Below are 111653 nucleotides of genomic sequence, written 5' to 3'. Positions count from 1 at the left end.
AGCAGGTCGAGCTTGTGGGTCGAGGCCGCCTCCAGGCTGGCTTCCGGATGCGGGAAGACGGCGCTCGAATACATCCAATGACGCTGATCGAGGAACAGGGCGAAAAGCTCGTTGCCGATGTCGTAGTGAGCGGCAATGTTGCGCCGGGCGCGGCTTCGCGTGTTGCCCAGCAGTCGTTGGCCCAGGCTGGCCAGCCAGATGCCTGCCCGCGCCACTCGCGAGCCCACATCGCCGTCGAGCTGCTCCATGTTGATGGCACATAGCCGAATCAGGCTGACCAGGTCGTCGACGTCCCAGTCGCCGTCGACGTAGGCTTCGGCTGCGCCGAGGCTGCCCCCCAGCGCCAGCCGCCGCCATGCCCTCGCCCGACGCACCACCAGCGTGACCTGCAGCGGGCCACCCTGTCCCAATCGGTGACACTGGCTGCCCTCGATCAATGTGATGGTGCCGCCCTCCAGGCTGCCGAGCTGAGCCAGCATGCGCGGCCGGAGCCAGCGTATCAGGGCCGATTCGGATTCGGGCAGCGGCCGCTCGGGGTGAGTGCGGAGCATGTTCACGGCGTGGTCTCCTTGCGCTGTGGGTGGTCGTGGACGGGTACCCCCTTGGCCCAGAGCCTGAGTGCCTCGTAGTGGATGGCAGCGAGGGTCTTGAGATTCATCCAGGGCTGGCGTGCCAGGGCGGCGAGCAGCGCCGAGCGCGTCGCGGGGCGCATCGTCAGGGTCAGACTGGCATCGAAGTGACGCTCTCCCTGACGCCAGGTCTCCATGTGCAGGGCCAGCGTCTCGCCCGGGGTGACGAAGCGCCAGCGGTAGGTCATGTCCAGCGGCATGAAGGGCGAGACATGCAGGCTCTTGGTGAACTCGGCGGCGTGGGCATGCCGCCCCGGCTCCACGGCACAGGCATAGCGAGTTCGCTCCCGCCATGGCGTGTTGGTCACCTCGCCCAGCACGGCGCCCAGGGCGCCGCCCTCCTCCTCGCGGTGATAGAGGTAGTAGAGCGAGATGGGGTTGAAGCCCGAGCCCAGCGTGCGCAGTTGGGTGAGCAGGCAGACCCGCCCTTGGGGCGCCTGGCCGAGCTGGCGGTACACCTCGGCCCGTGCCACCTCGGCCAGGGGTGGGGCGAACGGCGTCAGATAGTCCTCGCGACGAAAGCGGGCCAGGGCCGGGCGGCGGGCGCTGAAGCCCGGCACGCCGTCGAACAGCTCGGGAAGCTCGTCGAGGTCGAGCCACATCATCCACACCGCATATTCGAAGCGATGACGGCGGGGCAGGTGGCGACGATGCCGCAGCCTGCCATGGCAGACACGCGAGCGCGGATGGGCCGTCATGGGCTGAGCGCTGCCATGCTGGGCGTGCCCAAGGCGCGCGTGCCGTTTTCGTCGCAGCCCAGCGCGTGGGCCACCCGCAGCGCGCTCCACACCCCGTCTTCGTGAAAGCCGTTGCGCCAGTAGGCGCCGCAGTAGTGGGTACGTAGTGGGCAGCTCGAGATCTCGCCATGCCGGGCCTGGGCGTGCTGACCGGCCAGGCTGAACTGAGGGTGGGCGTAGCGAAAGCGCCCCAGCACTTTGCCAGGGTCGATGGCGCCGGTGTCGTTGAGGGTGACGCAGAAGGTGTGCGGCGCCTCGAGCCGCTGCAGGATGTTCATGTTGTAGGTCACCGAAGCGCGAGCATCGTCGCCGCGACCGTCCAGGCGGTAGTTCCAGCTGGCCCACGCGCGTGGGCGCCGCGGCAGCAGACGGGTGTCGGTGTGCAGTACCACTTCGTTGTCGGCGTAGGGCAGTGCGCCCAGCACCTCTCGCTCGGCCAGGCTGGCATCCTCGAGCAACCGCAGCGCCTCGTCGGCGTGGCAGGCCAGCACCACCTGATCGAACCCTTCCTGGCCCCGCGAGGTGGTCAGCACGACGCCGTTGGGGCGGCGGCGAATGCCTCGTACCGGCGTGGCGAGCCGGATCCGCTCGGCGTAGGGCGCCGTCAGGCCGGGGATGTAGGTGCGTGAACCGCCGACCAGGGTGTACCACTGGGGGCGCTGGCGCAGCGACAGCAGGCCGTGATGATGGAAGAAGCGAACGAAGAACAGCGCCGGCATGCGGCGCATCTCCCCCAGGCTTGCCGACCAGATGGCCGCGCCCATGGGCAGCAGGTAGCGGCGCTGGAAGTCGCTGCCGAAGCTCCAGGTGTCGAGATACTCGGCCAGGGTCAGCGCCGCCGGCAGCCGCTCGTACCTGAGGTCGTCGCTGGCCTGGCGATTGAAGCGCAAAATGTCGGCCAGCAGGCGGTAAAAGCGCGGGCTGGTGAGGTGGCGACGCTGCGCGAACAGCGAGCCGAGGGTATGGCCGTTGTATTCGAAGTCCCGCTGCGTCTCGTGCACGGAAAAGCTCATCTCGGTGGGCTGCACGGCCACGTCGAGCTGTGTGAGCAGGCGCTGGAAGTGCGGGTAGGTACGGTCGTTGAAGACGATGAAACCGGTGTCGATGGCGTAGTGGCGCCGGTCGAGTTCGACGTCCACGGTGGCGGTATGTCCGCCCAGCCGCTCCGCCGCCTCGAACAGGGTGACCTGATGACGGGAGCTGAGGTACCAGGCAGCGGCCATGCCGCTGATGCCGCTGCCCACCACGGCGATGCGCTGGTTGGGAGCGGCCGGGCCGGGCTGAAACGAGGCGGTCATGGGTCAGGTCTCCATGGCGGGATGACACACCAGCCGTTTGCCCAGGCGATAACGCAGCGGCGGCGGCAGCAAGCCGAGCAGGCGGAGGCCGTAGGTGAAGCGGCGGGGAAAGTGAATGTCGAGGCGACGCTTCTCCAGGCCGGTGACGATGGCCTGGGCCGCCGCTTCGGCCGAAATTCGCATGGGCATGGCGAAGTCGTTGCGCGCGGTCAGCGGCGTGGCGACGAAGCCGGGATGTATCACGCTGACGTCGATGCCCTCATGGGCCAGGTCCAGGCGCAGCGACTCGAGATAGTGGCTCAGGGCGGCCTTCGAGGCGCCGTAGGCTTCGGCCCGCGGCAGCGCCAGGTAGGCCGCGGCGCTCGAGGTCGCCGCCAGCTGAGGGCGCCTGCCGGTCTGACGAGCCTGGCGCAGCAGCGGCAGCGCGGCGCTGATGCAATACACTGCACCGAAGAAGTTGACCGCAAAGACGCGCTCGACGAGAGCGCTGTCCAGGTGTGGCGCATCGAGGTATTCGCAGGTGCCGGCGTTTAGCACCGCCAGGTCGAGGCGACCGAAGAGATCGCCCAGGTGGCGACCGGCCGCTTCGACGGCGCCACGGTCGGTCACGTCGAGGGGCAGCGGCAAGGCATTGTTTCGACCCTCGCACAGCGCCTTGAGCGCCGGCTCGCTGCGGCCGCTCAGCGCGACCAGGTGGCCCCGGTCGAGCAGGCGCAGCGCCACGGCACGACCGATGCCCGAGGTGGCGCCGGTTAGCCAGATCCGCCGTGTTTCGTTGGGAGACGTCATGCCTGCTCCTCGCTGCGTGAGCCCGTGCGCTAGTTCGCCATCCGTCGCTTCAGCCAGCGCACCATGCCGCCGAGGACGGGCAACTGCTCGTAGAGCATCACGCCGGCGTCGAAGTAGTCGCGATGGCGACTGACGCGCCCGGGATGACGGGTCGAGAAGGTCAGCTGCGAGCAGCCTTCCACGGCGACGGAGTTGCCCCCGGCCAGGCGCGGATGTCTCAACTGCATGGTCCAGGTGACATAGGCCTGTTGCTCCACCCTCACGCTGTCGTGAAAGACGAAGCGGCACTCTGTCACGTTGTCGTACAGCTTGAGGAAGTGCGCCTCGAGCGCTTCTACCCCCTCGATCCGATGGAATGGATCGATGAAGGTCACATCGCGAGTATATAACTCGTACAATAATTCTGTACAGTTTTTGTCTAGTTTGTTGAAAGCGGCGCAGAAGGCCGCCAGGGGGTCGTCCCGGTGCATGGCGATATCTCCGTGGTCGAGGGTAATGCGTGTGGTCAGGTGCCGGGTGGCAGCGACTTGAAAGCCTCCAGCGCGCGAGCGCGTGCCGCCTTGTGATCGACGATGGGGCGGGGATATCCCACCTGCTTGCACTGTGCGACGCTGGGGGAGTGGCGATCCCGGGGCGGCAGTTCCGCCAGTTCGGGCACGTACTCGGCGATGAAGCGGGCGTCCGCATCGAAGCGGCGCGATTGGGTGGTGGGATTGAAGATGCGAAAGTAGGGCGCCGCATCGGTGCCGGTAGAGGCAGCCCACTGCCAGCCGCCGTTGTTGGCACAGAACTCGCCGTCCACCAGATGCTGCAGGAAGAACGCTTCGCCTCGTCGCCAGTCGATCAACAGATGCTTGCTCAGGAACATCGCCGCGATCATGCGCAGGCGATTGTGCATCCAGCCGGTGCGTACCAACTGGCGCATGGCAGCGTCGACGATGGGGTAGCCGGTACGCCCCTCGCACCAGGCATGGAAGCCGGCTTCGTCAACCTGCCAGGCCAACGCCTCGGTGTGGCGCTGGAACGCCCGGTGGCGGCAGACCCGGGGGAAGCCCGTCGCCACGTGGTGGTAGAACTCACGCCACACCAGTTCGTTGACCCAGCTGACGATGCCGGCATCGCCTTCCGCCAGACTGCCGTCGTTTTCGCTCAGCGCCGCCTGCAGGCACTGACGATGCGAGATCATGCCCAAGGCCAGGTAGGGGGATAGTTCGCTGGTCCCGGCCAGGCCCGGAAAGTCACGCTGGGTGGCGTAGTGGCGGGCCCGGAAGCGCAGGAAGCGCTCCAGGCGGTCGGCCGCCGCGGCCTCGCCCGCGGGCCAGCGCTCGGCATCGACGGGGGGCGCGGGCAGCGTGGGCGGTTCGACCCGCTCGGCGGCGATACCCGGGGATGGCTGCGGCGCCGGTGTCTCCCGCAGCGCCAGACGCTCGGGCGTCAGCTGGCGCTGCCAGGCCCGCGCGAAGGGGGTGAATACGCCATAGAAGTCGCCCTTGCCGGTCAGCAGTTCGCCTGGGGCGAAGGCCACGCTGTCGTGGTGGCCCCTGGCCGTGAGGCCGGCGTCGGCAAAGGCCCTTGCCACGGCCCGGTCGCGACGCTGCTCGTCCAGCGGGTACTCAAGGTTGAAGTGCAGCTCGTCGGCGCCGATCTCGCGCGCGATCTGCAGCAGCGCGGCAGGGGCGTCGTCGAAGCCGGCAATGTCCCGGTGCAGCAGCGGGATGCCGAGGCCGGCCAAGCCTTCCTTCAGGGCGACGACGCCGCGATGCCAGAAGTCGAGCTTGTTGGCGCCGTGCCCATGGCGCTGCCAGTGCGGCAGGCTGCGCAGAAAGACGGCGACCACCGGGCCGCGCCGCGTTGCGGCTGCCAGCGCCGTGTTGTCATGAATGCGCAGGTCGCTGCGAAACCATACCAATGCGCGGGTCATGGCGGTCGCCTCGCCGAGGGTCAGGCGTCCTGGATCAACGACCGCAGGCGCGCCATGGCCTGAGGCAGGTCGTCGCCCAGCAGTTCCACCAGGCTGTCGGCCAGGTCGCCGTCACGGATGCGCGCCACGGGGCCGCACAGGCCCAACGGGGCGTCGAGCTGCTCGGCCAGCCGTGGCAGCTGGCGGCGAATCAGGTCGGCCCGCTCGGCCCGGCCGCTGACCAGCAACACTGCCGCTGCCTGCAAGCGCTCGACGGCCAGGGGAAGTTCGCTGAAGGGCAAGGCGCTGTCGAGCAGTTGGATACGATAGCCGGCATCGCTGGCGGCCAGGGCGGCCAGCAGCAGCCACAGCGTCCCCGGGTCGTCGGGCAGCGGTACGATCAGCAGTAACGGCCCTCTGGCGAGCTGGTTGGCGTGGTAGAGGCGTATGCCGATGCGGGTGCGCAGGAAGGACTCCAGGCAGCGGCGCTGCAGGCTGGCGCCGAGCTGGTCGCGCCAGCGCTCCTCGAGCTCGCGTGTCACCGGCTGCCACAGCTCCGTCAGGCAAGTGGTCACGGGGTAGAGCGCCAGGCTCTGGGTGAACAGGGTCTCCATCTGGCCGCGATCGAGTGCCTCGACCGCGGCGACCAGCTGGCGCTGCTGGCTGGGCCAGTCGCCCGAGGCGGGTTCGGGGGTCGGCGCAGAGGCGGGCTGGTCGATGAGCTCCTTGACCTGGCTGACCGGTACGCCACGGCTCAGCCATTGCAGAATGCGCTCGACCCTTTCGATGTCCTCGCGAGCGTAGAGACGGTGCCCCTTGGGGGTGCGCTGGGGGCGGATCAGGCCGTAGCGTCGCTCCCAGGCGCGCAGGGTCACCGAGTTGACGCCGGTGATTCGGGACACCTCGCGAATCGGGTAGAGCGGTGTGTCGGCCGGGTGGCCCCCCTTTGCGGTCATGCGTGCCTCTGCTCGTTTGTTGTGTGGACCTTGCCATCCCTGGATTCGTCTGCCTGGCTGGCCGTCGTTACGGGTGGCAGCAGAGAATATTGTACACTACTCGAACGGTGTACAACTGATGACGGTCATGGTCAAGTCGGCAGTGCTTCCCCCGCCTGCTCGGCGATCACGGCGGCCAGGGCCTCGACGAAGGCCGGATGCTCGCCCACCGGGGGCAGCAACTGCAGATCGACGCTGGGGTGAGCGGAGCGCAGCGCCTCGACCTGGGCCGGCACATCCTTGCGCAGGTGACGCCCGGCGGCGAAGAATAGTGGCAGGATCTCGGCCCGCTGGATGCCCGAGGCGGCAAGTTCAGCCACGGTACTTTCCAGTGAGGGTTCGCTAAGCTCCATGTAGGCGAGCTTCAAATTCGCCTCCATGCGGGCGGCGAGCGCCTCATGAAGGCGTTCGAACGGGGCCCGCCACTTGGCGTCGCTAGAGCCGTGGGCGAGAAGGATCAGGCTGTAGGACATGGTTGTCTCCCGAAAGCAGGCAGGATGCTGGCAGGTCGGCGCCCCGGCGCTACCAGGGCTCTTGCAATTGTCGCCAGCATAGCAGAGGTGTACAACGGCTGTATAACGAAAGGCAGCGGTGCGGAGGGGTTGCGATGCGGGTACTGATCACGGGTGGCAGCGGTTTCGTCGGGCAGCGTCTGTGCCTGCGCTTGAAGCAGGCCGGGCATCGCCTGCAGGTGGTGTCGCGCGATCCGGACGCGGCCAGGAGCAAGCTGCCCCAAGGCGCCGACATAAGGCGCTCGGTGCTCGACTTCGTCGAGTCGCCCCCGGATGCCATCGTCAACCTGGCGGGCGAGCCGATCGCCGCCCGGCGCTGGAGCGACGAGCAGAAGAACCGGCTGATCGACTCACGGGTCAACGTCACCCGCGATCTGGTGATCCTCTGCGAGCAGCTCAAGCAGGCCAACGGCAAGGCGCCCGGCGTCATGGTCTCGGGCTCGGCCATGGGCTATTACGGCGATCAGGGTGAAGTGGAGGTCACCGAACAGACCCCACCCCACGATGAGTTCGCGCATCGCCTGTGCAAGCGCTGGGAGGATACCGCCAGAGAGGCGGCGGATTTCGGCACGCGGGTGGCGCTGCTGCGCACCGGGCTGGTGCTGGATACGGGCGGAGGCAGCCTGGAGAAGATGCTGACGCCCTTCAAGCTGGGCTTCGGGGGACGCTTCGGCAGCGGTCGCCAGTTCATGCCCTGGATCCATCGAGAAGATCTGGTGCGCAGCATCCTGTTCCTGCTCGAGCGCGACGATCTCGAGGGGCCGTTCAATGGCAGCGCACCGCATCCCGTCACCAACGCCGAGTTCACACGTACCCTGGCCAGGCAGCTGCATCGCCCGGCCGTCATGCCGGTGCCGGCCATCGTGCTGGAGACCGCCTTCGGCGAGATGGCGCGGCTGTTGCTGACCGGTGCCGACATGCGCCCGGCACGCCTGCTCGAGGCTGGGTTCGAGTTTCACTTCCCGACCCTCGAGCAGGCGCTGGCCGATATCCTCGGCAAGTCCTGACGCTTACCGCCGCGAGGCTCAGCGGCCCTCGTCGCCCACCGTGACGATGACCCGCACGGCGTCCAGCCGCAGCCGCGTGCCTTCGATGGCGCCGTCGAGTTCGCCACGTTCGCGGCGCAGCGCCTCGAGCTCCGCTTCGCGCACCGCCGGGTTGAGTCGTGCCAGTGCCTCCAGCCGGGCCAGCTCGCCGTCGAGCTCCCGGCGCATGCGGACCTGAGCCGCTTCGACGATGCTCGGCAGCTCGCGCTCGGCCTCCTGCTCGCCCTGTGTCAGCAGTTCGCGCAGCTGGTCGTGGCGGCTGCGAATCAGGTCCCGGGCCATGGCCTTCTTGACCTTCTGCAGGTTCTTGGAAAGCCCGGTGAAGGAAACCTTGTCGCTGAGCACGGCGCCGGACTCGTCGAGCAGCACGCGTACCGCGGTCGGCGGCAGGAAGCGATTGACGTGCAGACGCTTCGGCGCCGGGCAGTAGGTGCGGAACACCAGCTCCGCCATCAGCCTGCCGGCGGGAATCGCCGGGTGCTTGAGCAGGGCGAGCGCGGTGTTGCCCATGGTGCCGTCGAGGATGCGCGCCATCATTTCGCGCAACAGCGGGTGCTCCCAGGAGAGCCGCTGCACGTCGTCGCGGGCCAGGGCGCGAGCGCGCGACAGGGTGGCGGTGAACCCCTCCTCGCCCTTGGCCAGGCCGGGCAGGCCGTCGAGCATCTGCGGGCTGGGCTGCAGGTGCAGCAGGCCGCCGCCGAGCTCCTGGCTGTCGACGCCGAAGATGTCCAGCGCCTGGTCGAGGTAGCGCGACAGCGCCGGGTCATGGTCGAGTTCGCGGATCGCCGTGGCGACCGCCTCGGCCCGATCCGGACGGCAGGCATTGAGTTCCAGCAGACGGTTGCGCCCGGCGTCGCGCTGGGCCAGGCGGTTCTCGAACAGGGCGCGGGTCTCGGCGATGACGTCGTCGAGGGCCTCGTCGTCGAGCAGCGCCTCGGCGAGGGCGTCACCGAAGGCGTCGAACAGCTCGCTGCCGACCCCGTGGGGAGCGTCGAAAGCGTCCATCCCCTCGCGAAACCAGCGCAGCAGACGCGCCCCGGGGCTGGCCTCGAACAGCGGCACGTGGATCTCGATGGCGTGACGCTGGCCGATACGATCGAGCCGGCCGATGCGCTGCTCGAGTTGATCGGGATGTTGGGGCAGGTCGAACATCACCAGATGGCGGCAGAACTGGAAGTTGCGTCCCTCGGAGCCGATCTCGGAACAGACCAGCACCTGGCTGCCCTCCTCCTCGTCGGCGAAGGCGGCCGCCGCACGGTCGCGTTCCACCAGCGTCAGTCCCTCATGGAACACCGGCGCATGAATGCCGCCCAGCACCCGCAGCGCTTCGGCCAGGTCCTGGGCGGTCTCGCGGCTGTGCGCGATCACCAGCACCTTGTCGTTGGCGAAGCCCTGTTCGCCGTCGTCGGCGAGGCGCTCCAGCAGCCAGTTCACCCGTGGGTCGATCTGCCACCACGGCTCGGCGTTGAGCGGATCGTCGGAAAGCGCGCGGTAGGTGGCGTCGGGGTAGATCAGCACGTCGGGATGGTCGAGCCCGGTCTCGATCAGCAGTTCGTCGAGATGGTCCTCGTCGCGCTCGAGCTTGCGCAGTACCCGGCGGTAGGCCGAGGGCAGTGGCAGTTCGGCCAGGTGCAGGTGACGCTCGGGAAAGCCGCCCACATGGCGACGGCTGTTGCGGAACATCACCCGGCCGGTGCCGTGCCGGTCGAGCAACTGCTCGCGCAGCTGGTCTCGTGCGCTCTGCTGTTGCTGCGGGCCGCTCTCGGGGTTGGCCAGGGTGTCGAGCAGGGCCAGGCTGTCATGCTCCTCGATCACCGTGGCCACGACGGCACGGTCGCGTTCGCCGCCGGCCGGCAGGCGTTCCAGGGCGTCGATGGCCTGGGCCACTTCCACGTAGTGCTGCTCCTCTTCGCGAAACGCTTCCAGGCTGTGGTAGCGGTCCGGGTCGAGCAGGCGCAGGCGGGCGAAGTGGCTCTCCAGGCCCATCTGCTCCGGCGTGGCGGTGAGCAGCAGCACCCCCGGCACGCGCTTGGCCAGACGCTCGACGCAGGCGTAGCCGGCGCCGACCTGCTCGGCGCTCCAGTCGAGGTGGTGCGCCTCGTCGACGATCAGCAGGTCCCAGTCGCAGGCGGCCGCCTGTTCCTGGCGCTGGGGGTTGGCGAACAGCCACGCCTGGCTGGCCAGAATCAACTGGCCGGACTCGAAGGGGTTGGCTTCGGCCTGGGCCAGGCTCTGCTGCTCGTCGAGCAGGGTCACCTCGAGGGCGAAGCGGCGCAGCAGTTCCACCAGCCATTGGTGCATGAGGCTCGGCGGCACCAGGATCAGGGCGCGCTCGGCGCGGCCGGTGAGCAGCATGCGGTGCAGGATCAGACCGGCCTCGATGGTCTTGCCCAGGCCCACCTCGTCGGCCAGCAGTACCCGCGGCGCATGGCGCCGGGCCACTTCGTCGGCGATGTAGAGCTGATGGGGAATCAGGTCGATGCGCGGGCCGGCCAGGCCCAGCGCCGGATTCTGCTCGATGCGATGATGGTGGTGCAGGGTACGAAAGCGCAGGTCGAACCAGTCGTTGCGGTCGACCTGGCCGGTGAGCAGGCGATCGCGAGCCTGGTCGAACTGCATGCTGTCGGCCAGACGCGCCTCGGGCAGCTCGCGCAGCTGGCCCTGGTCGTCTTCGCCGATGTAGACGATCAGACCGTCGACTTCCTTGCTGTCGTCGACGGTCAGGCTCCAGCCCTCGGCGGACTGGATGCGGTCGCCGCTGCCGAAGGCCACACGGGTCAGCGGTGCCTGGCGGCTGCTGTAGGTACGGGTTTCCTGGCTGGCGCCGAACAGCACGGTAACGCTACGGTGGTCGCAACTCAGGATGGTGCCCAGGCCCAGGTCGGCCTCGCCGTCGCTGATCCAGCGTTGGCCGGGTGAAAAGTCGCTCATGATGCCTCGGTCGATGCTGAACACGGTGCGCACGCTGCCGCCGCAGCATGGCTTCGGCGGACAGGGCGGGCGATTCTATCGCAAAGCCCGCGCTGGCTTAAGGCTGGTGGAGACGAGCGGGAAATGGTAGGGAGCGGCTGTTACCGGTGGTAATCAGTGGCGTCCCAGCCAGGTATCGAGCTGCGCCCGCGACAGTTCGCCCACGTGGCGCTCCACCGCGCGACCTTCGCGGTCGAACAGCACCGTGGTGGGAAGCCCCGGCGATTCCATGCTGCGGATCATCTGCTGGTTTGGATCGAGCAGCGGATAGCGGAACGCGAGCTCCTGCTCGTCGAGGTAGCGCGCCACCTGGAGCAACTCCTCGCCTTGGTTGATCACCACCGCGGTAACGCCGTCGCGGGTGTCGGCCTCGGCCAGCAGCGGCATTTCGCGCAGGCAGGGCGGGCACCAGGTGGCCCACAGATTGACCACCACCAGCTCGCCCTGAAGCTGCTGCAGGTTGACCGGCTCGCCGTCGAGGTTCTCCAGGGTGATGTCGGGTAGCTCGCGCAGCGGCATGTCACCGCCGAAGGGGGCCAGGGTGACCAGCACCAGCCACAGCGCCGAGGCGCCGACGGTGAGTCCCATGGCGCCGATCATCGACAGCAGCCGGTCGCGCAGTGCCCAGCCGGTCCAGATCAGCGCGGCGAGCAGCCCCCACAGGCCGTGATAGCCGGGCTGCCAGAGCCTCAACACGTCCAGCGGAGCGGCGGCATAGGCGTCGAAGTTCAGCGCCACGTGCCCCAGGCGGGCGCCTACCAGCCAGGCCAGCAGCAGGCCGTTGAACCAGCGCGACCGCGCCGAGGGCGAGAGCCCCAGCAGCAGCCAGGCGGCGAGCAGCAGCAGCAGGGCACAGCCAATGGCATAGAGGCGCGGTACGGATATCAGCACGGGGCCCAGGGCAAAGGCGTCCATTGGCTCGGCTCCAGCATTTAGGGTCGGCGCAAGCGCCATGACCGGGTAAAATCACTCACTTGCATAAAGTAACGCGTCAGGCAGAGCAAGCCTACTGCCCCAGGACGGCGCTGTCACCGGCGGGAGCCTACATGGCACACAAGACCTTCGATACCCTGCGCGCCCTGGCCATCGGTAGCCAGGCGCTGGGCTTCATCCTGATCATCACGCTGGAAACGGTCATGGGGGGCGAGGCCGCCCGGCCCTGGCAGGGAGTGACCCTGGGCGCCATGGTGGCCTTTGCCCTGGCGCTGGCCGTGGCGCGGCTCTATCGGCGCAACAAGGCGCGCAAGGCCATGGCTCGCCGTCTGGCAGAGCACGATGACGAACCCTGATCCGGACGCCAGGCGCCGCACCCGCGGTTGGCTGCTGGTGCTGTGTGGCGTACTGCTCCTGCTGCTGCAAGGTTGTGCCGGCAACGCGGCGGTGCGCGAACATGGCGTACCGTTGACCCCGGCCGAACGCGAGGCCACCTGGCTGGGCCAGTGGGCGCGCCTGAGCGGCTCCGCGCATCCGGGCAAGAGCGGCTTCGCGCTGCTCTCCAGCGGCCAGGATGCCTTCAGCCTGCGCGTGCTGCTCAGCGAGCAGGCCGACCGCAGGCTCGATATCCAGACCTACCTGATGGGCGACGGACAGACCACCCGGGCCTTGCTGCACCGGCTGCTGGGGGCCGCCGAGCGCGGCGTCGAGGTGCGTCTGCTGATCGATGACATCGGTGCGGTGGGCCAGGGTCGGCAGCTGGCCGCGCTCGACAGCCACCCCAACGTCCAGGTGCGCGTCTACAACGCCTTGAGCGTCGGCCGGGGCACGCTGACAGGTCGTGTGCTGGCCTCGGCGCCCCAGGCGGCGCGTCAGCATCGGCGCATGCACAACAAGCTGTGGATCGCCGACGACGCGCTGGCCATCGTCGGCGGTCGCAACCTGGGCGACGAGTACTACAGCGCCAGTGAACCGCGCAATTTCACCGACCTCGACCTGTTGGCCCTGGGGCCGGTGGTGGACGCGTTGTCGCAAAGCTTCCATCTGTACTGGAACCACGGCCTGGCGCAGCCCATCGGCCGCTATCACCAGGTCGATGAGGGCGCCTGGCAAGCGTTGCTGGCGTCGCTCGCCGAGTGGTTCGAAACCAGTATCGACTCGCCCTATTTCGCCGACCTGCGCCAGCGCTATGCCGACATCGAGCAGGGGCCGCTGGTCGGCAAGCTGCACTGGGGCGAGGGAGTGGCGCTGTGGGACCCGCCGGGCAAGCCCGCCTGGCGGGGGCGACCGGCCTTCGGGCGCACCATGGCCGGCGCGCTGCTCGACCAGGTGGGGGAGCCGAGCGAGCGGCTGACCCTCGTGTCCGCCTACTTCGTGCCCGGCAGACAGGGAACCCGGCTGCTGACGGAACTGGCCGAGGCCGGCGTGGAGGTCGAGATATTCACCAATGCCCTGGAGGCTACCGATGTACCGGTGGTGCACGGTGCCTACCAGGCCAGGCGGGAGGCATTGCTCGATAGCGGGGTCGCACTCTATGAGATGCGTGCCGAGCACGAGCCGGATGCGGATATCGGCTTCAGTGTGGGGTCTTCGGCCTCTGCCCTGCACATCAAGGCGCTGGGCATCGACGCCGATCGTGTCTTCGTGGGGTCGCCCAACGCCGACCCGCGCTCGGTGTGGTGGAATACCGAGGTGGGCGTACTGGTGACCAGTCAGGGCCTGGCCAACGAGTTTCAGCGCCTGACCGAGATCGGCAAGTCGCCGGCGCTCAGCTACCGGGTCGGGCGTACGCCGTCGGGGCGGCTCTACTGGCAGGCCCTCGTGCAGGGAGAGTCGGTCGAACTGCTGCGCGAGCCCGGCAGCCTGTGGCGGCATGGTGGGGCCGGGGTGAGTCGGCTGCTGCGGCTCGAACCGCTGCTGTAACGCGCGGCGGCATCACTCCTGGGTGTCGGCGATGCCCACCCGGTTGCGCCCCGAGCGTTTGGCGCGATACAGCGCGCTGTCGGCGCGTGCCAGTATCGCCTCGGGGTCGTCGCCCCGGCGATATTCCGCGATTCCCAGGCTGATGGTCACGGCCAGGCCGTGCAAGCGGGTCTCTGCCACCTGCTGGCGCAGCCGCTCGGCGAAGATGGAGGCCCCCTGCGCCGTGGTGTCCTGCAGCAGGATGGCGAACTCCTCGCCGCCCCAGCGGGCGAGCAGATCGGTGCTGCGCAGGGTCTGGCCGACCAGGGTGGCCAGACGCTTGAGGATGATGTCGCCCGTGTCGTGACCGTGCTGGTCGTTGATCGACTTGAAGTGGTCGATGTCGAACAGCAGCAGCGAGAAGGTGTTGTCGCTGCGCTCGGCCTGACGCACCGCCTTGCGCATGGCGACATCGAAGGCGCGGCGGTTTTGGGTGCCGGTCAGGTGGTCGCGGGTGGCCTGCTGCTCCAGCTCCTCTTCCAGGCGCTTGCGTTCGGCGATGTTGTGGAAGACGGCAATGAAGTGGCGGATCCTGCCGCTGTCGTCGTAGACGGCAGTGATCGCCTGCCACAGCGGATAGATGTCGCCGTACTTGTTGCGATTCCAGATCTCGCCCTGCCAGTGGCCGGTTTCCAGCACCGCCTGCCACAGCTGAGCGTAGAAGTGCTTGTCGTGGCGACCCGACTTGAACAGTCGAGGGGTCTCGCCTATCACCTCTTCCGGCAGGTAGCCGGTAATGTCGGTGAAGGCCTGGTTGACCCGTTCGATGCGCATCTCCGGATCGGTGATCAGCGTGGCCTGGCCGGTCTGGAACACGCTGGCGAGCAGTCGCAGCTCCTCCTCCTGGCGCTTGCGCTCGGTGATGTCCTCCTTCACCGCCACGAAACGTACGATCCGGCCGCTGTCGTCGCGTACCGGGGTGATGGTCTCGGCTTCCCAGTAGAGCTCACCGCTTTTCTTGCGGTTCTGCAGCTCGCCGCGCCACACCCGGCCGCTGCGCAGGGTCTGCCACAGCTCGCGGTAGACGTGGTCGGGAGTCATGCCCGACTGGATCATAGCCGGCGTCTTGCCGATCAGCTCCTCGCGCGAGTAGCCGGTCACTTCGAGAAAGCGTCGGTTGACGTACTCGATGCGCCCCTCGGTGTCGGTGATCGCCGTCGCTGCCGGGCTCTGTTCCACGGCAATGTAAAGCTGATAGAACTTGACCCGCAGCGTGTCGAGATCGACGTCGGGCCAGTAAGGGTGGAACATGGCGCGCTCGCTTTCGCTGCCGCCATGCACTGCTTCATGCTCGCCGTTCTTCACGAGCACCTCCGTGCGAGTAGAACTTGTTCTAGCGCAAGTCTCTTATGGTTTTGCTTGTATTCCCTGGCTTGTAACGTTCGTCCAACGGGCGTCTGGCGACCCGGTCGCGCAGCATAGCGCCTTTTTACGGTGCATTCACGTCGATGTTGACCCGCTCGAAAGGCGTTGAGGCGGCGAGACGAAAAAAGGCCTCGCAATCGCTTGCAAGGCCTTCGTAATTCTTTGGTCGGAGTAGCAGGATTCGAACCTACGACCTCTGCCTCCCGAAGGCAGCGCTCTACCAAGCTGAGCTATACTCCGTTACTTCTATTGCTTCCTTTTCGAGCCGCTTTCGGGCGATGCTCGACGTCGGCTCCGGGGGCCGACGGATGGGCATTATACGCAAAAGCCATGGCCTTGCAAGCCCCGCTGCGGCGCCTTCAGTGCTGGCGCTCCACCGCGAGCCGGGCCAGGTCGGCCATACTGTCGCGGTAGCGGCTGGGGGGCAGGAAATCGAGCTGCTCCAGCGCCTTGGCCGACATCTCTTCTGCGCGTGCCCGTGTGTAGTCCAGCGCGCCGGTATCGCGCACGATGGCCAGCACCTCGTCGAGCCGTTCGAGACCGCCCTGGCGAATGGCCTGGCGGATCGTCCTGGCCTGGTCCGGGGTGCCGGCAGCCATGGCCTGGATCAGTGGCAGGGTCGGCTTGCCCTCGGCCAGGTCGTCGCCCACGTTCTTGCCCATCGCCTTGGCGTCGCCCTGGTAGTCGAGCAGGTCGTCGACGAGCTGGAACGCCAGCCCCAGGTAGCGGCCATAAAGCTGCAGCGCCGCTTCCTGCTGCGGGTCGGCTTCGGCCAGCACTGCGCCGCTGTGGGTGGCGGCCTCGAACAGCATGGCGGTCTTGCCCTGGATGGTCTCGAAGTAGACGGTTTCATCGACGTCCGGATTGCCCACGTTGGTCAGCTGCTGCACCTCACCCTCGGCAATGATGCAGGTGGCGCCGGAAAGTATGCCCATGATCTTGAGCGAGCCGATCTCGACCATCATCTGGAAGGAGCGGGAATAGAGGTAGTCGCCTACCAGCACGGAGGGGGCGTTGCCCCAGGCGTCGTTGGCGGTGGCGCGGCCACGGCGCATGTGCGATTCGTCGACCACGTCGTCGTGCAGCAGGGTCGAGGTGTGCATGAATTCGATCAGCGTGGCCAGCGAGATGTGCTTGTCGCCCTGATAGCCCAGGGCGCGGGCGGCAAGCAGCACCAGCAGCGGACGCAGCCGCTTGCCGCCGCTGGCGATGATGTACTGACCGATGGTCTCGACCAGCGGCACCCGCGATGCCAGCTGCTCCTTGATGGTGCGGTTGACCGCGGCAAAGTCGTCGGCGACTGCCGCATGCAGTGACGAAGAGGCGGTGTTGCTGTCAGACGAACGGGGTGAGGCGTTGGCTGGCATGAGGCAGTGTCATCGGGCTGTTGGGCCGGCATGCCGGACATGGCAGTGGCCTTGGGCTGCGGCTCATGCTATGGCCCACCCATGTGGGCGTCAAGCTACGCCGCGGTGCGTGCCTGCGGCGATGCCTCGGTCGGCGTGAGCAGTGCTTGAACGCCCTGCGGGGCGCGGTTATAATGCGCGGCCCACTCATCATGCTCCCTGTCAGATGGCTGCCGAAAGGGGCGCCACTCGAAGCAGGCCGACGAAGAGCCAACCCCGATGAGTTCTGGAGAGAGACACATGTACGCTGTTATCAAGAGCGGTGGCAAGCAGTACCGCGTTCAGGAAGGCCAAACCCTCAAGCTCGAGAAGCTGGAAATCCCCACCGGCGAAACCATCGAGTTCGATGAGGTGCTGCTGGTTGCCAACGGCGACGACGTGACCGTCGGCGCTCCGCTGGTCGCGGGCGCCAAGGTGGCTGCCGAGATCGTTTCCCACGGCCGTGGCGAGAAGATCCGCATCATCAAGTTCCGTCGTCGCAAGCATCACATGAAGCGTCAGGGCCACCGTCAGTGGTTCACTGAAGTCAAGATCACCGGGATTTCCGCCTAAGCGGCTTCCCCTTAACGAGCGAGGACTTTGCAATGGCTCATAAGAAGGCAGCCGGCTCTACCCGTAACGGCCGCGATTCAGAATCCAAACGCCTTGGTGTCAAGCTGTTCGGCGGTCAGGCCGTCACCGCTGGCAACATCATCGTGCGTCAGCGCGGCACCCGCTTCCACGCCGGTACCGGCGTCGGCGTCGGCCGCGACCACACCCTGTTCGCCCTGAGCGACGGTGTGATCAAGTTCGAGACCAAGGGTCCGAAGAACCGCAAGTTCGTCAGCGTCGTCTCTGCCTGAGAACGCACGAACCGGTAGATGGAAGGCCCCGCTCAGGCGGGGCCTTCTTGTATCATGACGGTAGATACCGTCGGGAGAGTCACAATGCAGTTCGTCGACGAAGCCTCGATCATCGTGGAAGCGGGCAGGGGAGGTAACGGCTGCCTGAGCTTTCGCCGCGAGAAATACGTGCCCAAGGGTGGTCCCGATGGCGGCGACGGCGGGCATGGCGGCAGCGTCTACCTGGTGGGCGACGATGCCCTCAATACGCTGATCGACTTCAAGTACCAGCGCTTCTATCAGGCCGAGAGCGGTCGCCCCGGCCAGGGGCGCCAGATGAGCGGTCGCGCCGGCAGCGACCTGGTGGTCAAGGTGCCGGTGGGCACCACCGTGATCGACGAGGACACCCTCGAGGTGATCGCCGACATCACCGAGATCGGCCAGCAGGTGCTGGTGGCCCAGGGCGGTCGCCGCGGGCTCGGCAACATTCATTTCAAGTCGTCGACCAACCGGGCGCCGCGCAAGACCACGCCGGGTACCGACGGCGAGCGGCGCAACCTGCGCCTGGAGATGAAGGTGATGGCCGACGTCGGCCTGCTGGGCATGCCCAATGCCGGCAAGTCGACCCTGATCCGCTCGGTTTCCGCAGCCAAGCCCAAGGTGGCCGACTACCCCTTCACGACGCTGGTGCCCAACCTCGGCGTGGTCAAGCTGGGCATGCACGAGCACTTCGTGATGGCCGACGTGCCGGGGCTGATCGAGGGTGCCTCGGACGGTGCCGGGCTGGGGCTGCGTTTCCTCAAGCACCTGACCCGTACCCGCCTGCTCTTCCACGTGGTCGACGTGGCGCCGTTCGACGAGTCCGACCCGGTCGAGGTGGCCCGGGCCATCGCACACGAACTCGAGCAGTTCTCGCCGACCCTGGCCGAGCGTCCGCGCTGGCTGGTACTCAACAAGCTCGACCTGGTGCCCGCCGAGGAGCGCGAGGTGCGGGTGGCTGCCATCGTCGAGGGGCTGGGCTGGACGGGCCCCGTGTTCCGCATCTCGGCGATCAGCGGCGAGGGCACCGATGCCCTGGTGCAGGCGGCGCATCGCTGGCTCACCGAGCAGCGCCGGCTGGAGAACGAAGACGAGGAGGCCGCCGAGCGCGAGCGCGAGATGCGCGAGCGCATGGAGGCCGAGGCGGTGGCGCGCACCGAGGCGCGTCTGGGTCGCCGGCGCAAGCGCCGCGATCAGGACGACGATGACGATGACTTCGACGATGATGATTACGATGTCGAGGTCGAATACGCCCCCTAGGTGGAACACTGGCTGCGCTCGGCCATACGTCGTTAAACCTTGGCTCAAGATGCTCATTTGCAACAGCAAACTCCGCTCTTTCGCCAAGGTTTGCCTAGTCTGGCCATCGCTCGCGCAGTGTCTCAAGGTTGGGGAATCGCAGCAGCCTTGTTGGAGAGTGAACAGGTGAGCAACGAGCGGGTTCCGGGTCGCGATGCGCTGCGTGGCGCTCGCCGGGTGGTGGTGAAGATCGGCAGTGCGCTGCTGACCAACGATGGGCGCGGCCTCGACGAGGCGGCGATCGGCGGCTGGGTCGACCAGATCGCTGCGCTGCATCGTCAGGGGCTCGAGGTGGTGCTGGTGTCGTCGGGCGCCGTGGCGGCCGGCATGGTGCGGCTGGGCTGGCAGGCCCGACCTTCGGCGGTGCATGAGCTGCAGGCCGCCGCCGCGGTGGGCCAGAACGGCCTGACTCAGTGCTACGAGCACCACTTTGCACGCCATGGGCTGCTCACTGCCCAGGTGCTGCTGACCCACGACGACCTCTCCAATCGCAAGCGCTACCTCAACGCGCGCTCGGCGCTGCGCACCCTGGTCGACCTGCGCGTGATCCCGGTGATCAACGAGAACGATACCGTGGTCACCGACGAGATCCGCTTCGGCGACAACGACACCCTGGGCGCGCTGGTGGCCAACCTGCTCGAGGCCGAGGCGCTGGTGATCCTCACCGACCAGGAGGGGTTGTTCGACGCCGATCCGCGCCACAATCCCGAGGCCTCTCTCATCAGCGAAGGGCGGGCCGACGACCCGGCGCTGGCCGCCATGGCCGGCGGCGGCGGTGCGCTGGGGCGCGGCGGGATGACCACCAAGATCCAGGCGGCTCGCCTGGCGGCGCGCTCCGGTACCGTCACGGTGATCGCCAGCGGGCGTCAGCCCGATGTGCTGACCCGGCTGGCCGAAGGGGAGCCGCTGGGCACGCTGCTGCGTCCGGAAGAGGCCCCCATGGCGGCGCGCAAGCGCTGGCTGGCCGGGCAACTGCAGGTGCGCGGCAGCCTCACGCTGGACGCCGGGGCGGTGAAGGTGCTGCGTGGCAGTGGCTCGAGCCTGCTGGCGGTGGGGGTCAAGGCGCTGTCGGGCGACTTCGTGCGTGGCGACATGGTGCTGTGCGTCGACGAACAGGGCCAGCGTATCGCCAAGGGGCTGGTCAACTACGGTGCCGACGAGGCGCGCCGCATTCTCGGTCAGCCGAGCCATCAGATCGAGGCGATTCTCGGCTACATGGAAGCGCCGGAGCTGATCCATCGCGACAACCTGGTGGTGCTGTGACGCAGTGTTTGCGCGGCCTGTAGCATGACGCCGCGCACCTGTGGTAGTATGCGCCATCCTCTCAGACACGGCCCGTCGACAACCTTCGCGTTGGCGAGATGGCCAGGCCGGCAGGAAAGCGAAATTTCCAAGCCGGACAAATCGTTATCGATGCCGCCCCAGACCGGGCGGCGTCAAAGTTTTCCAGGAGATAGTCAGTGGCAAACAGCAAGCAAGCCCGCAAGCGTGCCCGTCAGGCGGAAGGCCGTCGTGTTCTGAAGGCGAGCCAGCGCGCCATGGTGCGTACCTATGTGAAGCGCGTCATCAAGGCCATCAACGGCGGCGACCACGCCACCGCCATGGCCGAGTTCCAGAAGGCGCAGCCGGTCATCGACCGCATCGCCGACAAGGACGTGCTCTCCAAGAAGAAGGCTGCGCGCCTGAAGAGCCGCCTGAACAAGCGAATTAAGGCGCTGGCTGCGTAAAGCCGGTCGCCTGGAGACGTCGCGAACCCATGCCCTCGGGCCACGTTGGCGACGCTCGTGAAAAACCGGCTGCGGCCGGTTTTTTTGTGCCTGTGCATTTGCCAAGGCTGAATGGTCGAGGATGGGAGCGGTGACGGAACCCGAGAAGTTGCCCGATTCAGCAAAGTCGAGCGCGCCCCTGGTGGCCGAGGACGACCGCGCCGTGGCGCCCAAGGCCGGTGGGCTGATGCGCTCCGGCCTGGTGGTGGGTGCCATGACCATGCTGTCGCGGGTCATGGGACTGGCGCGCGACGTGGTGGTGGCGACCCTGTTCGGCGCCGGCAACGGCGCCGACGCCTTCTTCGTGGCGTTCAAGATTCCCAATTTCATGCGCCGCCTGTTTGCCGAGGGCGCCTTCAACCAGGCCTTCGTGCCGGTGCTCTCCGAGTATGCCACCCGCGGCAGCAAGCGCGAGGTGCGCGAGCTGCTCGACGCCGTGGCCGGCAGCCTCACGGCGGTGCTGGCGTTGATCACCGCCCTGGCCATGCTCGCCGCGCCCTGGCTGGTGTGGGTTTTCGCTCCCGGCTTCGGCCGCGACCCGGCCAAGCTGGCGCTCACCGCCGACATGCTGCGGCTGACTTTTCCCTATCTGCTGCTGGTCTCGCTCACTGCCTTCGCCGGCAGCGTGCTCAACACCTGGAACCGTTTTGCCGTGCCGGCCTTCACGCCGGTGCTGCTCAATCTTTCGCTGATCGGGGCCGCCGTGCTGCTCACGCCCTTGATGAGCGAGCCGGCCATGGCGCTGGCCTGGGGCGTGCTGATCGCCGGCGTTGCTCAGCTCGCCTTCCAGGTGCCGTTCCTTGCCCGCCTGGGGCTGATGCCGCGGCCCTGGCCCAACTTCGCCCACAGCGGGGTGAAACGCATCCTGATATTGATGGCGCCGGCGCTGTTCGGCGTCTCGGTGTCGCAGATCAACCTGCTGCTGGACACCGTGCTGGCCTCGCTGCTCACTCCCGGCAGCGTTTCCTGGCTCTACTACTCCGACCGTCTGGTGGAGCTGCCGCTGGGGGTGTTCGGCATCGCCATCGGCACGGTGATCCTGCCGGCGCTCTCCAAGCGTCATGCCGAGCAGTCGGGCGAGCATTTCGCCGCGATGCTCGACTGGGCGGTGCGCGCCGTGCTGCTGCTGGGCCTGCCGGCGGCGCTGGCCCTGGCGATCCTGGCCGAGCCGCTGCTGATCTCGCTGTTCCACTACGGCGCCATGACCGAGCACGACATCGTCATGGCGGCCATGAGTCTGCGCGCCTATGCCTTCGGCCTGGTCGCCTTCATGCTGATCAAGGTGCTGGCACCGGGCTTCTTCGCCCGCCAGAACACCAAGACCCCGGTCAAGGTCGGCATCATCGCCATGGTCGCCAACATGGTGTTCAACCTGATCCTGATCTGGCCGCTGGCCCACGCCGGCCTGGCCCTGGCCACGGCGCTGTCGGCCTTCCTCAACGCCGGTCTGCTGGGCTGGCTGCTGCACAAGCAGGGCGTGCTGGTGTTCCAGCCGGGCTGGGGGCGCTATGCCGTGCAACTGGTGGGCGGCTGCGTGGTGATGAGCGTGGGCCTGGCCTGGCTGGCGCCGGAGTGGCAGCAGTGGCTCGAGTGGGGTGTGTCGGCGCGGGTGCAGTGGCTGGCCTTGTTGGTAGTGGTCGGCGCGGCGATCTACTTCGCCTGGCTGGCCGCCCTGGGCGTCAGGCCGCGGCATTTTCGTATGCGCGGGTAGGGCACCCCTCGGTGGGGGAGCCGGAAGCCTCGTGAAGCGGATCGCCGGCTGTCAAGGGAACTGGGGTTCGCTATAATCTTCCCCTTTGTTCGTTTTTCAACCAGAAGGCTTAGCGAAGACTGAATGGAAGTCATTCGAGGACTGCACAATCTGCGCGAGGAGCATCGCGGCTGCGTGGCCACCATCGGCAATTTCGATGGCGTGCACCGCGGCCACCAGGCGATTCTCGACCAGTGCCGGGAGCAGGCCTCGAAGCTGCGCCTGCCGGTCACGGTGGTGGTGTTCGAGCCCCAGCCGCGGGAGTTCTTCGCCGGCGACCAGGCGCCGCCACGGTTGACCCGCCTGCGCGAGAAGGTGCGTCTGCTGGGCGAGAGCGGGGTCGATTACGTGCTTTGCCTGCCGTTCAACGAGCGCCTGCGCAGCCTCACTGCGGTGGAATTCATCGACCGCGTGCTGGTCGAAGGACTGGGAGTACGCCACCTGGTGGTGGGCGACGACTTCCGCTTCGGCTGCGATCGCAGCGGCGATTTCAGCCTGCTGGCCGAAGAGGGCGAGCGGCGCGGTCGCGTAGGTTTCAGCGTCGAGCACACGCGCACCTTCGCGCTGGACGACGAGCGGGTTTCCAGCACCCGGGTGCGCACCCTGCTGGCCAGCGGCAACTTCGCCCAGGCGGCACGCATGCTGGGCCGCCCCTATCGCCTCGGCGGTCGCGTGGTCGCCGATCAGCAACTGGGGCGTACCATCGGCGTACCCACCGCCAACCTGCCGCTGCCGCGGCTGCCCCTGGCGCTGCGCGGCGTCTATGCGGTGGTGGTCGAGCTGCCCGGCGGGCACCGTTGCCCCGGCGTGGCCAACATCGGCTGGCGTCCCACGGTGGGCAGCGACCGACCGGTGCTGGAGGTACACCTGTTCGACTTCGACGGCGACCTCTACGGACAGCGGCTCACGGTGTTTCCCTGCGCCAGGTTGCGCGGCGAGGTGAAATTCGACGATTTCGCTGCCCTCAAGCAGCAGATCGCGGCCGACCAGGCCCGCGCCCGGCGCTATTTTTCCGATGAGTGCCAGGGGGCCAGGGAGCTTGGCCTGACAGACGACTCACTTCCATTGGCTTCGGCGCCGCTGGCGCGCGAGACCGTGAATTTCGAATCCTCGGCGGGACGTTCCGCCGACCACGACGACGGCTGACTCCCAGGATATGAGCGACTACAAGCACACACTGAACCTGCCCGAAACCGACTTCCCCATGCGCGGCAACCTGCCTCAGCGCGAGCCCGGTCGGGTGTCGCAGTGGCAGGACATGAAGCTCTACCAGCGCCTGCGTGAAGAGCGCCGCGGTCGCGAGACCTTCGTGCTGCACGACGGCCCTCCCTACGCCAACGGCAGCATCCACATCGGTCACGCCGTCAACAAGATCCTCAAGGACATCATCGTCAAGTCGAAGAACCTGGCCGGCTTCGATGCCCCCTACGTGCCCGGCTGGGACTGCCACGGCCTGCCCATCGAGCACAAGGTGGAGACCACCCACGGCAAGCACCTCGAGCCCGAACAGGCGCGGGCCCTGTGTCGCGAGTACGCCGCTTCGCAGATCCAGACCCAGCTCGCCGACTTCGTGCGCCTGGGCGTGATCGGCGATTGGGACCACCCCTACCGCACGATGGACTACGCCAACGAGGCGGGCGAGATCCGCGCCCTGGCCGACATGGTCGCCGCCGGCTACGTGTTCAAGGGGCTCAAGCCGGTCAACTGGTGCTTCGACTGCGGCTCGGCGCTGGCCGAGGCCGAGGTGGAGTACCAGGACAAGAAGTCCGATGCCATCGACGTGGCCTTCCCGGCCGCCGACGAGGGCAAGCTGGCGGCCGCCTTCGGCCTGGCGTCGCTGCCCAAGCCCGCCGCCATCGTGATCTGGACCACCACGCCCTGGACCGTGCCGGCCAACCAGGCGCTCAACGTGCATCCCGAGTTCAGCTACGCCCTGGTCGATACCGGCGAACGCCTGCTGGTGCTGGCCGAAGAGCTGGTGGAGTCGTGCCTGGAGCGCTACGAACTCAAGGGCGAGGTGATCGCCACCGCCAAGGGCGCGGCGCTCGACCTGATCGAGTTCCGTCATCCGTTCTACGACCGCCTCTCGCCGGTCTATCTGGCCGACTACGTCGAGTCCGAGGTGGGCAGCACCGGTATCGTCCACTCGGCACCGGCCTACGGCGTCGACGACTTCGTCACCTGCCGCGCCCACGGCATGGCGTTCGAGGAGATCAAGAGCCCGGTACAGGGCAACGGTGTCTACGCCGACGACCTGCCGTTCTTCGGCGGCCAGCTGATCTGGAAGGCCAATCCGCAGATCGTCGACAAGCTGCGTGAGGTCGGCGCCCTGCTGGCGCACAAGGTCATCACCCACAGCTACATGCACTGCTGGCGCCACAAGACCCCGGTGATCTATCGCGCCACGGCGCAGTGGTTCGTGGGCATGGACCTCCAAGGGAAAGATGGGCGCACCCTGCGCGAGCGGGCGCTGGAGGGCATCGAGGCGACCCAGTTCACCCCGGCCTGGGGCCAGGCGCGGCTGCACGCCATGATCGCCAACCGTCCCGACTGGTGCATCTCGCGCCAGCGCAACTGGGGCGTGCCGATCCCGTTCTTCCTGCACAAGGCCACCGGCGAGCTGCACCCGCGCACCGTCGAGCTGATGGAAGAGGCCGCCAAGCGCGTCGAGCGCGAGGGCATCGACGCCTGGTTCCGTCTCGACCCGGTCGAGCTGCTGGGCGACGAGGCGGCACAGTACGAGAAAGTCACCGACACTCTCGACGTGTGGTTCGACTCCGGCACCACCCACCGCCACGTGCTGCGCGGCTCGCATCCCCACGGCCATGAGGCCGGCCCCCGCGCCGACCTCTACCTGGAGGGCTCCGACCAGCACCGCGGCTGGTTCCACTCCTCGCTGCTGACCGGCTGCGCCATCGACGGCCACCCGCCGTACCGCGGCCTGCTGACTCATGGCTTCACCGTGGACGCCCAGGGCCGCAAGATGTCCAAGTCGATGGGCAACGTGGTGGCGCCGCAGGAGGTGATGGACAAGCTGGGCGCCGATATCCTGCGCCTGTGGGTCGCCTCCACCGACTATTCGGGCGAGATGGCGGTCTCCGACGAGATCCTCAAGCGCACCGCCGACGTCTACCGGCGCATCCGCAACACCGCGCGCTTCCTGCTGGCCAACCTCAACGGCTTCGATCCGGCCCGCGACAGCGTGGCCTTCGGCGACATGCTGGCACTGGACCAGTGGGTGGTGGACCGTGCTGCCCAGCTCCAGGCGCGCATCGAGAAGGCCTATGAGGAGTATCGCTTCCTCGACGTCTACCAGCAGGTGCATACCTTCTGTTCGCGGGAGCTCGGTGGCTTCTACCTCGACGTGATCAAGGACCGCCAGTACACCACTCAGGCCGACTCACTGGCCCGGCGCAGCTGTCAGACCGCGCTTTACCATGTGGTCCAGGCGCTGTCGCGCTGGGTGGCGCCGATTCTCAGCTTCACCGCCGAGGAGATCTACGAGAACATCCCCGGCGCCAAGGGCGACAGCGTGCTGCTGGAGACCTACTACGACGGCCTCGCTACCCTGGCCCCGGACGCCGAGATGGGACGTGAGTTCTGGGAGCAGGTGCTCGAGGTCAAGCAGGCGGTCAACAAGTGCCTGGAGGATGCGCGTAACGCCAAGGTGATCAAGGGCAGTCTGGCCGCCGAGGTGACCCTGTTCGTCGACGAGACGCTCGGCTCGACCCTGGCCAAGCTGGGCGAGGAGCTTCGCTTCGTGATGCTCACCAGCGAAGTGCGGCTGGCGCCGCTGGCCGAGGGCCAGAATGTGGAAGATGCCGAGGCCACCGAACTGGCGGGCCTGAAGGTGGCGGTGGCCGCCAGCCCGCACCAGAAGTGCGAGCGCTGCTGGCACCATCGCGAGGACGTGGGCAGCCACGCCGAGCACGAAGACCTGTGCGGCCGCTGTATCAGCAATTTACCGGAGGGGCCGGGTGAGACTCGCCACTATGCGTAACAAGCAGGATGACAGCGGCACTTCGGTGCCGCCGATGAGCAAGCCGCTGCGCTGGCTGTGGCTGGCCGCCGCCGTGGTCGTGCTGGACCTCGGCACCAAGGCACTGATGTCCAGCGTGCTGAGCTACGGCCAGCCGGTGGAGGTGCTGCCGTTCTTCAACCTCACGCTGCTGCACAACACCGGGGCGGCGTTCAGCTTCCTGGCCGGCCATCCCGGCTGGCAGCGCTGGTTCTTCGCCATCATCGCGGTGGGCGCCACGGTGGGCCTGACGATCTGGATGAGCCGGCTCAAGGCCGACGAGAAGCTGCTCGGCGCCTCGCTGGCGCTGATCATCGGCGGTGCCCTGGGCAACCTCTACGATCGCCTGGTGCACGGCTACGTGGTCGATTTTCTCTCCTTCCACGTGGCCGGCTGGTACTACCCGGCCTTCAACGTGGCGGACATCGGCATCACCCTTGGGGCCATCGGCCTGATCTGGGAATCCGTCTTCGAGGGCCGCAAGCAGGCCCGGCGGCGCGGCTGAGCCCAACTGCTATGCTGCTTGGCAAGCCCCGACCAAACGTGCACGAGCGAACGCGTACGACCGACTGAGCGAGAGCAACGATGAGCGAATTTCGCATCGACGAGGGCATGGAAGTGACGCTGCACTTCACCCTCAAGCTGGAGGACGGCACCGTGGTCGACTCCACCCGTGACAAGCAGCCGGCCACCTTCCAGGTGGGCGACGGCAACCTGCCGCCGGGGTTCGAACGCCCACTGAAAGGATTGGTAGGGGGCGAGAGCGGCAGCTTCGAGATTGCTCCCGAGCATGGTTTCGGTCAGCGCAATCCGCAGAACGTGCAGATGCTCAGCCGCGACGACTTCGAGGAGATCGAGCCCGAGGTGGGCACGGTGATGTCGTTTGCCGACCCCGCCGGCGGTGAACTGCCCGGCGTGATCATCGCTGCCGACGAGCGCAACGTGGAAGTGGACTTCAACCATCCGCTGGCCGGGCGTACCCTGACCTTCGAGGTCGAAGTGTTGGATGTCAGGCCCGCGCAGACACACTGATCGTTAGCTCGAGGATCGACTGCCGGAAGGGCTCCGAGACAGCCCTGACTTGAATACATTTTCGGATGCCCCCGACGCATCAAGGCGACGTAACCATGCAAGCTAATCCCGTGCGAATCCGACTGGCCAATCCCCGCGGCTTCTGTGCCGGCGTCGATCGCGCCATCGAGATCGTCAATCGTGCGCTGGACGTCTTCGGCCCGCCCATCTACGTACGCCACGAGGTGGTGCACAACCGCTTCGTGGTCGACACCCTGCGCGAACGCGGCGCCGTCTTCGTCGAGGAGCTCGACGAGGTGCCCGACGACGTCATCGTGATCTTCTCCGCCCACGGCGTTTCCCGGGCGGTGCAGGAGGATGCCGAGCGGCGCGGTCTCAAGGTGTTCGACGCCACCTGCCCGCTGGTCACCAAGGTGCACATGGAGGTGCTGCGCTACGCCAAGCGGGGCCAGGAGTGCATTCTGATCGGTCATGCCGGGCATCCCGAAGTCGAAGGCACCATGGGGCGCTACGATACCGCCCACGGCGGGGCCATCTACCTGGTTGAGGACGAGGAAGACGTCGCGCGCCTCGAGGTGAAGGACCCCGCGCGGCTTGCCTTCGTCACCCAGACCACGCTCTCCATGGACGACACCGCGCGGGTGATCGACGCCCTGCGCGCCAAGTTTCCCGAGATTCAGGGGCCGCGCAAGGACGACATCTGCTACGCCACCCAGAACCGGCAGGATGCGGTGCGCGAGCTTGCCGCCGGCTGCGAGCTGCTGCTGGTGGTGGGCAGCCCCAACAGCTCCAACTCAAACCGCCTGCGCGAGCTGGCCGAGCGGGTCGGCACGCCGGCCTATCTGATCGACGACGCCAGCCAGATCGACCCGGCCTGGCTGCAGGGCGTCAACGCCATCGGTATCACCGCCGGGGCCAGCGCGCCGGAAGTGCTGGTCAAGGGCGTGATCGAGCGGCTGCAGGGAATGGGGGCTCAAGCGCCGGAAGAACTGGCCGGCCGTGAGGAAACCATCACCTTCTCGATGCCGCGCGAGCTGCGTGAGCGCGTGATCGCCAGCGATTCACTATCCTGAGCAGGCGCGATGCAAGGATCTCAACCCCGGCACATGAGCTGGCTCATGCTGCACGAGGCGACCTAGCCGGGCTTGGCCCGGCTTTTTTCATGACACGCCTAGCAGGTGGCGTTGTCATGATACATACTGAAACCAAGTGTAACCGAACGCGGAGGAGCGCCGAGTGACTTGCTACGCCAGCCACGCTCGACGGCATGTCCCGCTCAGGGCGCAGCGCGGCTTCACCCTGATCGAACTGATGATCGCGGTGGCCGTGATTGCCATTCTGGCCTCGATTGCGGTGCCCAGCTATCGGGGCTATGTCGAAAGGGCGAGAGTCAGCGACGGTCAAACGGGACTGATGCAAGCTGCCTCCGAAATGGAGCGGTGTTATACCGTGTCGAATACCTACCCTGCCAGCGGGTGCTTACAGACGACCGAGTCTCCTGATGGGGTTTACGGCACGATAGAGCTTACTGTTAATGGTTCGTCTTACCGACTTGAAGCCAAAAGCCCGACACGGAATGTTAGGGCCGGCTGTGAAACTTTATGGGTAGAAAGCAATGGGACTCGTGGGCCGGGTGCGTGTTGGGGACAGTGAGGCCAAGACTCAATTTGGTTTCACGCTGATTGAGCTGTTGGTAACAATCGCGGTGATAGCCATCGTCGCGACGATTGCCGTACCGGGCTTCCAGGGCATGATGGCCAGCAATCGCCTTGCCAGCGATTACAACGAGATTTTATCAGGGCTCAATCTTGCCAGAAGTGAGGCGATAAAGCGGCGTGAAAGCGTTGAGTTTGAAATTACGTCTCCGACACCGTGGGCTTACGAAATATCGGTTGGCTCAGATACGTTGAGAATAAGAAGTGGCACAGGCGGAACATTATCTGTATCTGGCTCTACAAGTATCGTTTTCAATAGCCTGGGGAGGGCGCCTAGTTGCAGCGGCGGATGCACCATAACTCTCACGCATGCTGCTGGAAGTCGCGACATCCTGGTCAATTCCTTTGGCCGCATCGGGCGAGGCTGAAGCCGTGAGGACTAGAACGCAGCAGACCGGTTTCACTCTTGTCGAGGCACTTATCGCCTTGCTGGTATTGTCTATCGGCCTGTTGGGGGTGGCGGCGATGCAGCTCAGAGCCTTGCAGAGTGCCCATATGGGCTATCAGCGGGCGGTGGTGAGCCTGGCCGCCATCGACGCTCAAGAACGGGCATGGGCGGGACTGGCAAGCAACGGTGCCTGTCCGGCAGCTGGCGACATTCAGGGGGACTGGTTGGGTCAATGGTTCGGCACGGGGCGAGTTCTGCTCAACGACGGAAGCAGCCTCACCAACGGCTCCTCGGCCTGTGAATACACCGTGTCGCTAGAGTGGCTGGAGGAACGCTACTCCATCGGCGAAAGCGGGGATGCCTTCGTTTACCAGTTCCGGTTGCCAGAACTATGACCAGAACCCTGAAACGGCCAATAGCCGCTGGTAAAAGGGAGGCGCGTCGTCAGACGGGCTTCACCCTGGTCGAGCTGATGGTGGCGCTGGTGATCGGGCTGATCATCATCCTGGGGGCCGGGCAGCTGTTTCTCATGGGCTTCCAGACCTTTCGCCAGATCGAGCTGCTGAGCAACAAGCAGGCAGCACTGACCTTTGCCACGGAAACGTTGATTCGCGATATTCGCAGGGCGGATGACACCCTTTATGATCCCAGCAGCAACGAACTGACGGTCCGGTTTCCTAACAATGGCGATATGGCAAGCTGTAGTGGAACGGTGGTTCGCGTCTACCGCCTCAGTCAGGCGGCAATCAGTGCCAACGAAGGCTGGTCCCTCAATATGGGGCAGGATTGCGAGAGCGCCCCGTCCAATGCTGCATTCGAGCCGTTGGTGACCTCCTTCAACGAAGACGGCTTCTTTGCCGAAGAGATCGATGATGGCGTCTGGGAGATCAGCTTCCAACTGATGGCGGGGCGGAATGGCGAGACGGATTCGTTCACGTTCAACGCCGTCAATCGAAACCAGGCCATAGAATAAAAAAATGCCTGCACGGGCGCGGGGGAAGTATGAAAAAGCAACGAGGTGCAGCACTGGTGGTGGTTCTCTCGCTGCTGGCGATGTCGCTCATGCTGGGAATTTCCGGCATGCAGTCGTCGCAGATCGATGAGCGCCTTGCTGGTAACTATCGGTCAAGCTCTCTGGCGATGATGGCTGCGGAGTATGGCGCATCAACGGCTTTGCAAAGTGAGAATCGTTTCAGCGCGCCAGTTTGCGGCGTTGAGTCAGTGGTAACTGCCACGCTAAGTGCTCATGTCCAATACCAATATACAATATGCCAAATGGGGTCTGGTAATCTTTTTCGCCTTATAAGTGATGGATATACGCTGGCTGGTCAAGATATCATTTCAGAAAGAAATGTTGAAGTTTTTTACCATAAGTTGGGCGGCTTGCTAAGCTTGTCACCGATTACTTTGCCAGGGCATATAAATTCTTTCGATTCACCTAATTCAAATTCCTTTGGAGTAGAAGGGGAAACGGTTTTAGGTGTCACCAGTCCTGCCATTTCCACAGCAGGTTACAAAGGTTTTATAGAAGATAATATTAGCAAGAATAGAATATCTAATTATAAAGGTGGTATATCTGATGAGATTGGAGTGGATCTTCTTAAAGACGCTAATGAATTTCATCGGTTTATGAGTGCTTTGTGGGGGGTGGCCGTTAAAGAGAGTCGAGTTTTTTCTCCTGGCGATACAATAGACTTTGGAGCTAAGACCGGAGAGGTTGAGGATGCCAGGTTAACTTTCGTTAATGGAGATTTTACATCTTCTGGAAACTTCTCTGGAAGCGGTGTTCTTGTTGTTAACGGTGATGTTGATTTTTCGGGCACTCCTTCCTTTGATGGGATTATTATTGTGTTGGGGGGCTATAAGGTTAGTGGTGGTGGGGGAGGTCAAGGGGAGTTTAATGGTTCGATATTGATCTCTCCTTATTCAAAAGTAAACTCCTCTAATGGAGAGGTGTTTTACGATAATATAAGCAATGTTAATGGGGCATTTGAAGTCGGTGAGGGGGAGTATTCTTTTTCTCAACCAGGTGCTAATATTTCTTTTTCTGGTGGCGGCAATGCGCTCTATAACTACGATTTTAGGTCAATTGATAATGCTTGTTTGGTGATGGGGGGCGCTTGCGATTTTTTCAATGAAGCTCAGGGAGTTGTTTCTGAGATTAAAGTTCTCTCGTGGGGCGGTGGTTTTTAACTATGCCAAAGGGGGATGTCGATTGATATTGTGAAGGTTTCGAGTGTGGTTTTATGCGGGACTGGTTAATTTGTCGATATGCTGAATTCCATCTACCCTGACAAGGGCTAGGAAAGTTGACAGTCCGGAAGCCAGGATAGGCACCCGGAGGCTATGTCCGATGTCCTTGCCAGGGAGGCATGCATGCACCAGCAGCACGGTGCCGCGCTCATCATCGTTCTGTCGCTACTCTCCATTACCTTGATGCTGGGCCTGTCGGGCTACCAGTCCGCTCTCGTGAACGAGCGCCTTGCCGGCAACCATCGTGCTGCCAGTCTGGCTCAGATGGGCGCCGAGGAGGCCGTTTCCTACGCCTGGGGCGAGGGCGGCGAACACCTCACTGCGGGCGATTTCGTCACCATCGCCGCTCTGGAAGCAGTGACGGCCCAGGGCTGGGCGTCGTTCTATCCCGGCAGCCGCGCCGGGCCTTGCCGCGGCAACCTGCGCTGCCCCTTTCGCTACGTGAGAGTCGGCGGTCAGTACTTCATCGTCGCCATGGGGGCAATTCGGGAGGGTGACCACACCGTGGCCAGTAGCATGCCCGTGGTCGCGCGAGTGGAGTTCAGAGAAATTCCCGACCCGGCCTTTACCCGGGGCCTGTTGAGTGCAGGGTATATCACCGTGACAGGCAATTCCTCGCTGACGCCGGCACGGCGGGCCGACGGCAGTATCGACCCCAACGTCGTGCATGCCAACAGCATCGTCAGCATCAGCGTGCCCGAGGCGCAGAGGGCTTACATCACTTCGGGGGCCGATAGGATGGTAGAGGTGCCGCTGCCGGGGGAGCGCCCGCCCCACGAAAGCCTGGCCGACTGCACCCGCGGCGATCCACCGACCCACTGTTACAAGCGCTACGAGCCCGCCATCTTCGACGAGTACCGCAACCGGCCCGGCGTGGTTCGCAGCTGCAACGTCAATCTCAATGCGCTGGCCAGCGGCACCACGGTGTTCTGCGAGGGCAACCTCTCCGTGGGGAGCGGCAGCGTGGAAGGCCGGCAGATCACCCTGGTGGCTACCGGCAGCGTTTCCATGAGCGGTTCCACGACGACGTCACCGCCCGAACGGGCAGAGATCGGCCTGTTCGTGGTCGCGGGAGGCAATATCGAGTTTTCGGGCAGGACCGACAACTACGGGGTGTTCTGGGCCGGTGGTCACGTGCGCCAGAGCGGGACTTCGAGGCTCTACGGCTCCATCGTGGCGGGGAGCTTCATTCAGAGCAGCGGCGGCATCGTCTTCACCAGCATCAACAACGTGACCAACCGCGATGCGTATATCGAGGCGGAGCCGCGTATCGTTGCCTGGCAGTGAGAGGGCCTCGTCGAGAGGCCCTGGAGATCATTGCCCGTTGGGCTTGCGGTAGTGACCCGGCACGGTCACCTTTTCGCCATCGGGAAGACGACGCACGTGAGTGGGAACGTAGATGCGTCTGATGACGCTCTTGCGTGACTTGTCGTCCATCCTGCTGCCTCCCGTTTAGTTGATGATGAAACTACTTTAGGGCAGGTCGGGCGTGTCGCGCAATAGCGGCCGTGGTCGGCTGCTCGGTTTACGTCTGGGGCACGGTTGCCTAGGTTATGAGTAGCCGGGCAAGGAGCCGAAGGAGTTGGCATGGAGCAGCTGAACGTCGCTCTCGCCGTCGTGGGAGGGCTGGTACTGGTCGTGGGCCTGCTGTCGAGCCCGCTGGATCGCTCCTGGCTTTCCGCCCCGCTGTTCGCCTTCCTCTTCGGTGTGGCGCTGGGCCCCCACGGATTGAACGTGCTCGATCCGATGGCGTGGGGCGATGGTAAGCAGATGCTCGAGCAGACGGCTCGCCTGACGCTGGGCATCAGCCTGATGGGCATCGCGCTGCGCCTGCCGCCCAGCTATCCCTTCGTACACTGGCGTTCGCTGCTGGTGCTTCTGGCCGCGGGCATGCCGGCCATGTTTTTGATCAGCTCGCTGCTCACCCATTGGGTCATGGGCTGGCCGCTGCTCATGGCGCTGCTGGTGGGCGGGGCCATCTGCGCCACGGATCCGGTGGTGGCCTCTTCGATCGTGACCGGCGGTGTGGCCAAGGAGAACCTGCCCGAGAGCTTCCGCCATCTGCTTTCCAGCGAATCCGGCGCCAACGATGGCTTGGCATATCCGCTGGTGCTGCTGCCGGTGCTGCTGCTGACCCTGCCCGCAGGCGATGCCTGGTTCGACTGGTTCGTCACGATCTGGCTGTGGGAGGTCGGCGGTGGGATATTGATCGGGGTGGCTCTCGGTTGGGCGACAGGACGGGCACTGCAGTGGTCGGAGGAGCGCGGCTATCTCGATCAGCCCTCCTTTCTTTCGATCACCCTGGCCTTGACGCTGCTGGTGCTGGGCTTGGGTGAGCTGCTGGGCACCAACAGCATTCTCGGGGTCTTTGCGGCGGGTCTGGCCTTCGATCAGGAAGTGGGGGGCAAGGAGCGCAGTGAAGAGGACAACGTGCAGGAAGCGGTCAACATTCTGCTGACCATGCCGATCTTCGTGCTGTTCGGCTTGATCGCTCCATGGGCCGAGTGGCGGGCGCTGGGCCCGCAGGGGGTGTTGTTGGCACTGCTGATACTGCTGCTGCGCCGTCTGCCGGCGATGCTATTGCTCAAACCCTGGCTGCCTGCGATGCGCGACCTGCCGATCACCCTGATCATGGGCTGGTTCGGCCCCATCGGGGTATCGGCGCTCTACTACGCCACCTTCATATCGAGTCGAACCGGCTACGACCTGGCCTGGACGGTGGGCACCCTGATCGTGGTGGCGTCCATGCTCGCCCACGGCATGACCGCGGCGCCGCTGGCCTATCGCTATGGGCGCTGGCGGCGTGGCAAGGGTTAACGCACTTCGCGGAAGTGTTCTCTCAGCCGCTCCAGCTCTGCTTCGCTCCACCCGTTCGGCTCGGTGAGTGCCACCCAGGCATCGAAGTAGTGCTCGGCGGCGATGGTGTGCCCGTAGCCGGGCGGTGCGCGACCCACGGCCAGGTCGCCGAGCAGCTGCAGCATGGTCACCACCGGGTACCAGCGCAGTTCGGGCAGCACGTCGGGGGCTCGTGGTTCGCGCAGCCACTCCGGCTCGCGATAGAGAATGCGCGGCTCGAAGAAGGTGATCGGGTCGCTGCCGTACTGCAGGTAGGCGATGCGGAAATCGCCCCAGTCGCCATTCGCGGCGTCCAGTCCCTGGTACTGATTCATGAAGCGCACCACGGCACCGTCGCGGAAGGTGGGCAGCCACGAGGGCGAGCCGCCATCGCGTTCCCGGGTAACCGTGCGCCAGGTGTCGCTGCGGAAGGGTGGCCCGCTCCACAAGGCACCGTGGAAGGGGTCGTCGATGATGTCGTAGAAGTCGAACGACAGATCCGAGTTGAGCGAGCCGAGGCTGAGGCCGTGCAGATAGAGCCGGGGGCGCTCGTCTTCGGGCAGTCCGCTCCAGTATTCATAGACGGTGGTGAACAGGGCGCGGGCGTTTTCGGCGCCGTAATCCCCTTCGACCAGCAGCGCCAGATGGCTGGGCAGGTAGGAGTACTGCATGGTGGCCGTGGCGATGTCGCCGCGGTGTAGATACTCCACCGTGTTCAGTGCCGCCGGATCGACCCAGCCTCTTCCGGTGGGGGTGGCCAGCACCATCACCGAGCGCTCGAAGGCGCCGACCCGCTGGAGTTCCTGCAGTGCCAGCTGGGCGCGCTCCGCGGGCGTATCCGCTGCACTCAGGCCCACATAGACCCGCACCGGATCCATGGCCACGGCCTCTGCGTCCAGGAAGGCACCTATGTCGTCGGCAGAAGGGCCCTGGGTCACGAAACGCCTGCCGCGTCCGCCGAGCGCTTCCCAACTGATCAAGGAGTGCTCGCTGCCGGTCTTCATCGGATCGGTGGGCGGTGGCAGGTCATCCAATATCAGCTCGTCGATCTGCTGAAAGGAGTTGTCGGCGGCGCGCAGGGCCAGGGTGAAGATGACCCCGTCGATGACCGACCAGAACAGCGCCGCGGCGGCGATCACGCCCAGCAGGTTCGAGATCCGATGCGGCACGAAGCGGCGCATCTTGTGGGCGAGAAAGCGAAAGGTCAGCCGGAACAGCTTGACCAGCAGCCACAGCAGCACGAAGAGCAGCAGGGCGATCACGGCGATGCTGATCGGGCGGATGCCGCTGACCTCCTCCAGTCCCATCAGGTCGCGGATGCGGTTCTGCCAGGCCGAGGCCTGCCACAGGAAGGCCACGGCGATGAGCGTACAGAGGCCGGCCGCCGTCAGCTTGATGACCCGCTCGATACGCGAGCGGGGGCGCGGCAGCTGCAGATAGTCCCACAGCCAGTGGGCGATGAAGCCCAGCGCATAGCCAGCCGAAAAGGAGAGCCCCGAGACGATGCCCTGGGCGTAGGTGGGCCGTGGCAGCAGGCTGGGAGTGAGCGAAAAGGCGAACAGCAGCGTGCCGAGCAGAAGGCCGGCCGTGGAAAAGTGCCTGAGAGCGCTGCGGATTCTCGGGTGCATGGGCATCATCTATTGAGAAAAATGGGCAAATCTTAACGCAACCCTGCCAGCCAGGTGCTGATGAGGGCGGCGAAGCGCTCGCGATAGCGCTGCGCACTGGAACGCTGGGACCACTCTGCCAGGCGTACCGGCTTGCTGTCGCCCATATGGCTTTCGAACAGTTCGGTCAGCTCGGCGGCGAAGCCGGGATGCTCCACTTCCACGTTGGCTTCGAGATTCCAATGCAGACTCCAGTGATCGAAATTGCACGAGCCCACGGTAACCCAGTCGTCGACGAGGCAGAACTTGGCGTGGGTGAAGCGAGGTTGATACTCGTAGATATGAATGCCGGCGTCCAGTAGCTCGCCGAAGTGGCGCTGGCCGGCATAGCGCACGCTGGGGTGGTCGTGCCCCTTGCCGGCCACCAGCAGGCGCACGTCCACGCCGCGTCGGGCGATGTCGCCGATCAGCTTGCGCAGCTGCCGTGACGGCAGGAAATAGGGGGTGTACATCCACAGCCGTTGCCTGGCCGTGCCCATGCGTTGATGCAGCGAATGGCGAATCGACATGTCGCTCGGCCCCTCGTTGTGCACCAGGCGGGCCGGCATCTCCCATTCCCGAGCGGAAGCGGAGGCGGCGGGGCGCTCCCGGTCGATGGCGCCCTTGTCGCCCCGGGTACGGGAGGATTCCCACAGATCGGCGAAGAGCCGGATCCAATCTTCCACCACCGGGCCCTCGGCACGCACCACCACGTCGAACCAGTCGCCCAGGTAGTCGTCGGTGAGGCAGTAACCGCCGGTATAGGCGACACGGCGATCGACCAGCAGCAGCTTGCGATGGTTGCGATTCAGATTGCGCCGCAGGCGCCGCATCATGAAGGGGTTGTAGTGGCGCAGGGCCACGCCTGCCGAGGAGAGCCGCTCACGGTCACGCTGCCCGAGGCTCACCGCGCCGAAACTGTCGAGCACCACATGCACCGCGACGCCACGCTGCGCGGCGCGCTCCATGGCATCGAAGAAACGGCGCGTCACTCGGCCGGACTCGATCAGGTACTGCTCGAACCAAACCGACTCCTCGGCCTTGTCGATGGCCCCCAGCAGCTCGGGGATGAAGCGCTCGCTGTCGGGTATCAGGGTGATACGGTTGCCCTGCTTCCAGGTGGGCTCCATTGCGGCTCTCCTTGCCGTTACCATGCTCCTTGTCCCGAGGGTAGGGGGATAAGCCGATCACGACAATGAGAGATGAGTCGGGCGATAGATGAGACGTCTGGCCAAAGGCAATACGTGGTCGCGTGTCAGCGCTGCAAGAGGCAGGCGGTATGCTTGCTCCAGAGTCACCCAACGCAACTCGGCAATCTCCGCGGCTGCCGCTACAGGAGACGGCAGCTTGGCAAGGAACAGATGAGCATGAACCAGATACCCCGGCTCGTTGGCAGCAGGCGCGGTGCACTCACCCAGGCAGTGCAATTCGGTTGGCTTCTGGCCGAGTTCCTCATGTAGCTCTCTGCGCAGTGCTGCCTCAGCAGGCTCGCCGGGCTCAAGCTTGCCACCTGCTTGCATGAAACGCTCGGTACCACGCTTGCGTACCAGCAGCAGACGCCCTTCGACATCGAGGATCAGTGCAGCGGCAATATGCAGAATGAACGGGTTAGCCTGGTTCATGCTCGTCATTCCTCAATGATAACGACTGGGCAGGCGCGTGAAGCGCACCGGTGGGCTGTACTTCTCTCCTGCGGGCGCCCGCTCGGGCGCCGGGCGCACCCGCCAGCCACGTGAATTCGCCCACTCCTTGAGCTCGTGGTAGTCGAGCAGCGGATACTCGCGGGTATAGGGGTTGGGCGATGACGAGGGAAAGGCGAAGGCCACGTGGGGGTAGAGGGCCAGGGCGTTGGGGCCGCCGTGGGCGGTCAGTGCCTGGTCGAGGGCCGATTGCCAGGCGCTGGCGTCGAGCGGGAGCTGAGCTGCGGTGGGCAGTGCATGGTCTTGCAGAGAGTGACTTGCCATGACATTTACCTCACTTGGAATCGATAGTGGGTCTTGGTTGGCTACATAAAGGCCGGTGGCTCCTGGGTCCTGCTTGGTTAAGCGCCCCACTCGTCAGCGAGTGGGGCGTGAGAACGAGTGGGGCTCAATCCCAGCTCAGCGCACCGCCCACCTGATACTCGGTGACGCGGGTCTCGAAGAAGTTCTTCTCCTTGCGCAGGTCGATGATCTCGCTCATCCACGGGAAGGGGTTCTGCGCCCCTGGGAATTGCTCCTTCAGGCCGATCTGGGCCAGGCGGCGGTTGCAGATGAAGTGCAGGTACTCCTCCATGATCGCCGCGTTCATGCCCAGCACGCCGCGGGGCATGGTGTCGCGGGCGTAGGCGATCTCGAGCTCGGTGCCCTCGAGGATCATCTGGGTCACTTCGTCCTGGAACTCGGGCGTCCACAGGTGCGGGTTCTCGATCTTGATCTGGTTGATCATGTCGACCCCGAAGTTCAGGTGCATCGACTCGTCGCGCAGGATGTACTGGAACTGCTCTGCAACGCCGGTCATCTTGTTGCGCCGACCCATGGAGAGGATCTGGCTGAAGCCGCAGTAGAAGAAGATGCCTTCGGTCACGCAGTAGAAGGCCACCAGGTTACGCAGCAGCTCCTGGTCGGTCTCCGGTGTGCCGGTATTGAAGTCCGGGCGCGCCAGCGACTGGGTGTGCTTGAGGCTCCAGGCCGACTTGGCGGCCACCGACGGCACCTCGCGGTACATGTTGAAGACCTCGCCTTCATCCATGCCCAGCGACTCCACGCAGTACTGGTAGGCGTGGGTGTGGATCGCCTCCTCGAAGGCCTGGCGCAGCAGGTACTGGCGGCACTCGGGGTTGGTGATCAGGCGATAGAGTGCCAGCACCAGGTTGTTGGCCACCAGCGAGTCGGCGGTGGAGAAGTAGCCCAGGCTGCGCTCGACGATGCGCCGCTCGTCCGGTGTCAGGCCGTCCTGGCTCTTCCACAGGGCGATATCGGCGTTCATGTTCACTTCCTGGGGCATCCAGTGGTTGGCGCTGCCGTCCAGGTATTTCTGCCACGCCCACTCGTACTTGAAGGGCACGAGCTGGTTGAGGTCGGCGCGAGCGTTGATCATCTGCTTGTCGTCGACCTGAATGCGTGCCGCGCCCATCTCCAGCTCCTCGAGACCGGCGGCCACGTCGAGCTCTTCCAATGACTTGCGTGCCCGTGCCAGGCGGTCGCTGTCGGCCACCCGGTAGTTGCCGCCGGACTCCTTGACCTCGTCGGCCGGTGCGGGCTGTGGCTTGGCGGCAGGCGCCGGCGCGGCCTTGGCCGGCTGCTCGGCGACGGTGGTTTCGTCCTCGTGGAACTCGTCCCAGTTCAGCATGGCTTCACCTTTATTTGGCTCGATCCGATATCGTTCGGATCAGGAATAATCTCGTTGCGGATGAAGCTGAGCGAGCGATGGCCAGACAAGGCGGAAATTGGTAAGGAAGCGGAGTTTACGTGTTTGTAAATGAGCATTCCGAACCAATTTCCAACGCCGTATGGCCGAGCGCAGCCAGCTTGTTAACCTACTGGCAGGCCTCGCAGCCCAGGTCGTCTATTTCCGCAGCACTGGGCGCTCGAGAGCCGCTGCCCGCCTTGCCGGTGAGGAAGTCCTCCACCCCGCGCGGCTCGCTGGCCGGTGTCGCGGAAGCTGCCGGGGCCACCGGGGGCGCCTGGTTGCTCACCGCGTTGAGATTGCCGCGGTCCACGGTGGACTTCTCCACCGAGGTGGCGCCCAGGGCGCGCAGGTAGTAGGTGGTCTTGAGGCCGCGGAACCACGCCATGCGGTAGGTCACGTCGAGCTTCTTGCCGGAAACGCCCTTGATGTAGAGGTTCAGCGACTGGGCCTGGTCGATCCACTTCTGGCGCCGTGAGGCGGCTTCCACCAGCCACTTCGGTTCCACCTCGAAGGCGGTGGCGTACTTGGCCTTGAGGTCCTCCGGGATGCGCTCGATGGGCTGGGCCGAGCCGTCGTAGTACTTGAGGTCGTTGATCATCACCTCGTCCCACAGGCCGCGCGCCTTGAGGTCGTGCACCAGGTAGGCGTTGACCACGGTGAACTCGCCGGAGAGGTTCGACTTCACGTAGAGGTTCTGATACGTGGGCTCGATCGACTGCGACACGCCGCAGATGTTGGAGATCGTCGCGGTAGGGGCGATGGCCATCACGTTGGAGTTGCGCATGCCCTGCTCGGCGATCTTCTTGCGGATGCGGTCCCAGTCCTGGGTGGCGCTGGTGTCCACCTCGATGTACTTCTCGCCGCGCTCCGTCACCAGCTTGTCGATGGAGTCGATGGGCAGAATGCCCTGGCTCCACAGCGAGCCCTCGAAGCTCTCGTAGCGGCCACGCTCGGCGGCCAGGTCGCTGGACGCCTCGATGGCGTGATAGCTGACCAGCTCCATGGAGCGGTCGGCGAACTCCACTGCCGCCTCGGAGGCGTAGGCGATGTCCTGGGCGTAGAGGGCATCCTGGAAGCCCATGATGCCGAGCCCCACCGGGCGATGCTTGAGGTTGGAGTTCCGCGCCTGGGGCACCGCGTAGTAGTTGATGTCGATGACGTTGTCGAGCATGCGCACGGCGGTACGCACGGTCTTTTTGAGCTTGGCGTCGTCGAGCTTGCCGTCGACCACGTGCTGCGCCAGGTTGATCGAGCCCAGGTTGCACACCGCGATCTCGTCGACGCTGGTGTTCAGGGTGATCTCGGTGCACAGGTTGGAGGAGTGCACCACGCCGGCGTGCTGCTGCGGGCTGCGCAGGTTGCACGGGTCCTTGAAGGTGATCCACGGGTGGCCGGTCTCGAACAGCATCGAGAGCATCTTGCGCCACAGGTCCTTGGCGCGCACGCGCTTGAACAGCTTGAGCTGGCCCGAGCGGGTCATCGCCTCGTACTCCTCGTAGCGCTGCTCGAAGGCGGCGCCGTAGAGGTCGTGCAGGTCGGGACAGGTGGCGGGCGAGAACAGCGTCCACTCCTTGTCGTCGAAGACCCGCTTCATGAACAGGTCGGGCACCCAGTTGGCGGTGTTCATGTCGTGGGTACGGCGGCGGTCGTCGCCGGTGTTCTTGCGCAGCTCGAGGAACTCCTCGACGTCCAGGTGCCAGGTCTCCAGGTAGGCGCACACCGCCCCCTTGCGCTTGCCGCCCTGGTTCACCGCCACGGCGGTGTCGTTGACCACCTTGAGGAACGGCACCACGCCCTGGCTCTTGCCGTTGGTGCCCTTGATGTAGGAGCCCAGGGCGCGCACCGGGGTCCAGTCGTTGCCCAGGCCTCCGGCCCACTTGGAGAGCAGGGCGTTGTCGCGGATGGCGCTGTAGATGGCATCGAGATCGTCGGGCACGGTGGTCAAGTAGCAGCTGGAGAGCTGGCTGCGCATGGTGCCGGAGTTGAACAGGGTCGGGGTCGAGGCCATGTAGTCGAAGCTGGAGAGCAGCTCGTAGAACTCGATGGCGCGCGCCTCGCGGTCGTCCTCGTTCAGCGCCAGGCCCATGGCCACGCGCATGAACATCACCTGGGGCAGCTCGTAGCGCACGTCATCCTTGTGGATGAAGTAGCGGTCGTAGAGGGTCTGCAGGCCCAGATAGGTGAAGGCGTTGTCGCGGGTGTGGTCCAGCGCCTCGCCGAGGCGCTCGAGATCGAACTCGGCGAGTTTGGGGTCGAGCTGTTCGAACTCGATGCCGCGAGCGACATAGGCCTGGAAGGTGGGCTTGTAGAGCTCGGCCATCTCGCCGAAGGTCGCCTCTTCGGCCACGCCGAGGAAGGAGAGCGCCTCGCGACGCAGGCTGTCCTGCAGCAGCCGCGCGGTGACGTAGGTATAGTTGGGCTCTTTCTCCACCAGGGTGCGCGCGGTCATCATCAGCGCCTGGGACACGCCGTCCACCGAAACGCCGTCGTAGAGGTTCTTCAGCGATGCCTCGACGATGCGGTTGGGGTCGACGTTCTCGAGCTCGGCGCAGGCATCGAATACCAGCGTCTCGATGCGGCCGAGGTCGAGCGGCCGCCGGCTGCCGTCGTCGAGGGTGACGTTGAGCGTGGGATGCGGCTTTTCGATGTCGCCGCCGGCGGCGGCGCGGGCGCGGGCGTGCTCCTCGCGATAGAGCACGTAGGCGCGGGCCACCTTTTGCTCACCGGCCCGCATCAGTGCCAGCTCGACCTGATCCTGAATGTCCTCGATGTGCACCGTGCCGCCGTCGGGCATGCGGCGCAGGAAGGCGCTGGCAATGCTCTGGCTGGCCTGGTCGACGAAGTCGCGAACCCGCGAGGAGGCGCTGACGTTGTCGCCCTCCACGGCGATGAAGGCCTTGCGCATGGCCACGGCGATCTTGCCGGCATCGAAGGGCACCACGTCGCCGTTGCGCTTGATCACGCGCAGGGTGTGCGGGGCCGTGAGCGACAGGTCGGTCGGGTCGGGGGTCTGAAGTTCCATGAGCCGATGATCCCTTTTTTGTGGGGATGAGACAGGGGCGACGAAGGCATTGACAGTCAGGGGCGGACTTGCTAAATGCACATCATCTTGTGTTGTTCCATCTTGAGAGCACAAGATAGTGTGCTTTTTCGTCGTCTTCAAGTGGATAACCTGTGGGTGAGCTGTGACTGTTCAGGGGGCATCCTTTGGGATATCGTCCAGTCCGGGCTATGCTTCGCTGGCAAGCTGCAAGGACGCGAAATGTCGCCAAAGGCAGGCGAAAGCGCCTATTTCGGGTATCCTTGATGAGTGATTGGCGGGACAGGGTGTCCCAATGACAACGAGGCCCAGCACGGGGATGACTAGGATGGATGACAACCTGGAAAGCAGCGACATGGAACACGTGCTGATTATCGAGGATGACGTGCGCCTGGCGGAGCTCACCCGGGACTATCTGGAGTCGAATGGCTTCAAGGTAACGGTGGAGGCCGAGGGCTCGCGAGGCGTTGAACAGATCCAGGCGTTGCAGCCGGATCTGGTGATTCTCGATCTGATGCTGCCCGGAGAGGATGGATTGTCGATCTGCCGCCGGGCCAGGCCGGACTATGCCGGGCCGATCCTGATGCTGACGGCGCGCACCGACGACATGGATCAGGTCCTGGGTCTGGAGATGGGGGCCGACGATTACGTGCCCAAGCCGGTTCAGCCACGGGTATTGCTGGCGCGTATGCGGGCGCTGCTGCGCCGCGCCGAGAATGCCGACCAGTCCGGCGATGCGCGGCTCACCTTCGGCAATCTCGAGGTCGACAGCGCCACTCGCGAAGCCTGGCTCGAGGGCGAGCGTATCGATCTCACCAGCGCCGAGTTCGACCTGCTGTGGCTGTTGGCCAGTAACGCCGGACGGGTACTCACGCGGGAAGAAATCTTCAGTGATCTGCGCGGCATCAAGTACGATGGCCAGGATCGTTCCATCGACGTGCGGGTTTCGCGGATAAGGCCCAAGATCGGCGACGACCCCAACCATCCGCACCGGATCAAGACAGTTCGCAGCAAGGGCTACCTGTTCGTCAAGGACGCCTGATCCATGCAGCGGTTCCTGGCCGATGGCTCCTTTCTGCGTGTCTATCTGGCCTTGGCGCTGGCGTTGCTGCTGACCTTCGGCCTAGCCCTGATGGGACTGGCCCTGGTCGACCGGGTGCGCGTCGAACAGTATCGCGAACAGCTGGCCGAAGCCCCGCTGCAGTTGCTCAGCTGGCGAGTCGCCGCGCTGCCCCCTCAAGAGCGCGGCAACTGGCTGACCCAGCAGTCCGATCTACTCAACATGCGGCTCTCGCTGCGCGAGCCCGACGATACCGATCTGAACTGGTTCGAGCGGCGCCGTCTGGACCGGGGCCGCGTGCTGGTCAAGGTCTACGACGAAGACAGCTGGCGACTCTATCGGCAGCTACCGCGTGAGGAGCGTATTCTCGAGGCCCGTCTCTCGGGGCTCAACGAGCGTCAGCTGCGCGGTCTGGCGCAGCTGCTCGGCGACTGGCTCGCCGAGGTCGACGGCGAGGCACGCCAACGGCGCCTTGAAGGCGTGACCAGCAATGCCCTGCCGGTGCAGCTTCGGGACCTGGCTCCCGAAGGGCTCGACAGCCATCAGCTTTCCCGGCTGCGCGACGGTGAGCTGGTGATTCGTCTGCTGCCTGGCCACTGGGCGTTGACGGTTCACCTGGCAGTGCCTGCCGCCGACGGCTCGCGGCAGTGGCTGTCGATCGGTCCCGTCTCGGCGCTGGAACCCACCCCCATTTCACTGCTGCTGCTGGTACTGGTGATCATGCTCGGCGTGCTGGCGGCGATCATCTATCTGATCGTGCGCGGCGTGGAGGCGCGTCTGGCGCGGCTCGAGCTGGCCGCCGGGCGCATCGCCAGCGGCCGCCTCGATACCCGGGTCAAGGTCGATGGCGGCGGCTTCATCGGCCGGGTCGGCATGGCCTTCAACGCCATGGCGGCCCAGGTGCAGTCGCTGTTGCGTTCGCAGCAGGAGATGATTCGGGCGGTCTCCCACGAGCTGCGCACGCCGGTGGCACGCATCCGCTTTGCCATGCAGATGGTCGAGGACATGACCGACGACCCGGCCGTGCACCGCCAGCTGCACGGCATCGACAGCGATATCGAGGAGCTCGACCAGCTCATCGACGAGATTCTCACCTATGCCCGCCTCGACAGCGGCCTGGTCAACGGCACTGCGCTGGAGCGTACTCGGGTCGACTGCCGTGCCGTCGCCGAGCGCGTCATCGCGACCCTGGCGCCGCTGCATGCCCATCTGCGTCTCGAGTTGGCCCCGGGGCCGGAGGTCGAGGTCCAGGCCGATCCGCGCTACCTGCAGCGGGCGCTGCAGAACCTGGTGGCCAACGCCTGTCGTCACGCCCAGTCTCGGGTGCTGGTGCGGCTCTCGCTGGAATCGCGCCTGGTGCGGTTGGATATCGAAGACGACGGTCCCGGCGTGCCGCCCGGTGAGCGACAGTCGATCTTCAAGCCCTTCGCCCGGCTCGACGACAGCCGCACCCGGCGCAGCGGTGGCTATGGGCTAGGACTCTCCATCGTGCAGAAGATCATGGCCTGGCACGGCGGCAGCGTGGTGGTGGACGACAGCCAGGAGCTGGGTGGCGCACGCTTCTCGCTGCTGCTGCCGCGGGTGCCGGCCGGCAAGGAGCGGTTGCCGCCGGTCAAGCCGGCTTGATGCCTTCGAGCACGGCGAAGGAAGTCTCGCGAGCCGTGCGCAGGAAGTCTTCCATCCACGGTTGATCGCGGCTCTCGTCGCGAATGGCGGCGTAAAGCGTGCTCCACATGCCTGCCTCACCGAGGCCCACGGCCTTCACGTAATCCCGCTCCAGGTACTCCGTCAGCGCCCAGTTGGGCAGCGCACAGACGCCGCGACCGCTGGCCACCAGTTGCATCATCATGACCGTGAGTTCGGCGGTGCGGATCTCGCGAGGACGCACGCCGGCAGGGTCGAGGAATTGGGTGAAGACGTCCAGCCGGGCATGCTCCACCGGGTAGGTGATCAGGGTTTCCTCGGCCAGATCTGCAGGGGTCACGTAGGGGCGCTCGGCCAGTCGATGCTGTCGCGCCACGGCCAGCAGCCCTTCGTAGCGGAACAGCGGCTCGTAGTAGACGCCGCCCAGCGGCTGTGGGTCGGCGGTGATCACCAGGTCGAGCTGCTCGCGGGCCAGGGCCGGCAGCGGGTCGAAATGGTGGCCGCCGGGAATGTCGATCTCCACCTCCGGCCAGTGGTCGCGGAAGCGGTCGATTGTCGGCATCAGCCACTGGAAACAGCTGTGGCATTCGATGGCCATGTGCAGGCGACCCGGCTCATGGCCGATCAATCGCGCCACGTCGCGCTCGGCCATGCGTACCAGTGGCAGCACCTGCTCGGCCAGTACCAGCAGCCGCTGCCCCGCCCGGGTGAATTCGACGGGGCGCGTCTTGCGCACGAACAGGGCGGTACCCAGGCGCTCTTCGAGATCCTTGATCTGGTGCGACAGGGCAGACTGGGTCAGGTGAACCCGCTCGGCGGCCTCGACCAGTGAGCCGGCATCGCGTAGCGCGATCAGCGTGCGCAGATGACGAAGTTCAATCATGAGCTTCTTTCATGTTCTTGGTTAATATATTTAGTTTGATTCACTTTTCGGTGCCAGCGAGACTCTACGGCAACATTCATGCGTAGAGGGTTTCATCATGACATTAGCTCATGTGCTTGGCTATCCGCGAATCGGCGCCGACCGCGAGCTCAAGCGAGCCGTCGAGGCCTACTGGCGCGGCGAACTGGATCGGGACGCTCTCGAGGCCAGCGCTCGGGAGCTGCGGGCGCGCCACTGGCAGGCGCAGCGCGATGCCGGCCTCGATCTGGTCACGGTGGGCGACTTCGCCTTCTACGACCAGGTGCTCAACGTCAGCGCCATGGTGGGGGCCGTACCGACGCGCTTCGCCGCCGAGGCGGAGGTCGCACGCGGCGAGGTCGATCTCGACACCCAGTTCCGCATGGCCCGTGGGCGGGCGCCCAGCGGCGCGCCGGCTGCCGCCTGTGAGATGACCAAATATTTCGATACCAACTACCACTACCTGGTCCCCGAGCTGCATGCGGGGCAGACGTTCAAGCTAGCCGCCACGCGGCTGTTCGACGAGGTGGCCGAGGCGCGTGGCGCGGGGCACCCGGTCAAGGTGGTGCTCACCGGGCCGCTGACCTGGCTGTGGCTGGGCAAGGGGCGTGAGGCCGGCTTCGACCGCCTGAGTCTGCTGCCGGCGCTGCTGCCGGTCTACGGCGAGATCCTCGCGCGCCTGGCCGAACAGGGCGTGGAATGGGTGCAGCTCGACGAGCCGGCGCTAGTGCAGGACCTGCCGCTCGAGTGGCGCAATGCCTATGAGTTCGCCTACAGCAGCCTGCGCGCCGCCCCGGTCAAGCTGCTGCTGGCCACCTACTTCGGCGGCCTCGGCGACAACCTGCGCCTGGCCGCGAGCCTGCCGGTAGACGGTCTGCACATCGATACGGTGCGTGCTCCCGAGCAGCTCACGGCGGTGCTCGACAACCTGTCGGGCTACAAGGTGCTGTCGGTGGGTGCCATCGACGGTCGCAACGTCTGGCGCGCCGACCTGGCGGTGCTGCACGAGCGTCTGGCCAATGCCCGCATGCGCCTCGGCGAACGGCTGTGGCTGGCGCCCTCCTGTTCGCTGCTGCACGTGCCGGTAGACCTGGCGGCAGAGACGACGCTCGACGAGGAGCTCAAGAGCTGGCTCGCCTTTGCCCGCCAGAAGCTCGACGAAACCGTGACCCTGGCGCGTCTGCTCGGCAATCGTGGCACTGACGAGGATCGTGCCCGGGTCGCCGCTGCCACGGCGGCACTGGACGCCCGGCGCGCCTCGCCGCGCCTGCACCGGCCCGAGGTCGCCGAGCGCCTGGCCGGCGTCGGCGATGCCGAGCGCTCCCGCGACAATCCTTATCCGGTCCGGGCCCGAGCCCAGCGTCGCGCGCTGGACCTGCCGCTGTTTCCCACCACCACCATCGGCTCGTTTCCGCAGACCGCGGGGATCCGTGCCGCCCGGCGCGCCTTCAAGAGCGGTGAGCTGGGGCATGACGCCTACGAGGCGGCGATGCGCGACGAGATCGCCGATGCCGTGCGCCGCCAGGAAGCCTACGGGATCGACATGCTGGTGCACGGCGAGGCCGAGCGCAACGACATGGTGGAATACTTCGGCGAGCAGCTCGACGGCTATGCTTTCACCCGCAACGGTTGGGTGCAGAGCTATGGCTCACGCTGCGTCAAACCGCCGGTCATCGTCGGCGACGTGGCCCGACCGGCACCGATGACGGTGGCCTGGAGCCGCTATGCCCAGTCGCTCACCGAGCGGCCGATGAAAGGCATGCTCACGGGGCCCGTGACCATGTTGCAGTGGTCCTTCGTGCGCGACGACCAGCCGCGGGAGGTGACCTGCCGGCAGATCGCCCTGGCCCTGCGCGACGAGGTGGCCGATCTCGAGGCTGCCGGCATCCCGGCGATCCAGATCGACGAGCCGGCGCTGCGTGAGGGGCTGCCGCTGCGCCAGAGCGAGTGGCAGAGCTACCTCGACTGGGCCGTGGAGTGCTTCCGCTTGACTGCCTCGGTGGCACGCGACGCCACCCAGATCCACACCCACATGTGCTATTCGGAGTTCAACGACATCATTGGTGCCATTGCCGCACTGGATGCCGACGTCATCACCATCGAGACCTCGCGCTCGAACATGGAACTGCTCGACGCCTTTCAGGACTTCGCCTACCCCAACGAGATCGGCCCGGGCGTCTACGACATCCACTCACCCAACGTTCCCGAGGTGGCCTGGATGGTGCAGCTGATGGAGAAGGCCGCCGAGCGGATTCCCGTCGAGCGGCTGTGGGTCAATCCCGACTGCGGCCTCAAGACCCGCAGCTGGGCCGAGGTGGAGCCGGCCCTGGCCAACATGGTCGAGGCGGCTCGCGAGCTGCGCCGACGCTACGGCTAAGTGTGCCGCTGCGCTGCGTTCGCTGTGCGTGAAACAGGCGCCGGGTCGTCACGTCCCGGCGCCTGTTATGCTGTGTCGGTTCGCTACGCCCAAGGAATCGCCCATGATGTCTCGTTTACCCTCTTCCGTCCGTCCGGCGCTGCTGGCCGCCGCCTCGCTGCTGCTGGTCGGTTGCGCCGCCGCTCCCGTCGACGGGCCACGTGCCGGCGCCGGTCAGGTAGCCAGCACAGCGCCGCTGTTGCCCTCGCTGCTGTTTCCCGGCGGTGCCGAGCACTTCGAGGCCTGGCGCTGCACGCCGCAGCAGGATCTGGTGACCGCCTTCGGCGAGCGCGAGCTGCGGCTGTGGTCGGCCCACGGCGGCTATCGTCTGGCGCCGGCCGTGGTAGCCAGCGGAGCGCGCTACCAACAGGGCGATCTCAGCTTCTGGAACAAGGGGGGAGAGGCCGTGGTGGAGAGCGCCAACGGCAGGCTCGACTGTACTGCCGCCATGGCGCGTTCGGCGCTGACCCGCGAGCAGCGCCCCGGCGTGATGTTCCACGGCCGTGGCAACGAGCCGGGCTGGCACGTCAATCTGGCCCACGACGCCCCTGAACTGACGCTTACGATGGACTATGGAACAAGGGAAATGACACTGCCCTATCGGGTCGTCGCCATGGACAACGGCGGCGGCAGGGTATTGCTCTCCAGCGGCCTGACCGATCAGCCCTTCGAGCTGCGCCTGGAAGCGCGGGCCTGCTTCGACAACATGAGCGGCGAGCCGTTTCCGGCCCGGGTCACGCTGACCTTCGAAGGGCAGACCTACCAAGGCTGCGGACAAGGAATAGCGCCTTAACTCTCCTGAATGCGATAGACGCAGCGTCGCGCACCGGCCAGCACGTGTTCGGTGCGCTCGACGCTGGCGTCTTCCCCCAGCGCGGCGCGGAACACCTCCAGCTCGGAGCGGCAGAAGTCCGGGCAGGTGCTGGCGGCCTGGCAGATCGGACAGTGGTTCTCGATCAACAGCAGGCTGCCGTCCGCCTCCCGCTGCCATTCCGCCATGTAGCCTTCCCGTGAGCGAATCTCGGCCAGCCGCTGCACCCGCGCTTCCAGGCTGTCGCTGTCGGCCAGGGCCTGACGGTACTGCGCCAGGGTTTCGGCCTGACGCGCTTCGATCAGCCGTGTCAGCGCGGCATCGCCCAGGGTGTCGCGCACGCTGACGATCAGTCGCGAGGCCAGCTCGGCATGGCCGTCGGCAAAGCGCGCATGCCCGGCCTCGCTGAGCCGCCATTCGATCGTCGGTCGACCGACGCCACCGGGCAGCGGGCGCTGGGCCACCAGGCCCTGACGGGCCAGCTTGCCGAGCTGCTGGCGGGCGTTCTCGCCGCTGGTGCCGAGCAGCTCGCCCAAGGCCGCCGCGGAGTGAGGGCCGCGGGTCTTGAGTAACAGCAGCAGACGCTCGGCGGTATCCGCCGCCGCGCCTGCGGCTTTTCCTGCGTGGTTGCTTGACATAAAGGCAGCTGGAATTAATCTAGTACTTTCTTGGAAAATAGCGGCGGGGCTCGCACAAGGCAAGTCGGGAGCCAAATGAACCTGCCTTGGAACCGCTCCGCCATTTCACCGTGAAAGCAAGGAGCCACAATAATGGCATTCGAACTGCCGGCACTGCCCTACGAGAAGAACGCCCTCGAGCCGCACATCTCCGCCGAGACCCTGGAGTATCACTACGGCAAGCACCACCAGGCCTACGTCACCAAGCTCAACGAGCTGACCGACGGCACCGACGACGCCAACAAGTCTCTCGAGGAGATCATCAAGTCCTCTTCCGGCGGTCTGTTCAACCAGGCAGCCCAGGTGTGGAACCACACCTTCTACTGGCACTGCCTCTCGCCCAACGGCGGCGGCGAGCCGAGCGGCGCGCTGGCCGAGGCGATCAACGCCAAGTTCGGCTCCTTCGCCAAGTTCAAGGAAACCTTCAACGCCAACGCCGTGGCCAACTTCGGCTCCGGCTGGACTTGGCTGATCAAGACCGCTGACGGCGGCGTCGACATCGTCAACACCAGCAATGCCGACACCCCCATCGCTCACGGTCAGACCCCGCTGATGACCATCGACGTGTGGGAACACGCCTACTACATCGATTACCGCAACGCGCGTCCGAAGTACCTGGAGAACGTGTGGAACGTGCTGAATTGGGATTTCGTCGCCCAGAACTTCAGTTCCTGAGCGTGCGATCGGCGTAAGCTCCCGCTCAGCGATTCATTTGGCTGAGTGTCGAGTTGAGCATGGCCCTGCCGATAGGCAGGGCCTTTTGCTGCGATAGATTTTCGTTTTTATCGAACGATAAGTGCAAAACTATGCGCTTTTAATGGCAAAAATTGCACGTAACATGACGATCAACACCACCCCAACCTGGGAGATCGTCATGGCTACCCGTATTCTTCTCGTTACTTCATCCATCCTCGGTGAGCACGGCCAGTCCAATGCTTTGGCCAACCACCTTCGTGAGCGCGCCGCCGGGCGCGACGAACTCGCCATCACCCACCGCGACCTGGCCGTCGACTCGCTGCCCCATCTGGGGCTGGAGGAGCTCTCCAGCTGGCAGGTGGCGGCCGACGAGCGTTCCGCCGAGCAGCAGGTGCTGGCCCAGCGTTCCGACGACCTGATCGATGAGCTGCAGGCCCACGACGTGCTGGTGCTGGCCGTGCCGATGTACAACTTCGGCATTCCGTCCCAGCTCAAGGCCTGGTTCGACCGGGTGATGCGCGCCGGCACCACCTTCCGCTATACCGAGCAGGGTCCGGTGGGCCTGGTGAAGGGCAAGCGCGCCGTGATCCTGGCCGCCCGCGGCGGGCAGTACGCCGGCACCGAGAACGATACCCAGACACCGCATCTCAAGGCGATGCTGGGCATGATCGGTATCACCGACGTCTCGACGATCTATGCCGAAGGACTTGCCATGGGCGACGGCCTGCGCAATGCCGCGCTCAAGGAGGCTCGCCAGGCCATCGACTCGCTGGTCGAGAGGCTGTAAGCCTCAACACGCCTCTGGCACGTCCGCCACCCAGCGGTCGGTGACGAAGTCGCTGGTGCACAGCCTGGCCTCGGGAGAGAAAACGCGGGCGGCCAGTTGGCCCAGCGCCTCCCTGTCGGCCCGAGAGTCAGGCGTCACCATCTCGGTGGGCTCCAGCGGCTGCCACGTCTCTCCTTCGCGCGTCGCCAGGGCGTAGCTGAAGGCATAGAACCCCGGGAAACCCAGGCGTACGTCGGTAGCGATCAGGGTTTCCCGGCCGTTGCGCTCGCGCACCTCATAGCGCAGGTAGGGGCCGGCGAACCAGTCCAGACGCTCTCCCTTCTCCAGAGCCAGGGCGTCCGCCTCCAGCTCGGCACCACGACGAAAGATCTCCAATAGCGGTGGCTCGGCGCCGTCGAACAGCCCCACCAGGGTTTCGTAGTGTCGGTCGCCGTCGATGATCGTTGCCCGCCACAGCAAGGTGTTGAACGGGGTGGGCTGCACCAGCCGCGGCGCATCTTCGATCCCGTGCTCCGCGAGTACCGGCTCGAGCCGGTGTTCCACGACCCCCTTGGCGAGCATGGCAAAGGCCAGATAGGCGCAGGAGAGCGCCAGCCCCCAGGCGGGGCCGCGAAAGCCGTTGCCCGTCGCCATGGCGAAACCGATGCCCACCAGCAGCGGCAGGGTGTAGAGGGGGTCGATGATGAAGACCACCGGCCAGGCGCTGGGGCGAACGTTCAGCGGCCACCAGAGCTGGGTGCCGTAGGTGGTCAGCACGTCGAGCAGCGGGTGGGTGACCAGGCACAGTACGAAGAAGGCCCACCAGCGCCCCAGCGTGATGTCGCGGGCTGGAGCGAAGCGCCGGGCAAGCAGTGCCAGCAGGGTGCCGAACCCGGTCAGCACGAACAGCGAGTGGGTGAAGCCACGGTGCTCGGTAACGTTGAGCACGGCATCGCCATAATCCAGGAACACATCGAAGTCGGGCAGGGTGCCCAGCGCCGCGCCGATCAGCACCGCCTTGCGCCCCAGCCGCCGTCCCAGTACGGTGCCGCCCACGGCCGCACCCAGTGCGGCCTGCGTCAGGGTATCCATCCGTTTGGACTCCTCGTCTTTCCTTGAATCTAGTCTGGCCCTTGGCGTGTGTACCATGCCGGGCCGCAGGCCAGGATATGCCGATGCACCGGGCACTCGACATGATGGGCTCCCGGCAGATAGCCGGTGCTCATCAGGAACTCACCGACGATCTCGGGGCCGGTGAAGCGAAAGGTGCGGCGAAACAGCTTGACCCACTCCGCTTTCGTCAGCGGATGGTGATAGTCGAGCCAGGCCGCAAAGCTGCCGTGGGCGTCGCGCAGTGCCAGGATGACGCCAGCGTTGTGGATCGCCGCCTCCACCTTGAGTCGATTGCGGATGATGCCGGCATCGCCGAGCAGGCGCTCGCGTTCACTCTCGCCGTAGGCTGCAACCTTGGCAATGTCGAAGTTGTCGAAGGCATGACGAAACGCTTCGCGCTTCTTGAGTACCGTCAGCCATGACAGGCCGGCCTGGTTGATCTCCAGTACCAGGCGTTCGAACAGCGCCGTGTCGTCCCTGACGGGAAAGCCGTACTCCTTCTCGTGGTAAGGGCCGTGCCATGGATGACCTGGTGCCAGATCACAATAGTGCGACATTTCCGCTCTCTTTCCCTTAGTGGGTATTGGCAAGCCATCGGCGGCTTGTCACGATTCCATTATCCGGCGTCAACGCTTCAGGAGCCACCCAGCATGAAAAGCCTACCCATGAACCGCAAGACGAAAAAGGTGACCGCGCTCTCCCTGCTGGGCGGTGGTGCCCTGGCCCTCTACCTTGCCTTCACCCCCGGCACCAGCACCCAGGCCGGCTCGGTGGTGGAGATGTACCAGGATCCCAATTGCGGCTGCTGCACCGACTGGGCCGATCACCTCCGAGAGGCGGGATTCGAGGTGAATCAGCACAAGACCCGCGACATGCGCTCGATCAAGATCGAGCATGGCGTCACGCCCGAGCTTGCCTCCTGCCACACGGCGCTGATCGACGGCTACGTGATCGAGGGCCACGTGCCGGCCGCCGACATCAAGCGTCTGCTCGAGGAGCGGCCCGACGTGGTAGGGCTGACGGTGCCGGGCATGCCGCACGGCTCGCCCGGCATGGAAACCGGCCGCTACGACGACTATGCCGTACTGACCTGGCAGCATGAGGATCGGACGCCGGCCATCTTCAGCGAGTATACTCACTGAATTGAGTTTTTGATTGGCTAGGAGGGCTCATGCAGTACCTGCACACCATGGTTCGAGTCAGCGACCTGGATGCGTCGCTGCGCTTCTACTGCGACCTGCTGGGGTTGAAGGAGGTGCGGCGCAAGGAGAACGAGAAGGGGCGCTTCACGCTGGTATTCCTGGCGGCTCCCGAGGACGAGTCGCGCTCCGCCGAACTCAAGGCGCCGGAGCTGGAGCTGACCTACAACTGGGACCCGGAAGAGTACGGCGGCGGGCGCAACTTCGGCCACCTGGCCTATCGGGTCGACGACATCTACGCCCTGTGCGAACGGCTGCAGAATGCCGGCGTGACCATCAACCGTCCGCCCCGCGACGGCCACATGGCCTTCGTGCGCAGCCCCGACGGCATCTCCATCGAGCTGCTGCAGAAGGGCGATGCGCTGCCGGCCAAGGAGCCCTGGGCCTCGATGCCGAATACCGGCTCCTGGTAAGAACCCGCGACGAGAATAAGGAACGACTCTCTCGATGATCAAGACTCTGCCTGGCCGAGCGCTGCTGCTGGCGCTCGTGGCCATGTCCCTGGCCGCGTGCGGCGGCAAGCCCACCGAGCCCGCTCGACAAGACCAGCCCCGTGTCTCCAGCGACCATCCAGTGGTGGGGCAGCGCTGGAACCTGCTGCTGATCGGCACCAACGAACGTCTCTCCATGCCCGAGACGCCCCATTTCATCGTTTCACCCGACGGTCGCGTCACCGGCAGCGATGGCTGCAACGAGATCAATGGGCGGGTGAATCTCGACGGGGGCAACCGCATCCAGTTCGGCGAGCTGGGCACCACGCGGCGCGGCTGCCCTCAGCTCGACGACGCCAAGCGCGTCACCGGGATGATGGAGAACGCCTACCGCTTCCTCATCGACCACGACCGGCTGGTGTTCTTCGGCCGCGATCAGCGGGTACTGGGCGGCTGGCGCAAGGCGAACTGAGGCAATGAAAAAGCGCGGCCAAGGCCGCGCTTTTTCGTGGGTCGAACACAGATTGGTTAACGGCTTGGGAGAGCGTTGCGGGCCTTGACCAGTCCCGCGGTAATGGCCCGGGAAAGCCCGGGGGCCACCGGTGTCAGCAGTATCCAGGGCGTGACGATTAGGTTGATCATCAGCGCCGCGAAGAAGACATCACTGAACCAGTGGGCGCCGCTGAGAATGCGCGGGGCGCTGAGCAGCACGGCGAAAACGGCGCTGACCAGCATCACCCGGAGGCCGGCGAAGCGCCACATGAAGGCGGTGAAGAGGAACAGATTCACGCCATGATCGCCGGGGAAGCTGCTGCCCGAGCTGTCCTTGGTCGAGAAGTCGACCATTTCCGTGATCAGGTTGACGTTGTCGTACACCAGCGTAGGGCTGGGGTGCGTGTAGGGCACCACCATGCGGAAGCCCTGGGCGATGAACACCGCGGTCAACAGCATGGTGACGCCGATGCCGCCCCAGCGCAGCATACGATGGGTGGGGTCGGGGTCGCGGCTGATGGCCCACAGGTAAATTGCCAGCAGGATCATCAGGCTGACCACGTCGAACAGGCGGTTGTTCACCGCCGCCACGAACAGCACCCAGGTCTCGTTGTCCTCGGTCAGCCAGGCGTTGGTGGCGAAGAATACTGCATCGTCTAGCTCGGTCCAGAACATCAGGCCGGGAGATAGCCAGGACCACACCAGCAGTGCACCCAGCAGGTTGAAGACGAGAATGCGGCCAGGCGCGAAGGTCGGTTCGGTATGAGGCATGAGGGCATCGGCACGGTTGATGGTCGATGCCCCCATTCTAGGGGAAAGCTGCGTTGCAGAACAGCGTTCCCTAATGCTCACGGTATTTGAGGAAATGCTGCACAAATTGACGAGCGAGATGAAGCGCAAGGCGCACGGAGCACAGGAACCGGAGCATATGGGGTATATGTGAGGATTCCGAGCACCGCGCAACGCAGCGATTCGCTCGCGCAGGTATTTGTGCTGTGTTTCCCTATTGCATGTACCAGCCGTGGCTGGCCACCACCGACTGCCCCGTCAGCGCCGCGCTGGGGAAGGCGGCCAGGTGCAGCGCCAACTCGGCGATGTCCTCCAGGGTGGTGAATTCGCCGTCGACGGTATCCTTGAGCATCACGTCGCGTATCACCGCCTCTTCTGAAATGCCCAGTACGGCGGCCTGCTCGGGAATCTGGCGCTCCACCAAGGGCGTGCGCACGAAGCCGGGGCAGATCATGTTGGCCCGCACCCGGTGCTTCGCGCCCTCCTTGGCCACGGTACGGCAAAGCCCCAGCAGACCGTGCTTGGCTGCCACGTAGGGCGCCTTCAGCGGCGAGGCCAGCTTGCTGTGCACCGAGCCCATGTAGATCAGACAGCCGCCGCTCTCCTGACGGTACATCTGACGCAGGGCCGCGCTGGTCACCAGGAAGGCGCCGTCCAGATGCACCGCCAGCACCTTGCGCCAGTCGGCGAAGCTCAGGCTGTGCAACGGGGCGATGTGCTGAATGCCGGCGTTGGCGATGGCGATGTCCAGGCGACCCCACTCGGCGACGATTCGCTCGACGCCGGCGTCGACCGCTGCCTCGTCGGTCACATCCATGGTCAGCGCCATGGCCTGCCCGCCGCTGGCACGGATCTGGGCGACCGTGGCTTCGGCAGCAGCCAGGTCGAGGTCGGCCACCGCCACCCTGGCCCCTTCGCTGGCATAGCGCTCGGCAATGGCGCGTCCGATGCCACCTGCCGCCCCGGTGATCAGGGCCGTCTTGTCGGTCAGTTGCATGTCTTTCTCCTTGTCGGAATGTCAGCGACCGCCATAGATCTCGTTGGGCAGCCAAGTCGCCAGCGGGGCGAAGAAGAACACCAGCAACAGCCCGGTCAACTGGATGGCCACGAAAGGCGCGACGCCCAGATAGATGTCACGAGTGGTGATGCCCGGCGGACAGACCCCCTTGATGTAGAACAGCGCGAAGCCCACCGGTGGCGTCAGGAACGAAGTCTGCAGACAGATGGCGAACAGCATGGCGAACCACAGCGGGTCGACCCCCAGGCTGAAGACCACCGGCGCCACCAGCGGCAGGATGATCAGCGTGATCTCCACCCAGTCGAGGAAGAAGCCGAGCAGGAACACCACCAGCAGGATGGTCAGCACGATGCCGGTCTCGCTGAAGGGCAACCCGGTGAGGGCCATGCGCACCACGTCGTCGCCGCCCAGCCCGCGCAGCACCGCGGCAAAGACGGTGGCGCCGATGAAGATGGCGAAGATGAAGGCGGTGGTGCGGCTGGTCTGGTAGAGCGCATGGCGCAGGGTTGCCAGGTTGAGCCGACGATTTAGCAGGGCCAGCAGCATGGCGCCCAGCGCGCCCACTGCCGACGCCTCGGTGGTGGTGGCGAAACCGGTGAAGATCGAGCCGAGCACGGCGAGTATCAGCCCCAGCGGCGGCAGCACGGCGATGAACACCTGCATGAATGCGCGGGCATTCAGCGGCTCGCGATCCTTGGGCGCGGGCGCCAGGTCCTTCTTCAGGTAGGCGGCGATCAGAATGAAGGCGATGTACATCACCCCCAGCATCACGCCGGGCACCAGTGCGGCCATGAACAGGCGCCCGACGGAGGCGTCGGAAGTGCCCATGCGGTCGGCCATCAGCACCAGCATGATGCTGGGCGGCACCAGAATGCCGAGGGTGCCCACCGAGCAGGCGGTGCCTACCGCCAGCGACTTGTTGTACTGGGCGCGCATCATCGGCCCCAGCGAAAGCATGCCGAGCAGCACCACCGAGGCGCCGACGATGCCAGTGGAGGCGGCCAGCAGCACGCCGACGATGACCACGGTCACGGCGTAGCCGCCGCGCAGTCCGCCCAGCACGCGTACCAGGGAGTTCATCAGCCGCTCGGCGATGCCGGAGCGGTCGAGCATGATGCCCATGAAGATGAACAGCGGCAGGGCCACCATCAGCTCGTTGGCGACGATACCGTAGATGCGCCGGTCGAGTACGCCGATGGTGCCGCCCCAGGAGAACCACAGGTCGGCGGCCATGTACTCCACCAGCACGTGGCCGACCACGGCGAAGGCGAAGCCCACGCCGGCCAGCGACCAGGCCACCGGGAAGCCCAGCAGCAGCAGGCTCATGAAGCTGGCGAACATCGCCAGCACGAGAAATTGTTCCAGTCCCATAGTCGATCTCTTCTGGTGAACGTGGCGTCTTTCAGCTCGGCGCGGCGGCTATTGCCGCGGAGTCGTCTTGTGAATGCGCCGGGGGAAGCCGAACAGCAGCGTGCTGCATCGCAGAACGCGCGAGAACAGCGCCACCGCCACCAGCGTCAGGCCGATGGGAATCAGGGTCTTGATGATGAAGCGATAGGGCAGGCCGCTGGGGGCCTGGGAGCGTTCGCCACGCAGGTAGGAGCGGTAACCGTACTGGTACAGCTGCTCCACCATCAGATAGAGGATCGGCAGGGCCAGCAGCACGATGGCCAGCAGTTCGATCCAGGCCTGGGTGCGCAGCGAAAACTTCTCGCGGATCACGTCGACGCGCACGTGATCGTCGCTGACCACGGCATAGGCCAGGGTCAGAATCATGGTGGCGCCGAACAGATGCCAGGAGAGCTCCTCCACGGCGATGGAGCCGCGGCCGAGAATGAATCGATTGACCACATTGGTCAGCACCACCGCCAGGGTGACCAGCCACAGCCAGGAGATGGCCCGGCCGAACAGCAGGATGGTCATGTCGAGACGATAGCTCAGGCGGTTGGTGGGCAGCTCAGGCGGCGCGGAGTGCCCCTCCGGCGCCGGGGTCGCCGAGTCATGCATGCTCATGGGTAACTCCGAGACAAGGAGATGGAAGCCAGCCGCCGCCAGTAGGCGACGGCCGGTACTGCGTGAGGACGGGAGACGTCACGCGGGCCGAATCGGTAGGCGACAGGCGCATTCCCATTCGGGCCGGGCGTTCTTAGTCCTCGAGATTTTCCGGCGCGTAGTAGGAGCGCGGCAGGTGACCTTTCACATGCCAGTTGCCGTGCACCTTCATGAACTCGCGCTGGCTCTCGAGCACGCGGCGGAACATGTCGTTCTCGGCGGCGATCTCGGCCTGCACCTCGTTGGTCACCCGGCGCAGCTCGCCGAGGATCTCGTCGGAGAGCACCTGGGCGTTGACGCCCTCTTCCTCGAAGTCACGCAGCGCCTTGGGATTCTCCATCTCGCTCTCGGAGTAGCCGAAGAGGGTGGCGGCCCGGCAGCCCATGTCGATCATGGCGCGGGTCTGGGGCTCCAGCGATTCCCAGCTGTCCTTGTTGATCAGCAGGTGGGCAGTGGTGAAGGTCTGGTGCCAGCCCGGCAGCACGTAGTTCTGCACGATCTCCTGCATGCCCAGGATGCGGTCCACCGCCGGGGCGGAGAACTCCATGGCATCGATGGTGCCGCGCTCCATGGCCTGGTAGAGCTCGCCGCCGGGGATCATGGTCACGGAGGCGCCCAGGCGCTCCATCACGCGTCCGCCGATACCGGCAAAACGAATGCGCAGGCCGTCGATCTGATCGAGGTCTTCCAGCGGCTCGGCGAACCAGCCCGCGGCTTCCGGGCCGATCATGCTGCACAGCAGTGGCTGGACGTTGTAGTCCTCGTAGATCTCCTCGAGCAGCTCGGCGCCGCCGCCAAAGTAGTGCCAGGCCAGGTAGGCGGGCGGCTCCATGCCGAACGGTGCGCCGGCGAACAGCGGCAGCGCGGGAATGCTGCCCTGATCGTAGCCGACCCAGGTGAAACCGGCGTCGTAGCGACCCTCGGAAACGGCATCGAGAATCTCGAACGGCGGAATCAGCTCACCCGGCTCGTAGTAGCGCAGGTTGATGTTGCCGCCGGATGCTTGATCCAGGGATTCGCTGAGGAAACGCACAGGCGTGCTCAGACCGACCAAGTGGGACGGAAAGGCGATGGGCACCTGCCAACGCACCCGCTCCTGAGCCTCGGCGGTCGTGGTGCCTGCGGCACCGACCATCAAGGTGGCGGCGGTTACTCCGAGGGTGAGCGGGCGAAGGCGAGTGGCGAGAGACGGAATGAACGACATGAAGGCTCCTTGTGCTTTGTTGTCGTCGCAGCGCCTATGGTTGGCGCTGTCGTTGCAGCCATGTGACTCGATGTGCCGCGGCTGGCCGCGACGTCGCGTCAACACATGACGCGTGACTAAGTCATTGCAGGCTTCATGCCACTTCGGAGAAGTCTTTTTATTTCAGCTGGTTATGTGTTCGTCGGGGTGAGGGAAATAGCGGGAGTGTCCGAAATTACGGACATTATTAGACCTTGGTGGAAAGCGATTTTGTCCGGAAATGCGGTCACATGTCTGGTTTTTCGGACAGTCGGGCGAGCTTGTCGTACAGCACCGAGCGTGGAATGCCCAGCATGCGGGCTGCCCGGGACTTGTTGCCGCCGCAGGCGGCCAGGGCGTTATGCAGGGCATCTCGCTCGGCGGCGAGCACCACTTCGGCAAGCGGGCGTACCGCGGAGGTGGGCGGCGGCAGCGGGTTTGTCATGCTGGCGTGGGGTGGGGCGGTACGCAGTTCCGGCACGTCGATCACGCTGCAGGCCTCGTTCAGCGCCAGGGTCTGCTCGAGCACGTTGCGTAGCTCGCGGATATTGCCGGGCCAGGAGTGACGTTGCAGCAGGGCCACCGCCTCCGAGGTGATCTCGGCGCGTGGCTCACCGCTTTCCGCCGCGATCCGTCCGAGCAGGGTCTCGCACAGGATACCCAGGTCGGCGAGGCGCTCGCGTAGCGGCGGTACCTGGATGCGCAGCACGTTGAGACGATAGTAGAGGTCGGAGCGGAAGCTGCCCTCCTCGACCATGGCTTCCAGGTCGCGGCTGGTGGCGGCCATCACGCGTACGTCGACACACTTGATCTCGTTGGAGCCCAGCGGTTCCACCTCGCCCTCCTGCAGCGCGCGCAGCAGCTTGGCTTGCAGCGGCAGCGGCATGTCGCCGACCTCGTCGAGGAACAGGGTGCCGCCGTCGGCGAGCTGGAACTTGCCCTGGCGGGTGCGCTTGTCGGCGCCGGTGTAGGCACCCGGCGCGACGCCGAAGAACTCGGCCTCGAGCAGGTTCTCCGGCACCGCGGCGACGTTGACGGCGACGAAGGGGCTGGCCCCCCGTGGCGAGTCGCCGTGGATGGCCTGGGCCAGCACCTCCTTGCCGGTGCCGGTCTCGCCCAGCAGCAGCACCGGCGTGGCCCGGGCGGCGGCCAGACGGGCGCGGCGCTTGACCTCCAGTACTGCCGGGCTGGCGCCGACGAAATCGGCCAGCGCGTAGCGCGAACCGCGTTGGGCCAGGGCGCGCCGGGCCACCGCCAGGTCGTGCTGCAGGCGGCGGTACTTGCCGATCAGCGGCGTCAGCGGCTCCAGGTCGTCGAACACGATGAAGGCCACCGCGCCGTTGACCCGGCCGCTGGCCGGGTCGTGCAGCGGCAACCGGGTGACCACCAGCTGTCGCGCCTGGTACTCCATGATGTCGAGCAGGATGGGGCGCCCGCTGCGCACCACTTCGGGCATGCGGGTGCGGGGAATCACCTCGGCGACCGGGCGGCCGATGACGCGGGCCGGGTCGTCGATGCCCAGCAGCCGGCAGTAGCAGGCGTTGATCCAGATGAGGCGGCTCGCCTCGTCGACCAGGATCGCCCCGGCGCTGTTGCGCTCGAGCAGCGGAAACAGCGGGCGAATCGCCTCGAGGGTCAAGCCGTGGCTCTGGCTGGCCATGCTGCTGTCGTCTCGAGGCATTGGCGTCATCTCCGGGCCGCTGAAAAGTCACCACGCGGCGGTTTCGGGCCGCTGGATCACAGCGCGGCGATCTTGTCGCGCTGTTCGAGCAGTACGGCGCGAGCCGCCTGGTACTCCTTGAGCTTGCCGCGCTCCTTCTCGACCACCGCTTCCGGCGCCTTGGCCACGAAGCTCTCGTTGCCGAGCTTGTTCTCGATGCCGCCGATCAGCTTGTCCTGCTTGTCGATCTCCTTGGCCAGGCGGGCGAGCTCGGCGTCCTTGTCGATCAGGTCGGCCATGGGCACCAGCACCTCCATGTCGCCGACCAGTTGCGTGGCCGACAGCGGCGCCTGGCTCGGGTCGTCGAGCCAGGTGGCGCTTTCCAGCTTGGCCAGCTTGGCGAGGAACAGGCGGTTGGCCTCGAGGCGTTCGCGATCCGCCTGCGAGCCCTTGGTCAGCAGCACGTCGAGCGGCTTGCCCGGAGCGATGTTCATCTCGGCGCGCACGTTGCGCACCGCCACGATCACGCCCTTGAGCCACTCGATGTCGCGGGTCGCCTGCTCGTCGATCTTCTCCTGCTCGGCCACGGGCCACGGCTGCGCCATGATCGATTCTCTGCCGTCGCCCGCAGCCTTGCCCGCCAGGGGAGCCACGCGCTGCCAGATCTCCTCGGAGATGAACGGCATCATCGGGTGGGCCAGGCGCAGGATCGCCTCCAGCACCCGCACCAGGGTGCGGCGGGTGCCGCGCTTGGCCTCGATGCTGGCGTTATCGTCCCACAGCACCGGCTTGGAGAGCTCCAGGTACCAGTCGCAGTACTCGTTCCAGACGAACTCGTAGAGTGCCTGGGAGGCGTGGTCGAAGCGGAACTCCTCCATCGCCTTGGTTACCTGGGCCTCGGTCTGCTGCAGACGCGAGACGATCCAGCGGTCGGCCAGCGACAGCTCGACGCTCTCGCCCTGACCTTCGAGAGAGACCCCGCAGTCCTGGCCCTCGGCGTTCATCAGCACGTAGCGCGAGGCGTTCCACAGCTTGTTGCAGAAGTTGCGGTAGCCGTCGAGGCGGCCCATGTCGAACTTGATGTCGCGCCCGGTGGTGGCCTGGGAGAGGAAGGTGAAGCGCAGCGCATCGGTGCCGTGGGGCTCGATGCCCTCGGGGAACTCGTCGCGGGTGGCCTTGGCGATGGCCTTGGCCTTCTGCGGCTGCATCATGTTGCCGGTGCGCTTCTCGAGCAGCTCGTCCAGGGTGATGCCGTCGATCAGGTCGATGGGGTCGAGCACGTTGCCCTTCGACTTGGACATCTTCTGGCCCTGGCCGTCGCGCACCAGGCCGTGCACGTAGACGGTCTTGAACGGCACCTCGCCGGTGAACTTGAGGGTCAGCATGATCATCCGCGCGACCCAGAAGAAGATGATGTCGAAGCCGGTGACCAGCACGCTGGAGGGGTGGAAGGTCGTGAGCTCCGGGGTCTGCTCCGGCCAGCCCAGGGTGCCGAAGGTCCACAGCCCCGAGCTGAACCAGGTGTCGAGCACGTCTTCGTCCTGGGTCAGGGCGACGTCGGCGCCAAGCCCATGCTTCTCGCGCGCCTCGGCCTCGGTGCGGGCGACATAGACGTTGCCCTCGGCGTCGTACCAGGCGGGAATACGGTGGCCCCACCATAGCTGACGCGAGATGCACCAGTCCTGCAGGTCGCGCATCCACGAGAAGTACATGTTCTCGTAGTTCTTGGGCACGAACTGGATGTCGCCGTTCTCCACCGCGGCGATGGCCGGCTTGGCCAGGCTCTCCACGGCGACGAACCACTGATCCGTGAGCAGTGGCTCGATGACGTCGCCGGAGCGGTCCCCAAAGGGCAGGGTGTTGTTGACGGTTTCGATCTGCTCGAGCAGCCCGGCGGACTCCATGTCGGCGACGATCCGCTTGCGCGCCTCGAAGCGGTCCAGTCCGGCGTAGGCCTGGGGCAGGCTCAAATCGATTTCGGGCAGCGGGCGGCCCTGGATGTCGAAGGCCTCGGCCTGGGGCAGGATTGCCGCGTCCTGGGTGAAGACGTTGATCAGCGGCAGGCCGTGGCGGCGACCCACCTCGTAGTCGTTGAAGTCGTGGGCCGGGGTGATCTTCACGCAGCCGGAGCCCTTCTCCATGTCGGCGTGCTCGTCGGCGACGATGGGGATGCGGCGGCCGACCAAGGGCAGCTCGACGAACTTGCCGATCAGCGAGGCGTAGCGCGGATCTTCGGGGTTGACCGCCACGCCGGTATCGCCAAGCAGGGTCTCGGGGCGGGTGGTGGCGACCACCAGATAGTCGAGGCCGGCATCGGTCGTCACGCCGTCGGCCAGCGGATAGCGGAAGTGCCAGAACTGGCCCTGCTGCTCGCGGTTCTCGACCTCGAGGTCGGAGATGGCGGTGTGCAGGGTGGGGTCCCAGTTGACCAGGCGCTTGCCGCGATAGATCAGGTCCTCTTCATAGAGCCGCACGAAGACTTCCTGCACCGCCTTGTAGAAGCCATCGTCCATGGTGAAGCGCTCGCGCGACCAGTCGACGCTGGCGCCCATGCGGCGCAGCTGGCGGGTGATATGGCCGCCGGATTCGTGCTTCCACTCCCACACCCTGTCGATGAACGCCTCGCGGCCCAGGTCGTGGCGGCTCTTGCCCTCTTCGGCGGCGACCTTGCGCTCGACCAGCATCTGGGTGGCGATGCCGGCGTGGTCGGTGCCCACCTGCCACAGGGTGTTGTTGCCCTGCATGCGGCGCCAGCGGATCAGCGTGTCCATGATGGTGTCCTGGAACGCGTGGCCCATGTGCAGGCTGCCGGTGACGTTGGGCGGCGGGATCATGATCGAGTAGGGTTCGCCCTCGCCCGAGGGGGCGAAGCGGCCGTCGGCCTCCCAGCGCTCGTACCAGCGGGATTCGATCTGCTCGGGTTGGTAGGTCTTGTCCATGGGGCGTTCCGGGTCCAGAAATGATCGCCGCCGGGTCGTGGGGCCGGGCGGCGGGAAGTCATCGAAAGCGTGCGAAAAATGGGCTCGATTATAGCGCGATGGGGGAGTGGGCGTCAGCCAGGTGTGTTAACACTTCAGAGGGGCGCCGGGGGCAGGACGAAGAGGAGGTCTTTTGCCATGGATGGCAAAAGTAGCGCCCAGGGATGGGTTCACAGCGCCTCCTCGCAGCCCTGCCGCCGGATCAGCCCCGGTCCCGGCAGCCTCCCGCAACCTTGAAGCGGGGTTCACCCCTTGAGTTGATGTGCCTTGACGGGATAACCGCGCTGCTTGTAGGTCTGCCAGCACTCGCGCTTGGCGACGAGCACCTGCTGGTGCTGGTTGATGATCTCGGCGACCCGCTCGAAGCGCGAGAACCACTCGGGGATGCCCGGGTCGAGGTTGAGCAGCGCCATGGGCGCTTCGGCGCTCGGCTCGGGCGGCTGTTCCCAGCCGATGGTCACCGCTACGCTCTCGGCCATCTCGCTGCCGAGCAGGGCGTGGGGCAGGTAGGCGTCGGGGCGGAAGGTCCACAGCCGCTCGTCGAGATCGCTGGCCATGGCCTCGTCCTCGACGTGCAGGTGCAGCCGGTAGCCCTTGCCGGCGATGGTCTCGGCCAGCCGGCAGGCGAAGTCGAGCCGTGCCTCGAGGGTTGTATCAGGCAAAATGTAGAAGTCGACCTGGGTCATGTGGACTCTCTGACCTCGGTGGCAGAGGGGCTTTGTCGGCGACAGGGTTACGAGGAGGCGCTGTGAACCCATCCCTGGGCGCTACTTTTGCCATCCATGGCAAAAGACCTCCTCTTCACCCTGTCCCCGACGCCCCTCTTCTAATGGCGTTACTAGCGAAGAATGGATTCCCGTCGTGAATGCAGCAGGGAATCCTTTTGTCAGATCAGCTTGGTCAACCAACCGTGCTTATCTTCGGCCCGGCCGTACTGCAGATCGAGCAGCTTGCCGCGCAGGCGCTTGGCGATCTCGTTGCCGGCGTCGGGCATCTGCACGGTGCCCTCTTCGGTGACCAGCTGGCCCACCGGGGTGATCACCGCCGCGGTACCGCAGGCGAAGACTTCGGCGATATCGCCGGAGGCTACGCCGTCGCGCCACTCGTCGATGCTGATGGCGCGCTCTTCCGGGGTCAGGCCTTCATCGCGGCCGAGGGTCAGCACCGAGTCGCGGGTCACGCCCTCGAGAATGGTGTCGGTCAGGCGCGGGGTGACCAGGCGGCCGTCCTTGTAGACGAAGAACAGGTTCATGCCGCCCAGCTCCTCGATCCACTTGTTCTCGGCGGCGTCGAGGAAGGCGACCTGGCTGCAGCCGTGCTTCTCGGCTTCCTTCTGGGCGGCCAGCGAGGCGGCGTAGTTGCCGCCGCACTTGGCGAAGCCGGTGCCGCCGGGGGCGGCGCGCTTGTAGTGCGAGGAGAGCCAGATCGACACCGGGGCGATGCCGCCCTTGAAGTAGGCCCCGGCGGGGGAGGCGATCACGTAGTAGTCGACTTCCTTGGCCGGGCGCACGCCGAGGAATTTCTCGCTGGCGATCATGAACGGGCGCAGGTAGAGGCTCGATTCGTCGCCCGCGTTCTTGGGCGTGGGCACCCAGCCCTGGTCGAGCTGCATCAGCGCGCGCAGCGACTCGACGAAGGTTTCGTCGTCGAGCTCCGGCAGCGCCAGGCGGCGTGCGCTGCGACGAAAGCGCTCGGCGTTCTTCTCCGGGCGAAACGACCACACCGAGCCGTCGGCATGGCGGTAGGCCTTGATGCCCTCGAAGATCTCCTGGCCGTAGTGCAGCACGGCGGCCGCCGGGTCGAGGGTCAGCGGGCCGTAGGGACGCACTTCGTGGCCGTGCCAGCCGGCGTCGGCCGTCCAGCGCACGTGGGCCATGTGATCGGTGAAGTGCAGGCCGAAACCGGGGTTGGCGAGAATGTCGGCGCGAATGTTGGCTGCCGTGGGCGTCGCGGTGGGCAGCATGTCGAAAGTGGCGTTGGGCACGGCAAATGGGTCTCCGCTATGCCGGGATTCCGGCGATTTATTGAGCTTTTCGGCGCTCCGGCGGATGCCGCCGGAGCGCCTGATGCGACAGATGTAACGGTTGGCGCCCGGGATGGCAACCTTGGCGCGTCAGCTTCCGCTCTCGACCTGGCGCGCCTCTTCCTCGCGGTCGAGCAGGTATTGGGTCAACAGCCCCACCGGGCGGCCGCTGGCACCCTTCTGCTTGCCCGAGGTCCAGGCGGTGCCGGCGATGTCCAGGTGCGCCCAGGGGAACTTGTCGGCGAAGCGCGAGAGGAAGCAGGCCGCGGTGATGGTGCCGGCCGGGCGACCGCCGATGTTGGCCATGTCGGCGAAGTTGGAGTCGAGCTGCTCCTTGTACTCGTCCCACAGCGGCAGGTGCCAGGCGCGGTCCCAGGCCGCCTCGCCGGCGTCGAGCAGGTCCAGCGCCAGGTCGTCGTCGTTGGAGAGCAGGCCGGTGGCGTGGTGGCCCAGGGCGATGATCGCCGCGCCGGTGAGGGTGGCGATGTCGACCACGCTGGCAGGCTCGAAGCGCTCGGCGTAGGTCAGCGCGTCGCACAGCACCAGGCGCCCCTCGGCGTCGGTGTTGAGCACTTCCACGGTGAGGCCTTTCAGCGTCTTGATGATGTCGCCGGGCTTGGTGGCGCGACCGTCGGGCATGTTCTCGGCGGCGGCGACGATGAACACCAGGTTGAGCTTGGGGCGGATGCCGAGTACCGCCTTGGCGGTGCCGAACACGCTGGCCGCGCCGCACATGTCGAACTTCATCTCGTCCATGGCCTCGCCGGGCTTGAGCGAGATGCCGCCGGTATCGAAGGTGATGCCTTTGCCGACCAGTACGTGAGGGGCCTCGTCGGCGTTCTCGGCGCCCTGGTACTTCATCACGATCAGCCGTGAGGGCTGCTCGCTGCCGCGGCCCACCGAGAGCAGGCTGTGGGCGCCGAGCTCCTCCAGCGCCGCCTCGTCGAGGATCTCGACCGTGAGGGCGCCGCCCGACTCGCGGCCGAGCTGCTCGGCCTGATCGGCCAGGTAGCTCGGCGTGCAGACGTTGCCCGGCAGGTTGCCCAGGGTGCGGGTATAGGCCACGCCCTGGCCCACGGCATTGCCGATACGGGCGCCTTCGCGGGCTTCGTCGGCGGCCTCGCTGTCGCTGAGCAGCAGGGCGACCTTGTCGAGCCGCGGGCGCGGGGCCTTCTCCGATTTGAACTCGTCGAAGCGATAGACCGCACGCTGTGCCGCCTCGGCGGTCATGCGTGCCTTCCAGGCAATGCTACGCTCAGGCACGGGGACGTCGGTGAAGGCCACGGCGACGTCTTCCACCGGCAGGCCGGCGACTGCGGTGAAGGCGGCATCCAGCGCCTTGATGAAGGCCCGCTCCTGGCACTTGCCGCGCTCGCCCAGCCCCACCAGCATCAGGCGGTCGGCGCTGAGGCCGGGGGCGAAGGGGAGCAGTTGCACGTTGCCCAGCTTGGCATCGAAGTCGCCGCGCTCGATCAACTGGCCGATCAGCCGCTCGCTGGCGTCGTCGAGCTTGGCGGCGGCAGGCAGCAGATCGCCATCCTTGAAAACCGGGACCACGAGACAGGCCGCTTCGGCCTTGGCGGGATTGGCCGTCTGAACTGGGAATTCCATGGTGACTCCACAAGACAAGCGATGGGGGATTCTGGATAATGCCGGCACGGCTCCGGGGCCTGCCGAATCACCCCAGTGTACTCAAGGCATGGCGCCATTGCATGGAAGACCGCTGCATGATCATTTTTCGATACCTGACCCGCGAGATCCTGCTCACCATGGCCGCCGTTGCCGGCGTGCTGTTGCTGGTCATCATGGGCAGCCGGTTCATCCGCTACTTCACCGATGCGGCGGAGGGCGACATTCCTGCCACCATCCTCGGCAACCTGATGCTGTTCCACCTGCCTGGCTTTCTCGAGCTGATTCTGCCGCTGGCCTTCTTTCTCGGCATTCTGCTGGCCTATGGGCAGCTCTATCTGAACAGTGAGATCACCGTGCTGGTGGCCTGCGGCACCAGCCCCATTCGGCTGTTCCAGATCAGCCTGGTGCCGGCCACCCTGGTGGCGGTACTGGTCGGGCTGTGCAGCATGTGGCTGACCCCCGCGGGCGCGCTGCACAATGCCGTGATGCTGGAGGAGCAGCGTAGCCGGCTCGACTTCTCCGCCCTGGCGCCGGGGCGTTTCCAGGACTTCGGCGGCGGCCGCACCGCCTACACCGAGTCGTTCAGCGATGATGGCAGTCGCATGCTAGAGGTGTTCATCAGCGAGCGGCAGCGACGCCGCGACGGCACGCCGGAAACCGCCGTGACCCGCGCCGGCAGCGGCTACCAGACCGTCGACCCCGACACCGGCAGCCGCTTCCTGGTGCTGGCCGACGGCGAGCGCTACAGCGTCGACCCGGGGCGCTTCGAGGCCGAGCGGCTGGAGTTCGAGACCTATGCCGTACGCCTCTCGCTCGGCGGTGAGCGGCGCGAACTGGAGTCGGCGGAGTACGCCACCACGGCCGCGCTGCTGCGCGACGACTCGAGCCGTGCGCAGGCCCAGTTGCAGTGGCGCCTGTCATTGCCGCTGATGGTCTTCATCTTGACCCTGATGGCCATGCCGCTCTCGAGGGTCAACCCGCGTCAGGGACGCTTCGCCAAGCTGCTGCCGGCGATTTTCCTGCACGTCTGTTATCTCAGCCTGCTGCTGGCAGCGCTGGACGCCATCGGCCGCGGTACTCTGCCGGCGGCAATCGGCATGTGGCCGATTCACCTCGTGTTCCTGGCGCTCGGCCTGGGCCTGATGATGCACCACCAGCGCAGGGGGATGCGTTGATGCTGACGGATCGTCTCGATCGCTATATCGCCCGCAATGTGCTGGGGGCGATCATCGTCGTCCAGGTGGTGCTGCTGGGCCTCGACCTGGTGATCTCCTACATCAATGACCTGGACGATGTGGAGGGCGACTACGGCGCCTTCCAGGTGCTGCTCTATCTGCTGATGCGGGTGCCATGGCGCTTCTATCAATACGCTCCAGTGGCGGTACTGATCGGCGCGCTGATCGGCCTGGGCAGCATGGCGTCGAGCAACGAGCTGACGGTGATGCGCGCGGCGGGGCGCTCCCTGGCGCGCATCCTGTGGGGGGTGATGAAGCCCATCATCCTGGTGGTGGTCGTGGTGCTGCTGACCGCCGAGTACGTCAGCCCGCGTACCGAGCAGTTCGCCAGTGCCTGGCGTCTGGAACAGATGCAGGGCGAGGGCGCGGTGCTGGTCCAGCGCGGCGGCTGGCAGCGTGAGGGCGACAGCGTCTACCGCTTCGGCGCCATACGCGCCGACGACACCGTGCTCGACCTGACCCGCTACCGCTTCGAGGGGCGCGAGCTGCGCGAGGCCACGGTAGCCGAGCGTGCGGTATGGCGCGACGGGAGCTGGCAGCTCGAGGAGGTGGGCATCACGCGCTTCTTCGACGACCGCACCGAGGCGGAGCATCACGCTCAGCACCCCTGGCAGACCAACCTGACGCCGGCCCAGCTCAATCGACTGCTGCTGCCGATTAACAGCCAGGCGCCCAGCGAGCTGTGGGCCTACTCCCGCTTCCTGCGGGATCAGGGCCTGCAGGCGACCCAGCCGCTGCTCTACTTCTGGCAGAAGATGCTGATGCCCTTGACCATGGCCTCGCTGGTACTGGTGGCGGCCTCGTTCGTGTTCGGCCCGCTGCGTACCGTGGCGGCCGGTACGCGGGTGTTCTATGGGGTTATCGTCGGGCTGACGTTCAAGTACCTGCAGGACCTGCTGGCACCGGCCTCGACGGTGTTCGGCTTTTCACCGGTATGGGCGGTGCTGACCCCGATTCTGGTCAGTGCCGGGCTGGGGTTTTACCTGCTGCGCCGTACCGGCTGAGGGGCGCTGGCCGCACTGCCTAGGGCGATCGAGCCCACGTATACGCTAGGAAAAGAGACCGCAATGCAACGACGTTTCGATCAGCTCGACGATGTATGGCCGGCCGGCCTCGGTCGGCGCCTGGGCGCCATGCTCTACGACGCCTTTCTGGTGGCGGCGATCTGGATCGCCATCGCCGTGCTGCACGTGGCGTTCGTGCGCTACGTGCTGGGCCTGGGCCCGGAGGATGTCGGCGCAGGGGAGCCCCAGCGCCTGACGCTGCAACTGCTGCTGCTGGCTGGCGCCTTCGTCTTCTTCGCCTTCTCCTGGATGCGCGGCGGCATGACGCTCGGCATGCAGGCCTGGCGCCTGCGTGTGCAGACCCCCGATGGCCGCTCGATCACGCTGATGCAGAGCCTGCTGCGCTATGTAGTGGCCTGGCTCTCCCTGGCCGCCTTCGGCCTGGGCTATCTGTGGGTACTGTTCGACCGCCAGCGCCGCAGCTGGCCGGATATCGTCTCCGGTACGCAGGTGGTGGTGCTGCCCAAGGCGACGCGACGATAATGTGACACCGATCAAAAAATGTTCGATTTGCCCTTGCGATAGTCTATGCGAATCATTTACATTAATCCTTGTAAGCACAGCGAGGTGATGTCGATGTACGTATGTCTCTGCAAGGGCGTATCAGACCGCAAGATCCGCGAGACCGTGGCGGACGGTGCGCGCAGCTGGCGTGAAGTCCAGCAGGAAACGGGCTGCGGCACCCAGTGCGGCAAGTGCGCTTCTGTGGGCAAGACCATCACCCGCGACGCCGTCACCGCTGAAGTCATGGCTTCCGCCAGCGACCTGGCTTACGCCGTATAGCGGCTCTCTTCTTCCCTCGCAGGCATCAGCCTGCCAGTGACGCCAATCTTTCTCATTCTTGTTGTCATTGATCCAACCTGCTGCTCCGGTTGGATTTTTTGCGTGGTTGGCCGGATACTGCCTATCCTTAATGGATGAGCGTCACGTAACGACAAGGCAAGGCCCCAAGACCGACCGGAGAAGGGAGAAAGGCAATGAAAGGCGATGCCAAGGTCATCGAGCACCTGAACAAGGCCCTCGGCAACGAGCTAGTGGCCATCAATCAGTACTTCCTGCATGCCAAGATGTACAAGGACTGGGGCCTCAAGGCGCTGGCCAAGTGGGAGTACGACGAATCCATCGACGAAATGAAGCATGCCGACAAGCTGATCGAGCGTATCCTGTTCCTCGAGGGCGTGCCCAACCTGCAGGATCTCGGCAAGCTGCACATCGGCGAGAACGTGCGCGAGATGCTCGAGAGCGATCTCAAGATCGAGCATGAAGGTCGTAACGATTACATCGAGGCCATCGCCTACTGCGAGCAGGTCAAGGACTACGTCTCCCGTGACCTGTTCCGCGAGATCCTGGCCGACGAAGAAGAGCACATCGACCATATCGAGACCGAGCTTGGCCTGATCGACAAGGTCGGCATCGAGAACTACCTGCTGAAGCAGATGCAGGAAGCCGGCGACGAGTAACGACGGCTCCGCAAGGCTCCCACGGCACCGACCCTCGTCGGTGCCGTTTTCTATTGGCTCCCATGGGCCATTTCCCCTCCCCTGCGTTTACGCTGCGTTACCTGGCCTGTGCTGTTGCCGTTACCGATGAACTAAGCTGGTGCAAACGGTCCGCTTTGGTGCCAGCGCATGCCTCTGCCTGGTGCCATGACGGAGAGCCATGCCCCGACATGGCTCGCTGACCCCCAAAGCCGAAGTGGATTTGATGGCTTTGGCAGGCCGATTGCATAGAACAAGCACAACCAGAACGCATCGCGAGGGTGGCATTCATGAGTCGTCAACTTACCGCCGGCCTGTTGGCCGGTGCATTGGGCCTGTCTCTGCTCGGCACCGCCGTGGCCCAGGCGGATGAAACCCGTATTCGCTTCCAGCTCGACTGGCGCTTCGAAGGGCCTTCGGCACCCTTCCTGATGGCGGTGGAGCGCGGCTATTTCGCCGCCGAGGGGCTCAACGTGCAGATCGACTCCGGCAGCGGCTCCGCCGGCGCCATCAACCGGGTCGCCTCGGGGGCCTACGAGATGGGCTTCGGCGATCTCAATGCATTGGTGGAGTTTCTTGCCGAGAACCCAGACGGCCCGGGCATCCAGGGGGTCTACGTGGTCTACGACGGCACGCCGGCCTCGGTGCTGGCGCGCAAGGATCGCGGCATCGAGTCGCCGGCGGACCTGGCCGGCAAGGCGCTCGCCGCCCCGGCCTTCGATACCGGCTACCGGGCCTGGGGCATCTTCGCCGCCGCCAACGACCTCGAGGCCGGGGCCGTCGAATGGCAGAACGTCGACCCCGCGCTGCGCGAGACGCTGCTGGTCCGCGGCGACGTGGATGCCATCACCGGCTTCTACTTCACCAGCCTGCTCAATCTGGAAGGCCGTGGCATGAGCGAGGAGCAGCTCACCATCATGCCGTTCCCGGACTACGGCGTGCCGCTCTACGGCAACGCCATCATTGCCAGTGAAGCGTTCTCCGAGGCCAACCCCGAGGCAGTAGAGGGTTTCCTGCGCGCCTTCAACCGCGCCCTGGCGGAGACCCTGGCCGACCCCGAGGGGGCCATCGAGTACGTGCGTAACCGCGACGCGCTGATCGACGTGGAGATGGAGACGCGTCGGCTCAAGCTTGCCATCGACAGCGTCATCGACACCGAAGAGGCACGCGCCAACGGCGCCGGCGACGTGGACGAGCAGCGCCTGCGCGAGGCCATCCAACTGGTGGCGGACGCCTACGACCTGCCTTCGGTGCCCGAGCCCGAGCGGGTCTTCACCTCGCGCTTCCTGCCGCCGCAGGAGGAGCGCATGATCTTCCCCGAACGCGCGGAGTGACGGCTTTGGCAGACTCCACGCCCTTCGTCGACTTCGACCGGGTCAGCCTGGCCTACGACGACTCCGGCAATGCCATCGAGGACATCTCGCTCTCCATCCGGGAGGGCGAGTTCGTTGCCTTCGTCGGCCCCTCCGGCTGCGGCAAGTCGACCTTCATGAAGCTGTGTACCGGGCTGCATGCGCCCACCGCCGGCAGCGTGCAGGTGGACGGCGCCGCGGTGGGCGGGCCGCTGAAGATCTGCGGTATGGCGTTCCAGAGCGCCAATCTGCTGCCCTGGCGTACCACGCTGGACAACGTGCTGCTGCCGCTGGAGATCGTCAAACCCTATCGCTCGCAGTTTCGCAAGCGACGCGCGGAGTTCGTCGGTTGGGCCCGCGACCTGCTGTGCACGGTGGGGCTCGAGGGCTACGAGGACCAGTACCCCTGGCAGCTCTCCGGTGGCATGCAGCAGCGCGCCTCGATCTGCCGCGCGCTGATCCACCGTCCGCGCCTGCTGATGCTTGACGAGCCCTTCGGCGCGCTGGACGCCTTCACCCGCGAGGAGCTGTGGTGCGTGCTGCGCGATCTGTGGGAGGCCCAGCGCTTCACCGTGGTGCTGGTGACCCACGACCTGCGCGAGGCGGCGTTCCTGGCCGACACCGTCTACGTCATGAGCCGGCGCCCGGGGCGCATCATCGAACGCCGCGAGATCGATCTGCCGCGCCCCCGCGAGCTGGCGGTCACCTACGAGAAGCCCTTCATCGATCTGGTGCAGCAGCTGCGCAACCTGATCGGCGACATCCGCAGTGCCTGAGGAGCGAGCATGAACAACAACGACAAGCTGCGCGAGCGGCTGGCGCCCTGGGTCGCGGTGCTGGCGCTGGTGGCGATCTGGGAGGTCAGCGTGCGCCTGCTGCAGGTGCCGGAGTTCATCTTTCCCAGCGCCTCGGCCACCGCCCAGGCGCTGGTGACCTTTGCCGGGCCCATCGGCATGCACTCCTGGCAGACCCTGTGGACCACCTTGGCGGGGTTCGCTTTGGGCGTGGCGGTGGGGCTGGCGCTGGGCTTCGTCATCGGCTCCTCGCGCTTTCTCTACCACGCCTGCTATCCACTGCTGGTGGGCTTCAATGCCATTCCCAAGGTGGCCTTCGTGCCGATCCTGGTGGTGTGGTTCGGCATCGGCTCGGTGCCGGCGATCCTCACCGCCTTTCTGATCTGCTTCTTTCCCATCGTAGTCAACGTGGCCACCGGGCTCGCCACCCTGGAGCCGGAAATGGAGGATGTGCTGCGGGTACTCGGCGCAAGGCGCATCGACGTGCTGCTCAAGGTGGGGCTGCCGCGCTCGTTGCCCTACTTCTTCGCCTCGCTGAAGATCGCCATCACTCTGGCCTTCGTCGGCACCGTGGTCTCCGAGACGGTGGCGTCGAACCAGGGCATCGGCTACCTGATGATGAGCGCCGGCTCGCAGATGCGCATGGCGCTGGTGTTCGCCGGCCTGATCGTGATCAGCGCCATGGCCATGGTCATGTACGAGCTGTTTGCGTTACTGGAGAAGCGGATGACGGGGTGGGCGCATCGAGGCCAGCGCTAGAACGCTTTCTCCAGGTCGAAGCGCGGCACCGGTTCGCCGCGCACCTCGACGGTCTCGGTGAACATGGCGAGCGGGCGGACCCACAGGCCGTAGTCGCCGTACAGCGCGCGATACACTACCAGGGGCTCTTCGGTTTCGCTGTGATGAGCGACGCCGATCACCTCGTAGCGGTTGCCCTTGTAGTGACTGTAGATGCCGGGAACGGGGTGGGGGTGGGTCATCGCGCAGGGCTCCAGTTCAGGGTCGTTATCGTTATCGGTCGCCGCTTTCGGCAGCGCGCTTTGCCAGGCGGGCCAGCACCCGTGAGGCGGCCACGAAGCCGAAGCCGCCGGTGACGAAGGTGGCCGCACCCACGCCGGAGGCGCAGTCGAGGCGGGTCGATTCCCCGGCGCCGGGTTTCTGCAGGCAGACCTCGCCGTCGGCGCCGGGGTAGATCAGCTGTTCGTCAGAATAGACGCATTCCACCGAGAAGCGACGCTTGGGGTTGCGTGAGAAGCCGTAATCCCGGCGCAGCCGGGCGCGCACCTTGGCCAGCAGCGGGTCGTGCTCGGTGCGCGCCAGGTCCGCCACCTTGATGCGGGTGGGGTCTTGCTGCCCGCCGGCGGCACCGGCCACGACGATGGGCAGCTTGCGCCGCTTGCACCAGGCGATCAGCGCGGCCTTGGCCATCACGCTGTCGATGGCGTCGACCACGTAGTCGGCATCCTCGGGAATGCGCTGGGCCAGGTTGGTCGGGGTGACGAAGGCGGTGTCGGCAACGACCTGGATGCCCGGCTGGATCGCCCGGCAGCGTTCGGCCAGCACGTCCACCTTGGGTCGGCCGATGTTGCCATCCAGAGCGGGCAGCTGGCGGTTGACGTTGGAGACACAGACGTCGTCGAGATCGATCAGGGTCAGCCGGCCGATTCCCGAGCGCGCCAGCGCCTCTACCGTCCAACTGCCGACGCCGCCCACACCGACCACCACGACGTGGGCCTGGCGGAAGTGGTCGAGCGCACGGGCGCCGTAGAGTCGCCGAATTCCACCGAAGCGGAAATCGTAGTCGTCCTGGGCCGGGGCGGCTTCCTGCGGTGGCAATGGGGCGGTCATGTCGGCGTCTTGAAACTCCGGTTGGTGGCGGTGGTGTCAGGCTAGGGAGAGTGGGGCTTCGGCGCAATCTGCCCGGTCGCTGGGCAGATGACCGGCCCAGCCGAAATGCTGGAACAGGGTCGTCATGGCGGCGTCCAGGCTACAGCTCAAGGTCAGACAGCGCCCTGTAACGGGATGCTCGAAGCTCAGGCCCACGGCGGCCAGCAACAGCCGCGGGCAGCCCAGGCGCTCGGCGAAGAAGCGGTTGTGATTGCCCTTGCCGTGCTTGGCGTCGCCGATGATCGGATAGCCGCGCCGTGACAGGTGGCGGCGGATCTGGTGGCGACGGCCGGTCAGCGGGCGCACCTCCATCAGGGAGTAGCGGCTGCTGGGGTAGCGGTCAACCTGCACCGGCAGTTCGACGCTGTCGAGCCGCTTCACCTCGGTGAGAGCCTCGAGCGCCGGCATTTCGGCCTTGGGCCGGCTGCCATCCTCCTCGCGCAGGGCGTAGTCGAGCCACTCGTGCACGGGGCCGACACCGCGTACCACCGCCAGATAGCGCTTGGCGGCCCGGCGTTCGGTGAAGGTCTCGCCCAGGCGCGCCGCGGTGGCCGAATCCAGCGCGAACACCATCACGCCCGAGGTGGGGCGGTCGAGGCGATGCACCGGATAGACGCGCTGGCCGAGCTGATCGCGCAGGCGCTGCAGCAGGAACTCACGCTCGCCGCCTGCCAGCTTGGAGCGGTGCACCAGCAGGCCCGCCGGCTTGTGCACCGCAACAAGGTGCTCGTCCCGGTAGAGGAGGCTCAGAGGGTTCGTCATGATGGCCCGATTTGGCAACGAAGGGCCGCCATTGTCGCCTTGGTCAATGTCCTTGTCACCCCGAGCGGCGGCTGGCTGCCTCGCTCACTCGCTGTCCTGACAGTTGCCGCGCAGCTCGATGGCGTGGGCGATGCGCTCGATGCCCTGACGATATGCCGCCCGACGGTAGGAGATCTCGTCCTGTTCGGCGCGCTGGAACACCAGTTCGCTCTGGCGTTCGAGGCGCTCGGCCAGCCGCCGGTTGATCTCCTCCTCCGGCCAGCGCTCGCCGCAGCGATTCTGCACCCATTCGTAGTAGCTGACGATGACGCCGCCGGTGTTGGCCAGCACGTCGGGCAGTACCGGTATGCCCAGTTCCTCGAGTCGCGCGTCGGCGCGGCTGCTGACCGGGCCGTTGGCGATCTCGAGCAGCGCACCGGCCTTGACCCGATCGACGTTGTCCTCATGGATCTGGTTTTCCAGGGCTGCCAGCGCCAGGACGTCCACCTCCAGGGTGAGCAGCTCGTCGCGATCGAGCTTCTCCACGTCCTCGGCGATGCACACCGAGTCGTCGCAGTAGACCATCTCGTGCAGCCGCATATTGCGCTGTTTCTGCTCCATGATGGCGTCGGGGTCGAGGCCTTCCTCGCTGTAGATGGCGCCTTTGGAGTCGGATACCGCAACGATGCGATAGCCCTGATCGTGGGCCAGGCGGGCAAAGTGATAGGCGGCATTGCCGAAACCCTGAATGGCCACCGTGGTCTCCTCGGGCTTGCGCTTCTCGCGTGCCGCCCACAGGTCGAGCACGTGCAGGGCACCGCGTCCGGTGGCGGCCACACGGCCCAACGATCCGCCCAGCTCGGGGGGCTTGCCGGTGATGGCGGCGGGCACCTTGCCGCGGGCCAGGTGATCGAACTCATCGGCCATCCAGCCCATCACCGTGGCGTTGGTGTTCACGTCCGGCGCGGGGATGTCGCGGTCGGGGCCCATGATGTCGGCAATGGCCCGCACGTAGCCGCGCGCCAGCCGCTCCAGCTCCAGCTTCGACAGCTGCTTGGGGTCCACCTTGACGCCACCCTTGCCGCCGCCGTAGGGCAGGTCGACCACGGCACACTTCACCGCCATCCAGAAGCTCAGGGTGGTGACTTCCTCCTGATTGACGTCGGGATGAAAGCGAATGCCGCCCTTGGCCGGACCCAGCGTCGTGTTGTACTGCACCCGCCAGCCGGGAAAGACCTTGAGACTGCCATCGTCCATGCGCACCGGTACGCTGACCTGCAGCGAGAGGGTGGGTTGCATCAGCCGCTCCCTGGCATCGCCCTGGATATCGATGGCTTGGCACACTTCCTCGAGGCGCGAACGCGCATCGTCGAACAGGTTGGCATGCTCCGTTTGCCCGGACATCGGCTTCCTCCTGATGATGTGACCTGTCGTTGCCTGATTCAGCGTAGCAGCATCGGCTGGGATGTGAGCCAAGGACGCCAGAACATAAAGCTTCAAACGGTTACATGCTGAAGCACTATCTTGAGCAGGAGATTCGGACAAGGAGGTTGGTGTGAGTCGATTGGCCCGAAGCGCGCTGCTCTGGTGCGGTGGCTATCTGCTGTTGGTTCTGCTGCCCCTCGGTATCGCCGTTGTCGTCCGGCCCGACGAAACGCGGGAATTCGGTGCCGAGTTCGGTGCCCTGCTGGGACTGCTGGCGCTCGGTGTGCTGGCCGGTCAGGCGGTGATCTCGGGGCGGCATCGCTGGTTCGCCGAAGCGGTCGGCCACGACAACATCCTGCAATTCCACCGCCAGACAGGCATCTTTGCGCTGCTGCTGGTGCTGGCCCATCCGCTGGCGATGATCGCCACCCGCCCCGGCTGGATCGAGTATCTCGACCCCCGCGAGGAGACCCTGCGCGCCATCACCCTGATACTGTTGGTATTGGCCACGCTGTTGCTGGTGGCAAGCTCGCTGTGGCGAACGCGGTTCGGGCTCTCCTACGAGTGGTGGCGGGCTCTGCACGGCGGGCTGACGCTTTTCATCGTAGCCGGTGGCCTGGGCCATGCAGTCATGGTGCAGCACTACACCCAAGGCGTCGTCACGACGCTGCTGCTGGGGGCGGTGGTGGGGCTCTCGCTGCTGCTGGTCGTCGAGTCGCGCCTGTTCAGGCCGTGGCGGCTGCGCAAGCGCCCCTGGACGGTGGTGGACAATCAGCAGGAGCGTGGCGATGCGGCGACCCTGACGCTGCAGGCCGAAGGAGACCATCGGCTCGATTTCGCCCCGGGGCAGTTCTTCTGGATCACCCTGGGCGAGACGCCGTTCTCGTTGCAGCAGCATCCGTTCTCGGTGGCTTCGTCCAGTGCAGACGGCAAACGCTTCGCGTTCACGGCCAAGCGCCTGGGCGACTTCACCAATACGCTCCCCGAGGTACCGCCGGGCACGCGTGCCTTCGTCGAAGGCCCCTATGGCGCCTTCATACCCGAACCGGACAATGCCTCCGGTGCGGTACTCATCGCCGGTGGCATCGGTGTCACGCCGATCATGAGCATCCTGCGTTCGCTGCGTGACCAGGGCGACACCCGGCCGCTGTGGCTGCTCTATGCCAACAAGACCTGGGAGGACGCCACCTTTCGCGACGAACTGGCCGAGCTGGAGCAGGTTCTCGATCTCGACGTAATTCATGTCATCAGCGATCCCGAACCCGAATGGAAAGGGGAGCGCGGCAAGATCGACGAAGCGCTGGTGAGGCGCCGCCTGCCCCCGGACGACGGCCGCCGCGAGTACTTCATCTGCGGCCCCGAACCGCTGATGAATGCCGCGGAGAAAGCGTTGCTCGCGCAAGGCGCGGCGGCCACGCGGATCTATTCCGACCGCTTCGACATCGTCTAGCAGAGCGCATCGTTGAGGAGGGAAGCATGCTGCATGTCATCGCCAAATGGGCCGGCAGCGTAGTCAGCGGGCTGCTGTTGCTGATCGTGGTGCTGCTGGCGCTATGGTTGGCAGGTCGGCTCTGAGGGAGTGAGCTTGATGGGCCGAGCAGGGCCTGGCGCGTGACGATGGGGGCTGGCCATGAAGCATGGTGCTCGGGCATGATCGGATTTTCGCCCTGACCGTGAGGCTCCCATGTCTCCTGAAAGCGCCTTGCTCTACTTCCTGGCCATCTTCGTCTTCGCCGTCACCCCCGGCCCCGGGATCTTCGCCATCCTGGCCCGCGGCATGTCCGCCGGGGCGCGTGCCTGCTGGCCCCTGGCGCTGGGCATGACGGTCAGCGACCTGCTGTACCTCATGCTGGCCTTTCACGGGCTGGCGGTGCTGGCCGAGCATTGGGGCGAGGCGTTCACCCTGATTCGCTATCTCGGTGCCGGCTACCTCTTCTACCTGGCCTGGAAACTGTGGACCTCGCCCGTCGGTGACGCCGACCTGTCGGCAGGTTCTCGGCGCGTCGACATCGTAAAGGGGTTTCTGCAGGGCTTTCTCATCTCCGCTTCCAACCCCAAGGTCATCCTGTTCTACATCGCCTTCTTGCCGACCTTCGTCGATCTCGCTGCGCTGGCCTCGGGCGACATGCTGTTGACCGTGTCGCTCACGTTCGTCGGACTCATGCTGGGGCTGATGTTGGTTGCCATGGGGGCCGCCAGCGCCCGCCGGTGGCTGCAGAGCGAGCGGGCCATGAAGGGAGCCAACCGCTCCGCGGGTGCGCTGATGGTGGCGGCAGGCGCCTTTCTGGTGGCCAAGGGCTGAGCGTCGCGAGAGCTGCGCCGCGGCGTACCGACGACCTCAGGCCAGCCAGTCGCTGCGCTCGAGGCGGTAGATGCAGCAGAGGTCGTTGCCCAGGTGGCGCCGTTCGACGAAGCGGAAGCCCAGCCGCTCGTAGAAGCGCTGGGCACGCCGGTTGTCGGCGAGCGGGTCGATCAGCACGGCGGAAACCCGAGGGTCGGCGAAGCAGTGCGCCAGGGCCAGCTGCATCATGGTGGTGCCGTATCCCTTGCCCAGCTCGTCGGGTTCGCCGATCCAGATGTCGATGGCTCGCAGGCCGTCGCCCACCTCCCCCCAGTAGCCGCTCTCGTCACGGGCGGGGTCGAGTATCTGGATGAAGCCGATGGCGCGTCCTTCGCGCTCGGCGATGAACTGCTGACGCCAGTCGGTCGGCTGGGCCAGCTCGGTCTGCCACTCCCATTTGTCGTTGGGGTTGGCCGCAACGACATGGGGCTCGGTGTCCCAGCGCTCGAGCAAGGGACGATCCTCGGGTGTCGCGGGGCGCAGTCGCAGCCGCCGCTTGGCATTCACTTCCGTGTTGATTGGGTCAGTTTCCACCAGCGTCTCATTCCATCGAAAGAGCCTAGCCAAAGCATAGCAGCTGTCACACTCCGGTAAGCGTTTTGGCGTCGTCCACGAGTATGCTAGTGGGTTGAAGAAAGGCTGACCTTGTCGGCAAGAGAAGGGAGTTCTCGAAGGGCTCGGCGAATCATGTCCTTGCGCTCCACCAGTTGGCTAGCCCTGTCTCGCATCGCATCACGCGTTTCTTCTGTGAGAGGTCGCTCTTGCCTCGCATTGACGAAAGAATCGAGCCAATCGAGCTGTGTGCAGAGATCCTGAAACTCACCCAGTCGCTCCTGGCGCTCTTCGAGCTGCTCGAGCAGATATTGGTAGGCATCCGGGGCCAACTCGGCAAGATAGCGGATGCGTTTTACCTGCTTGCGCAGTCGATGTATTGCAGCATCCGGAGTGGCGTCGTCGAGAGAGGTCAGCAGCGCATCATGGCGAGCCAATCGTTCGTGCAAGGCTCGATCGATCTGGGGCGTGCGTAGCCGTGCCAGCGCCTTGGTAAATTGCGGGGATGCGATGAGCTCCTGCCACGCCTGCATGTCTTGTGCGTAGCGTCGCCGTTGCAGATTTTCCCTGACTTTCCGGCGCACCTCCCGGGCTTGAGCCTGTAGCCAGACAACCATGGGTTCCAGCGATTCGCGGACTTCTCCAGCGGGCTGTCGGATCAGGTTCTCCAACATCACGTCCAGATCGCGCAATTCGCTGGTGACCCGTGCATGCCGACGCAGCCCTTTCAGTGCCCGGCGGAGCCCCGCTGTATCGAGCATGCTCAGCAGCGCCTCGCCTATCGCTCTGCTACGGCGTAGGTTGACTCTATATTGATGCAAGAACTCAGGGTCGTGCCCGGCGCTGACACCGGCCTCCAGGGATCGAATCATGCGGTACTGATACATTAGCCGGTGCTGGATGCGAGTGGGGGCCTTTAGCCTGCCGAGCTGTGGCGGCGCAGGCGCTTTACGCTGAAACAGGGTGTGGCTCACTTCTACAGGCGAGAGCGTGGAGCGGGTCTCTCCGGTGTGGTGGCCCAGGTCCCGCCAGGTATCGGTGGGCAGGGTGAGGTATATCAGCCCGCCGGTTGGCAGCCGTTTGGGAGCCTTGAGGCTCAAACGTTGGGCAAGTGCCAGCAGGGCAGGGTTGTGGCCTATCAAGGCGAGACGGTCGTTACCCTCATCGAGGGCCTGTAGCCATTGGAGCAGCGCTTTCTCCTCGAAGGTGTAAAGCGCTTCATGGCCTTGGGCCCGCTTTGCCAGACCAAGTTCGGGTAGGGTGGTATCCAGGGCTTGCAACGTCTGCTGAGCGCGGAGGGCCGAACTGACGTGTAGCTCGCCGTCGAGGGCACCAAGGCGTTGCAGTGCCGGCGCCATGGCCACCGCCTGGCATTGGCCACGGGGGCTCAGCGGGCGCTGACGATCCTCGATATCGTCAGGCCGCATAGCCCGGGCATGTCGAATCAGAAAGAGATGCTTCATGGACGGATAGTCCCTGCTCTCAGCAGGTTGAGCGATCATTGTTTTTTGAAGTGTATCCTGCCGTGCCATCTGTCATCACGACAGTTCCATGACAATTGCCGTCCCTACTGTGACACATCACGTTACTCGCGCTTTTCGGGCCGGGGTGATTGTGACGAGCGCCGCCGCTCGCGCTCACGGCGGCGGTGGTGGGCCAGGGCATTGCCATTTGCCAGTTGGACCAGGAAATCGATCTCCTCGTCACTGAGCGGTTCGCGCTGGCGCCGTGGCATAGGGCTTCTCCTGTCGAAGCGCTAGGTCTCTCCGACGCTAACGACGGATGGTGACAGAGTGGTGACGATCCGAGCCGGGTGAACACGAAGCTGGTCAGCCTGCTTGCCGCAAGGCGTCTAGCAGCTCATCGTGCCGCTCGGCACGGGCTACCAGCAGGCTGTGCCATTCGGCAGGGTTGGTGTTGCCCTCGAGGTCAGTCACGACAAGACCCGCCTCCCGGGCGAAGACGATGCCGGCGGCCACGTCCCACAGGTCGAGCCTGGCGCCTTGAGACCAGAAGGCATCGAAGCGGCCAAGGCCGGTGTAGGCGATCTCCAGTGCTGCCGAGCCGGGGGTCCGAATCCCGGCCACGGCCGGCATCATTGCCGTGAGCTGGCGCAGGCTGGTAGGGCAGTCGCCCTTGGCATGATAGGGCAGGCAGGTGGCGAGGAGCATTTCCGGCATGGGGCGGGCCGGAGAGGCGACGACACGGCGGCTGCCCAGGTAAGCGCCTTGCCCATGAACCGCCCACAGCATCTCGTCGAGCAGCGGTTGGTAGACCACCCCGTGGGTCAGTTGGTCGCCCTGGCGCACGGCGATGGATACCGAGAAGTGGGGCACTCGGTGCAGGAAGTTGTTGGTGCCGTCCAGCGGGTCGATGACCACCACGACGTTGTTGTCTTGAGCCGGCGTTGCGCCCGTTTCCTCACCCAGGAAACCGACCTTGGGATGAACGTTTCGCACGCTGTTGATGATGGCGTGTTCTGCCGCCCGGTCGTAGTCGGTCACGAAGTCCGAGGCGCCCTTGCACTGGAAGTCGATCGTGCCGGCGGCGCGGTAGCCCTCGCGCAGGATTTCGCCCGCTGCCTGAGCGGCTTGCTTGAGCGTATCGATCAGAGTGGGTGAGGTAACGTTTGTCATGCCGAGCCTCTTGGATCATGGCCAAAACCACTATGTTACTGCCTGCAGATGTCGGGAAATTGACACCTGCCGGTGTCTCACATGACTGGCGTCTGCTCCTTTTCATTGGCTTCGGGGGGTAATACCTCTGTCGCAGACGATACCGTCTGTTGGGTACTGGAGGCCGTCAGCGTGGTGAGTGGCACCGCTCTGGCGTTACCGCTCCCTGCTATTTGCATCCCTGCTATTCGAGCATAAAGCCCGGCCAGTTCGGCGGCCTTGGCGTCCTCGTGCCAGCCTGCCGCATGGGTCATGGCACGCTGCGCCAGTTCGCCGCGCAGCGCGTCATCGTCGAGCAGTCGGTTCACCTTGGCGGCGAAGTCGTCGAGATCCTCGTCGGCAATCAGGCAACCCGCACCGTCCACCAGCACGTCGCGGGTGCCCATCATGGCGGTGGAGACGACTGGGGTACCCAGCGCCATGGCCTCCAGCAGCACCAACCCCTGGGTTTCGGTGCGTGAGGCGAAGATGAAGGCATCGGCCGCACGGTAGGCGGTCTGCAGCGGGCCGTTGCGCCCCAGGTAGCCAAGAAAGTGCACGGCGTACTCCATGCCGATCTGCCGAGCCCGGCGTGCCAAGGCCGCTCGGGCCGGTCCTTCGCCAGTAATGATCAGGCGCGTATCGGGATGCTCGGCCAGCACCCGGGGCAGCAGGTCGATCAGAAAGGCGATGTTTTTCTCGAAGGCGAGGCGTCCGACGAACAACAGCAGCCGGGCGTTTTTCGGCAGATGGTAGCGGTCGCGGAAGTCATCGTCCTCGACGGAATGACGGAAGCGCTCCAGCGCCAATCCGGTGGGGATGACTGCCACGGGAGTTTTGACGCCATAGCGCAGGAGTGTGTCGTGCATGGCATGCGACGGTGCCACCAGCGCTGCCAGCCGGCGGCACTGCCACACCGAGAGGCGCCGGGCGAGGAAGCGCAGCCAACGGCTGGGTACGCCGCGAACATAGAGGGGGAGATACTCCTCGAACAGCGTGTGGTAGGTGGCCAGGGCCGGAATGCCCAGCCGCCTTGCCAGCGCCACGCCGGCATAGTGGGCGACGAAGGGTGTGTGAATGTGTACCAGATCGAAGTGCTCTGCGGCGAGCCGCGGCGCCAGCTTCATCACCTCGCGATAGTGCATCATGCGATCTTCGGGGGAGCCAGGAACGCCGCGCGAGGAGATCCTCAGTACGTCCGGTTCATCCACTTGCCCCACGGGATAGCCGGGGCAGACCAGGGTGACGGAATGGCCGAGCCTTTGTAGCGCATCGCGGAAACTGGCAATCGAGGTGGCGACACCGTTGATGCGGGGAAAGTAGACGTCAGAAAGCATCAATATGTTCATGGTTCGGCTCGGCATGGCAGGATGCCTCACCATCCTGCGTCGTCCGAGTGACGCCATGGTGACAGTGTGATTCTCTTCCTGTCACGGTGAGAGCGGGCGCTTTTGCTCTCCCGCTCGGCTACCCCTTGGGGTATCGGCGTGTTATCCCCTTGTCACTTCGATGAGCCAAACTGGCACACTTCATTTTCATGTATCCACAAGGCTGCGAAGTGTCATGAGGGAAATGGAACAGTACGTCTATCAAAGTCTGAACGAAGCACGGGCGGCACTGGATGCCTTGCTAGATGATGGAGAGACCCTACGCACACTTGCAGCAGCTGGGCGGCAGCTCAGTAATACGTTTCGTCATGGTGGACGTGTATTCAGTTGCGGCAACGGCGGATCCATGTGCGATGCCATGCACTTCGCCGAAGAGCTGTCGGGCCGTTACCGGTTGCATCGCAAGGGGTTGCCAGCGGCTTCCATCAGTGACCCGAGTCACCTGAGTTGTGTCGGTAATGATTATGGCTATGATCGGGTGTTCGCTCGCTACTTGGAGGCTCATGGCCGTGAGGGCGATTGCCTGTTGGCCATCAGTACCAGCGGTACGAGTACCAATGTGCTCGCCGCGGCGGATTACGCAAGCCGCCATGGGATCCATATCATCGCGTTGACCGGTCGCCCCGGCTCTACGCTTAGCGAGCTGTCGGACACTGAGATTTGTACTCCAGCAGGGCAATATGCCGATCGAGTTCAGGAGTTGCATATCAAGGTCATTCACATTCTGATCGAGCTGGTGGAGCGGGAGCTGTTTCCTGAAAACTACTGACTGCTCGCCTGTTCACTTCTATGGCCATTTATCGGGTCCATCGAGATGGGCACAGCCGCTCTTGGTAACGCAACCGGTGTCATTGCCCTTGTCACTGGACTGACGCAGGCTATGGGGCGTCTTGAAACCCAGGCTTGTGGAGGATGCCATGCACCTTGCCCTGTTCGACCTTGACGATACCCTGCTGGATGGCGACTGCAGCGCGCTCTGGAATGGCTGGATGGTAGAGCGTGGCTGGGTTGATGCCCCGGGCGAGTTTCTGGCCCATGCACAGGCCATGGATGCGGCCTACCATACTGGCCGGTTGCGTCTGGAGAAGTATCTGTCTTTGACCTTGGCTCCCTTGGCCGGGCGCCATGTGAATGAGGTTGACGCCGAGGTGGCGGACTTCGTCGCGGCGCGCATCCTGCCGCGGCTGTTTGCTCAAGGGCGGGCGCGCATCGCCGAGCACTGCGCTCGGGGTGAGACGCCGATGATCATTTCCGCTTCGTCGCGGCATCTCGTGGCACCGATTGCTGCCGAGCTGGGTATCGAGGCGGTGATCGCCGTGGAGCCGGCGCTGGAGAGTGGGTACTTCACCGGTGGCACTACCGGGATACTCTCCTACCGGGATGGCAAGATCGCTCGCCTCGAGCAGTGGCTGGCGGAAAAGGGCGCTGTCAGCCATCTGACGTTCTATTCCGATTCTCAGAACGACTTGCCGCTACTTGGCCGGGTGGACCGCCCGGTGGCGGTGAACCCCGATGCGGTACTTGCCGAAGTGGCTCGGGTAGAGGGCTGGGAGCGGCTGGACTGGCGACCGTGTGCGGCGCTGGTCGGCTGACTCTGCGTCTCGCTCAGGCTCGAACATTCCGCAGAGCCAACCAATGTTGCACTCTTGATCTCGTACTCCCTGGGCACGTTCTCTATAGTCGATCATTGTTGCCTGCTGGCTGACAGGGAGTGTTACATGAGTGATGCCTACTATCTGCGCCTCACCGATCATCTGCGTGAGCTGCTCAGCAACCCGGAGGCCTTCGAGGCGGGCCGCCTGCCCGCCGAGCGGACCCTGGCGGAACGCTTTCGAACCACTCGGGTTACTTTGCGCCAGGCTTTGGCTCACCAGCCGTCTCCCCCCTACACCGTACGTTTGCCGCTCTTGCGGTTGAAGGGATGCAGCGCTTCGCGGCGTACGTAAAAGCGCAGGGTCTCGCCTTCCGCCACCGGAGGCTGGCCGGCGGTGCGAATCACGCTGGGCTGGTCGCTGCCGGCCAGGCGTACGTAGAGGTGGCTCTCGGCGCCGGCGGCCTCGAACAGCTCCAAGGTGGAGTCCACCACCAGGTGTGGGCCACTCGGGGCTTGCATGTGTAGGTCGTCGGGGCGAATGCCGACGATATCGGTACTCTTGGGCAGGTCCCCGAGTAAGCCATTGCCCCTCTCTCGCAGGTAGTCTAGCGGAATCAGGTTCATGGCCGGTGAGCCGATGAAGGTCGCCACGAAGATCGAGGCTGGGCGCGCATAGATCTCCATGGGGGTGCCGACCTGCTCGATGCGCCCGCCGTTGAGCACCACCAGGCGGTCGCCCAGGGTCATGGCTTCGAGCTGATCGTGGGTGACATAAAGGCTGGTGGTCTTCAGACGACGCTGGAGCTGCTTGATCTCCACGCGCATCTGCACCCGCAGCTTGGCATCGAGGTTGGAGAGCGGCTCGTCGAACAGAAAGGCGGCAGGCTCGCGCACCAAAGCCCGGCCCATGGCCACCCGCTGACGCTGGCCGCCCGAGAGCTGGCGCGGCTTGCGCGGCAGGAAGTCCTCGATTTCCAGCATGCGTGCCGCTTCCTGTACTCGTCGTTCGATCTCGCTGCGCTTAAAACCGCGATTCTTGAGGCCATAGGCCAGGTTGTCGAACACCGTCATATGGGGGTAGAGCGCGTAGTTCTGGAACACCATGGCGATGTCGCGCTGAGCGGGCTCCAGGTCGTTGACTACACTGTCGCCGATCTCCAGGCGTCCCTCGCTGATCGTCTCCAACCCCGCCACCATGCGCAGCAGGGTCGACTTGCCGCAGCCCGATGGGCCTACAAGGACCACGAATTCACCATCCGCCACTTCCAGGTCGATGCCCTTTACCGCCTGGACGCCGCCAGCATAGGTCTTCTTCAGGCCTTCCAATTTGATGCGTGCCATCTCACTTCTCCGTCTCGGTCAGGCCTTTCACGAACAGTCGCTGCATGAACAGGATCACCAGCACCGGGGGCAGCGCGGCCATGACCACCGCGGCCATCACCAGGTGCCATTGTGGGTCGCCGTCGGCAGCGGTGGTCATGCGCTGCAGGCCCATGACGATGGTGTAGTAGTCGGGGTCGGTGGTGATCAGAAGGGGCCAGAGGTACTGGTTCCAGCCGTAGATGAACATGATCACGAACAGCGCGGCGATGTTGGTCACCGACAGCGGCAGCAGGATGTCCTTGAAGAACTTCAGCGGCCCGGCGCCATCGACGCGGGCGGCTTCCAGCAGCTCTTCCGGCACCGTCATGAAGAACTGGCGGAACAGGAAAGTGGCGGTCGCCGAGGCGATCAACGGGATGGAGAGGCCGGCGAAGCTGTTGAGCATCCCGAGATCCGCCACCACGCGGAAGGTCGGGATGATGCGTACCTCCACCGGCAGCATCAGCGTGATGAAGATGATCCAGAAGAAGAACAGCCGGAACGGAAAGCGAAAATAGACGATGGCAAAAGCCGACAGCAGCGAGATGGACAGCTTGCCAAAGGTGATGGCCAGCGCCATCACCAGGCTGTTCCACAGCATCTGGCCTGCCGGGGGCGCCCCGGCGCGAGAGAGTCCGGTCTCCCACATGGCACGGTAATTGTCGAGGGCATGACTGCCCGGCACCAACGGCAGGGTGCCGCGCAGGAACTCGCCAGGCCCCTGGGTGGAGGCGACGATGGCAATGTAGACCGGGAACAGTACCAGGGCCACGCCAAGGATCAGAATGGAGTGGGCGAAAAGATTCCCCCAGGGTCGATGTTCGACCATAACGTTGTGTGCCTCTTGGGATCAGTAGTTGACGCGCCGCTCGATGAAGCGGAACTGGATGACGGTCAGCGCGATGACGATGGCCATCAGGATCACCGACTGTGCAGCTGAACTGCCGATGTTCATGCCCACGAAACCATCGGCGTAGACCTTGTAGACCAAGATGTTGGTCGCCTGGGCCGGACCCCCTTGGGTGGTGGCGTGAATGACGCCGAAAGTGTCGAACATGGCATAGACCACGTTGACCACCAGCAGGAAGAACGTAGTGGGCGTCAGCAATGGGAATACGATAGTCCAGAAGCGCTTGACCGGTCCGGCTCCGTCGATGGCGGCGGCTTCGATCAGTGATTGCGGGATCGACTGCAGTCCAGCCAGGAAGAACAGGAAGTTGTAGGCGATCTGCTTCCATGCTGCAGCAATGATCACCAGCAGCATCGCATCCGTTCCAGAGGTGCGGTGGTTCCAGCGGTAGCCCAGCATGTCGAGAACGTAGGGCACGATGCCGATGGATGGGTTGAAAATGAACCACCACAGCACGCCAGCAATGGCAGGGGCGATGGCATAGGGCCATACCAGCAACGTGGTATAAGCGTCGCGAGAGCGAAGCAGTCGGTTGACGGTTGCCGCCAGCAGCAGTGCCGCGCTCATCGAAAGCAGAGTCGTGCCGATGGCGAACACGGCGGTAACCGACAGGGAATTGAGGTAGTAGGCGTCGTCGAAGAGTCGGGAAAAGTTGGCAAGACCCACGAAACTGGAGCTCAGGCCAAAGGCGTCCTCACGCAGCAGCGACTGATAGAGCGCCTGACTCGCCGGCCAGATGAAAAAGACCAATGTGACGATGACCTGAGGGGCCAGTAGCGCGTAGGGCAGCCAGCGCCCGGGGAACGTCATGCGTTTGGTTTGCATGGTATTGCTCGGCAAGGCGAAGGAAAAAGGCGCCCCCACCACTGGGGCGGAGGCGCCATGGCTGTTTCTTATTGATTGGCCTGTTCGAAGTCGCGAAGGAGAGCGTTGCCGCGGCGAGCCGCATCGGCACTGGCCTGTTCCCCGCTCTTGCTGCTTGTCATTACCGCTTCCATCTCCTCGGAGATGATGTCGCGGATCTGCACGAAGTTGCCGAAGCGCAGCCCCTTGGAATTTTCGGTGGGCTCGTTGAGGGTCATTTGTTCGATGGAGATTTCGGTGCCCGGGTTTTCGGTATAGAAACCCTGTGACTCGCTCAACTCCCAGGCGGCATGAGTGATCGGCAGGTAGCCGGTTTTCTGATGCCAGTCGGCTTGCACTTCAGGCTGGGAGAGGTAATCGAAGAAGGCTGCTACGGCTGCGTACTCTTCTTCGCTGTGACCTTGAAGCGTCCACAGGGTGGCGCCACCGATGATCGAGTTCTGCGGGGCACCATCGACATCTTCGTAGTAGGGCAGCATGCCGTAGCCGATCGAGAAATCGGCGTTGGCCAGCACGCCGGCACGGGCTGCCGAGGAGCCGAAGAACATGGCGCATTCACCGGAATAGAACATCGGTGCTGCGTCGTTGCCCGGCCCCGGTCCACCCCAGCGGAATACGCCCTCGTCCTGCCACGCCTTCAGGTTGTCCCAGTGGCGGGCGACCAAGTCATTGTCGAAGACGAATTCGGTTTCAAGACCACCGAAGCCGTTCTCCAACGTTCCCAGCGGAGAGTCATGCATGGCGGAAAAATTCTCCAGCATGACCCAACTTGGCCAGGAGGTCGTGAAACCGCAGTTGGCGGCATCCTGTTCGCGCAACTGGCGCGAATAAGCTTCGATCTCTTCCCAAGTCTGCGGTGCGCCCTCGAGACCCGCCGCCTCGAAGGCGTCGCGGTTGTAATAGAGAATCGGGGTGGAAGAGTTGAAGGGGAAGGAGAGCATGTTGCCGCGGGTATCGGTGTAATAACCCACCACCGCCGGCAGGAAGGCCTCCCGATCGAAGGTGCGGCCATGGTCTTCCATCAACTGGTAGATAGGATAGACCGCGCCTTCCGCTGCCATCATGGTGCCGGTACCCACCTCGAATACCTGCAGGATATGCGGATGCTGGCCCGCGCGGAAGGCAGCAATGGCGCCAGTCATGGTCTCGGTGTAGTTGCCACGATAGCTGGGACGAACTCGATAGTCGTCCTGAGAGGCATTGAACTCTTCTGTAACGGCTTCGAGCATCTCTCCCAGCTCGCCGCCCATGGCGTGCCACCATTGAACTTCGGTAGCGGCATGAACGGAAAAGGACAGTGACGCTACGAGTGCACCTGACATGAAAGCGGTAGAGCGAGGCGACATGAGACTCTCCTTGGGTGATGTCGCCGATAACGCTAGGCTCGTAGCGTGTCAATCAGGTTTCACGAATATGAATAAGCATTGCATAGCGCTGTCATGGTGCTGTCATCTAAACGTTGCAATCTCGCCCTGACACCATTTCAGGGCTGACCATGACGACCTCCGACATCGAGGAGAGCGAGCTCAGAGCGATCATAGAGGGCGAGCGGCTCACGCCATGCTTCCAACCCATCGTCGATGTCGCCAGGCAGTGCGTGCATGGCTACGAGGCGCTGATTCGTGGCCCCGAAGGCTCCAGGCTGCAGTCTCCGCTGGCACTGTTCGAGGTGGCCATTCAGTCGGGCCTGCTGGTAGAGCTCGATCTGCTGTGCCGCCGCCTGGCGATTGCCGCCTTCGTGCGGCTAGGCTTGCCCGGTAGGCTGTTCCTCAACGTGATGCCGTTGACCATCGTCGAGCGGGACTTCAGCGAGGGGTTGACCCTGGGCTATCTGAGCGACCATGGGCTGGCTCCCAATCGTGTCGTCATCGAACTCACCGAACATCTGCCGATCACCGATTACGTGCTGATGCGCCAGGCGGTGGAGCACTATCGCGACATGGGCTTTCAGGTTGCGCTGGACGACCTGGGGGCCGGCCATTCGAGTCTGCGCCACTGGGCCGAGCTGCGCCCCGACTTCGTCAAGCTCGACCGCCACTTCATCACCGGCATCGATCAGGACCCCGACAAGCGGCAGTTCCTGCGCTCGATTCTCGATGTATCGCGCAGCCTCGGTTGCCAGCTGATAGCGGAAGGCGTGGAAACCGCCGAGGAGTACCGCTCGCTGTGGGAGCTGGATCGCAGCCTGTCGCTGCTGCAAGGCTACTACTTTGCCCGTCCCAGCCAGACCCCGTCGCGAGATATCGGCCGCTCGCTGCCGGTCGGAGCCTCGGCCCGTCACGGACTGGTACGCAGCGCTCACACCATCATGAAGTCGCTGGCATCGATCGAACCGCGGATGCCTGTACTGGAGTTGAGTGGACGGTTTCGTGGCGAGCCAGGCCTGCGCTGTGTGGCGGTGGTGGAAAACGACAGGCCGGTCGGTGTGGTGCGGCGCAGCGAGTTTCTTACCCTGTTCACCAACCCCTACAGTCATGCCCTGTTCGCCAAGCGTCTGGTGCGGGACATGTGCGATTCACGCTTCGCCGTGGCAGTCGATGAAACGCCGCTGACCCTGCTCAGCCAGCAGCTCACCGACAGTGCGGATGTGCCCCAGGAGGATTTCGTCATCGTCGACGGCGAGGGTCGCTATCGCGGCATGGGTAATATCGTTGACCTGTTGCGCGAGATCACTGCCATTCAGGTGCGTCAGGCGCGCCATGCCAATCCGCTCACCGGCCTACCCGGGAACCTGATGATCAACGAGATGCTGAGCGAATGGCTGGAGCATGGCAAGGTCTTCACTGCCGTCTACTGCGATCTCGACAACTTCAAGGCCTATAACGACGCCTACGGCTATGCGCGGGGCGACCGGGTGATCCTGGCGCTGGCTCAACTGCTCGATGAGCAGGTTGGCAAGACGGGGTTCATCGGTCACATCGGTGGTGATGACTTCATGCTGCTACTGGACGATGCCGGTTGGGAGGCACGCTGTCACCGTATTCTGACAGCATTCGGCGCCATGGCGCCGGACTTCTACGATGCGGAGGATCGCCGAGCCGGCGGGGTACGGGTCGAGAATCGGCAGGGCAGCGTGACGTTCTATCCCTTCGTCAGTCTGTCGCTGGCGGCAAGGCCGGTACGTGATGGTCGCGGCTGCGATGTCCTGGCGATTTCCGAAGACCTTTCGGAACTCAAGCAGCAGGCCAAGCGGCAAGCCGGTAACAGCCTTTTCATTGAACGGCGCGGCAGGTGAGAGCCGGCCCCACGACACGCGAGGCCGGCTGTTGCGTTATTCAGCGCTGAGCGAGAGGGTGAAGCTTCCGCTCTCGCTGTTGCCGTAGGAACGGGCAGTGGCGCGGTAGGTGCCCGCCTCAAGGTGCGTGACGATGCGCGAGTTCATCCCATCGCCGCCGTCATCGTCGCTGAGGAAAAGCCCTTCTCCTTCGAGTTCGAGATAGGCGTCGAAGTCGTCGGAAAGCAGGTCCAGGCGATACTGGCCGACCTCCTCGATCACGATTTCATAGACGTTGCGTGCCCCCGGCTCCAGCCACGCCTGCAGCGCACGGCCACTCTCCAGTTGCCCTTCGCTGGCGAGTTCGTCGAGGGCGATGGCGGCGGCACGCAGCTCGAACAGGCCGCTGCCCTGGCCGCTGTGGCTGCGAGCCAGTACGGTGTACTCGCCGGCTTCCAGCGAGCGGACCAGGCGCGCGTTCAGCCCTTCGCCGCCATCGTCGTCGCTGGCGGAGACCCCTTCGCCATACAGCTCCAGAAAGGCATCGAAGTCGGCGGAGAGCATGTCCAACGTCACCATGGCGGGAGCCTCGAGCGTAAGCCGGTACTCCAGGCCGTTACCGCTGAACCAGCCAAACAGCGGCTCGCCGATCGCCAGCGCGCCGCTGTTGCGCAGGGTCTCGTCGCTGGCCAGCTCATGAAGGCCCAGCTCCAGGGTGTAGAGGCCGCTGTCCTGGCCGTAGGCGCTGCGGGCGGTGAGACGATACTCCCCGGGCTCGAGGAAGTCGGCAATGCGGGCATCCAGGTTGCCGGCGCTGTCGTCGTCCTCGCGGCGATAACCATTGGGACCTTCGAGCACCAGGTAGGCATCCACGTCGCTGGAGCGCATCTCGAACTGATAGAGGCCGCTCTCCTCGATGGTCACGCTGTAGGTATCTCCGCCGTCCTGCAGCCAGCCGTCGGCGCGGGTGGGCATGGCCAGCGTGTCGCTGGTCGTCAGCTCCATCTCCCGAGTGGTGAGGGTGAAGGGGCCGTAGCTGTGCATGTCCTGACCGCTGACCACCACCACGTATTCGCCGCCCTCGTCGATCCGACGTCGCAGGGAAGCGGCCGTCGAGGCGTCGTAATACATGGGGCCCGCACTGCTGGCGAGCAACTGCAGCTCGGCATCATAGAGCGTGAGCGTGCCGTGCAGAGGGCCACCCAGCTCGATCTCGATCAGGGTTCCCTCTTCGAGCGGCAGGTGGAAACGCTCGAAGCGGCTGCCATCCTTGCCGTTCAGTTCGCTGGACGAAGTGATCTCGCTGCGCAGCCGTTCGCCAAGCTGCAAGGTCGGCGTGGAAACGGTAGCGTCCGCTACGGCCTGTTCGATGGCCGGAACGGGAGCGGTCGAACTACTCGGTACTTGCCAGCCGACGATCAAGCCGATGGCGGCGCCGCCCAGGGCGGCAAGAGTGGTGGTGGAGGCGCGATTGGCCATGAAAGCGTCCTTGTTCGATGGCAAGCATCGGTGAGAGGGCCCGCCAGGGGTTACATTGCGTAACCATTATATGTCGGGTCTGCGTTGAGGGATATGTGCCGAATCGGCGCTTGCACTTCGCCAGGCGGCGACCACACTGGTGGCGTCATCACAGCATGCAACGAAGAGGAGTCGGGATGTCTTCCACGGTTCTGATTACCGGTGCCAATCGCGGCATTGGCCTGGCGCTGGCGCGCCATTACAAGAAGGCGGGCTGGCGAGTGTATGGTGTCTGCCGCGGCACCTCGCCGGAGCTCGATGAGGTGGCCGATCGGGTCATCGACGGGGTAGACGTGACCCGCACCGAGGACGTCGCACGGCTGGCCGAGGCGCTGGCGGGACAGCGTCTGGACCTGCTGATCAACAACGCCGGTCTGCTGTGCGACGAGTCGCTGGGCTCGCTCGATTTCGACACCATTCGCCAGCAGATGGAAGTCAACGCCTACGCTCCGCTGCGGGTGACCGAAGCGCTGCTCGACAATCTCGGTGCGGGCAGCAAGGTGGCCAACGTCACCAGTCGCATGGGCTCGATCGCCGACAATGACTCCGGCGGTCGCTACGGCTACCGGGCTTCCAAGGCGGCGCTCAACGCCTTCGGCAAGTCGCTGGCCATGGATCTCAAACCCCGCGGCATTGCCGTGGCTCAGCTGCACCCGGGCTACGTGCAGACCCGCATGGTCAATTTCGGCGGGCTGATAACTCCCGAGGAGGCGGCAGCCGGTATCGCCGCGCGCATCGAGGCCTTGACGCTGGAGAACAGCGGCGGTTTCTGGCACAGCAACGGCGAGGCGCTGCCCTGGTAGTCGGGCGTCGAACGGTTGGCACGACGAAGGCAGTCTTCGTCAATAACGTTGGCTAAAGTGGAAAATTTGTGTGTAGGCTAACGGTTTTCCATGCCGCTGCCGGAGCCGTTCCATGCCAACCCCGCCATCCACAGCGATGCCTGTCACTTCCCGAGCGGAGGGCTGGTGGGTGCTGGCGGCAACGACCTGGGTACAGGTGCTGTGCAGTGGCGGCATGCTGCTGGTGCCTACCCTGGCGCCCCAGATCGCGGCAGCTTTTGGGGTAGCCACCAATCTGGTCGGGCTTCAGGTCAGCCTGCTGTATGGCGTGGCGATGCTGGCCTCGCTGCAGTCGGCGGTGGTGGCGCGGCGCCTGGGCGGCTGCCGGGCCAGCCAACTGGCGATGGCGCTGGTGATGGCGGGCTGCCTGATGGCGCTGCTCGGCACGCCGCTGGCGCTGCTGGCCACGACGCTGCTGCTAGGCCTGGCCTATGGCCTGACCAGTCCCGCGGCGGCGGAGCTGTTGACCCGCTTCACCCCCGCCGAGCGACGCAACCTGGTCTACTCCATCAAGCAGACCGGCGTGCCCTTGGGCGGTGTGCTGGCCGGCCTGATGGCACCGCCGCTGGCGGCCATCTGGAACTGGCAGGCGGCCTTCCTGGCGGTGGGCACCGCCTGCCTTTTCACCTTGTTGCTGCTGCAGCTGCGGCGCGCCTTCTGGGACGCGACGCGGGATGCCAGCGTGCGCATGCAGGGCGGCGGAAGCCTGACCGTGCTTCACCGCTCCCGGGCCATGCTGTGGCTGGGTGCCGCCGGCTTCTGCCTGTCGGCGGCACAGCTCTCGCTGCTCAGCTTTGCGGTGGCCTACATGGTGGAGGAGCTGTTGCTGACCCTGGTGGCTGCGGGTGCCGTCGTCTCGATGGTGCACGTGGCCGGGGTAACCGGACGCCTGGCCTGGGGCGCCCTGGCGGATCGGCTGGGCGCCAGCCTGCCCGTGCTGTTCGGCCTGGCGGGTGCCATCGCTCTGGTGTTTCTGCTGCTGGCGCTATTGAGCGGTGGGTTGCCTACTTGGCTGACCGTTGCCCTGTTGGTGATTGCCGGTGCCACCGCCGTGGGCTGGAACGGGGTCTACCTGGCCGAGGTGGCGCGGCGCTGCGAGCCGGGAGAGGTGGGCGAGGCCACCGCCGCGGTTCTGGTGCTGACCTACATGGGAGTGCTGGTGGGCCCGGCACTGTTCAGCCTGATCGTCTGGCTGAGCGACAGTTACGCCGTCGGGTTCCTGCTGCCGACGGTGACAGGCGCGCTGGCGGTGTTCTGTCTGCTGCGCTGCGTGCGCAGCAGCAGGGAGGTGTCCGGCGATGGCTGACGAGCGTTACCTCCCGATCCACTCCACCAGGCTGGTCTCACCCAGCGCATGGCGCTCATGGCGGATGCGGCAGGTCGCGGCATAGGGCAAGTCGAAGGCCAGGATGCGCGAGAGCGGCTGCTCGAGTACCTGGCGCAGCACGGCATTGGTCACGAACAGATGGCAGACTACCAGCAAGTGGCTGCCGGATGGCGCTTCCAGCAGCCCCTGCCAGGCCGCGCCCACGCGCTTGTCGAAAGCTTCGACGCTCTCTCCGCCGGGCGGCGACGTTCGGCTGGGGTCGGTCCACAGGGCGGCCTGGCGATCCGTGTCCTTTTCAAAGGCGCGCACTTCGGCGTGGGTCTTACCCTCCCAAGCTCCAAGGTTCATCTCAGCGAGTGCTGGCTCTATCGTCACCGGCAGGTCGTGTTGCTCACCCAGCCATAGGGAGAACTCACGACAGCGCGAGAGCGGCGAGCTAACGATGGCGTCCCACGGCGGATTTCCATCGATCAGCAGGTCGTTGATGGCGGTCTGCATCTGCTGCCAGCCCAGTTCGCTCAACGGATGGTCGGTAGTGCCGCGCAGCATGCGGCCACCCACCGGCTCACCGTGACGGATCAGGTCGAGGATGATCACCTCGGCATTGGTAAAGCGCATGGTCGGTTTCCTGTCGCGGCGGTCAGATGATGGCGTGGCGCACCCGGGCGGAGATCCACTCCGAGGCTAGCACGGTGACGAAGATCATCACGAAGATGACGCTGACCTGATTCCAGGCCAGGCTGTTGATCGCGGCGTTGAGTTGCAGGCCGATGCCGCCTGCGCCCACCAGCCCCAGTACCGTGGATTCCCGGATGTTGATGTCCCAACGATAGACACTGATGCCGGCAAAGGCGGGCATGACCTGGGGCAGCACGCCGTAGCCCATCACCTGCATGCGTCCGGCGCCGGTAGTGCTGATCGCCTCGACCGGGGTGGGGTGGATCTCCTCGATGGCCTCGTAAAGCAGCTTGCCGATGAAACCGATGGAGCGCAGAGCGATGGCGATGATACCGGCCAGCACGCCCGGGCCGAGGATGGTCACCAGCAACATGGCCCAGATCAGCGAGTTGATGGAGCGCGACGAGACGATGATCAGCAAGGCGGCGCTGCGCACCAGCGGGTGCGGCGAGGTGTTACGGGCCGCCAGGAAGGCCACCGGGAAGGCCATGGCGATACCCAGCAGCGTACCCAGGGTGGCGATGTTGAGGGTATCCCACATCGGCCCCCACAGCCGGTGGGCGTAGCTCCACTGAGGCGGCAGCATGCGGCTGATGAGATCGCTGCCCTGACGGCCGGCGTCCTCGACGAAGACCCACATGGTGTTGTCGGAGATCACCTTCCAGCACAGCAGGAAGAGGCAGGCGCCGGCCAGCCAGCCGAGATATTGCAGCCATTGGGTGCGGGTGGTGTGCAGGCGCCAGCTCGGCGTGCCCTGCGGAGTCGTCGAAACGGGCATGTGTCAATCCTTTCAGACAAAGACAATGGGCGGCGCGCACACCGCCATCGCATCATTGGGTCCAGCGGCGGATATGGCTCGAGGAGTACTCACACAGCAGCACGATGGCGATGATGATCAAGAGTATTGCCGCCGAGGTGTCGTACTCGTAGCGGCTGATCGAGGTGTTGAGGGTGGCGCCGATGCCGCCCGCCCCGACGATGCCGATCACCGCCGATTCGCGGAAGTTGATGTCCAGGCGGTACATCGAGAGCCCGATCAAGCGCGGCATCACCTGGGGCTGTACGGCGTGGTTCATGGTTTGCCACCAGTTGGCCCCGGTGGCGCGGACCGCCTCGACCTGACGCCAGTCCAGATCCTCGATGTCCTCGGCCATGAAACCGATGGTGGCGAAGGCCAGCGTGATCATGCCGGCCAGGGGGCCGAAGCCGAACATCACCACAAACAGAATGGCGATAATGATCTCCTGGAAGGTACGCGACACGGTGATGATGCCGCGGCACAGGTAGTAGATGGGCCAGGGTGCGATGTTGCGCGCTGCGCCCAGCCCCACCGGGATCGACAGGGCCACGCCGATCACCGTCGAGGTGACGGTCATGGTCAGGCTCTCGAGAATGCCATTGATGATGTCGCCGCGGCGGCTGACGAAATCAGGCTGGGTGAAAGCGGCCAGGAAGTTCAGCCCGCGACCGGCGCCCTCGGCGACCCGAGTCCAGTTGACCTCCACCGAGGCCAACGCGAGCACCAGGTAAACGGCGAGACCGAGAACCAGCCCCCAGCGCAGTCTGGGATTTTCGATCAGCGGCAGCCGTCGCCACTGGCCTGCCTGGGCCTTTGCCTGGCGGCTCATGAGGCGCCACCACTGGCCAGCATGAGTCGGGAAGCCGGTACCTCACGCGGTGGTGTGCTCTCGCCGATGTCGTCCTGAACTCGGGTATCCCACTCCTCCTCGCCATAGATGGTGGTGAGGGTGTCGGCATCCAGTTCGCCGGGCTTGCCGTCGAAGACGATCTGGCCGGCGCGCAGGCCGACGATGCGGTCGGCGAACTGCTGGGCCAGGGCCACATCGTGGATGTTGATGATGGCGGCCAGCTCACGCTCGGCGCACAGTTCGCGGATCAGGCGCATGATCTGACGTGAGGTCTTGGGGTCGAGGCTCGCAGTGGGCTCGTCCACCAGCAGCAGGCGCGGGCTCTGTATCAATGCCCGGGCGATGCCCACCCGCTGGCGCTGGCCGCCGGAGAGCGCGTCGGCACGCTTGTCCATGGCATGCGTCAGGCCGACCCGGTCGAGCAGGCGGAAGGCTTCGGCAATGTCTTCCTGCGGGTAGCGACGCGTGAAGCTGCGCCAGAAGCCGACGTAGCCGAGCCGTCCCGAGAGTACGTTCTCCATCACCGTGAGGCGATCCACCAGAGCGTACTCCTGGAAGATCATGGCCATGGAACGTCGTGCTCGGCGCAGCGCCGCGCCGGAGAGGCGGGTCAGTTCGGTGTCTTCCAGGCGGATGCTGCCGCTGGTGGGCTCCACCAGACGGTTGACGCAGCGAATCAGCGTACTCTTGCCGGCCCCGGAGGGGCCGATCAGTGCCATGACCTGACCGCGCGGCAGGTTCAGGTCGATGTCGGTCAGAGCACGGTCCCCGGTGGGGTAGCGCTTGGTGACCTGGGATAGAGTCAGCATGGTTGCAGCTCCCTTCTTGCATGCACGGAGCAGCCGGGGCGTTTCCCCGGCTCCTCTTGTGGTGTCAGGCTGCGGTTCGCAGCCGTTCCCGCATCAGTCGCAGTCGTAAGTGACGCCATTGGCGTCGGCGATGGTGCGGATCACCGACCAGTGCTCTTCATAGGTAATGGGAATGAACTGGGCTTCCCCGGAGTTGGCGAACTCGGCCTCCAGCGGCGTGCCGGACCAGTCGTAGCTGAAGAAGGCTTCCTGGATCTGCTCCTGGAGTTCCGGCTTCAGGTTGTGGGCAATGCCGTAGGCGGTGGTGGGGAAGGTCTCGGAGGTGTAGATGACCTCGTAGTCGCCTTCGTTGATCACGCCGCGGGCCAGCATTCGGTGAGCCACCGAGTTGGCGATGGCGGCGGCATCGTAGTCACGGTTGATCACGCCGAGGATGGAGTTGTCATGCGAGCCGGAGAAGGCGGTTTCGAAGTCTTCGTCGGCTTCCAGTCCGTACTCGCTGCGCAGCAGCGCCGAGGGGGCGCGGAAGCCGGAATTGGAGGTGGGCGAGGTGAACGCCAACTGGCGACCGGCCAGATCCTCCATGCTTTCGATGCCGCTGTCCGGGTGGGTGATGATCTCCATCTCGTAGCCGTAGCTACCGTCCTCGGCGGCCATGATGGCGAAGGGGCGGAAGCCACCGCAGTTCACCGCCACCGGCACGCCGCCAGTGTTGAAGCCAGCCACGTGCAGGCGGCCGGCACGCAGCGCCTCCTGCTGGGCGGCGTTGGACTGAACTGGGAAGAACTGCACGCGCTTGCCGGTCGCTTCGCCCAGATGGTCGAGGAAGTCTGCCCACACGTCGGCATAGACTGCCGGGTCTTCCACAGGGGTGTAGGCGAACACCAGGGTGCTGGGGTCGACCCACTGGGATTCGTCGCTCGGAATGTCGGCGATCATGTCGCCTTCGACATCGGTGTAGCGCGAGGAGAGGTCGGCGCTGGCCTGCAGGGCGGTTGCGGCCAGGATGCCGGCGATGGTGGTGCTCAGCAGGAGGGGTGTGAAACGCGTGGTCTGCATGATCGTTCACCTGTGTTGCGAGACGGTAGCGGAAAGTTACGGCTGCCATCCTGCTGTCTTGGCATTACGACTTGCGGTCCATCGCGTTACGGTTGGGTGACGTCCTCGTGATGCGGCCTCAACCCGCCAGGTAGAGGCTCGTCAGGCCGAAGGCATAGCCGATGGCGGCGCCGGCGGCGACGTCGCTGAAGTAGTGCAGGCCCAGGCCGACCCGCGATAGGGCGATCAACAATGCCAGCGGTACCAGCAGCGGCAGCAGCCAGGGCGCATGGGCCGCCGTCATCACGCAGAACATCACCGCATGCATGGTGTGCCCGCTGGGAAAGCTGTAGCGGTCGCGGGCCGGCTCGCCGCACTGGATCAGATTGACGAAGGTGATGAAGGGGCGCTCCCGGCACAGGCGCGTCTTGATCAGGCGATAGATCAGGATGGCGACGAGCCCGGTCACGGCATACTGCAGGAAAAAGGCGAGTCCCGCCTGGGGCTGCAGCCATGGTTGGGCGGCGATCAATGCCACCCAGACCGGCCAGTCGCCCAGGCGGCTGGCCAGACGCAGGGTGGCCAGCCAAGGGGTATACAGACTGAGGTTGGCGAAGCGCTGACACAGCCGCCACTCCAACAGGTCGAGGCGATCAAATACGGCAGGGGCGCGTGGTTTCATGGTCTATCTCCAGGGCCTGTTCTAAGACGGACAGGAACTTGTCGGCAATGGCTGGCCAGCGACAGACCTGGCTGCGCAATTGCGCAGCACGGCCCATCTGGGCGTAGCGGGCAGGCTGCTGGCACAGCGCCACGGCGGCATCACGAAACGCTTCGGCGTTACCGGCGGGTACCGTCACGCCATTGACGCCGCTGTCGATCAACTCGGCGGCGGCGGCATGGCGATAGGCCACCACGGCCAGGCCGCTGGCCATGGCTTCCGGTACCACGTTGCCCCAGGTCTCGGAGAGCGAGGGGAACAGGAAGATATCGGCACTGGCGTAGTGACGAGCCAGCGCTTCCGGCGAGATGAAGCCGGTAAAATGCACCTCCGGAAGTGCCTTCTCCAGAGAGCGCCGGGCCGGACCGTCGCCGACGACCACCTGCGCCATGTCGGGGCGAGTGTTGCGCATGACGTGAAGCGTTTCACGCAGCAGGGTGAGGTTCTTCTCTGCCGCCAGCCGGCCGACATGCAGTACCACCGGGCTGTGTTCGTCGACGCCCCAGCTGCGGCGCAGCTCGGCGCAGCGCAGCCTGGGTGAGAAGCACGCCTGGTCGATGCCGCGCCCCATCACTTCCAGGCGCTCGAAGCCTTGTCTGCTCAGATCGTCCGCTTGCTGTCGGGTAGGCACCAGAGTGGCCTGACAGCCGTTGTGAAAATGGCGCAGCCCGCGTATCAGCAGCGGCGCGAGCCAGGGTGCGCCGTAATCGACGCAATAGTGGTCGAAGTTGGTGTGCCAGCCGGCTACCAGCGGAATGCCCAGGCGTTTGGCCACACGCCGCGCCGACCAGCCCAGCGGACCCTGGGTAGCCAAGTAGACGACATCGGGACGCTGCTTCTGCCACAGGTGCTGGATACGACGGCCGGCCGGTAGGCCGATACGCACGGCGCGGTAGCCGGGGATCGCCATGCCACGCACCTGCAGCTCGGCCTGCATCCCCGGGGTGGGCTCTGAAGCGCTACCGTTTGCCGGCTGCGGGCGGATGAGCTGCAGCGCCATGCCGCGCTCCCGCAGCTCGCGACTCAGCTGCATCAGGGTGTGGGCGACGCCGTTGATCTCCGGTGCCCAGGTCTCACTGACAAGACAGATTCGCATGGCATCCTCGTAGCCGTGAGCATGACAGCGAGGATGGCAACCAAGGATGACGACCGGACGACAGCACGGTGATGAAAGTGTGACCATGGTCGGCTCGCATCCCGGACGAGAATTGGCGAAGCTGTCGAGTAACGTCGCTCGGAGTCTGCCATGAAGCATTCCCCCGCCTATCGCCTCGCCGCGACCATCCTGCACGGCTTCGACGAGTACCGTACCCGCTTCAAGGAGATCACCGCCGATGCCAGCCGGCGCTTTCGCGATGCTGCCTGGCGTGAGGCTCAGCAGGCCTCGGCCGAGCGTATCAACCTCTACGAGGAGAAGGTCGGCGAGACCCTGGGGCGGCTGAAGCGCGCGCTGGACGAGGATGACCTGACCCACTGCGAGTGCTGGCGCGAGGCGCGCACCCACTACGCCGAGATGATCAGCGAGCGGCTCGACTACGAGTTGGCCGAGACCTACTTCAATTCGCTGTTCTGCTCGATCTTCCATCACCGCCACATCCGCAACGACTGGATGTTCGTCTACAGCTCGCGGGATGCGGCGGCCCACCACTCGGGGCTGGAGCCGTGTCGTCGCCTGCGGGTGAACGGCGACTGGGCGGCGGCAATCCGCTGGGCGCTCGCCGAAGCACCGTTCGAGACCCCCTTCGAGGACCTGGAGCGTGACGTGCGCCTGGGAGGCGAGTTCCTGAGCGGGCATCTGCCCCAGGTCCTTCTCGACGCGCCGGACGCCGAGATCGAGCTGCTCAAGAGCGTGTTCTATCGCAACAAGGGCGCCTATCTGGTGGGGCGGATTCACGGCGACGGCGCCCAGGTGCCGCTGGTGCTGCCGATCCTGCACGAGCAGGGGGAAGGGCTGCATCTCGATACCGTGCTGATCGAGTCGGACGAAGTCTCGATCATCTTCTCCTTCACCCGCGCCTACTTCCAGGTGGAGGTGCAGGTACCGGGGGAGTTCGTCGACTACCTGCAGCAGCTGATGCACGACAAGCCTGCGGGCGAGCTCTATTCCGCCATCGGCTTCTTCAAGCACGGCAAGACCGAGTTCTTCCGTGCTCTGAACCGCCAGGTGGCGAGACGTGAGGACAAGTTCATCATCGCGCCGGGCGTACGTGGCATGGTCATGGCGGTATTCGTGCTGCCCTCGTTTCGTACCGTGTTCAAGATCATCAAGGACCGCTTCGACCCCTCCAAGGAGATGAGCCGCGACACCGTACGCGAGAAGTACCGGCTGGTGAAGCGTCACGACCGGGTCGGGCGCATGGCCGACACCCAGGAGTTCTCCAACTTCATCGCACGCAAGGATCACTTTTCCCCGGAGTGCCTCGAGCATCTGCTCGAGGTGGCGCCTTCCACCGTGCAGCTCAGGGGCGACAAGGTGATCATCAAGCACTGCTACACCGAGCGCATGATGACGCCGCTCAACCTCTACCTGGAGCAGTGCAGCGAAGCGGAGACCCACGCGGTGCTCAAGGACTACGGCAACGCCATCAAGCAGATGGCGGCGGCCAATATCTTCCCCGGCGACATGCTGCTGAAGAACTTCGGCGTGACCCGCCATGGCCGGGTGATCTTCTACGACTACGACGAGGTGTGCTATCTCACCGAGTGCAACTTCCGCCACATTCCCGAGCCGATGTATCCGGAGCAGGAGCTCTCCAGCGAACCTTGGTATTCGGTGGGGCCGAATGATATTTTCCCCGAGGAGTTCGGACCGTTCCTGTTTGCCGACCTCAAGCTGCGCAAGCTCTTCTACCAGCTCCACCCCGAGCTGTTCGATGCCGACTACTGGAAGAGCGTGCAGCAGGCGATCCTCGATGGGCGGGTGATCGACGTCTACCCCTATCGCAACAAGCAGCGCTTCAGCGCCAGCGAGGAGAACGGTCTGGTTTATTGAACGTGCTCCGGCGGCGCCTTGAACCGAGGAGAGACATGGCAGACCCGAGGCAGCCCCACCTGGTGGTCTTCACCGGCTCGGGCATCAGTGCCGAGAGCGGCATCCAGACCTTTCGCGCCGGCGATGGCCTGTGGGCCGAACACCCCATCGAGGAGGTCGCCACGCCGCAGGCCTGGCGGCGAGATCCGGCGCGCGTGCTGAACTTCTACAACTTGCGCCGCGAGCAGGTGCGTCGGGCGCGTCCCAACGCCGCGCACAAGGCGCTGGCGGAGCTGGAGCGCCAGGGCTTTCGCGTCAGCATCATCACCCAGAACATCGACGACCTGCACGAGCGCGCCGGTTCGCGCAACGTGCTGCACCTGCACGGCGAGATCCTCAAGGCGCGCTCCACGGTGGATGCGCGCATGCAGTATCCGCTGCCCCGCGGCGGGATCGAGCTGGGCGACATCTGCGACAAGGGCAGCCAGCTGCGCCCCGACGTGGTGTGGTTCGGCGAGAGCGTGCCGCACTTCGGCGAGGCCTGCGAGATCGTCGCCGAGGCGGACATGCTGTTGGTGGTGGGCACTTCGCTGGCGGTGATGCCGGCAGCCTCGCTGCTCGAACATACGCCGCTCGACGCGCCCAGCGTGCTGGTCGACCCCGAGGCCGCGGCGCTGGCGCCGCCGGGTGTGTTTCGCATCAGCCAGCCCGCCGGCAAGGGGGTGCCGGAACTGGTACGTTACTGGCGGCGCGAGGGGCGATTATGGGTGCCGGAAACCCTGCTGGGGTGAGCTCAGGATGCTAGAATGCCGCACCCGCTGCCCCTGGATACGTGATGATGCTGGATGAGACTGGCCAGGCTGCCCTTGCCTACCCCGATACCGGGCTGGCTCAAGCCCCTGATACCGGGCTGGCTCAAGCCCCCGACACCGGGCTGGCGCATGACCCCGCAACCGGTCATCCCCGCCCGCCGCGGCGTGAGTTCAAGGCGCGCGGCAGCTTCACCGAGCGCTGCCCCGGCTGCAACCTGCCGGTGCTCAATTGTCTCTGTCCTTACCGGGTCAGCGCCGAGAGCGAGGCGCGGGTCTGGCTGATCACGCATCCGCTGGAGCATCTCAAGCCGACCAATACCGGGCGCCTGATCGGCGATGTGCTGCCGGATACCGAGGTCTTCACCTGGTATCGCACGGCGCCGAACGAGCGCCTGCTGACGTTGCTTGACGATCCGCGCTTCGCGCCCTTCGTGATCTTCCCCAACGACCAGCCGGACTACGCCGATCGCGTGGTGGGCATGGGCGCAGTCGACGAGGTCAAGGCCGGCGGCAAAACGCCGGTTTTCATCCTGCTGGACGGCACCTGGCGTCAGGCGCGGCGGATCTTCCGCAAGAGCCCCTATCTCGATCGCCTGCCGGTGCTGCCCCTGGCGACGACGCGGCTGACGCGCTACCGTTTGCGCAAGCCCGCTTCCCAGGCTCACCTGTGCACCGCCGAGGTGGCCGCCGAGCTGTTGCGGCAGAGTGGCGATGAGCGCGCAGCCCAGGTGCTGGACGACTATTTCGACGCTTTCAATGTCAGCTACGACGCCAGCCGGCGCTACGAGAAACTCGAACAGCCGACTCCGGCCATGCGGCGACTGCTGGCGTGCCGGGGTGAGTGACGCGCATCATTCTTCGAGCTCCTGGGTCCTGACACAGGCACGCCCCGCCCGTTTGGCGCGATACATGGTGCGGTCGGCGCGCTGAACCAGCCTGCGCGAGGTATCGCCGGGCTGGCTGACGGCGACGCCGAAGCTGGCCGTGACCTGGCCAACCGGCGCGATGACGGACCGAGCAAGTGTCTGACACAGACGCCAGGCCAGTTCCTGTGCCTGGGCCAGGTCGCAGCCGGGCACCACGACGATGAACTCCTCGCCGCCCCAGCGGCCCAAGTGATCACTCTTGCGCAGCTGCGTCTGGGCCACCCGTGCTACCTGATGCAAGACGCGGTCGCCCACTTCATGGCCATAGGTGTCGTTGATCGATTTGAAGTGGTCGACATCGAACAGCAGCAGGGTCAGGGAGCTGCCGTTGCGGCTGGACGTGGCCAGCTCGGCCTCGAGTACCTGCTCGATGCGATGACGGTTCGCCACCTGGGTCAACGGATCGGTGTAGGCCAGCCACTGAAGCTTGGTATTGCGCTCGTGCAGCAGGCGGTATCGGTACTTGGTTTCGCGCTGCTCATGCAGCAGCGCTCCGCGTAGCGCGGCCAGCTGAACCAGCTGTTGCAGCAGGTGGCGCAGGGGCGGGGGGAGATGACGGGGGCGCCGGTCGCGGCAGACCACCAGGCTCTGGCCCGGTGACACTCCATGCAGAGCGAGGATGAGTGCCGCACGCGCTTGCCGGCCTTGCAGCCAGCCTGCCAGCTTCGGCGGCGGCAGGCGCAGCGAGCAGGGCAGCGCAACGGGCAGCGCTGCCGGTGACGCCAGCAGCTCGACCGGTTTCGCCTGGTTGTCGACCAGCATCAAGGGGGGGTCGATGCGACGCTCCACGGCGCTGGGGAAAGGCTCCAGACGCATGCCTTCCCGGCCCCGCTGCGCGCTACCTCCGCCATACTCATGACTATGCAGCGTGCAGGATTCGAAGCCGGTCAGGGCCTGGAGTGCCCGCAGCAAGTGGGCATGCAGCTCATGAAGGCTGCCGGCGCGGGCGAGGCGGGTGCTCCAGGCATGACCGAGCCCCGGTAGCTCGTGGCTTTCTGCCGCCAGGGGCTCCACTTCCAGGACGACATACCGTCCGGCCAGACGTGTGGAGACATAGAGATGCCGCGAGGCCACATCCGCTTGGCCCGAAGGGATCGCCCTGCCGGGGGCTCCCTCGGCCAAGGTTCGTGCCAGGACCGTCGCGATATCGGCCCCCAGCACCTGTTCCGGCCGTCGGCCGAGCGCTTCGCTGGCCGACGAGCCGAAGAAGCGCGAGAGGTTGGCACTCACCAGGTGCACGCGCTGCCAATCGCTGTCGAAAGCGATGAGACAACCATGCGGTTGTACCGCCTCCCCAACGACGGGTGCGGATGGGCAGATGCTCGCATCGAGTTCCCTATCAAGCGAGTCCGGCATGAAGGTTCCCTGTGGTATCGCCGGCAGCGGATGGCTGCCGTCCTCCCTGCGGTGCGCCAGGCCATCCGGGATGGTTGGCAGGCGTACGAGGGCCTCTGACATGAAGAAAGTAAACCATTTGTTGTTGAAGTGCATCAACCATTGGTTCAACTGCGGACCCGACGAGCGCGGCACATTCCCCCGATGAATGAAAAGACCGCCTTTGCCGAGCGTCTGGCCGCCGCCATGCGCGCCGCCGGCTACGAACCGCGCCCAGCCGTGCTCGAACGAGAGTTCAATCTGCGCTACTGGGGCAAGCCCGTCACGCTACAAGGCGTGCGGCGTTGGCTGTGCGGCGAAACCCTGCCTCAGCAGGAAAAGCTGCAGGTGCTGGCCGAGTGGCTGGGGGTCGAACCGCAGACGCTGCGCTTCGGCGAGCGTGGCGGCTATCAGGTGAGCGAGCCCCGCGGCGCCTGGGAGGCGTCGGTCGGCGCCGAAGAGCGTCGTGTGCTGCAACGCTACCTGGCGCTGCCGGTGGAGCAGCGCAAGGTGGTGGCGCAGGTCATCGAGGCTTTCGCCCGTGCCGACGAAGCCGGCTCGGGCGAAGAGGGGGCTGAGAGAGGGCGGGAGCGAAAGCCCGGCGAAGGCGACGCCGGCTAGGCCGGCCCACCCATCAGCGCGCCGGCGATGCGGAAGCCCGCCACCCAGGTGCCGGCGGCGGAGCCCAGCGTGGCGAAGAGGAACACCAGCAGGGTGCGCGAAACGCGGTTGCGCCACCAGCCCTTGAGCTCGGTGACGTCGTGGCGCAGGGTCGAGAAGTCCTGCACCTTGGGCTTGCGCAGCCACAGCTCGACCCCGGCGGCGACGAAGCCGGCGCCAATGGTGGGGTTGAGCGAGGTCAGCGGGGCGGCGAACATGGTGGCCACCACCGTGACCGGGTGGGCCAGGGCGATCAGTGTGGCGAGCCCCGAGAGCACGCCGTTGATCAGGAACCATTCACCGACCAGCTGCCAGCCGAGCTCGGTGTTGCGCGAGAAGCCGATGGCGAAGCCGGTCAGCACCAGCGCCGTGATCAGCCAGGGCAGGGCGCGCCAGATCTTCGACGGCGGCGGGGTGACTTCCAGGCTTTCGCGTTCCGCCTGCGGCGCCTCGGGCAGCGGGGCCTCGAGATGTTCGACCATGCCCTTCATGTGCCCGGCGCCGATCACCACCAGCACGTTGCGGTAGCGCCCGGGCGGGGCCTGCTCGGCCAGGCGCAGCACCATGTAGCGGTCGCGCTCGGTGATCAGCGGGGTGTAGAGCGCTTCCGATTCGGTGGCGAACTCGCTGAAGGTGGACTCCAGCACGTCGCCCTCCTTCAGCCTCTCGATCTCCTCCGGCTTGACCTCCTGACGCGACATCACGCTGCCGAGCAGGCCGGTGAGCAGCGACATGCGCTGCCACCAGGGCACGTTGTGATAGATGCGCTTTAGCGTCACGCCCACGTCGCGGTCGACCAGCAGCAGCGGCAGGTCGAGAGCGCGGGCCTCATCCAGGGCGGCGCGCATCTCGGCGCCCGGCTCGATGCCGGACTGCTCGGCCACGCGCTGCTGGAAGGCGCCCAGCGCCAGATTGGCAGCCACCATGCCCGCCTTGCCCTGACGGAAGATCTCGAACAGGTCCTGTTGGGCCAGCGCATCGGGATTGCTGAGGTTGTGGTGGCGGGCGTCGCACAGCTCGATGGCCACGGCGTCGAACTCGCCGGAGCGAATCATGCGGCGCACGTCTTCGGCGCTCTCGGCGGAGACGTGTGCAGTCCCCAGCAGGGTATAGCGGGTGCCTCCCACCTCGACGACGCGATGGGGACCGCTGAAGGCGCCTTCCTGGCGGGGGTCGGTCACGGAATCCTGGGAGTCGGTCATGAACGCTCGGGTTGCAGGGAGTGAAGCCCCGATTATCCACGAAGCCGAGCCCCGAACCAAACCCGGCGCCGGGTCTACCTGCGCCAGAAGGCGGGGGTGAACAGCACCAGCACGGTGAAGATCTCCAGGCGGCCGAGCAGCATCGCCACCACCAGGATCCATTTGGCCGCGGTGGGCAGGTCGCCGTAGTGAGCGGCCGCCTCACCCAGCGCGGGGCCCAGGTTGTTCAGGCATGAGGCCACCGTCGACCAGGCGGTGACCTGGTCGACGCCGGTGGCCATCACCCCCACCAGCATCAGGAAGAACAGCATCAGGTAGGCCGAGAAGAAACCCCACACCGCCTGGGCGATGCCGTCGGGCACGCTGACCTTGCCTACCTTTACCGCGATCACCGCGCTGGGGTGGATCAGGCGCATCACCTCGCGCATGCCCTGCTTCAGGATCAGGATGATACGGATCACCTTCATGCCGCCGCCGGTGGAGCCGGAGCAGCCGCCGACGAAGGCGGCCATGAACAGCAAAAACGGCAGCGCCCCCGGCCAGGCGGCGAAATCGGCCACGCCGAAGCCGGCAGTGGTGGCGATGGAGACTGCCTGGAACAGGCCGTGACGCAGGCCGCGCTCGGTGTCGTAGGTGCCGGTCAGCCACAGCGACACCACGGCGATGACGATCAGCCCGGACAGGAACAGCAGCAGGAAGCGCGCCTCGGGGTCGTGCAGGTAGTGGCTGAGCTGCCTGCCGCGCCAGGCCAGGAAGTGCAGGCTGAAGCTCATCGCCGAGACGATCAGGAAGGAGACGCAGATCAGCTCGATCAGCGCGCTGTCGAAATACCCGATGCTGGCGTCGTAGGTGGAGAAACCGCCGATGGCCACGGTGGAGAAGCTGTGGCCCAGGGCATCGAACCAGTTCATGCCGGCGGCCATGTAGGCCAGGAAGCAGGTCAGCGTCAGCGCGGCGTAGATGTACCACAGCGCCTTGGCCGTTTCGGTGATGCGCGGGGTCAGCTTGGAGTCCTTCAGCGGTCCCGGGATCTCGGTACGGTAGAGCGCCATGCCGCCGACCCCCAGCGTGGGCAGGATCGCCACCGCGAGAACCACGATGCCCATGCCGCCCAGCCACTGCAGCTGCTGGCGGTAGTAGAGTACCGACTCGGGCAGGAACTCGATGCCGGTGATCACCGTGGCGCCGGTGGTGGTCAGCCCCGAGAAGGATTCGAACACGGCGTCGGTGGGGGCGAGAGCGGCGTCGCCGGTGAGCATCAGCGGCAGCGAGCCGAACAGCCCCAGCACGCTCCAGAACAGCGCCGCGATCAGGAAGCCGTCGCGGATGCGCAGCTCCTTGCGCGCGCTGCGATTGGGCAGGTACATCACCAGGCCGGTCATCACCGTGATCAGGATGGCGATGATGAAGGCGTCCCACTGGCCGTCGCCGAACAGCAGCGAGATCAGGATCGGCGGCAGCATGGTCAGGCTGAACATCATCAGCAGCAGACCGAGAATACGAAGAATGACTCGCAGGCTCATCGGGCGGCGTTCCCTGCGTCGCGGGGTGTCATCGGGCCAGCCATCAGAAGAACGTCAGCCCGACCTGGAACAGCCGCTCGACGTCGCGGATGCGGCGCTTGTCGATCACGAACAGGATCAGGTGGTCGCCGGACTCCACCACCACGTCGTCGTGGGCGATCAGCACCTCCTTGCCGCGCACGATGGCACCGATGGTGGTGCCGCGGGGCAGGTCGATCTCGCCGATGGCGCGGCCCACTACCTTCGACGACTGGGTGTCGCCGTGGGCGATGGCCTCGATGGCCTCGGCGGCGCCGCGACGCAGCGAGTGCACGTTGACGATGTCGCCGCGGCGCACGTGGGTCAGCAGGCTGCCGATGGTGGCCTGCTGCGGCGAGATGGCGATGTCGATCTCACCGCCCTGCACCAGGTCGACGTAGGCGGCGTTGTTGATCAGCGTGAGGACCTTCTTGGCGCCCATGCGCTTGGCCAGCATCGACGACATGATGTTGACCTCGTCGTCGTTGGTCAGCGCGCAGAAGATGTCGCACTCCTCGATGTTCTCCTCTTCCAGCAGGCGCTTGTTGGTGGCGCTGCCGTGCAGCACCACGGTGCGGTTGAGGCGTTCGGAGAGCACCGTGCAGCGCTCCAGGCC

The 111653-nt window shown here is 65.3% G+C and carries 108 protein-coding genes and 1 tRNA gene (1 of these 109 running past the window's edge); 50 read left to right on the top strand and 59 right to left on the bottom strand.

Features of this window, described 5'->3' with window-relative positions:
- The 8 genes from C4S71_RS10495 to C4S71_RS10460 form a co-directional block, all read right to left on the bottom strand.
- Positions 1-557, bottom strand: the start of a protein-coding gene (locus tag C4S71_RS10495; RefSeq protein WP_422666849.1) for an SAM-dependent methyltransferase. The gene continues 721 nt to the left of window position 1, outside the view; the window shows 557 of its 1278 coding nt (coding positions 1-557); it begins with the start codon at positions 555-557; the stop codon falls past the left edge of the window.
- Positions 554-1327 carry a DUF1365 domain-containing protein gene (locus tag C4S71_RS10490; protein ID WP_103969101.1) on the bottom strand — a complete coding sequence of 258 codons (774 nt, stop codon included), beginning with the start codon at positions 1325-1327 and terminating at the stop codon, positions 554-556. The genes C4S71_RS10495 and C4S71_RS10490 overlap by 4 nt, the downstream gene beginning before the upstream one ends.
- Complete coding sequence (locus tag C4S71_RS10485) at positions 1324-2664, bottom strand: NAD(P)/FAD-dependent oxidoreductase (protein WP_103969100.1); 1341 nt, start codon at positions 2662-2664, stop codon at positions 1324-1326. The genes C4S71_RS10490 and C4S71_RS10485 overlap by 4 nt, the downstream gene beginning before the upstream one ends.
- A gap of 3 nt (positions 2665-2667) precedes the next feature.
- Positions 2668-3453 (bottom strand): SDR family NAD(P)-dependent oxidoreductase, encoded by a 786-nt coding sequence (locus C4S71_RS10480; RefSeq protein WP_103969099.1) that lies wholly within the window; start codon positions 3451-3453, stop codon positions 2668-2670.
- 29 nt (positions 3454-3482) lie between these two features.
- Positions 3483-3923, bottom strand: coding sequence for a nuclear transport factor 2 family protein (locus C4S71_RS10475; protein ID WP_103969098.1), 441 nt, complete (start codon positions 3921-3923; stop codon positions 3483-3485).
- A gap of 35 nt (positions 3924-3958) precedes the next feature.
- Positions 3959-5374, bottom strand: coding sequence for a deoxyribodipyrimidine photo-lyase (gene phrB / locus C4S71_RS10470; protein WP_103969097.1), 1416 nt, complete (start codon positions 5372-5374; stop codon positions 3959-3961).
- A gap of 20 nt (positions 5375-5394) precedes the next feature.
- Complete coding sequence (locus C4S71_RS10465; RefSeq protein WP_086508013.1) at positions 5395-6309, bottom strand: MerR family transcriptional regulator; 915 nt, start codon at positions 6307-6309, stop codon at positions 5395-5397.
- 131 nt (positions 6310-6440) lie between these two features.
- Positions 6441-6821 (bottom strand): sirohydrochlorin chelatase, encoded by a 381-nt coding sequence (locus C4S71_RS10460; RefSeq protein WP_086508014.1) that lies wholly within the window; start codon positions 6819-6821, stop codon positions 6441-6443.
- A gap of 134 nt (positions 6822-6955) precedes the next feature.
- On the opposite strand from C4S71_RS10460, the gene C4S71_RS10455 reads away from it, so the two are divergent.
- On the top strand, positions 6956-7867 hold the full coding sequence (locus C4S71_RS10455; protein ID WP_086508015.1) for a TIGR01777 family oxidoreductase: 912 nt from the start codon (positions 6956-6958) through the stop codon (positions 7865-7867).
- 18 nt (positions 7868-7885) lie between these two features.
- On the opposite strand, the gene rapA is transcribed toward C4S71_RS10455, so the two are convergent.
- Complete coding sequence (gene rapA / locus C4S71_RS10450) at positions 7886-10837, bottom strand: RNA polymerase-associated protein RapA (RefSeq protein WP_103969111.1); 2952 nt, start codon at positions 10835-10837, stop codon at positions 7886-7888.
- Positions 10838-10990: 153 nt separating this feature from the next.
- Complete coding sequence (locus C4S71_RS10445; RefSeq protein WP_103969096.1) at positions 10991-11791, bottom strand: TlpA family protein disulfide reductase; 801 nt, start codon at positions 11789-11791, stop codon at positions 10991-10993.
- 131 nt (positions 11792-11922) lie between these two features.
- On the opposite strand from C4S71_RS10445, the gene C4S71_RS10440 reads away from it, so the two are divergent.
- Both C4S71_RS10440 and C4S71_RS10435 read left to right on the top strand, forming a co-directional pair.
- Positions 11923-12165: a hypothetical protein gene (locus C4S71_RS10440; RefSeq protein ID WP_086508017.1), complete on the top strand. Its 243-nt coding sequence runs from the start codon at positions 11923-11925 to the stop codon at positions 12163-12165.
- Positions 12152-13732 (top strand): phospholipase D family protein, encoded by a 1581-nt coding sequence (locus C4S71_RS10435; protein WP_234278197.1) that lies wholly within the window; start codon positions 12152-12154, stop codon positions 13730-13732. The genes C4S71_RS10440 and C4S71_RS10435 overlap by 14 nt, the downstream gene beginning before the upstream one ends.
- Before the next feature lie 12 nt (positions 13733-13744).
- On the opposite strand, the gene C4S71_RS10430 is transcribed toward C4S71_RS10435, so the two are convergent.
- From C4S71_RS10430 to ispB, 3 genes are all read right to left on the bottom strand, one after another.
- Entirely contained in the window at positions 13745-15076 is a 1332-nt protein-coding gene (locus C4S71_RS10430) for a sensor domain-containing diguanylate cyclase (protein ID WP_086508018.1), read from the bottom strand.
- A gap of 223 nt (positions 15077-15299) precedes the next feature.
- Positions 15300-15376, bottom strand: a tRNA-Pro gene (locus C4S71_RS10425).
- A gap of 119 nt (positions 15377-15495) precedes the next feature.
- Positions 15496-16503 (bottom strand): octaprenyl diphosphate synthase, encoded by a 1008-nt coding sequence (gene ispB / locus C4S71_RS10420; protein ID WP_103969095.1) that lies wholly within the window; start codon positions 16501-16503, stop codon positions 15496-15498.
- A 279-nt stretch (positions 16504-16782) separates the two neighbouring features.
- Between ispB and rplU the strand changes: the two genes are divergently transcribed.
- From rplU to C4S71_RS10335, 17 genes are all read left to right on the top strand, one after another.
- Positions 16783-17094 carry a 50S ribosomal protein L21 gene (gene rplU, locus C4S71_RS10415; protein ID WP_086508020.1) on the top strand — a complete coding sequence of 104 codons (312 nt, stop codon included), beginning with the start codon at positions 16783-16785 and terminating at the stop codon, positions 17092-17094.
- Positions 17095-17126: 32 nt separating this feature from the next.
- Complete coding sequence (gene rpmA / locus C4S71_RS10410) at positions 17127-17384, top strand: 50S ribosomal protein L27 (protein WP_086508021.1); 258 nt, start codon at positions 17127-17129, stop codon at positions 17382-17384.
- An 84-nt stretch (positions 17385-17468) separates the two neighbouring features.
- Positions 17469-18662: an Obg family GTPase CgtA gene (cgtA, locus tag C4S71_RS10405; RefSeq protein WP_103969094.1), complete on the top strand. Its 1194-nt coding sequence runs from the start codon at positions 17469-17471 to the stop codon at positions 18660-18662.
- Positions 18663-18827: 165 nt separating this feature from the next.
- Entirely contained in the window at positions 18828-19964 is a 1137-nt protein-coding gene (proB, locus tag C4S71_RS10400) for a glutamate 5-kinase (RefSeq protein WP_103969093.1), read from the top strand.
- A gap of 197 nt (positions 19965-20161) precedes the next feature.
- Positions 20162-20428 carry a 30S ribosomal protein S20 gene (rpsT, locus tag C4S71_RS10395; protein ID WP_086508024.1) on the top strand — a complete coding sequence of 89 codons (267 nt, stop codon included), beginning with the start codon at positions 20162-20164 and terminating at the stop codon, positions 20426-20428.
- A 226-nt stretch (positions 20429-20654) separates the two neighbouring features.
- The gene (gene murJ / locus C4S71_RS10390; RefSeq protein WP_086508060.1) at positions 20655-22178 is read left to right on the top strand and encodes a murein biosynthesis integral membrane protein MurJ; all 1524 of its coding nucleotides are present in this window, start codon (positions 20655-20657) and stop codon (positions 22176-22178) included.
- A 123-nt stretch (positions 22179-22301) separates the two neighbouring features.
- Entirely contained in the window at positions 22302-23363 is a 1062-nt protein-coding gene (gene ribF, locus C4S71_RS10385; protein ID WP_103969092.1) for a bifunctional riboflavin kinase/FAD synthetase, read from the top strand.
- Between the two features lie 10 nt (positions 23364-23373).
- Complete coding sequence (ileS, locus tag C4S71_RS10380) at positions 23374-26217, top strand: isoleucine--tRNA ligase (protein ID WP_103969091.1); 2844 nt, start codon at positions 23374-23376, stop codon at positions 26215-26217.
- Positions 26210-26740 carry a signal peptidase II gene (gene lspA / locus C4S71_RS10375; protein WP_103969090.1) on the top strand — a complete coding sequence of 177 codons (531 nt, stop codon included), beginning with the start codon at positions 26210-26212 and terminating at the stop codon, positions 26738-26740. The genes ileS and lspA overlap by 8 nt, the downstream gene beginning before the upstream one ends.
- A gap of 80 nt (positions 26741-26820) precedes the next feature.
- Complete coding sequence (gene fkpB / locus C4S71_RS10370) at positions 26821-27267, top strand: FKBP-type peptidyl-prolyl cis-trans isomerase (protein WP_086508028.1); 447 nt, start codon at positions 26821-26823, stop codon at positions 27265-27267.
- Between the two features lie 95 nt (positions 27268-27362).
- On the top strand, positions 27363-28340 hold the full coding sequence (ispH, locus tag C4S71_RS10365) for a 4-hydroxy-3-methylbut-2-enyl diphosphate reductase (protein ID WP_103969089.1): 978 nt from the start codon (positions 27363-27365) through the stop codon (positions 28338-28340).
- Between the two features lie 238 nt (positions 28341-28578).
- Positions 28579-28920, top strand: coding sequence for a type IV pilin protein (locus C4S71_RS10360; protein ID WP_234278220.1), 342 nt, complete (start codon positions 28579-28581; stop codon positions 28918-28920).
- Positions 28883-29350 (top strand): GspH/FimT family pseudopilin, encoded by a 468-nt coding sequence (locus tag C4S71_RS10355; RefSeq protein WP_086508031.1) that lies wholly within the window; start codon positions 28883-28885, stop codon positions 29348-29350. Before C4S71_RS10360 ends, C4S71_RS10355 begins: the two co-directional genes overlap by 38 nt.
- Positions 29292-29765 (top strand): type IV pilus modification PilV family protein, encoded by a 474-nt coding sequence (locus C4S71_RS10350; RefSeq protein WP_086508032.1) that lies wholly within the window; start codon positions 29292-29294, stop codon positions 29763-29765. Before C4S71_RS10355 ends, C4S71_RS10350 begins: the two co-directional genes overlap by 59 nt.
- On the top strand, positions 29762-30343 hold the full coding sequence (locus C4S71_RS10345) for a PilW family protein (RefSeq protein WP_086508033.1): 582 nt from the start codon (positions 29762-29764) through the stop codon (positions 30341-30343). The genes C4S71_RS10350 and C4S71_RS10345 overlap by 4 nt, the downstream gene beginning before the upstream one ends.
- A 29-nt stretch (positions 30344-30372) precedes the next feature.
- Positions 30373-31563, top strand: a complete 1191-nt coding sequence (locus C4S71_RS10340; protein ID WP_086508034.1) for a pilus assembly PilX family protein — start codon at positions 30373-30375, stop codon at positions 31561-31563.
- Between the two features lie 183 nt (positions 31564-31746).
- On the top strand, positions 31747-32910 hold the full coding sequence (locus C4S71_RS10335) for a hypothetical protein (RefSeq protein ID WP_086508035.1): 1164 nt from the start codon (positions 31747-31749) through the stop codon (positions 32908-32910).
- A gap of 27 nt (positions 32911-32937) precedes the next feature.
- On the opposite strand, the gene C4S71_RS22875 is transcribed toward C4S71_RS10335, so the two are convergent.
- A complete protein-coding gene (locus tag C4S71_RS22875; protein WP_254914129.1) occupies positions 32938-33060 on the bottom strand; it encodes a hypothetical protein in 123 nt (40 codons plus the stop codon).
- A gap of 150 nt (positions 33061-33210) precedes the next feature.
- Here C4S71_RS22875 and C4S71_RS10330 point away from each other — a divergent pair, with 150 nt between their 5' ends.
- The gene (locus C4S71_RS10330) at positions 33211-34440 is read left to right on the top strand and encodes a cation:proton antiporter domain-containing protein (protein ID WP_086508036.1); all 1230 of its coding nucleotides are present in this window, start codon (positions 33211-33213) and stop codon (positions 34438-34440) included.
- On the opposite strand, the gene C4S71_RS10325 is transcribed toward C4S71_RS10330, so the two are convergent.
- The 6 genes from C4S71_RS10325 to C4S71_RS10300 form a co-directional block, all read right to left on the bottom strand.
- Positions 34437-36086: an alpha/beta hydrolase gene (locus tag C4S71_RS10325; RefSeq protein WP_086508037.1), complete on the bottom strand. Its 1650-nt coding sequence runs from the start codon at positions 36084-36086 to the stop codon at positions 34437-34439. The genes C4S71_RS10330 and C4S71_RS10325 overlap by 4 nt on opposite strands.
- 32 nt (positions 36087-36118) lie before the next feature.
- On the bottom strand, positions 36119-37234 hold the full coding sequence (locus C4S71_RS10320) for a phospholipase D-like domain-containing protein (RefSeq protein ID WP_086508038.1): 1116 nt from the start codon (positions 37232-37234) through the stop codon (positions 36119-36121).
- A gap of 57 nt (positions 37235-37291) precedes the next feature.
- A complete protein-coding gene (locus C4S71_RS10315; protein ID WP_086508039.1) occupies positions 37292-37726 on the bottom strand; it encodes an NUDIX hydrolase in 435 nt (144 codons plus the stop codon).
- A 12-nt stretch (positions 37727-37738) separates the two neighbouring features.
- Positions 37739-38068 (bottom strand): hypothetical protein, encoded by a 330-nt coding sequence (locus C4S71_RS10310; protein WP_086508040.1) that lies wholly within the window; start codon positions 38066-38068, stop codon positions 37739-37741.
- Between the two features lie 124 nt (positions 38069-38192).
- Positions 38193-39434: a ribonucleotide-diphosphate reductase subunit beta gene (locus C4S71_RS10305; RefSeq protein WP_086508041.1), complete on the bottom strand. Its 1242-nt coding sequence runs from the start codon at positions 39432-39434 to the stop codon at positions 38193-38195.
- A 187-nt stretch (positions 39435-39621) separates the two neighbouring features.
- The gene (locus tag C4S71_RS10300) at positions 39622-42516 is read right to left on the bottom strand and encodes a ribonucleoside-diphosphate reductase subunit alpha (protein ID WP_086508042.1); all 2895 of its coding nucleotides are present in this window, start codon (positions 42514-42516) and stop codon (positions 39622-39624) included.
- A 346-nt stretch (positions 42517-42862) separates the two neighbouring features.
- Between C4S71_RS10300 and C4S71_RS10295 the strand changes: the two genes are divergently transcribed.
- Both C4S71_RS10295 and C4S71_RS10290 read left to right on the top strand, forming a co-directional pair.
- Positions 42863-43576, top strand: a complete 714-nt coding sequence (locus C4S71_RS10295) for a winged helix-turn-helix domain-containing protein (RefSeq protein WP_103969087.1) — start codon at positions 42863-42865, stop codon at positions 43574-43576.
- A 3-nt stretch (positions 43577-43579) separates the two neighbouring features.
- Entirely contained in the window at positions 43580-45220 is a 1641-nt protein-coding gene (locus C4S71_RS10290) for an ATP-binding protein (protein WP_103969086.1), read from the top strand.
- On the opposite strand, the gene C4S71_RS10285 is transcribed toward C4S71_RS10290, so the two are convergent.
- Positions 45207-46121 carry a LysR family transcriptional regulator gene (locus C4S71_RS10285; protein ID WP_086508045.1) on the bottom strand — a complete coding sequence of 305 codons (915 nt, stop codon included), beginning with the start codon at positions 46119-46121 and terminating at the stop codon, positions 45207-45209. The genes C4S71_RS10290 and C4S71_RS10285 overlap by 14 nt on opposite strands.
- 97 nt (positions 46122-46218) lie before the next feature.
- Between C4S71_RS10285 and metE the strand changes: the two genes are divergently transcribed.
- Positions 46219-48516, top strand: a complete 2298-nt coding sequence (metE, locus tag C4S71_RS10280) for a 5-methyltetrahydropteroyltriglutamate--homocysteine S-methyltransferase (RefSeq protein WP_103969085.1) — start codon at positions 46219-46221, stop codon at positions 48514-48516.
- A gap of 103 nt (positions 48517-48619) precedes the next feature.
- Entirely contained in the window at positions 48620-49348 is a 729-nt protein-coding gene (locus C4S71_RS10275; RefSeq protein WP_103969084.1) for an MliC family protein, read from the top strand.
- On the opposite strand, the gene C4S71_RS10270 is transcribed toward C4S71_RS10275, so the two are convergent.
- Positions 49345-50004 (bottom strand): helix-turn-helix transcriptional regulator, encoded by a 660-nt coding sequence (locus C4S71_RS10270; protein WP_103969083.1) that lies wholly within the window; start codon positions 50002-50004, stop codon positions 49345-49347. The genes C4S71_RS10275 and C4S71_RS10270 overlap by 4 nt on opposite strands.
- Positions 50005-50136: 132 nt before the next feature.
- On the opposite strand from C4S71_RS10270, the gene C4S71_RS10265 reads away from it, so the two are divergent.
- Both C4S71_RS10265 and C4S71_RS10260 read left to right on the top strand, forming a co-directional pair.
- The gene (locus tag C4S71_RS10265) at positions 50137-50718 is read left to right on the top strand and encodes a superoxide dismutase (protein ID WP_086508049.1); all 582 of its coding nucleotides are present in this window, start codon (positions 50137-50139) and stop codon (positions 50716-50718) included.
- 199 nt (positions 50719-50917) lie between these two features.
- Positions 50918-51526, top strand: coding sequence for an FMN-dependent NADH-azoreductase (locus C4S71_RS10260; RefSeq protein ID WP_086508061.1), 609 nt, complete (start codon positions 50918-50920; stop codon positions 51524-51526).
- A 3-nt stretch (positions 51527-51529) separates the two neighbouring features.
- On the opposite strand, the gene C4S71_RS10255 is transcribed toward C4S71_RS10260, so the two are convergent.
- Positions 51530-52597 carry a metal-dependent hydrolase gene (locus C4S71_RS10255; RefSeq protein ID WP_103969082.1) on the bottom strand — a complete coding sequence of 356 codons (1068 nt, stop codon included), beginning with the start codon at positions 52595-52597 and terminating at the stop codon, positions 51530-51532.
- A 29-nt stretch (positions 52598-52626) separates the two neighbouring features.
- Positions 52627-53175, bottom strand: coding sequence for a DNA-3-methyladenine glycosylase I (locus tag C4S71_RS10250; RefSeq protein WP_103969081.1), 549 nt, complete (start codon positions 53173-53175; stop codon positions 52627-52629).
- Between the two features lie 93 nt (positions 53176-53268).
- On the opposite strand from C4S71_RS10250, the gene C4S71_RS10245 reads away from it, so the two are divergent.
- The 3 genes from C4S71_RS10245 to C4S71_RS10235 are packed head-to-tail and all read left to right on the top strand — an operon-like array spanning position 53269 to position 54720.
- On the top strand, positions 53269-53760 hold the full coding sequence (locus C4S71_RS10245; protein ID WP_086508052.1) for a DUF411 domain-containing protein: 492 nt from the start codon (positions 53269-53271) through the stop codon (positions 53758-53760).
- Positions 53761-53789: 29 nt separating this feature from the next.
- On the top strand, positions 53790-54230 hold the full coding sequence (gene gloA / locus C4S71_RS10240; protein WP_103969080.1) for a lactoylglutathione lyase: 441 nt from the start codon (positions 53790-53792) through the stop codon (positions 54228-54230).
- Positions 54231-54264: 34 nt separating this feature from the next.
- Entirely contained in the window at positions 54265-54720 is a 456-nt protein-coding gene (locus C4S71_RS10235; protein WP_086508054.1) for an META domain-containing protein, read from the top strand.
- A 56-nt stretch (positions 54721-54776) separates the two neighbouring features.
- Here the strand turns inward: C4S71_RS10235 and C4S71_RS10230 are convergent, their stop codons facing one another.
- From C4S71_RS10230 to C4S71_RS10185, 10 genes are all read right to left on the bottom strand, one after another.
- The gene (locus tag C4S71_RS10230) at positions 54777-55511 is read right to left on the bottom strand and encodes a phosphatase PAP2 family protein (RefSeq protein WP_234240718.1); all 735 of its coding nucleotides are present in this window, start codon (positions 55509-55511) and stop codon (positions 54777-54779) included.
- A gap of 232 nt (positions 55512-55743) precedes the next feature.
- Positions 55744-56526 (bottom strand): 3-hydroxybutyrate dehydrogenase, encoded by a 783-nt coding sequence (locus C4S71_RS10225; protein ID WP_103969078.1) that lies wholly within the window; start codon positions 56524-56526, stop codon positions 55744-55746.
- A 21-nt stretch (positions 56527-56547) separates the two neighbouring features.
- Positions 56548-57918 (bottom strand): TRAP transporter large permease, encoded by a 1371-nt coding sequence (locus C4S71_RS10220; RefSeq protein WP_103969077.1) that lies wholly within the window; start codon positions 57916-57918, stop codon positions 56548-56550.
- 48 nt (positions 57919-57966) lie between these two features.
- Positions 57967-58560 carry a TRAP transporter small permease subunit gene (locus tag C4S71_RS10215; RefSeq protein ID WP_103969076.1) on the bottom strand — a complete coding sequence of 198 codons (594 nt, stop codon included), beginning with the start codon at positions 58558-58560 and terminating at the stop codon, positions 57967-57969.
- A gap of 133 nt (positions 58561-58693) precedes the next feature.
- Positions 58694-59803 (bottom strand): TRAP transporter substrate-binding protein, encoded by a 1110-nt coding sequence (locus tag C4S71_RS10210; protein WP_086508065.1) that lies wholly within the window; start codon positions 59801-59803, stop codon positions 58694-58696.
- 265 nt (positions 59804-60068) lie between these two features.
- Entirely contained in the window at positions 60069-61502 is a 1434-nt protein-coding gene (locus tag C4S71_RS10205; RefSeq protein ID WP_234278199.1) for a sigma-54 interaction domain-containing protein, read from the bottom strand.
- Positions 61503-61558: 56 nt separating this feature from the next.
- Positions 61559-64420 (bottom strand): valine--tRNA ligase, encoded by a 2862-nt coding sequence (locus tag C4S71_RS10200; protein ID WP_103969075.1) that lies wholly within the window; start codon positions 64418-64420, stop codon positions 61559-61561.
- Positions 64421-64704: 284 nt separating this feature from the next.
- Positions 64705-65145: a DNA polymerase III subunit chi gene (locus tag C4S71_RS10195; RefSeq protein ID WP_103969074.1), complete on the bottom strand. Its 441-nt coding sequence runs from the start codon at positions 65143-65145 to the stop codon at positions 64705-64707.
- A 200-nt stretch (positions 65146-65345) separates the two neighbouring features.
- Positions 65346-66422, bottom strand: coding sequence for a branched-chain amino acid aminotransferase (locus tag C4S71_RS10190; protein ID WP_086508101.1), 1077 nt, complete (start codon positions 66420-66422; stop codon positions 65346-65348).
- 150 nt (positions 66423-66572) lie between these two features.
- On the bottom strand, positions 66573-68093 hold the full coding sequence (locus tag C4S71_RS10185) for a leucyl aminopeptidase (protein WP_103969073.1): 1521 nt from the start codon (positions 68091-68093) through the stop codon (positions 66573-66575).
- Between the two features lie 116 nt (positions 68094-68209).
- On the opposite strand from C4S71_RS10185, the gene lptF reads away from it, so the two are divergent.
- The 8 genes from lptF (at position 68210) to C4S71_RS10145 (ending at position 74796) form a co-directional block, all read left to right on the top strand.
- Positions 68210-69289 carry an LPS export ABC transporter permease LptF gene (gene lptF, locus C4S71_RS10180; RefSeq protein WP_086508070.1) on the top strand — a complete coding sequence of 360 codons (1080 nt, stop codon included), beginning with the start codon at positions 68210-68212 and terminating at the stop codon, positions 69287-69289.
- The gene (gene lptG, locus C4S71_RS10175; RefSeq protein ID WP_086508071.1) at positions 69289-70353 is read left to right on the top strand and encodes an LPS export ABC transporter permease LptG; all 1065 of its coding nucleotides are present in this window, start codon (positions 69289-69291) and stop codon (positions 70351-70353) included. The genes lptF and lptG overlap by 1 nt, the downstream gene beginning before the upstream one ends.
- 63 nt (positions 70354-70416) lie before the next feature.
- Entirely contained in the window at positions 70417-70896 is a 480-nt protein-coding gene (locus C4S71_RS10170; RefSeq protein WP_086508072.1) for an RDD family protein, read from the top strand.
- Positions 70897-70989: 93 nt separating this feature from the next.
- Positions 70990-71196, top strand: a complete 207-nt coding sequence (locus C4S71_RS10165; RefSeq protein WP_086508073.1) for a (2Fe-2S)-binding protein — start codon at positions 70990-70992, stop codon at positions 71194-71196.
- Between the two features lie 194 nt (positions 71197-71390).
- Positions 71391-71873, top strand: coding sequence for a bacterioferritin (gene bfr, locus C4S71_RS10160; RefSeq protein ID WP_086508074.1), 483 nt, complete (start codon positions 71391-71393; stop codon positions 71871-71873).
- A 308-nt stretch (positions 71874-72181) separates the two neighbouring features.
- Positions 72182-73225: an ABC transporter substrate-binding protein gene (locus C4S71_RS10155; RefSeq protein ID WP_086508075.1), complete on the top strand. Its 1044-nt coding sequence runs from the start codon at positions 72182-72184 to the stop codon at positions 73223-73225.
- A gap of 5 nt (positions 73226-73230) precedes the next feature.
- Positions 73231-74019: an ABC transporter ATP-binding protein gene (locus tag C4S71_RS10150; protein ID WP_086508102.1), complete on the top strand. Its 789-nt coding sequence runs from the start codon at positions 73231-73233 to the stop codon at positions 74017-74019.
- A gap of 9 nt (positions 74020-74028) precedes the next feature.
- The gene (locus C4S71_RS10145) at positions 74029-74796 is read left to right on the top strand and encodes an ABC transporter permease (RefSeq protein ID WP_086508076.1); all 768 of its coding nucleotides are present in this window, start codon (positions 74029-74031) and stop codon (positions 74794-74796) included.
- Here the strand turns inward: C4S71_RS10145 and C4S71_RS10140 are convergent.
- From C4S71_RS10140 to C4S71_RS10125, 4 genes are all read right to left on the bottom strand, one after another.
- The gene (locus C4S71_RS10140) at positions 74793-75017 is read right to left on the bottom strand and encodes a DUF1653 domain-containing protein (RefSeq protein WP_086508077.1); all 225 of its coding nucleotides are present in this window, start codon (positions 75015-75017) and stop codon (positions 74793-74795) included. The two genes, C4S71_RS10145 and C4S71_RS10140, sit on opposite strands and share 4 nt — an antisense overlap.
- Positions 75018-75048: 31 nt before the next feature.
- On the bottom strand, positions 75049-75885 hold the full coding sequence (tcdA, locus tag C4S71_RS10135; RefSeq protein ID WP_103969072.1) for a tRNA cyclic N6-threonylcarbamoyladenosine(37) synthase TcdA: 837 nt from the start codon (positions 75883-75885) through the stop codon (positions 75049-75051).
- Positions 75886-75921: 36 nt separating this feature from the next.
- Positions 75922-76686, bottom strand: a complete 765-nt coding sequence (locus C4S71_RS10130) for a pseudouridine synthase (protein ID WP_103969071.1) — start codon at positions 76684-76686, stop codon at positions 75922-75924.
- An 84-nt stretch (positions 76687-76770) separates the two neighbouring features.
- On the bottom strand, positions 76771-78069 hold the full coding sequence (locus C4S71_RS10125) for a Glu/Leu/Phe/Val family dehydrogenase (RefSeq protein ID WP_103969070.1): 1299 nt from the start codon (positions 78067-78069) through the stop codon (positions 76771-76773).
- 151 nt (positions 78070-78220) lie between these two features.
- Between C4S71_RS10125 and C4S71_RS10120 the strand changes: the two genes are divergently transcribed.
- The gene (locus tag C4S71_RS10120; protein WP_234244200.1) at positions 78221-79540 is read left to right on the top strand and encodes a ferredoxin reductase family protein; all 1320 of its coding nucleotides are present in this window, start codon (positions 78221-78223) and stop codon (positions 79538-79540) included.
- Positions 79541-79774: 234 nt separating this feature from the next.
- Entirely contained in the window at positions 79775-80392 is a 618-nt protein-coding gene (locus C4S71_RS10115) for a LysE family translocator (RefSeq protein ID WP_086508082.1), read from the top strand.
- Positions 80393-80428: 36 nt separating this feature from the next.
- On the opposite strand, the gene C4S71_RS10110 is transcribed toward C4S71_RS10115, so the two are convergent.
- From C4S71_RS10110 to C4S71_RS10095, 5 genes are all read right to left on the bottom strand, one after another.
- On the bottom strand, positions 80429-80965 hold the full coding sequence (locus tag C4S71_RS10110; RefSeq protein WP_103969068.1) for a GNAT family N-acetyltransferase: 537 nt from the start codon (positions 80963-80965) through the stop codon (positions 80429-80431).
- A gap of 86 nt (positions 80966-81051) precedes the next feature.
- Positions 81052-82446 carry a CHAD domain-containing protein gene (locus tag C4S71_RS10105; protein WP_160113378.1) on the bottom strand — a complete coding sequence of 465 codons (1395 nt, stop codon included), beginning with the start codon at positions 82444-82446 and terminating at the stop codon, positions 81052-81054.
- A 122-nt stretch (positions 82447-82568) separates the two neighbouring features.
- Positions 82569-82718: a hypothetical protein gene (locus C4S71_RS22485; RefSeq protein ID WP_158409636.1), complete on the bottom strand. Its 150-nt coding sequence runs from the start codon at positions 82716-82718 to the stop codon at positions 82569-82571.
- A gap of 94 nt (positions 82719-82812) precedes the next feature.
- Entirely contained in the window at positions 82813-83619 is an 807-nt protein-coding gene (locus tag C4S71_RS10100; protein WP_103969066.1) for an inositol monophosphatase family protein, read from the bottom strand.
- A gap of 77 nt (positions 83620-83696) precedes the next feature.
- Positions 83697-84986: a glycosyltransferase gene (locus C4S71_RS10095; RefSeq protein ID WP_234244199.1), complete on the bottom strand. Its 1290-nt coding sequence runs from the start codon at positions 84984-84986 to the stop codon at positions 83697-83699.
- Between the two features lie 214 nt (positions 84987-85200).
- Here C4S71_RS10095 and C4S71_RS10090 point away from each other — a divergent pair, with 214 nt between their 5' ends.
- From C4S71_RS10090 to C4S71_RS10080, 3 genes are all read left to right on the top strand, one after another.
- Complete coding sequence (locus C4S71_RS10090) at positions 85201-85794, top strand: SIS domain-containing protein (protein ID WP_235014300.1); 594 nt, start codon at positions 85201-85203, stop codon at positions 85792-85794.
- 148 nt (positions 85795-85942) lie between these two features.
- Positions 85943-86617 carry an HAD family hydrolase gene (locus tag C4S71_RS10085; protein WP_010626586.1) on the top strand — a complete coding sequence of 225 codons (675 nt, stop codon included), beginning with the start codon at positions 85943-85945 and terminating at the stop codon, positions 86615-86617.
- 126 nt (positions 86618-86743) lie between these two features.
- Positions 86744-86971 carry a GntR family transcriptional regulator gene (locus C4S71_RS10080; protein WP_103969063.1) on the top strand — a complete coding sequence of 76 codons (228 nt, stop codon included), beginning with the start codon at positions 86744-86746 and terminating at the stop codon, positions 86969-86971.
- On the opposite strand, the gene C4S71_RS10075 is transcribed toward C4S71_RS10080, so the two are convergent.
- The 4 genes from C4S71_RS10075 to ugpB form a co-directional block, all read right to left on the bottom strand.
- Positions 86911-87960, bottom strand: a complete 1050-nt coding sequence (locus C4S71_RS10075; RefSeq protein ID WP_010626588.1) for a sn-glycerol-3-phosphate import ATP-binding protein UgpC — start codon at positions 87958-87960, stop codon at positions 86911-86913. The two genes, C4S71_RS10080 and C4S71_RS10075, sit on opposite strands and share 61 nt — an antisense overlap.
- A 1-nt stretch (position 87961) precedes the next feature.
- Positions 87962-88810, bottom strand: coding sequence for a sn-glycerol-3-phosphate ABC transporter permease UgpE (gene ugpE / locus C4S71_RS10070; RefSeq protein ID WP_010626589.1), 849 nt, complete (start codon positions 88808-88810; stop codon positions 87962-87964).
- Positions 88811-88831: 21 nt separating this feature from the next.
- Positions 88832-89716, bottom strand: a complete 885-nt coding sequence (gene ugpA, locus C4S71_RS10065; RefSeq protein WP_010626590.1) for a sn-glycerol-3-phosphate ABC transporter permease UgpA — start codon at positions 89714-89716, stop codon at positions 88832-88834.
- Positions 89717-89784: 68 nt separating this feature from the next.
- Complete coding sequence (ugpB, locus tag C4S71_RS10060) at positions 89785-91101, bottom strand: sn-glycerol-3-phosphate ABC transporter substrate-binding protein UgpB (RefSeq protein ID WP_051004599.1); 1317 nt, start codon at positions 91099-91101, stop codon at positions 89785-89787.
- A 149-nt stretch (positions 91102-91250) separates the two neighbouring features.
- Here ugpB and C4S71_RS10055 point away from each other — a divergent pair, with 149 nt between their 5' ends.
- Entirely contained in the window at positions 91251-92990 is a 1740-nt protein-coding gene (locus C4S71_RS10055) for a bifunctional diguanylate cyclase/phosphodiesterase (protein WP_103969062.1), read from the top strand.
- Positions 92991-93026: 36 nt separating this feature from the next.
- Here the strand turns inward: C4S71_RS10055 and C4S71_RS10050 are convergent, their stop codons facing one another.
- The gene (locus C4S71_RS10050) at positions 93027-94448 is read right to left on the bottom strand and encodes a hypothetical protein (RefSeq protein ID WP_103969061.1); all 1422 of its coding nucleotides are present in this window, start codon (positions 94446-94448) and stop codon (positions 93027-93029) included.
- A gap of 176 nt (positions 94449-94624) precedes the next feature.
- On the opposite strand from C4S71_RS10050, the gene C4S71_RS10045 reads away from it, so the two are divergent.
- Positions 94625-95290: an SDR family oxidoreductase gene (locus C4S71_RS10045; protein WP_103969060.1), complete on the top strand. Its 666-nt coding sequence runs from the start codon at positions 94625-94627 to the stop codon at positions 95288-95290.
- A 112-nt stretch (positions 95291-95402) separates the two neighbouring features.
- The gene (locus C4S71_RS10040; protein WP_103969059.1) at positions 95403-96635 is read left to right on the top strand and encodes an MFS transporter; all 1233 of its coding nucleotides are present in this window, start codon (positions 95403-95405) and stop codon (positions 96633-96635) included.
- A 6-nt stretch (positions 96636-96641) separates the two neighbouring features.
- On the opposite strand, the gene C4S71_RS10035 is transcribed toward C4S71_RS10040, so the two are convergent.
- The 7 genes from C4S71_RS10035 to C4S71_RS10005 form a co-directional block, all read right to left on the bottom strand.
- On the bottom strand, positions 96642-97274 hold the full coding sequence (locus C4S71_RS10035) for a histidine phosphatase family protein (RefSeq protein WP_103969058.1): 633 nt from the start codon (positions 97272-97274) through the stop codon (positions 96642-96644).
- Positions 97275-97296: 22 nt separating this feature from the next.
- Complete coding sequence (gene phnE, locus C4S71_RS10030) at positions 97297-98112, bottom strand: phosphonate ABC transporter, permease protein PhnE (protein WP_103969057.1); 816 nt, start codon at positions 98110-98112, stop codon at positions 97297-97299.
- 52 nt (positions 98113-98164) lie between these two features.
- A complete protein-coding gene (gene phnE, locus C4S71_RS10025; protein WP_103969056.1) occupies positions 98165-98962 on the bottom strand; it encodes a phosphonate ABC transporter, permease protein PhnE in 798 nt (265 codons plus the stop codon).
- On the bottom strand, positions 98959-99792 hold the full coding sequence (gene phnC, locus C4S71_RS10020) for a phosphonate ABC transporter ATP-binding protein (RefSeq protein WP_086508092.1): 834 nt from the start codon (positions 99790-99792) through the stop codon (positions 98959-98961). The genes phnE (C4S71_RS10025) and phnC overlap by 4 nt, the downstream gene beginning before the upstream one ends.
- Before the next feature lie 93 nt (positions 99793-99885).
- A complete protein-coding gene (phnD, locus tag C4S71_RS10015) occupies positions 99886-100851 on the bottom strand; it encodes a phosphate/phosphite/phosphonate ABC transporter substrate-binding protein (RefSeq protein WP_103969055.1) in 966 nt (321 codons plus the stop codon).
- A gap of 118 nt (positions 100852-100969) precedes the next feature.
- Positions 100970-101512 (bottom strand): phosphatase PAP2 family protein, encoded by a 543-nt coding sequence (locus C4S71_RS10010; RefSeq protein WP_103969054.1) that lies wholly within the window; start codon positions 101510-101512, stop codon positions 100970-100972.
- Positions 101484-102647, bottom strand: a complete 1164-nt coding sequence (locus tag C4S71_RS10005) for a glycosyltransferase family 4 protein (protein WP_086508095.1) — start codon at positions 102645-102647, stop codon at positions 101484-101486. Before C4S71_RS10005 ends, C4S71_RS10010 begins: the two co-directional genes overlap by 29 nt.
- Before the next feature lie 150 nt (positions 102648-102797).
- Here C4S71_RS10005 and aceK point away from each other — a divergent pair, with 150 nt between their 5' ends.
- From aceK to C4S71_RS09990, 3 genes are read left to right on the top strand one after another with little or no spacing between them, the layout of a single operon-like run.
- On the top strand, positions 102798-104543 hold the full coding sequence (aceK, locus tag C4S71_RS10000; RefSeq protein WP_103969053.1) for a bifunctional isocitrate dehydrogenase kinase/phosphatase: 1746 nt from the start codon (positions 102798-102800) through the stop codon (positions 104541-104543).
- Positions 104544-104578: 35 nt separating this feature from the next.
- Positions 104579-105313 carry an SIR2 family NAD-dependent protein deacylase gene (locus C4S71_RS09995; protein ID WP_103969052.1) on the top strand — a complete coding sequence of 245 codons (735 nt, stop codon included), beginning with the start codon at positions 104579-104581 and terminating at the stop codon, positions 105311-105313.
- 47 nt (positions 105314-105360) lie between these two features.
- Positions 105361-106179 (top strand): tRNA-uridine aminocarboxypropyltransferase, encoded by an 819-nt coding sequence (locus C4S71_RS09990; protein ID WP_103969109.1) that lies wholly within the window; start codon positions 105361-105363, stop codon positions 106177-106179.
- 6 nt (positions 106180-106185) lie between these two features.
- On the opposite strand, the gene C4S71_RS09985 is transcribed toward C4S71_RS09990, so the two are convergent.
- The gene (locus C4S71_RS09985) at positions 106186-107718 is read right to left on the bottom strand and encodes a sensor domain-containing diguanylate cyclase (RefSeq protein WP_160113377.1); all 1533 of its coding nucleotides are present in this window, start codon (positions 107716-107718) and stop codon (positions 106186-106188) included.
- A gap of 81 nt (positions 107719-107799) precedes the next feature.
- Between C4S71_RS09985 and C4S71_RS09980 the strand changes: the two genes are divergently transcribed.
- Entirely contained in the window at positions 107800-108255 is a 456-nt protein-coding gene (locus tag C4S71_RS09980) for a transcriptional regulator (RefSeq protein WP_103969050.1), read from the top strand.
- On the opposite strand, the gene C4S71_RS09975 is transcribed toward C4S71_RS09980, so the two are convergent.
- The 3 genes from C4S71_RS09975 to trkA all read right to left on the bottom strand — a co-directional run.
- Positions 108252-109496, bottom strand: a complete 1245-nt coding sequence (locus C4S71_RS09975; RefSeq protein ID WP_086508100.1) for a TraB/GumN family protein — start codon at positions 109494-109496, stop codon at positions 108252-108254. The genes C4S71_RS09980 and C4S71_RS09975 overlap by 4 nt on opposite strands.
- Positions 109497-109570: 74 nt before the next feature.
- Positions 109571-111019, bottom strand: a complete 1449-nt coding sequence (locus C4S71_RS09970) for a TrkH family potassium uptake protein (RefSeq protein WP_103969049.1) — start codon at positions 111017-111019, stop codon at positions 109571-109573.
- A gap of 43 nt (positions 111020-111062) precedes the next feature.
- On the bottom strand, positions 111063-111653 hold a 591-nt coding region (trkA, locus tag C4S71_RS09965; protein ID WP_103969048.1), incomplete at its 5' end, for a Trk system potassium transporter TrkA.

The sequence above is a fragment of the Billgrantia desiderata genome, from assembly GCF_900108215.1.
GTDB lineage: Bacteria > Pseudomonadota > Gammaproteobacteria > Pseudomonadales > Halomonadaceae > Halomonas > Halomonas desiderata.
The sequence above is the reverse complement of the archived record's forward strand: the minus strand, read 5'-3'. Positions and strand labels throughout refer to the sequence as shown.

Coding starts and splice junctions, on each gene's coding strand:
- metE (WP_103969085.1), top strand. CDS start 46,219: ATGACATTAGCTCATGTGCTTGGCTATCCGCGAATCGGCGCCGACCGC.
- C4S71_RS10125 (WP_103969070.1), bottom strand. CDS start 78,069: ATGTCCGGGCAAACGGAGCATGCCAACCTGTTCGACGATGCGCGTTCG.
- ispH (WP_103969089.1), top strand. CDS start 27,363: ATGCAAGCTAATCCCGTGCGAATCCGACTGGCCAATCCCCGCGGCTTC.
- C4S71_RS10485 (WP_103969100.1), bottom strand. CDS start 2,664: ATGACCGCCTCGTTTCAGCCCGGCCCGGCCGCTCCCAACCAGCGCATC.
- C4S71_RS09980 (WP_103969050.1), top strand. CDS start 107,800: ATGAATGAAAAGACCGCCTTTGCCGAGCGTCTGGCCGCCGCCATGCGC.
- C4S71_RS10170 (WP_086508072.1), top strand. CDS start 70,417: ATGCAACGACGTTTCGATCAGCTCGACGATGTATGGCCGGCCGGCCTC.
- lptF (WP_086508070.1), top strand. CDS start 68,210: ATGATCATTTTTCGATACCTGACCCGCGAGATCCTGCTCACCATGGCC.
- C4S71_RS10005 (WP_086508095.1), bottom strand. CDS start 102,647: ATGCGAATCTGTCTTGTCAGTGAGACCTGGGCACCGGAGATCAACGGC.
- C4S71_RS10035 (WP_103969058.1), bottom strand. CDS start 97,274: ATGCGCTTTACCAATGCCGAGGTGATCATCCTCGACCTGATCCGTCAC.
- C4S71_RS10230 (WP_234240718.1), bottom strand. CDS start 55,511: ATGCCTCATACCGAACCGACCTTCGCGCCTGGCCGCATTCTCGTCTTC.
- C4S71_RS10235 (WP_086508054.1), top strand. CDS start 54,265: ATGATCAAGACTCTGCCTGGCCGAGCGCTGCTGCTGGCGCTCGTGGCC.
- C4S71_RS09990 (WP_103969109.1), top strand. CDS start 105,361: ATGCTGGATGAGACTGGCCAGGCTGCCCTTGCCTACCCCGATACCGGG.
- C4S71_RS10145 (WP_086508076.1), top strand. CDS start 74,029: ATGAACAACAACGACAAGCTGCGCGAGCGGCTGGCGCCCTGGGTCGCG.
- C4S71_RS10190 (WP_086508101.1), bottom strand. CDS start 66,422: ATGCTGCCCACCGCGACGCCCACGGCAGCCAACATTCGCGCCGACATT.
- C4S71_RS10355 (WP_086508031.1), top strand. CDS start 28,883: ATGGGACTCGTGGGCCGGGTGCGTGTTGGGGACAGTGAGGCCAAGACT.
- murJ (WP_086508060.1), top strand. CDS start 20,655: ATGCGCTCCGGCCTGGTGGTGGGTGCCATGACCATGCTGTCGCGGGTC.
- C4S71_RS10075 (WP_010626588.1), bottom strand. CDS start 87,960: ATGGCACGCATCAAATTGGAAGGCCTGAAGAAGACCTATGCTGGCGGC.
- C4S71_RS10185 (WP_103969073.1), bottom strand. CDS start 68,093: ATGGAATTCCCAGTTCAGACGGCCAATCCCGCCAAGGCCGAAGCGGCC.
- C4S71_RS09995 (WP_103969052.1), top strand. CDS start 104,579: ATGGCAGACCCGAGGCAGCCCCACCTGGTGGTCTTCACCGGCTCGGGC.
- gloA (WP_103969080.1), top strand. CDS start 53,790: ATGCAGTACCTGCACACCATGGTTCGAGTCAGCGACCTGGATGCGTCG.
- C4S71_RS22875 (WP_254914129.1), bottom strand. CDS start 33,060: ATGGACGACAAGTCACGCAAGAGCGTCATCAGACGCATCTACGTTCCC.
- C4S71_RS10445 (WP_103969096.1), bottom strand. CDS start 11,791: ATGGACGCCTTTGCCCTGGGCCCCGTGCTGATATCCGTACCGCGCCTC.
- C4S71_RS10115 (WP_086508082.1), top strand. CDS start 79,775: ATGTCTCCTGAAAGCGCCTTGCTCTACTTCCTGGCCATCTTCGTCTTC.
- C4S71_RS09975 (WP_086508100.1), bottom strand. CDS start 109,496: ATGACCGACTCCCAGGATTCCGTGACCGACCCCCGCCAGGAAGGCGCC.
- C4S71_RS10250 (WP_103969081.1), bottom strand. CDS start 53,175: ATGTCGCACTATTGTGATCTGGCACCAGGTCATCCATGGCACGGCCCT.
- C4S71_RS10155 (WP_086508075.1), top strand. CDS start 72,182: ATGAGTCGTCAACTTACCGCCGGCCTGTTGGCCGGTGCATTGGGCCTG.
- C4S71_RS10300 (WP_086508042.1), bottom strand. CDS start 42,516: ATGGAACTTCAGACCCCCGACCCGACCGACCTGTCGCTCACGGCCCCG.
- C4S71_RS10305 (WP_086508041.1), bottom strand. CDS start 39,434: ATGCTGAACTGGGACGAGTTCCACGAGGACGAAACCACCGTCGCCGAG.
- C4S71_RS10320 (WP_086508038.1), bottom strand. CDS start 37,234: ATGGAGCCCACCTGGAAGCAGGGCAACCGTATCACCCTGATACCCGAC.
- phrB (WP_103969097.1), bottom strand. CDS start 5,374: ATGACCCGCGCATTGGTATGGTTTCGCAGCGACCTGCGCATTCATGAC.
- phnD (WP_103969055.1), bottom strand. CDS start 100,851: ATGCAGACCACGCGTTTCACACCCCTCCTGCTGAGCACCACCATCGCC.
- phnE (WP_103969057.1), bottom strand. CDS start 98,112: ATGCCCGTTTCGACGACTCCGCAGGGCACGCCGAGCTGGCGCCTGCAC.
- C4S71_RS10340 (WP_086508034.1), top strand. CDS start 30,373: ATGAAAAAGCAACGAGGTGCAGCACTGGTGGTGGTTCTCTCGCTGCTG.
- C4S71_RS10040 (WP_103969059.1), top strand. CDS start 95,403: ATGCCAACCCCGCCATCCACAGCGATGCCTGTCACTTCCCGAGCGGAG.
- C4S71_RS10045 (WP_103969060.1), top strand. CDS start 94,625: ATGTCTTCCACGGTTCTGATTACCGGTGCCAATCGCGGCATTGGCCTG.
- C4S71_RS10205 (WP_234278199.1), bottom strand. CDS start 61,502: ATGCCTCGAGACGACAGCAGCATGGCCAGCCAGAGCCACGGCTTGACC.
- lptG (WP_086508071.1), top strand. CDS start 69,289: ATGCTGACGGATCGTCTCGATCGCTATATCGCCCGCAATGTGCTGGGG.
- C4S71_RS09985 (WP_160113377.1), bottom strand. CDS start 107,718: ATGTCAGAGGCCCTCGTACGCCTGCCAACCATCCCGGATGGCCTGGCG.
- ileS (WP_103969091.1), top strand. CDS start 23,374: ATGAGCGACTACAAGCACACACTGAACCTGCCCGAAACCGACTTCCCC.
- C4S71_RS10245 (WP_086508052.1), top strand. CDS start 53,269: ATGAAAAGCCTACCCATGAACCGCAAGACGAAAAAGGTGACCGCGCTC.
- C4S71_RS10345 (WP_086508033.1), top strand. CDS start 29,762: ATGACCAGAACCCTGAAACGGCCAATAGCCGCTGGTAAAAGGGAGGCG.
- C4S71_RS10290 (WP_103969086.1), top strand. CDS start 43,580: ATGCAGCGGTTCCTGGCCGATGGCTCCTTTCTGCGTGTCTATCTGGCC.
- C4S71_RS10360 (WP_234278220.1), top strand. CDS start 28,579: ATGATCGCGGTGGCCGTGATTGCCATTCTGGCCTCGATTGCGGTGCCC.
- C4S71_RS10335 (WP_086508035.1), top strand. CDS start 31,747: ATGCACCAGCAGCACGGTGCCGCGCTCATCATCGTTCTGTCGCTACTC.
- C4S71_RS10325 (WP_086508037.1), bottom strand. CDS start 36,086: ATGCACCCGAGAATCCGCAGCGCTCTCAGGCACTTTTCCACGGCCGGC.
- C4S71_RS10055 (WP_103969062.1), top strand. CDS start 91,251: ATGACGACCTCCGACATCGAGGAGAGCGAGCTCAGAGCGATCATAGAG.
- C4S71_RS10165 (WP_086508073.1), top strand. CDS start 70,990: ATGTACGTATGTCTCTGCAAGGGCGTATCAGACCGCAAGATCCGCGAG.
- ribF (WP_103969092.1), top strand. CDS start 22,302: ATGGAAGTCATTCGAGGACTGCACAATCTGCGCGAGGAGCATCGCGGC.
- C4S71_RS10460 (WP_086508014.1), bottom strand. CDS start 6,821: ATGTCCTACAGCCTGATCCTTCTCGCCCACGGCTCTAGCGACGCCAAG.
- C4S71_RS10440 (WP_086508017.1), top strand. CDS start 11,923: ATGGCACACAAGACCTTCGATACCCTGCGCGCCCTGGCCATCGGTAGC.
- C4S71_RS10270 (WP_103969083.1), bottom strand. CDS start 50,004: ATGTCAAGCAACCACGCAGGAAAAGCCGCAGGCGCGGCGGCGGATACC.
- C4S71_RS10330 (WP_086508036.1), top strand. CDS start 33,211: ATGGAGCAGCTGAACGTCGCTCTCGCCGTCGTGGGAGGGCTGGTACTG.
- C4S71_RS10435 (WP_234278197.1), top strand. CDS start 12,152: ATGACGAACCCTGATCCGGACGCCAGGCGCCGCACCCGCGGTTGGCTG.
- C4S71_RS10195 (WP_103969074.1), bottom strand. CDS start 65,145: ATGACCCAGGTCGACTTCTACATTTTGCCTGATACAACCCTCGAGGCA.
- C4S71_RS10050 (WP_103969061.1), bottom strand. CDS start 94,448: ATGGCCAATCGCGCCTCCACCACCACTCTTGCCGCCCTGGGCGGCGCC.
- C4S71_RS09970 (WP_103969049.1), bottom strand. CDS start 111,019: ATGAGCCTGCGAGTCATTCTTCGTATTCTCGGTCTGCTGCTGATGATG.
- C4S71_RS10210 (WP_086508065.1), bottom strand. CDS start 59,803: ATGTCGTTCATTCCGTCTCTCGCCACTCGCCTTCGCCCGCTCACCCTC.
- C4S71_RS10480 (WP_103969099.1), bottom strand. CDS start 3,453: ATGACGTCTCCCAACGAAACACGGCGGATCTGGCTAACCGGCGCCACC.
- C4S71_RS10215 (WP_103969076.1), bottom strand. CDS start 58,560: ATGAGCATGCATGACTCGGCGACCCCGGCGCCGGAGGGGCACTCCGCG.
- C4S71_RS22485 (WP_158409636.1), bottom strand. CDS start 82,718: ATGCCACGGCGCCAGCGCGAACCGCTCAGTGACGAGGAGATCGATTTC.
- C4S71_RS10310 (WP_086508040.1), bottom strand. CDS start 38,068: ATGGCAAGTCACTCTCTGCAAGACCATGCACTGCCCACCGCAGCTCAG.
- tcdA (WP_103969072.1), bottom strand. CDS start 75,885: ATGACCGCCCCATTGCCACCGCAGGAAGCCGCCCCGGCCCAGGACGAC.
- C4S71_RS10265 (WP_086508049.1), top strand. CDS start 50,137: ATGGCATTCGAACTGCCGGCACTGCCCTACGAGAAGAACGCCCTCGAG.
- ugpB (WP_051004599.1), bottom strand. CDS start 91,101: ATGTCGCCTCGCTCTACCGCTTTCATGTCAGGTGCACTCGTAGCGTCA.
- C4S71_RS10095 (WP_234244199.1), bottom strand. CDS start 84,986: ATGAACATATTGATGCTTTCTGACGTCTACTTTCCCCGCATCAACGGT.
- C4S71_RS10200 (WP_103969075.1), bottom strand. CDS start 64,420: ATGGACAAGACCTACCAACCCGAGCAGATCGAATCCCGCTGGTACGAG.
- fkpB (WP_086508028.1), top strand. CDS start 26,821: ATGAGCGAATTTCGCATCGACGAGGGCATGGAAGTGACGCTGCACTTC.
- C4S71_RS10490 (WP_103969101.1), bottom strand. CDS start 1,327: ATGACGGCCCATCCGCGCTCGCGTGTCTGCCATGGCAGGCTGCGGCAT.
- C4S71_RS10295 (WP_103969087.1), top strand. CDS start 42,863: ATGGATGACAACCTGGAAAGCAGCGACATGGAACACGTGCTGATTATC.
- C4S71_RS10260 (WP_086508061.1), top strand. CDS start 50,918: ATGGCTACCCGTATTCTTCTCGTTACTTCATCCATCCTCGGTGAGCAC.
- phnC (WP_086508092.1), bottom strand. CDS start 99,792: ATGCTGACTCTATCCCAGGTCACCAAGCGCTACCCCACCGGGGACCGT.
- C4S71_RS10080 (WP_103969063.1), top strand. CDS start 86,744: ATGAGTGATGCCTACTATCTGCGCCTCACCGATCATCTGCGTGAGCTG.
- C4S71_RS10090 (WP_235014300.1), top strand. CDS start 85,201: ATGAGGGAAATGGAACAGTACGTCTATCAAAGTCTGAACGAAGCACGG.
- C4S71_RS10315 (WP_086508039.1), bottom strand. CDS start 37,726: ATGAACCAGGCTAACCCGTTCATTCTGCATATTGCCGCTGCACTGATC.
- C4S71_RS10140 (WP_086508077.1), bottom strand. CDS start 75,017: ATGACCCACCCCCACCCCGTTCCCGGCATCTACAGTCACTACAAGGGC.
- ispB (WP_103969095.1), bottom strand. CDS start 16,503: ATGCCAGCCAACGCCTCACCCCGTTCGTCTGACAGCAACACCGCCTCT.
- phnE (WP_103969056.1), bottom strand. CDS start 98,962: ATGAGCCGCCAGGCAAAGGCCCAGGCAGGCCAGTGGCGACGGCTGCCG.
- rplU (WP_086508020.1), top strand. CDS start 16,783: ATGTACGCTGTTATCAAGAGCGGTGGCAAGCAGTACCGCGTTCAGGAA.
- cgtA (WP_103969094.1), top strand. CDS start 17,469: ATGCAGTTCGTCGACGAAGCCTCGATCATCGTGGAAGCGGGCAGGGGA.
- ugpE (WP_010626589.1), bottom strand. CDS start 88,810: ATGGTCGAACATCGACCCTGGGGGAATCTTTTCGCCCACTCCATTCTG.
- C4S71_RS10350 (WP_086508032.1), top strand. CDS start 29,292: ATGCTGCTGGAAGTCGCGACATCCTGGTCAATTCCTTTGGCCGCATCG.
- C4S71_RS10455 (WP_086508015.1), top strand. CDS start 6,956: ATGCGGGTACTGATCACGGGTGGCAGCGGTTTCGTCGGGCAGCGTCTG.
- C4S71_RS10100 (WP_103969066.1), bottom strand. CDS start 83,619: ATGACAAACGTTACCTCACCCACTCTGATCGATACGCTCAAGCAAGCC.
- C4S71_RS10010 (WP_103969054.1), bottom strand. CDS start 101,512: ATGAAACCACGCGCCCCTGCCGTATTTGATCGCCTCGACCTGTTGGAG.
- aceK (WP_103969053.1), top strand. CDS start 102,798: ATGAAGCATTCCCCCGCCTATCGCCTCGCCGCGACCATCCTGCACGGC.
- C4S71_RS10225 (WP_103969078.1), bottom strand. CDS start 56,526: ATGCAACTGACCGACAAGACGGCCCTGATCACCGGGGCGGCAGGTGGC.
- C4S71_RS10465 (WP_086508013.1), bottom strand. CDS start 6,309: ATGACCGCAAAGGGGGGCCACCCGGCCGACACACCGCTCTACCCGATT.
- ugpA (WP_010626590.1), bottom strand. CDS start 89,716: ATGCAAACCAAACGCATGACGTTCCCCGGGCGCTGGCTGCCCTACGCG.
- C4S71_RS10085 (WP_010626586.1), top strand. CDS start 85,943: ATGCACCTTGCCCTGTTCGACCTTGACGATACCCTGCTGGATGGCGAC.
- rapA (WP_103969111.1), bottom strand. CDS start 10,837: ATGAGCGACTTTTCACCCGGCCAACGCTGGATCAGCGACGGCGAGGCC.
- rpmA (WP_086508021.1), top strand. CDS start 17,127: ATGGCTCATAAGAAGGCAGCCGGCTCTACCCGTAACGGCCGCGATTCA.
- bfr (WP_086508074.1), top strand. CDS start 71,391: ATGAAAGGCGATGCCAAGGTCATCGAGCACCTGAACAAGGCCCTCGGC.
- C4S71_RS10475 (WP_103969098.1), bottom strand. CDS start 3,923: ATGCACCGGGACGACCCCCTGGCGGCCTTCTGCGCCGCTTTCAACAAA.
- lspA (WP_103969090.1), top strand. CDS start 26,210: ATGCGTAACAAGCAGGATGACAGCGGCACTTCGGTGCCGCCGATGAGC.
- C4S71_RS10130 (WP_103969071.1), bottom strand. CDS start 76,686: ATGACGAACCCTCTGAGCCTCCTCTACCGGGACGAGCACCTTGTTGCG.
- C4S71_RS10275 (WP_103969084.1), top strand. CDS start 48,620: ATGATGTCTCGTTTACCCTCTTCCGTCCGTCCGGCGCTGCTGGCCGCC.
- C4S71_RS10255 (WP_103969082.1), bottom strand. CDS start 52,597: ATGGATACCCTGACGCAGGCCGCACTGGGTGCGGCCGTGGGCGGCACC.
- C4S71_RS10105 (WP_160113378.1), bottom strand. CDS start 82,446: ATGAAGCATCTCTTTCTGATTCGACATGCCCGGGCTATGCGGCCTGAC.
- C4S71_RS10285 (WP_086508045.1), bottom strand. CDS start 46,121: ATGATTGAACTTCGTCATCTGCGCACGCTGATCGCGCTACGCGATGCC.
- C4S71_RS10220 (WP_103969077.1), bottom strand. CDS start 57,918: ATGGGACTGGAACAATTTCTCGTGCTGGCGATGTTCGCCAGCTTCATG.